An 82849-nucleotide genomic window follows, 5' to 3' on the forward strand; every position below is an offset into this window, starting at 1 on the left:
CCCTTGACCGATCCGGGCTCCTCCCTCTGTAAGGGGTGACGGATTGGCCGGTCTGTCCCACGTCGACACCTGCCTTCGATCCCCGCATCGGATGGGCCGTGCCCAGGAGAACAACCCCGTGGCCCCATCGCCTGATACCGTTTCGCGCGTGGGGGCCCCCTTCGCCGTGGCCGTCGTCGGCGCCGGGGCCGCCGGCCTCGGGGCCGCCCTGGCGCTCGCCCGCGACGGCATCCCCACCGCCCTCGTCGGCCGGCACGCGCCCGTGGCCGACGGGCGGACCGTGGCCCTCCTCGACGGGTCGGTGCGCTTCCTCAGGGCGCTCGGTGCCTGGGAGGGCATCGCTCCTCACGCGAGCCCGCTGGCCGAGCTCCACATCGTCGACGACACCGGCAGCTTGTTCCGGCCGCCCCCGGCCCGCTTCGTCGCGACCGAGATCGGCCTCGATGCCTTCGGCTGGAACGTCGAGAGCGCCCGGCTCGTCGAGAGCCTGCGGGCGCAGGCCCGGGGCATGGCCAACCTCACCCTGTTCGAGAGCGACGCGGCCGAGTTCCACGTGGGCGCGGAGGCCGCCGATCTCACCCTCGCGGACGGCACGCGCCTGTCCGCCCGCCTCGCGGTCGGGGCCGACGGTGCCCGGTCGAAGCTGCGGGCTGCCGCCGGTCTCGTCCCCCGGGAATGGTCCTACCCGCAGGCCGCCATCACCACGATCCTCGCCCACACCCGTCCGCACCGGGACGTCTCGACGGAGTTCCACACGCGGCAGGGGCCGTTCACCCTGGTTCCGCTGCCCGGTGGCCACCGCTCCAGCCTCGTTTGGGTGATGGACGACAGGCGGGCGCAGGCCATGGCGGCCCTCGACGAGGCCGGGCTCGCACGCGCCGTGGAGACCCAGGCGCAGGCGATGCTGGGGGCCATGCGGATCGACGGGCCGCGCGGCCTCGTCCCCATGCGTGGCCTCGCCCTGACGAGTCCGGTTTCCGCCCGCCTCGCCCTTGTCGGCGAGGCGGCCCATGTCTTCCCGCCCATCGGCGCGCAGGGCCTCAACCTCGGTCTGCGCGATGCGGCGGCCCTGCGGGACGCCGTCGTGGAGGCGGTGGGCGACGGACGCGACCCGGGCTCGCGGGCGGCACTGGCGGGGTTCGCCCGGGGTCGCAGTCGCGACGCGCGCCTGCGGACCCTGGCGGTGGACACCCTCAACCGAAGCCTGCTCACCGGCTTCCTGCCCGTGGACGCCCTGCGCGGCCTCGGGCTCCTCGCCATGACGACGATCGCACCCTTGCGCCGGATCGTCATGCGCGAGGGCGTGGTGCCGCGACTCGGTGCCCCGAGCTTGATGCGGTGACGTTCAGCGCCGGGCCAAATCCTTGACGGCGTGGCCCGAGGACGTGTGCTGCGGCTCCGTCGCCCCCGGTCGCGAGACCGTCGGGCGATCGGCGTCGATGCCCTCCCCGGTGAACGCCGTGCCGGCCCGTCCCAGGGCCTCGCCGTGGGCGAACAGCGCCCTCATGTAGGTCTGGTCGAAGGGCACCGTGCTCGTCCGGGTGAAGCGCCCGTCGATTTCGGCGACACGAAGGTCGAGGCCCGTGCGCTGGGCGAACCCCCGGCTGAGCGCGAGGGCGGCGCGGGTCTGCGCCTTGATCGCCGCCGACATGGACCGGCCGAGCACGCTCAGGGTGGTGCGCGAGGCCATCTGGAAGTGCGGCGCAAGCGTGTTGTTGATCACGAGGTAGACCCGGTGGGTCGGCAGGGCGACCGGGTCGGCGGAGAGCAGCGTCGCTTCGGGGGCGAGGTAGTACGGCGCCGTGGTCCCGCCGTCGTCGTGCATTTCCTGGATCGGCCTGGACCCTGCCATGGCCTGCACCATCACCGGCGGAAACACCCCCGGCACCGCCGAGGACGCGAGGATGATGTCCCGGAACAGGGCGAGGGCCTTCGGGCCGCCCGTCGCGGCGATGGCGCCCATGTCCCACAGCACCGGCCGCTCGGAATCCACCGCCGTGGTGGCGATGAGGAGACGCCGTCCCTTTGCGTGCTCGGCCGCGATGGCCTGAAGCAGCTTCGGGGTCACCGATTGGTCGATGCGCCGCTTGAGCGGCCAGGTGTCGGTCAGGGCTTCGTTGGTGCCGCCGAATTCGAAGACGTCGGCGGCCGAGATGTCCGTGTAGGCCTTGTGCAAGGCTTCATCGCCGCCCGACCCGACGAAGGCGAAGGGGGCGATCATCGCACCCGTGCTGACGCCCGTGATCACGCCGAAGCTCGGCCGGGTGCCGGCCTCGCTCCACCCCTTGAGGAGACCGGCCGCGAAGGCGCCGTTCTCGCCGCCGCCCGAGAACACCAGCCAGGGGTCGGCGACGGCCCGTGCGTCGTCGAGGAGCCGGGCGAAGGCGGCCGGATCGTCACCGGGGATGCGCAGGCCCGCGGGAAGTCCGTCGGGTCGCGCCGATGCGGCGTCCGCGGCGGTGAAGACGGTGCGTTCTGGGGGCCTGCCTCGCTCGGCGGCGGAACCCGGCTGTGGGAGGCCGAGACCGATGACGGCCGCGCACACGAGCGCCGTGGACCGGAGGCCGATACGGCTGATCGATGATCCGGACATGGGTCCGTCCTTCGTTCGTCGTCGAGGTGCCCGCCTCGTCCTCAGAACGTGAGGCGGCGGGTCTCGTTCCGGATGGTCCTCTCATCCCGGCCGCGTGGCAAATGGTTTGGTGTGTCCGCGCACCTTTACGACGGGGGCAGGCTTGAACTAACCGCTGGGGCGGGACCCCGACACACAAGAACACGGAGCCTGAGACGCCGATGAAATTGCCCCGCCGCTTCTTCCAGCCGCTCGCCACCGGCGCGCCCGCACCGTTCCGTGAGCTTCCGGTGAAGCTCGAGCGCATGATCCACTTCGTGCCGCCGCACAACGACAAGGTCCGCGCCCGCGTGCCCGAGCTTGCCGCCACCGTCGACGTGGTGCTGGGCAACCTCGAGGACGCCGTGCCCGTCGATCAGAAGGAGGCCGCGCGCAAGGGCTTCGTCGCCATGGCGCGGGCCACCGACTTCGCCGCGTCCGGCACCGGCCTGTGGACCCGCATCAATGCCCTGAACTCGCCTTGGATTCTCGACGACCTGTTCGAGATCGTCTCCCAGGTCGGCGACAAGCTCGACGTGGTGATGGTGCCCAAGGTCGAAGGGCCGTGGGACATCCACTACGTCGACCAGCTGCTCGCCCAGCTCGAGGCGAAGCACGGCGTGAAGAAGCCCATCCTCGTCCACGCCATCCTGGAGACGGCCGAGGGTGTGGCCAACGTCGATGCCATCGCCTCCGCCTCGCCGCGCATGCACGGCATGAGCCTCGGCCCCGCCGATCTCGCGGCGTCCCGCGGCATGAAGACCACCCGCGTCGGCGGCGGCCACCCGGATTACCGCGTCATTGCCGATCCGACTTCGGACGGCGCCGTCCGCGCCTCCGCCCAGCAGGATCTCTGGCACTACACGATTGCGAAAATGGTCGATGCCTGCATGGCCAACGGCCTCAAGGCCTTCTACGGCCCGTTCGGCGACTTCTCCGACGGGGACGCCTGCGAGGCTCAGTTCCGCAACGCCTTCCTCATGGGCTGCGCCGGGGCCTGGACACTGCACCCGAACCAGGTCGCCATCGCCAAGCGCGTGTTCGCGCCCGATCCGGCGGAGGTCGCCTTCGCGGTGCGCATCGTCGAGGCGATGCCCGACGGCACCGGCGCGGTGATGCTGGACGGCAAGATGCAGGACGACGCCACCTGGAAGCAGGCGAAGGTCATCGTCGATCTCGCCCGCCTCGTGGCCGACAAGGACCCGGAACTCGCCAAGACCTACGGTCTGACCTGAAGGCGTCGGTTGTCGTCGGCGGCATCGTCGCCGATGACAACCGCGGCGGGCCGGCTTATCTGACGGGGATGAGCGATACGATTTCCACCGCGCCCGAAATGAGAACCGCCAAGTTCGGCTTAGGCGCCGTGGTCCGGCACCGGATCTATCCGTTCCGCGGCATCGTGTTCGATGTCGATCCGGTGTTCGACAACACCGAGGAATGGTGGCTGGCGATTCCCGAGGAGGTTCGGCCGCGCAAGGACCAGCCGTTCTATCACCTGCTCGCCGAGAACGCCGAGAGCGAGTACGTCGCCTACGTCTCCGAGCAGAACCTTGTGCCGGATACCTCCGGCGAGGCCCTGCGCCACACCGGCATCGCCGAGGTGTTCGAGCGCGATGCGGAGGGCACCTACCGGATGCGGACGTCCCAGGCGAACTGACCGCAAGTTCGAAAGCCCCCGAAACGAGAAAGGCCGGGCGATCCTTCGCCCGGCCTTTCTCGTTTCGAATCCCAGTGGATCGCGGCGTGGCCGCGATCCGATCGCTCTCAGGGCTTGGGCGCGGCGGCTGGAGCCGGGGCAGCCGCACCACCGGTGGCGTTCTGCTGCTCGAGTTTCTTGCGCATGTCGTCGCTGCGCTTCTCCAGCTCGGACTGGAGCTTCTTCTGCTGCTCTTCCAGCACCTTCGGGTCGATGGCGGGGCCGTCGAAGGCCTTGCCGAAGCCGGCGAGCGGCACCGCGAAGGTGACCTCGCGCTGGGTCTGGTTCTGGACGCTGACGTTGAGGGTGGTGCCCTTCTTCATCGCGTTGACGACGTCGTTGCCGACGCCGCCGGCCTCGGCGAAGCAGCCATTGGGGAAGCAGACGGCGAACTTGCCCGGCGTGCCCTGCTGACCGTCGACGGTGAAGCGGATGCCCGGCTGCAGCAGCAGGCCCAGCGGCAGCAGGTAGCGGACCACGCGTACGTTCTGCTGGGCGTTCTTCATGTCGTAGACGGCGACGGCGAGGACCGGCTGGCCCTGATCGGAGACGAAGTCGCGGGTGGTGTAGCAAACGTCCGTTGCGCTCGCCTGGTCCTTGCCGCAGACCTTGGTCCACTCGGTCTGGGACGGCTCGGACTTCACGTTGACGGTTTGGGGACCGGTCTGCTGCTGCGCCATGCCGCCGCCCGCGGGAGCGGCCGGTGCCGTCGGGGCAGGGGCCGTCGGCGCAGGCGCGCCCGGCTTCGGCTTCGGAGCCTGCGCGAGGGCCGGTCCGGCAAGACCCGCCAGGGCAAGGAACGCGGCGATGCGCAGCGGGCGCGCGGGACGGTTGGCGAAGGACATCAGGTCTGGCCCCTTGGAATCTGGAAATCGACGGACTTGTATGGGAGGCGCGGCCGGGACGCGAGGTCCCGGTGGGCGTTTGGACGCGAAGCGACACGGTGACGACGGACTAGGACCCGCGCACCGGCTTGGCGGCCCAGCGCCGGCAGATCGGGTGTGTCCCGATCCCGCCTGAACGATTGCGCGCCTGCTTTCCTCAGGGAATGCGGCGAAGACATGACACCTGCCCCGTTCGGGCCGTTCGGGCAGGGCGGTTTAAGGCGCGCTTAACCCTAAGGGTTCATGAACGTGGGGCATCGGGAGTTCAAGCGCACGTGTCGGCGCAGCCAGCCATCTCATCCCCTTCACCGGGCTTCGCGACCGGCGCTGCCGCGCCGCGCGCTCCGGCCTCGCCCCGTCCCGCCCTGCTGAGCCTCCCGAGGTCCGCGGGCGATGCGACCGCCGCGCCGCGCGACCCCCTCTTGCGCGGCCAGCGCCTGTGCAGCCTGCTGGCCGCCACGGCCCATGCCCACCCGCAACGGATCGCCTTCGTCGATTCGCCGGATAAGCACCGCCGGAGTGGACGCCAATCCATCGTCTGGACCTACGCCGCCGCTGCCGAGATCGTGGCTCGCCTCGCCAACGGCCTCCGCGGCTGGCGGCTTCCGGCGGAGAGCCGGATCGGGATCGCCCTGCCGGACGCTATCGAGGGAGCCCTCGCCATCCTCGCGGTGGAAGCGGCCGGGCACGTTCCGGCCCTCCTGCCCGCAGCTCTGGACGAGGACGGCCTCGTCCTCGCCGTTCAGGCCGCCGGCATCAGCGCGGTCCTGACCCAGGCCCGCTTCGGCGCGACCCATCCGGCCGAGCGCCTGCGCCGGGTGGCCGCCCGGTATTTCGGCCTGCGCTACCTCGCCGCCTTCGGGCCGGACGTGCCCGACGGCGTCATCAACCTCGATGCCATGGTGCTCGACCAGTCCGGTGGCCCGTTCGCCCCGGGACCCGGCGGCTTGGTCAGCTTCGCCGGGGGCGATCCCGCCTGCCCGATCCACCGCAGCGCCGATGCCCTGGCGGCCGCCATCGCAGTGCATGGGATCACCGCCCGGATGGCGCCGGGCGAGCGTCTCCTCACACTCCTGCCCGGCAGCGACCTGCGCGGGCTCGTCACGGGTCTCGGTGCCGCCCTCGTGGCCGGCGCGACCTTCGAGGCGATGCCGATGTTCGAGGCGGCGGGATTCGCCGAGGCCCTGGCGCGCCCGGTGGCGACCCACCTCGTGGTGCCGGCGGCCTTGGAGGCCAACTTCGCCGCGAGCCACCTGCCTGCGACCCTTGCCAGTCTCGTACTCGTGCACCGCACGCCGAGCCGCTTCCCCCAGCGCCGCCTGTCCTCCCGTCCGGAGGCGGTTCCGGTGATCGATGTGGTCGCCTTCGAGGAGATCGCCCTGCTCACCGGCGCACGCCGTGACAACGATGTCACCCTCACGTTGGCGGCTCCCGAACGGGCCGATCCCCGGTCCATCCTGATGAGCCTGCGCCGCGACCCCGATGGCGCCCTCGCCTTTCGGGGACTCGCCTGTCACGCGGGGCCGCTGCAACGCGGCATTCCCCAACCGGATTTCGCGGATGGGTGGCTGCCCTCGCCGTTTCGCGTGCCCGTCGCCGGCAACCGTGCCATGGGCGTCGAGGATCACTGAGGCATCGCACGCGAGCGCGTCACCAAATCGATCGCGTCACGTCATAAAATCGAGATCAAGCCGGATCCAAGTCAATCGAATCAGCTGAATTTCAAAAATACCCTTTTGAGCAGTAGTTTGCCACGAGATCCGCAAGCCCCGCATGAAGGGCAGTTCTGGTTCGTTGCCGTCGGGCTCCCGTCCCATGATGTGAAAACCATGTTTTCATGTCGGCGAACCAATCGTCGCCGTGTGTGTTGTCACACGGGTCCCTTCCCAAGGGACGATGGATGGACTACCGCTGACGCTCATGGGTGCGCTGCAACAGGTTCTCGTTGTCGATGATGGCCGTCGGGCCATCGACCGATCGCTGGCTGCGGAGCTCGCGGAGCTCGGCTATGCCAGCGTCACCGCCTCCCTGGAGGCGGCACAGGACGTGCTCGCGGTTATCGCGCGCCCGGCTGCCATCCTGCTGCAGGTGTCTTCGCGCGATCCGGCCTATGCGTTGCTGTCCGAGCGCTTGCGCGAGCAGATGCGCCATGCCGGCATCCCGGTCATCGTCGTGGATGAGCTCATGGCCGGCCAAGCCGGAACCCGCATCGATCTGCAGAGCGAGATCGGCCCCTACGTGCTCAACGAGCCCGATCTCTAGAGGCCACCACAAAGCGGTCCGGGCGATTCGGTTCTGAGAAAGAATGTGAGCGTTCGCCCGTAAGTCCTTTAAAGAATTCACGGAATCAGGTTCGACGGGCGCGCTGCAAAGCGCGTCCGTTTCACGTTCAGGCCGCCTTCGCCTTCTTGACGCGTGCGATCTTCGACAATTCACGCAGGATCATGGTGGTGATCTTGAGGCGCTCGGGGATCGAGTCGAGGTCGCGGATGAACACGATGCTCATGTCCGGACGCACCTTGGCGAAGGACGCTTGGCCGGCGACGTAGGCGACGAGGCCCTGCGGGTTGGCGAACGACCGGTCGCGGAAATGCACCACGGCGCCCTTTGGGCCGGCCTCGACCTTCTCGACGTTGCAGTCGCGACACAGGATCTTGATGGTGACGATCTTGAGGAGCTGCTCCACCTCCGGCGGCAGCGGCCCGAACCGATCGATGAGTTCGGCGCCGAAGCTTTCCATCTCGGCATCGTTCTCGAGGGTCGAGAGCCGGCGGTAAAGGCCGAGCCGCACGGTGAGATCCTCGACGTAGTCCTCCGGGATGGTGACCGGGGCGCCCAGCGCGATGGTGGGCGACCAGGCCTCCTCCACCGGCTCCTCGATGCCGGCCTTGAGCGCGGTGACGGCATCCTCCAGCATCTGCTGGTAAAGCTCGTAGCCGACCTCCTTGATGTGTCCCGACTGGGCGTCACCCAGCAGATTGCCGGCGCCGCGGATGTCGAGGTCGTGAGAGGCGAGCTGGAAGCCGGCGCCCAAGGTGTCGAGGGTCTGGAGCACCTTCAGGCGCTTGTCGGCCTGCACCGTCAGGGTGCGGTTGGCCGGCGTCGTGAACAGCGCGTAGGCCCGGGCCTTGGCGCGCCCGACGCGGCCGCGCAGCTGGTACAGCTGGGCGAGGCCGAACATGTCGGCCCGGTGCACGATCAGCGTGTTGGCCGTCGGAATGTCGAGGCCGGATTCGACGATGGTCGTCGAGAGCAGAACATCGTACTTGCCCTCGTAGAACGCCGTCATCACGTCCTCGAGCTGGCCCGCCGCCATCTGGCCATGGGCGACCGCCACGGTCGTCTCGGGCATCTCGGTGTCGAGGAATTTCTTGACCTCGGCCAGATCCTCGATGCGTGGCACCACGTAGAACGACTGGCCGCCGCGATAGCGCTCGCGCAGCAGCGCCTCCCGGATCAGCAGGGGATCGAACGGCGTCACGGAGGTGCGCACGGCGAGGCGGTCCACCGGCGGCGTCGCGATGATGGAGAGTTCGCGGACCCCCGTCATGGCGAGCTGCAGGGTGCGGGGGATCGGCGTCGCCGAGAGGGTGAGCACGTGCACGTCGGCCTGGAGTGCCTTGAGGCGCTCCTTGTGGGCCACGCCGAAATGCTGCTCCTCGTCGACGATGATGAGGCCGAGATCCTTGAACGCCACGTTCTTGGCCAGCAGCGCGTGGGTGCCGATGACGATGTCGACGGTGCCGGCGGTGAGACCGTCGCGCACCCGCTTCATCTCGGTGTTGGAGACGAAGCGCGACATCTGGGCGACCTCGACGGGCAGGCCTTTGAAGCGCTCGGCGAAGGTCCGGTAGTGCTGGCGCGCCAGGAGCGTGGTGGGCACCACCACCGCCACCTGCTTGCCGCCCATGGCGCCGGCGAAGGCCGCACGCAGGGCCACCTCGGTCTTGCCGAAGCCGACGTCGCCGCACACCAGCCGGTCCATGGGCCGGCCCGCGTTGAGGTCGGTGAGCACCGCGTCGATGGCGTTGGCCTGGTCCTCGGTCTCGTTGAAGGCGAAGCGCGCCGCGAACTCGTCGGTGAGGCCTTCCGGCGCGTGCAGGCGCGGGGCCTGGCGCACGAAGCGCTCGGCCGCGACCCGGATGAGCTGGCCCGCCATCTCGAGGATGCGCTTCTTCATCTTGGCCTTGCGGGCCTGCCAGGCGCCGCCGCCGAGACGGTCGAGGGCGACCTCCGCATCCTCCGAGCCGTAGCGGGTCAGAAGCTCGATGTTCTCCACGGGCAGGAGCAGCAAGCCGCCCGCATACTGGATCTCGAGGCAATCGTGCGGGGCCCCCGCGGCCGTCACCGTCTTCAGGCCGACGAACCGGCCGATGCCGTGGTCGGCATGGACCACGAGGTCGCCGGCCTGGAGCGCCTGGACTTCGAGGATGATGTCCTGCGGGCGCTTGGCCTTGCGCTTCTGGCGCACCAGCCGGTCGCCGAGGATGTCGCCTTCCGAGATCACCGCGAGCTTGTCGACGGTAAAGCCGCTCTCCAGGCCCCACACCGCAACCGCCACGTCGGTGCCGCGCTTGAGTGCGTTCACCGCCGTCAGGGTGTTGATGGCGATGGGCTTCTTGAGCCCATGGTCGGAGAGCACGCTGCACAGGCGGTCGCGCGAGCCATCGGACCAGGATCCAAGGATCACGTGATGACCGGATCCCTGCAGGTCCTTGACGTGCGCCACCGCTGCATCGAACACGCTGGCCGATTCGTCGGCGCGCTCGGCCGCGAAGGTGCGGCCTTGCCGACCCTCGCAATCGATGGTCAGGCGCTCCGGGGTTTCCGGCATCGTGAAGGGCGAGAGCCGGGCGATCGCTGCCGCCGCCACCCGGTCGCGCCACTCGTTGGGCGTCAGGTACAGAGCCGAGGGCTTGAGGGGCTTGTAGGGCGCGACCCCCGGGGACGGGGCCTTCACCGCCTCGGCGCGGGCATCGTAATAGTCGCGGATCAGGGTGAGGCGCTCGGTGGCGGCCTCGTCGACCTGCGCGTCGAACACCAGGGGCACGCCGGCGACGTAGTCGAACAGGGTGTCGAGATGGTCGTAGAACAGCGGCATCCAGTGCTCGAGGCCGGCGTAGCGCCGGCCCTCGCTGATGGTCTCGTAGAGACGGTCGTCACGGGTCGCGGCACCGAAGCTTCCGATGTAGCCCTGGCGGAAGCGCCGGATCGTCTCCGTGGTGAGCTGGACCTCGCTCATGGGGACGAGGTCGAGGGAGCGCAGCTGCCCGATGGTGCGCTGGGTCTCGGGGTCGAAGGCGCGGATCGATTCGAGGGTGTCGCCGAAGAAGTCGAGGCGGATCGGGTTGGGCAGGCCGGGCGGCGACAGGTCGAGGATGCCGCCGCGCACGGCGTACTCGCCGGTGTCCCGCACCGTCCCCGTGCGCAAGAAGCCGTTGGCCTCGACCCAGGCGGTGACCTGATCCATGGGCACCACGTTGCCGATGGCGGCCGAGAAGGTCTCGACGGCGATCTTCTCTCTGGGCGGCACCTTCTGGATCAAAGCATTGACCGTGGTGCACAGGATGCGCGGCTGCTCCTCCGACGAGCGCGAGCGGGAGAGCCGCGACAGGGCGGTCATGCGCTGAGCCGCGATGGCGGCGTTGGGCGAGACGCGGTCGTAGGGCTGGCAGTCCCAGGCCGGGACGCTCATGGCCTCGATCTCGGGGGCGACGAACTTCAGGGCGTTGACGAAGGCCGCCGCGCGGCCGGAATCGCGCGCGACGTGGACGAGGACCGCCGGCCCCTCGACATCGCGGCTCAGCGCCCGGGCGAGATCGGCCACCACGACGGCATCGAACCCTTCCGGCACGTTGGCGAGCGTCGGGCTGTCGCCACGCTTGAGCGCCTCCAGCGCGCGGGCGAGGGGCCCGGATTTCGGCAGGGCGAAGCGCGCCACGGGGGGCTTCGGGGCGGGCGCGGGGGCTTTGGGTTGGGGTTTTGCCATCGGGTCGGGTGTCTGAACTCATTCGGTGGGCGAGGCGCAACGCGGCATCCCTCCCCGTAGGGGGGATCGAGGGCGTCGGACGGTCCCGTGCGGTCGCGCGGTGTCTAGTGAATCGGCGCGTCGTGCTTATGGAACGCCTTGAGGCGGCGGTACACGGGGGTATCGTAGTTCTGCGGCGTCTCGTCCTCGCCCGTGAGCCAGCGGAACAGGTCGCGGTCCGGCACCTCGATGAGCGCCTCGAACAGGGTCAGTTCCTCCTCCGTCAGGGTGCCGATCTCGGCATCGGCGAAGCGGCCCATGATGAGGTCCATCTCGCGGATGCCGCGATGCCAGGCGCGGAAGAGGGTGCGGCGGCGGCGTGGATCGAGGTCCGCGCTGGTGCGGGTGGTTCCGGACATGGGCTCGCCTGTGATGCTGTGATCCGGGGATGACGGGAACTCGGTATCAAGGGATCCCGGGATCGGAGGATCTTCGGACCTGGGCCGATGCGGCATCCGCGCCGGGACCAAGCCTTTCAGGACGTATATAGAGGCACCGCGTCGCGTCACCATCCCGCCCGGCGCATGCGCCAACCTCTTAAGGCCACCGCCTTAGCGTCCGCGAAAACCGCCCTCGCCCGAGCCGCATGACCGACGACCCCCGCCCTGCCCCGCTCCGCCCGACCATCCTCGACCCGCTCTTCGCACCGGTGCGCGGCTTGCCGGGCATCGGACCGAAGATGGCGCCGATGATCGAGCGGCTGCTGGGCACCCCCGAGCAGCCGGCCCGCATCGTCGATCTCCTGTTCCACCTGCCCCAGGGCGGCGTGGTGCGAAAGCTCCTCGGCTCCATCGCGGAGGCGCCGCCCGGCGAGCCGGTGACCCTCGGCGTCACCGTGACCGAGTACCGCCCGCCCCAAGCCGGCGCCGGCAAGCGCCCGTTCCGGGTTCTGGTGGAAGATGCGACGGGCGACATCACCCTGGTGTTCTTCGGCATGCCGGCCCCCCGGGTGGAGAAGATGCTGCCGCTGGGCGCCCACCGCTACATCACCGGCCGCATCGACCTCTACGACGGCCACCGCCAGATGGTGCACCCGGCCCGCATCATCGACGAGGCGGGGCTCGCCGCCCTCCCCGCCGTCGAGCCGGTCTACGGCGCCACGGAGGGGCTAACCTCGCGGGCGATCTCGAAGCTGGCGCACGCGGCGCTGGAGCGCCTGCCGGTGCTGCCCGAATGGCAGGACCCGGCCTGGCTGGCCCGCGAGAATTTGCCGACCTTCGCCGACGCATTGCGCGCCGAGCATCGCCCCGAGAACGCCCCGCCGCCCGTTCCGGACGGCGCGACGAGCGCACCCCGGACGCCTGCTCGGAGGCGTCTTGCCTACGACGAACTCCTGGCCTCGCAACTGGCGCTCGCGCTGCTCCGCGCCCGCAACCGCCGGGCACCGGGCCGGGCCAACGCGGGCGACGGGCACTTGAAGGACCGAATCGAGGCCGCCCTGCCCTTCGGGCTCACGGGTGCCCAGAAGCGCGCCGTCGCGGAGATCCGCGCCGATCTCGCCTCTGATCGGCGCATGCTGCGCCTGCTCCAGGGCGATGTCGGCTCGGGCAAGACCGCCGTGGCGCTGCTGGCCATGGCCTCCGCCATCGAGGTCGGGCGGCAGGCGGCGCTCATGGCCCCCACGGAAATCCTCGCCCGCCAGCATTTCGAGCGGCTCGGGCCCATGGCCGGGAGCCTGCGCCTGCGCCTCCTCACCGGGCGCGACCGGGCCGCCGAGCGCCGCGCGACGCTCGCAGACCTTGCGGCCGGCACCATCGACATCGTGGTCGGCACCCATGCCCTGTTCCAGGACAGCGTGGTCTTTCGCGATCTCGGCGTGGCCGTGGTGGACGAGCAGCACCGCTTCGGCGTCCACCAGCGCCTGGCGCTCGGGGCCAAGGGCCAGGCCGTGGACATCCTGGTGATGACCGCCACACCCATTCCCCGCACCCTGGCGCTGACCTGCTTTGGCGACATGGACGTCTCGGTGCTCGACGAGAAACCCGCCGGCCGCCAGGCCATCGTCACCCGCCTCGTCTCCACCGACCGCCTCGACGAGGTGGTGGCGGGGTTGGGCCGCGCGTTGGCGGCCGGCGACCGGGTCTACTGGATCTGTCCCCTGGTGGCCGAATCCGAGTTCATCGATCTCGCGGCGGCGGAGGAGCGGTTCGCGGATCTGCGCCACAGCTTCGGCGACGCCGTCGGGTTGATCCACGGCAAGATGCCGGGGCCGGACAAGGACGCCGCCATGGAACGATTCTCCGCCGGCGTCACGAAGATCCTCGTCTCCACCACCGTGGTCGAGGTCGGCGTCGACGTGCCGGAGGCGACCATCATGGTCATCGAGCATGCCGAGCGTTTCGGGCTGGCCCAGCTCCACCAGCTGCGCGGCCGGGTCGGGCGGGGCGCCAGGGCGTCCACCTGCCTGCTGCTCTATCGCGGGCCGCTGGGGCAGGTCTCGCGGGCACGCCTGGAGATGATGCGCGAGACCGAGGACGGGTTTCGCATCGCCGAGGAGGACCTGCGCCTGCGCGGCGAGGGCGAGGTACTGGGCACGCGCCAATCCGGCCTGGCCGCCTTCCGCCTCGCGAGCCTGGAGACCGACGCCGAACTGCTGCAGGTCGCCCGCGACGACGCCCAACTCGTGGTCCAGCGCGATCCCGGCCTGAAGAGTACCCGCGGACAGGCCCTCAGGGTGCTGCTCTACCTGTTCGAGCGCGACGCCGCGATCCGGCTTCTTGGCGCCGGATGACCCCTCATACCGGTCGATCGCTTCGCGACGCGAATCTGGGCTTCGCTCAGGCGTCCACCGGGGCGGCGGGCTTCACCGCCGCTTCCTGCGCATGGCGCAAGGTGGCGGCCATGGCCTGGATCCGTGCGTGCGGATCGTCGGGCTGGATCACGCCCGCCGACATGACGAGTTTGGCCGCATCGTCCACGCTCATGGCGATCTCAACGATGTCGTGGCGCGGCAGGTAGAAGAAGAACCCCGTGGTCGGATTGGGCGCGCAGGGCAGGAACACGCCGACATGGTCGCCGCCGGGCGCCAGGGCGTTCTGCACGTCGGGCGCGGCCGGCGCCGACAGGAACACCACCGACCAAGTGCCCTTCACCGGAAATTCCACGAGGCCGACAGTGCGGAACGAGGTGCCGTTGGCCGAAAACAGCGTCTCGAAGATCTGGCGCAGGCCCTTGTACAGGCCCGAGATCACCGGGGTCCGGGCGAGCAGCACCTCGCCGAACTCGACGACGCTGCGGCCGACGAGGTTGGCCGTGAGGAAGCCCAGCAGGGTCACCGCCAGGAAGGCGATGACGAGGCCGAGGCCTGGGATCGAGAACGGCAGGTAATGGTCGGGCAGGTAGCTCGCCGGCACCAGGGGCTTCACCCAGCCGTCGATGAGGCTGATGAACCACCACGTGATGTAGATGGTGATCGCCAGGGGGCCCGAGACGATGATGCCGGTGAGGAAGTAGGTCCGCAGGCGCCCGCGTGCGCTCACCCGGGGGCGGGCGCCTGCGGGCTCTGGTTCGGGGACCGGTGGGATGAGTGTCGCCACGGATGCACTTTCGGCGCGGGGAACGGCGCCCGAGGATCGTCGGCCGGCCCCGGCCCGCTTGCGTAGAGGTAGCCGCAGACGGGGCCGGGCTCAAGGTCGCGCCTGCGCGCCCGGCCCGCCGGTTCAGTGTCGGGTCGGGCGTTCCGCGAGCGTGTGCGCCAGGAAGAAGCGCACCATCTCGGCGCTGGCATCGGGGCCGCGCGGATCGGTGTAGGACCCGTCCGGGCTGCCGCCGGACCATGCGTGGCCGGTGCCGTGCAGGAGCCAATGCTCCAGCACGGCGCGACCGGCCTCGTCGGTCCGGACCGTGCGGGTGTAGCGGGTGCCCCCCGGCGCGGTGCCGTTGGTGACCGTGGTACCGAGAGCCTCGGCGGGCGTCGCCTGGGCGATGACCCGTTCGCCGTTGACGGGATGGACCGTGCGGTCGCCGTCGCCATGGAACACGATGGTCGGCACGGCCGGGCCGTTCCCACGCGCCTGGACCGCCCCGCCGCCGTTCATGGCCGCGAAGGCGGACGGCATGTCGCGGGCCGCCCCGCAGGCGAGGCCCGAATGGACGCCGACCGCCGCGAACAGGTCGGGATAGGTCGCGGCCATGATGGCCGCCGCCGCCCCGCCCGCCGAGAGGCCGGCGACGTAGACGCGGGTTGCGTCGCCGCCGAACTCGGCCACCACCGCCCGGGCGATACCGGCGATGAGGGCCGGTTCGCCGCCCTCGCGCTGCTGGTCGCCGGCGTTGAACCAGTTCCAGCATTTCTGCGCGTTGGCCGAGGGGGGCTGCGCCGGATAGGCCACGAGGAAGCCCTGCGTCTCGGCCAGCGCGTTCATGCGGGTACCGGCGGCGAAGTCGTCGGGCGACTGGGTGCAGCCGTGCAGCATCACGATCACGGGGAGCGTCTCGCCCGTCCGGCCACTCGGCACGTAGACCTTGTAGTCGCGGGCGCCCCCCGCACTGGTGAAGTGGCGTGTCTCGAAGCGGGCGCCCTCGGGCACCGGAATCGGCTTCGTGGCGGGGCCTCGGCCAAGTCCCTGACCGAGGCCCTGACCGAAACCTTCGAGGTTCGGCATCGCCGCCGCCAGACCGCCGGCCTTGGTGAAGCGCTCGGATAGGGCGCGCAGGGCCTGTGCGGGGTCGGGCCGTGCCGCCTGCGTGGGTGCGTCGGCAGTGGTGTCCCTGTCTGCCCCCGGCGCCGTCCAGGCCCCGGTGCCGTCCGTCGGGGCCACCATGTCGAGGATCGGGCGCGGGCGCTTCGTGTCCTTCGGTGCGTCCGCCTCGGGCGCGGGCTTGCCCTGGAGCAGGGCCATCGCCTCGGCGAGCCGCCCGGCCTGGGTCAGGCGGGTGACGGCGGCCATGTCGATGGCGGAGAAGTGGGTTGCGTCGAATGGGGCCATGGATCGGAATCCTTGTCGGTGAGGGAGTTCAGGCGATGCGGTCGGCGAGGGCCGCCTTGACCGCCGGGCTCGCCTGGAAGGCACCCAGCACCTGCACGGAGGCGATGGCGGCGCGGGCGAGTTCGGGGGTGACGTCGGGGGCGATGCTGGCGAGGCCGAGCACCTGGATGTGGAGCGGCGCGCCGGCGTCGCGCGCCGCCTCAAGGGCGGCGCGGCTGTAATGGGAGAGCCCGAGTTCGAGGCCCTTGCGGGCCACGGACTGGCGCACGGCCTCGCCCTGGCGTTCGAGCTGGTTGCGCACGGCGGTGCGGATGAAGTCGGCCCGGTTGGCGAAGAAGCCGTCGCGGACCATCAGGTCGATGTGCCCGAGGTCGACGAAGCCGAGATTGACCGTGACCTTCTCGCTGTCGGGCAGCTTCGGCCGCAGGGCGTGAACGTTGTCTTCCATCTCTCGAACCCCTTCAGGCCATCCGGTTGGATGGTCTAAAGATGGCGACGGGATGGAAAAGCGCAAGGGTCCGCGATCGGTCGCCGTGGGCGGGACCGTGTTTCAGGGCGGGCTGGTGATGGAGCGGGACGATTCCCGCGCGGTTATTCCACCGTCACGGATTTCGCGAGGTTGCGCGGCTGGTCCACGTCTTTCCCCATGAACACCGCCGTGTGGTAGGCGATGAGCTGGATCGGCACGGCGTAGACGATGGGCGCCACCACCGGATCGCAGTCGGGCATGGTCACCGTCGCCATGGTCTCGAGGCCGGCCGCCGCGGCGCCCTTGGCGTCGCCGATGAGGATGATGCGGCCGCCGCGCGCCGCCACCTCCTGCATGTTCGACACGGTCTTCTCGAAGATCGCGTCGTGGGGGGCGATGACGATGACCGGCACGCTCTCGTCGATGAGGGCGATGGGGCCGTGCTTGAGTTCGCCCGCCGCATACCCTTCGGCGTGGATGTAGCTGATTTCCTTCAGCTTCAGGGCGCCCTCCAGCGCCATCGGGTAGCTGGTGCCGCGCCCCAGATAGAGCACGTCACGGGCCTTCGAGACCTCGCGGGCCAAAACCTCGATCTCGCCCTCGCGCTTGGCCGCCTCGGCCATGAGGCCCGGCACGGTGATGAGGGCGTCGACCAAGCCGCGCTCGCGCTCCGCGCTCAGGGTGCCGCGCGCCCGGCCCGCCGCGATGGCGAGGCACAGGAGCACGGTGAGCTGGCACGAGAACGCCTTGGTGGAGGCGACGCCGATCTCCGGGCCGGCCAGGGTCGGCACCACGGCGGAGGCCTCGCGGGCGATGGTCGAGGTCGGCACGTTGACCACCGCCAGGGTGTGCTGGCCTTGGCTCTTGGCGTAGCGCAGGGAGGCCAGTGTGTCGGCGGTCTCGCCCGATTGCGAGATCACCAGGGTGAGGCCGTCGCGGTCGAGGGGCGGCTCGCGGTAGCGCGCCTCGGAGGCGACGTCGATCTCCACGGGCAGGCGCGCCAGGGTCTCGAACCAGTATTTGGCCACGAGCCCGGCGTAGTAGGCCGTGCCGCAGGCGGTGATGGACAGCCGCGAGAGCGTGGCGAAATCGAACGGCAGGTCCCCCGGCAGGGCGACGCGGCCATTGGCCAGATCGACGTAGTGGGCGAGGGTCCGGCCCACGACCTCCGGCTGCTCGTGGATCTCCTTCGCCATGAAGTGGCGGTGGTTGCCCTTCTCGACCCGGTAGGCCTGGGCGACGATGCGCTGGCGCGGGCGTTCGACCATGGCCCCGCCGATGTCGCGGATCTCGGCGCCCGCGCGGGACAGGACCGCCCAGTCGCCCTCCTCCAGGTAGGTGATCTCCTCGGTGAACGGCGCCAGCGCCAGGGCGTCGGAGCCGAGATAGGTCTCGCCGATCCCTGCTTCCCTTTGGCCGAACCCGATGGCGAGCGGCGCGCCGTGGCGGGCGCCGATGAGCAGGTCGTCGTGTCCGGCGAACAGGATGCCGAGGGCGAAAGCGCCGTGCAGGCGCGGCAGGCAGGCGGCCACGGCCTCGATGGGGCTTAAGCCCCCCTCCATGGCGTGGCTGATAAGCTGGGCCACGACCTCGGTGTCGGTCTCGCTCTCGAAGCGGACCCCGAGGCCCTGCAGCTCGGCCTTGAGTTCGCGGAAATTCTCGATGATGCCGTTGTGGACCACGGCGAGGCGCGCCGTGGCGTGTGGGTGTGCGTTGGTCTCGTTGGGGCGCCCATGGGTCGCCCAGCGGGTGTGGCCGATGCCGATGGCGCCGGCGAGGGGCTCGTCGCGCAGGCGCGCCTCGAGGTTGGCGAGCTTGCCCTCCGCGCGCCTGCGTTCCAGGCGCCCCTGCGTCAGGGTGGCGATGCCGGCCGAATCGTAGCCGCGATACTCGAGCCGGCGCAGGGCCTCCACGAGCTGCCCGGCCACGGCGTCCCGTCCGACGATGCCAACGATTCCGCACATGGGTCGTGTCTCTCACAAACGGGCCGCCAAACCGCGGCCGAGCCGGGCTTGTATCGGATTGGAACAGGCGCGCCACCCGGTCGACGCCAAGGGTCGCCGGCAAACCCTCAACGCAAGCTTGAGGCAATCGGCCCAACCGCCCGCATGGTTTACGATTTTGCGCGCTTGGCCTTCTCGGCGGCCAGAGCCGCACGCTTGCCCGGCGCCCATCCGGCGAGGTTGCGCTGGCGCGCCCGCGAGACGGCCAGCGCGTCCTTGGGGACATCGGCCGCGATCACCGAGCCCGCCCCGACGATGGCACCGGCCCCCACGGTGACGGGGGCGACGAGGGCGGTGTTCGAGCCGATGAAGGCGCCCGCCCCGATGGTGGTGCGATGCTTGTTCACTCCGTCGTAGTTGCAGGTGATGGTGCCGGCCCCGACATTGGCGCCCGCCCCGATCTCGGCGTCGCCGAGGTAGCTCAGGTGGTTGGCCTTGGCGCCGGCGCCGAGGCGCGCGTTCTTGATCTCGACGAAGTTGCCGACCCGTGCGCCCGCCTCCAGCACCGCGCCGGGGCGCAGGCGGGCATAGGGACCGATCTGGACGCCCGGCGCCAGGGTGGCGCCTTCGAGATGCGAGAAGGCGTGGACGACAGAGCCGTCACCGACGGTGACGCCAGGGCCGAACACCACATGAGGCTCTACAAGAACGTCCTGGCCCAAAACCGTGTCGAAACTGAAGAAAACCGTCTCAGGGGCGATCAGGGTCGCCCCGCCGAGCTGCGCTGCGCGCCGCAGGCGACTCTGGATCTCGGCTTCGGCGACGGCGAGTTGGATCCGGTCGTTGACGCCCTGCGCCTCGGCTTCGTCCACGGCCACCACGGCTACGGTGAGCCCGTCCGCGACGGCGAGGGCGACGGCGTCGGGCAGGTAGTACTCGCCGGCCGCGTTGGCGTTGCCGATGCGCGCGAGGAGGTCGAGGGCGTGCCGGCCCGAGAGCGCCATCAGCCCGGCATTGCACAGGGTCACGGCCCGCTCTGGGGGTGTGGCGTCCTTCTCCTCCCGGATGGCCACCACCCGTCCGCCGTCCGTCAGCACGCGGCCGTAGCCCGTGGGGTTCGGACTGTCGAAGGCCAGCACCGCCACGGCGGCGCCGTCGGCCAGGGGTGCGCGCAGGCGGGCGAGGGTGGCGCCGGTGACGAGGGGGGTGTCGCCGAAGGCGACGATCACGTCGTCGCCGCCGGCCGTCAGGGCGTCGCGGGCGGCCAGCACCGCGTGGGCGGTGCCGAGGCGCTCGGCCTGGGGAAACACGGCGGCGCCCGGGGCCATCCGCTCGATCTCCCGGGCGACGGCCGCCTGCCCCGGCTCCACCACCACGGCGATGCGGCCCGCGCCGGCCTCGCGGGCGGCGGTGAGCACGTGGCCGAGCATGGTCCGCCCGGCCACGGCGTGGAGGACCTTGGGCCGATCCGAGCGCATCCGCGTGCCCTTGCCGGCGGCCAGCACGATGGCGGTGAGGCTGCGCCCGGTCGTCGTCGCTGCATCCATCGGTCGGTCCCAGTCCTTACGCGCGCTGCCGGTGCGCTACTGCGCCACCGCCGGGTCTGGCAAGGCCCCGGCTGACTCCCGCCGGGTTCGAAAACACCTTCCCTGGAACAAGCGCCTTCACTGGAACAAGCACCGCCCTCGGAATCAGCGACCGGAGAGGATCAGCGTGATCAGCACGGCGGCGACGCAGACGAACATGACGCAGCCCAGCGCCAGGCTCGCCAGTGTCGTCGTGGAGATGTAGGTGCCGGCGACGTGGCCCAGCACCCGGGCGATGCCGCCGCCTCCGCCCCGCGGGGAATGCTCCTGACCGGGATGGCCGCAGGCGGGGCAAGCCAAGGCCTGCGTGGACACACGGTGCGTGCAGGCGGGGCATGGAATCAGTGCCATGAAGAGCCTCCGTTGCGGCGTCGACGATGACCATCGACGGTCTCGATGTGCCATAAGCGCGCCGGCTCGGCCAGACGGCCAGGCTTGTGTGGGGCGAACCGGCTCCGACGCGTCGAACGGGACCGGGGACTTGGGCGTTGTGTGACACTTAATCTCCAGTTTAGGCCGACGCATGGTAGACCCTGCGCCTGAGCCGCGCTCTCCATCAATCCGGCGCCCGAGCGCGCCCAAACGACAGGTCCCATGACGCTGCCGCTCCCAGGTTCCCACGCTGCCGTTGCTCACCCGTCCGACGCTCCCGCGATGGCAGGTTCCCAGGACCATACCCGCCGCGATCTTCTCCGTGGGGCCGGCGTGGTGGCGTTGTCCGGAGGGCTCGCCGCCCTGCCCGCGCGCGCCTTCGCCGACGAGGCTCCGTCCCTTCCGGCGGCCGGCACGCCATTCCAGGCCGGATTGGTCACCGACCTCGCCCGGGCACTGGCCGCGCGCGCCTACGTCGCCCCGCGCACGGACGATTTGCCCGAGGCCCTGACGGGCCTCAACCGCGAGCAATACGCCGGGATTCGGACCGTGCCGGGGAGCGCGGTCTGGGCCGACGCCGACCTAGGCTTCACCATCGAACCGCTCCATCGCGGCTCGGTGTTCAGGGGACGGGTCGCCCTGACGCTCATCGAGGACGGGGTCGTGCGCCCCGTGGCCTACGACCGCGCCCGCTTCGAGACGGACACCACCCAGATCCCGACGTTCAAGGACGACCCGGGGTATTCCGGTTTCAAGCTCCGGGCCCGGTTCGCGGGCGGCGAGCTCACGGATTTCGCTTACCTCCAGGGCGCTTCGTTCTTCCGCCTCGTCGCGGCCGGCCAGGGCTTCGGCGTCACCGCGCGCGCCCTCACCCTGCGACCGGCCGATGCACGGGGTGAGGAATTTCCCGAGTGGCGTGCCGTCTGGATCGAACGGCCCGGTCCCGGCGGCCCCCTCGTCCTGCATGCCCTGGTCGATTCGCCGTCCGCCACGGCGGCCCTGCGCATGAGCCTGCGCCCGGGAGCGGCTTCGCTCTGCGACGTCGAGGGGACGGTGTTCGCGCGGACCGCCATCGATCACCTCGGACTCGGGGGCATGACCACGAGCTACCTGTTCGGTCCCCACGACCGTCGCGGCGCCGACGATGCGCGCGCCGCCGTCCATTCCTCGGGCGGCTTGCAGATCCGCACGGGCTCCGGCGAGGCGATCTGGCGCCCGGCGCGCAACCCCGAGACCCTGCAGGTCTCGTCCTTCGTCGACGACAGCCCGAAGGGCTTCGGGCTGATGCAGCGGGCGCGGGATTACCGCAGCTTCCAGGACGACATCCAGCATTGGGAATGGCGCCCGTCCCTGTGGCTCGAGCCCCTCTCCGCCTGGGGACCGGGGTCCGTGACCTTGCTCGAAATCCCGAGCGATTCCGAATTCAACGAGAACATCCTAGCCTATTGGCGGCCGAAAGCCGGCCTCGCGGCGGGGGCCGAGCGGGCGTTCAGCTACCGCCAGCACTGGTGCTGGCAGCCACCCGAGCCGGTGCCTGTGGCCGTGGTTTCCGGCACCCGCGCCGGGCGCGGGACGAACGACAACCGGCGCCTCTTCCTCGTCGACTTCACCGGGGAGGGTCTGGCCGAAGCCGGCGACCTGCGGACCCAGCTCTCGGTCGGCCCCGGCGCCATCACGGCGAGCACCCTCTACCGCTACCCCGACCGCAAGACCGTGCGCGTCGCCTTCGAGCTCGACCCGCGTGGCGAGAAGGCGTGCGAACTGCGCCTCGCCCTGCAACGGGGCGACACCCCCCTCACCGAAACCTGGCTCTACCGTTGGACACCGTGAACGCACCCGCGCCTCAAGTCGCCCCAGCCGGTGATGTCGCCCCGGCACCCGCCCCGTTCCGTCCGGCGATGCCACCCGAGGCGCCCCTGGCCATGCCGGTGCAGCGCCTCGACACCTGGGACGAGGGCGCCGGCCACGTGCCTTCGGTCCGCCATGGAAAGCCGTGGCTGGCCCGCCTCTTCGTGTTTGGCGCGGCAGCACTCCTCACCGCCTACGGCGCCATGCAGATGTACGAGGTGGTGGCGGTCTCGGGCGGCACCACGGCCCTGCAATACGTGCTGCTCGCCCTTTTCACCCTGAACTTCTCCTGGATCGCGCTCGCTTTCACCGGCGCGATCCTGGGCTTCTTGGTGCTCCTGCGCCGCCCCAAGGCCCCTGCCCTGCCGACGGCGCTCACCACCCGCACGGCGGTGGTGATGCCGGTCTACAACGAGGCCACGGCCCGGACCTTCGCCGCCATCGAGGCCATGCGCGTCGAGATCGATGCCACCGGCCTGGGCCACGCCTTCGACTATTTCGTGCTGTCGGATTCGACGTTGAGCGATGCCTGGATCGCCGAGGAGCGCGCGTTCCTCGATCTTCGCGCCCGCTGGGGCGACGACGCCCGCCTGTACTACCGCCACCGGCCGAAGAACCACCACCGCAAGGCCGGCAACATCGGCGACTTCGTCTCGCGCTGGGGTGCCACCTACGACCACATGCTGGTGCTCGATGCCGACAGCCTGATGACGGGCACGTGCGTGGTGCATCTGGCCGCCGCCATGGAGGCCGACCCGGATTCCGGCATCATCCAGTCGCTGCCGCTCATCATCAACCGCAACACCCTGTTCGCGCGCGTCCAGCAATTTGCCGCGCGGATCTACGGGCCGGTCATCGCCACCGGCTTGTCGGTGTGGTCGGGCCGCGACGGCAATTACTGGGGCCACAACGCCATCATCCGCACGAAGGCCTTCGCCGCCGCCTGCGGCCTGCCGGACCTGCCCGGCAAGCCGCCCTTCGGCGGCCATGTGCTCAGCCACGACTTCGTGGAAGCCGCCCTGATCCGGCGCGCCGGCTGGAGCGTGACCATGCTGCCCGACCTTCCCGGCTCCTACGAGGAGAGCCCGCCCTCCCTCATCGATGTGGCCGTGCGCGACCGGCGCTGGGCGCAGGGCAACCTTCAGCACAGCCGCATCATCGGGGCCGCCGGTCTGAAAACCGCGTCGCGCCAGCACTTCGCCACGGGCATCGCGGGTTACGTCGCCTCGCCGCTCTGGCTCGCCCAGCTCGTGGTCGGTATCGCCCTCGTGCTGCAGACCGCCTACGTGCGGCCGGAATACTTCACGAGCGAGTTCGGGCTCTACCCGGTCTGGCCGCGCTTCGATCCCGTTCGCGCGCTCCGGCTGTTCGGGATCACCATGGGCATCCTGCTCGCCCCGAAGTTTCTGGGGCTCATCCTGGCGCTGATCGACGGCCCCGTGCGACGGGCCTGCGGGGGCGCCGTCCGCCTCGTTCTGTCGAGCCTGATCGAGATCCTGCTCTCGGCCCTCATCGCGCCCATCGCCATGCTGATCCAGTCGGGCTCGGTGTTCCAGATCCTCGTCGGGCGCGACACCGGCTGGAACCCGCAGCGGCGCGACGACGGCTCGATCCCGTGGAGCGACATCGTCCGTCGCCACCGCTGGCACATGGCGCTCGGCCTCGTCACCGGGATCGCCGCCTTCGCCATCGCGACCTCCCTGTTCCTCTGGATGTCGCCGACGATCCTCGGCCTCGTGCTCGCGATCCCGATCTCGTGGGCGAGCGGTCAGCTCGCCTGGGGGCTGGCCCTCAAGCGGCTCGGCCTGCTCATGACCCCGGAGGAGCGCGACCCGCCCGCCATCGCCACACAGGCGGGCCGCCTCGCCGCCCGCAATGCCGCGCAGGGCCTCGACGATGCGGACGCCCTGCGGGCCCTCCACGCCGAGCCCGCTTTCGCAGAGGCCCACGCCGCCATGCTGCCCCAGGCCGCACCCCGGCCGCGCGGCGTCATCGACACGGACCGGGCGCTGGCCCAGGCCAAGGTGGTGGAAGCCCACACCCTCGACGAGGCCGCCGCCTGGCTCTCGCCGAAGGAGCGCATGGCCCTCCTGCACGACCGCGCGCTTCTCGACCGCCTGAGCCGCCTCGAGGCCAGCGCCGCCTGAGTTTTCGATTTCCGACCGCGGCGTTCTCCGTTAGAACCCTCCCACCCCGCCGGCTCCGCGCCGGCGCGGACGGAAGGGTGGCCGAGTGGTTTAAGGCAGCGGTCTTGAAAACCGCCGTGGGGGCAACTCCACCGTGGGTTCGAATCCCACCCCTTCCGCCAAGTTTTTCGACCGGCAAGGTTTTCGTAGGGCTCTCCACCCAAGCCATGGGTCAAGCCATGGCTTGGGTGGAAGAACTTCCGATATAGGCGTGAGGCTGGGGTCGGCCGCCCGTATCGCTTCGGCGTGACTTCGATGGGCGACGGAGCCACCCGCAAGCCGCGGCCTTTTTGTGCCCGAGGACGCTCGACCCGCTCAAGACCGGGCGCGGCGGCCTGATCGCGTCAGACTTGGCCCTGCAACCCGCGAAGATGGGCGATGTGGCGAACCGCCAGAACGTAGCCGTGCGTGCCGAAGCCGGCCAGCACCGCAGTCGCGGCGAGCGAGACGTAGGAATGGTGCCGGAAGGCCTCGCGCTTGTGGACGTTGGAGATGTGGCACTCGACGATGGGAACCTCGCACGTGGCGAGGGCGTCGAGGATCGCGATCGACGTGTGGGTGAAGGCCCCCGGATTGATGACGATCCCCGCCGACCCGACCCGGTACTGGTGAATCCAGTCGATGATCTGGTGCTCGGCATTGCTCTGGTGGAAGTCGACCGTAAGCCCGAACGCCTCGGCCTCGGCCCGGCAGAGCGCCTCGACATCGCCGAGGGTCTCGTGCCCGTAGATCTCGGGCTGGCGCTTGCCGAGGAGGTTCAGGTTGGGGCCGTTGAGGATCAGGATGGTGTCGTTCATGGAAGGCTCCATCGTTGAAGGGTCCTGACAACGGCCGTTGCACGGACGCGCAGGTCCCGTCGCGGCTTGCCAAGCCCGCCTTTACGTCTCCGCCGGCCCCGAGGCCACCGCTGCCGTCGGCCTCCCCCTGTCGGGTGACGGTAGGGCGTCCCTTCGGCATCCGACGCCCCGCTGCCGCGTTGACGAAAGCAGGGAGACCCACGCCATGAGCCAGCCCGTCGTCGTCGCCGTCGCGATCACCGGTTCCGTGCCGCGCAAGGCGGACAATCCCGCCCTGCCCGTCACGGTGTCCGAGCAGATCGAATCGACCCATGCCGCCTACGAGGCCGGCGCGACGCTGGCCCACATCCATGTCCGCAACGACGACGAGACCCCCTCCTCCGATCCAGACCGGTTCGCCGCCGTCCAGGCGGGCCTGCGCACGCATTGCCCGGGCATGATCGTGCAGTTCTCCACCGGCGGGCGCGGACGCGACCCGGCGAGCCGGGGGCTCTCCCTCCAGCATGCCCCCGACATGGCCTCGCTCTCGACGGGCTCGGTCAACTTCCCTACCATCGTGTACGAGAACCCGGCCGCCCTCGTCGCCGATCTCGCAGGTCGGATGAAGCGTTTCGGGGTGAGACCCGAGATCGAGATCTTCGATCTCTCGCACCTGCACGGCGCCAGGCGCCTCGTGGAGGCCGGGCTGATGGACGACCGGCCCCACGTCCAGTTCGTCATGGGCGTGCAGAACGCGATGCCGGCCGACGAACACCTCCTCGACATTCTGCTCGCTGAGCTGCGCCGCGTGCTGCCGAAGGCGACGTGGACGGCCGCCGGCATCGGACGCCATCAGGCGCCCGTGATGGATTGGGCCCTGGCACGCGGCGCAGACGCCGTCCGCACCGGGCTCGAGGACAACATCCGCCTCACCAAGGATCGGCTCGCCGCTGGCAACGCCGAACTCGTGGGCCTCGCCGTGGAGGCGATCGCGCGGCACGGCCGGACCGTCGCGAGCCCGGCCCAGGCCCGCACCCGCCTCGGCCTCACCGCCTGATCCGGCGCGGTCGACCGTTCCGGCCCTCGCGTCCCCTTTGTCGCGCCCGCACGGGATCGGGTAGGAACGGGGACGCGCCCGGCTCTCCGGGCGACGTCCCGGGAGGCGAGCGGATTGGCTGACGGCTTTGTGGCAGCGCCCGTGCGGCGTCGGCGGCGCGACGGAGCGCTGCGGCGCGACGCGGTTCTGGATGCCGGCCTCGCGGTCTTCTCGACCCTTGGCCTGCATGGGGCGAGCCTCGATCAGATCGCCGAGCGCGCCGGCCTCTCGAAGACCAACCTGCTCTATTACTTCGCCTCGAAGGAGGCTCTCTACGTCGCCGTGCTGCGACGGGTGCTCGATGTCTGGCTCGATCCGCTTCAGGCCCTCGATTCCGGGAGTGAGCCGGCCGAGGCGCTCAAGGCCTACATCCGCGCGAAGGTGACCCTGTCGCGCGACGCACCCCAGGCGTCCCGCCTGTTCTGCCTCGAGATCGTCCAGGGCGCTCCGCTCCTGCGGGCGGAACTCGAAGGCCCCCTGCGGGCCTTGGTCGACGCCAAGGTCGCCGTGCTGAGCGGCTGGATGGACGAAGGGCGAATCCAGCCGCACGACCCGCATCACCTCGTCTTCTCGGTCTGGGCGATCACCCAGCACTACGCCGATTTCGCCGTGCAGGTCGACGCGATCACCGGGCACGATCTGTCGGACGAAGCCTTCTTCGAGCGGATCGTGGTCAGTACCCAGAGACTGATCCTGGCGGGCCTCGGACTCGCCTGATTCGGCAACGTCGCCGGTTCCGGGCCCGAGCGCTGCCGTTCTCGCCGTTCCGATGGGCAGGACCCGCACAGCGCGCGCGCATGCCGCGGAGAGTTTGTGCAGATGGTCAAACTTCCTGATTTTGAAGTTTGACCATCTGGTCCGAATAGCTAGCCTGAGGATGTGCCGTACCACTTCGGTCGAGTCCGAAGCCGTACGGCGGAAGACTTGACGGGTCTCATGTCGCGGCACGCAATGCTGCCGTCGGAACGCGAGGGTGCCATGACCGAGCCCAAAGCCGAGACTGAGGCCGAGCCCATGGCCGAACCCATGACCGAACCGATGAGCATCGGTGTTTTCATTCCGATCGGTAACAACGGCTGGCTTCTCTCGGAGAACGCGCCGCAATACATGCCGAGTTTCGAGCTGAACAAGCAGGTGACGTTGAAGGCCGAAGGGTACGGCCTCGATTTCGCGCTCTCGATGATCAAGCTGCGGGGGTTCGGCGGCAAGACCGAGTTCTGGGACCACAACCTCGAATCGTTCACGCTGATGTCGGGGCTCGCCGCCGTCACCAGCCGGATCAAGCTCTACGCCACCGCCCCGACCCTGTGTCTGCCGCCCGCCATCGTCGCCCGGATGGCGTCGACCATCGACTCGATCTCGAACGGCCGCTTCGGCCTCAACCTGATCACCGGCTGGCAGAAGCCGGAATACGCGCAGATGGGCCTCTGGCCCGGCGACGAATATTTTGCCCGGCGCTACGAGTATCTCTCGGAATACGCGCAGATCCTGCGCGATCTTTGGGAGACCGGCCGCAGCGACCGCAAGGGCGACTTCTTCCAGATGGACGATTGCCGCCTGAGCCCGCGCCCGCAGGCCGACATGAAGATCATCTGCGCCGGGCAGAGTGGCGCCGGCATGGCGTTCACCGCGACCTATGCCGATTACAATTTCTGCTTCGGCAAGGGCGTCAACACGCCCACCGCCTTCGCCCCCACCGTGGCGCGGCTGGAGGACGCCAAGGCGAAGACCGGCCGCGCGGTCTCGTCCTACGTGCTCTTCATGATCATCGCCGACGAGACCGACGAAGCGGCCCACGCCAAATGGGAGCATTACAAGGCCGGCGCCGACGGGGAGGCGATCGCCTGGCTCGGCGTTCAGGGCTCGGCCGATACCAAGTCGGGGGCCGACACCAACGTCCGCCAGATGGCCGATCCGACCTCCGCGGTGAACATCAACATGGGCACCCTGGTCGGCTCCCACGCCACCATCGCGCGGCTCCTCGACGCGGTCATGACCGTGCCGGGCACCGGGGGCGTGCTCCTCGTCTTCGACGATTTCTTAGCGGGCCTCGACGCGTTCGGACAGAAGATCCAGCCGCTGATGAAGACGCGTCGGCACATCACCGGTGATGTCGCGCCCCTGACGCGGGGCGACTCGGCCTCCCTGGCACAGGTGGCGTGATGCGGGGCGAGATCCCGGCGGGCTACCGCGACGCGACGGGCCGCGTCGGCGGCGTGACGCTTCCCGCCCGGCCCGAGCCGATCGCCTTCGACGCGGGCGCGAGTGCGCTCATCGTCGTCGACATGCAGAACGCCTACGCGACGAGGGGCGGCTACCTCGATCTCGCCGGCTTCGACGTTTCCGCGACCGGCCCGGTCGTCGAGCGGATCGCCGCGGCCGTCGTCGCCGCCCGGGCGGCGGGACTCCTGGTGATCTGGTTCCAGAACGGCTGGGACGCCGATTACGTCGAGGCCGGCGGTCCGGGTTCGCCGAACTGGCACAAGTCGAACGCCCTCAAGACCATGCGCCGGCACCCGGAGAGGAACCACAGGCTCCTGGCCAAGGGCACCTGGGACTACGCCCTGGTCGACGCGCTGAGGCCGGAGCCGGGCGACATCGTCCTGCCGAAGCCGCGCTACAGCGGCTTCGCCAACACCGCCCTCGACAGCATGCTCAGGGCCCGCGGCATCCGCACCCTGATCTTCACCGGCATCGCCACCAACGTCTGCGTGGAATCGACCCTGCGCGACGGCTTCTTCCTCGAATATTTCGGCATCGTCCTGGCCGACGCCACCCATCAGGCCGGCCCGCCGAGCCTGCAGGCGGGGGCACTCCTCAACATCGAGACCTTCTTCGGCTGGGTCTCGGACGTCGGCGCCTTCGCCGAGGCGCTCGCCGCCGAGCCCCCCCGCAACGCCGAGTAACCCTCAATCGAAAGCCTCCCAGAATGCCGAAGACCGTCGTGATTCCCCCCGGCACCGGCAAGCCGCTGGCGCCCTACGTGCCCGGAACCCTGGCGGATGGCGTGCTCTACGTCTCGGGCACCCTGCCCCTCGATGCGGAGGCCAACGTCGTCCATGTGGGGGACGCGGCCGCGCAGACCCGCCACGTCCTCGAGACGATCAAGGGCGTGGTCGAGGCCGCCGGCGGCGGCATGGACGACGTCACCTTCAACCACGTCTTCCTGAAGGACTGGGCCGACTACGCCGCGATCAACGCCGTGTATGCCGCGTACTTTCCGGGCGAGAAGCCGGCGCGCTACTGCATCCAGTGCGGGCTCGTGAAGCCCGACGCGCTCGTCGAGATCGCCTCGGTGGCCCATCTCGGCAAGGCTGCCTGAGGGATGGCCGTGCCGGTCCATCACGCGGTCCATCACGCGGTCCATGGCCGGGCCGGCGGCCGAACCGTGCTGCTTTCGCCGGGGCTCGGCGGGGCGGCGGGTTATTTCGCGCCGCAGATGCCGGCGCTGGCCGAACGCCGTCGCGTCGTCACCTACGATCATCGCGGCACCGGTCGCTCGCAGGGCCCCCTGGAGCCCGGCCACGACATCGCGGCCATGGTGCGGGACGTGCTCGTCCTCCTCGACGGGCTCGCCATCGAATCGGTCGACCTCGTCGGGCACGCGCTCGGCGGGTTGATCGGGCTGCAACTGGCGCTGACGCACCCCGAACGGGTCGGGCGCCTCGTCGTCATCAACGGATGGGACAGCATCGACCCGGCGACCCGCCGTTGCTTTGCGGCCCGGAAGGCCCTGTTGACGCGGGACGGTCCCGAGGCCTTCGTCCGAGCCCAGGCGATCTTCCTGTATCCGGCGCCCTGGATCTCGGAGAATGCGGAGCGGCTCGCGGCGGACGAGGCCCACGCGCTGGCGCATTTCCCCGGCGCCGACGCCGTTCTGGCGCGCATCGCCGCCCTGGAGGCGTTCGACCTGACGGGACGCCTCGGCGCGGTGCCGCACGAGACCCTGGTGATGGCCGCGCGCGACGACGTGCTGGTGCCGTTCACCGCGTCGGAGCGGCTCGCCGCCGGATTGCCGAACGCCCGCCTCGATCTCGCGCCCGATGGGGGGCACGCCCATTCCGTGACGCGGCCCGAGCTGGTCACCACGGCCCTCCTGCACTTCCTCGATCGGCCGTGACGGCGCGGATGGCGATGGACCCGGGAATGGACCCGCGCTTGGACTTGGAGTCGACCGACATGACCGGGACCGAGGGACCCGACGACGCGCCCGTCGCGGCCGGCGCCTATCGCGATGCCATGGCGCGGCTCGCCAGCGCGGTGCATCTCGTCACCACCGACGGGCCGTGGGGGCGCGCCGGCTTCACGGCCTCGGCCGTCTGCAGCGTCAGCGATGCGCCGCCGACCCTGCTGGTCTGCCTCAACCGCGCGTCCTCCGCCCATCCAGTCTTCGACCGGGCCGAGAGGCTGTGCGTCAACACCCTCGGTGCCGGACAGCAGCACGTCGCGGCCGCCTTCGGCGGCAAGCGGTCGATGCCGGAGCGCTTCGCCGCCATACGCTGGTCCACCGGCGCGCGCGGGCTGCCCGTTCTCGCCGACGCGTTGGCGACGTTCGAATGCCGGATCGCGAGCCGGAGCCGCGTCGGCACCCACGATGTCCTGTTCTGCGAGGTGGTCGGCCTCGGCGAGGCGTCCGGTGCGGACGCCCTCGTGTATGCGAACCGGCGCTATCACGCGGTGCCGTCCGCACCCGTCGCCGAGGCGCCGGGAGAATACGAGCGCATCGTCGGCGTGCACGAAGCCGGCGGCACCGATCGGGCGGTGATCCCCAAAGCGCCCGAGGGGGCGTGGAGCCGCGCCGTGACCGCCGCGGCGAAGTGACGGAGCCTGAGCGGCGTCGGCCTCAGGCGTCGATGACGCTCACATGGGCCGCGACGACCTTCCAGCCATCGGGGAACCGGACCCAGGTCTGGCTCTGGCGCCCGATGCGATCGGGCGCCGTCGGGCGCGTGAACAGCGTCATCGCGACGGCGCAATCGCGGCCGTAGGTGGTGATGACGGTGCCGGTGAGATCGCGGGCGAGACCCTCGGCCGAGCGGGACCGGCGGAAGGCGCGGATCGCGTCCATGCCGTAGAGGTTCTCGCCCCCGCCGTAGCGGATGGTGCGGGGATCGTCGTGGAACAGCGCTTCCAGGGTCGGAACGTCGTTGCCGACGAGGGCCGCCTCGTAGCGGGCGAACGCGGCCTCGACCTCGGCTTTCACGGTGGGATCGTCGATGGGCATGCGGCTCACGCGAAATTGGCGACGGGCGCGCGAACGACGCCCGCGCGTTCGAGATGATGGGCGACCCGGAGCGCCAGATCCTCGCGCCACGGTGCGGCGATGACCTGCACGCCGAGCGGCAGGCCCGTGTCGAGCCAGACCGGCACGGCGACCACGGGCAGGCCGATGAACGAGATCGGCTGGGTGAACAGGCCGATATTGGCGCGTACCGGCAGTGTGACGCCGTCGAGCACGAAGGCTGTCTGCCCCGCGCGCGGCGCCCGGCAGGGTGTGCAGGGCGCGAGGATCACGTCGACCTCGCGAAACAGGTCGAGCACGGCCGCGCGGTACCAGCGCCGGAAGCGTTGGGCGCGCTCGACGAACGGCGCGGGCAGCATCATTCCGGCGATGAGGCGATCCCGCACGGCCGGATCGAAATCGCCGGCCCGCTCCCGCAGGCGGTCGCGATGCAGGGCGGCGCCTTCGGCGGCCGTGATCAGGTAGGCCGCCGCACGGGCCCGTGCGGCCTGCGGGATCTCGACCATGCGCGTCGCCGACAGGGCGTCGGCGACGGCCGCGACGGCCGCGAAGGCTTCCGCGTCGCCGCCGGAGGCGAAATACCCGCCCGCCACGGCGATCCGCAGATCCCCCACGCCCGCGTCGAGGCCGGGACCGGTCGGTTCGACGGCCCGATCCGTGGCGACGGGATCCGCCGGATCCGGGCCCTGCATGGCGTCGTACGCCAGGGCGAGATCGCGGGTCGAGCGGCTCATCGGCCCGAGATGGTCGAGGCTTCCGACGAAGGGAAAGCTTCCGGCGCGGCTGAGGCGCCCGTAGGTGGGCTTCAAGCCGAAGCAGCCGCAGAAGGCGGCAGGCACGCGGATCGAACCGTTGGTGTCGGAGCCGAGGGCCAGGGGCACGAGGCCCGCCGCCACCGCCCCGCCCGAACCGCCGGAGGAGCCCCCCGCCATGTGTCCGGGCGCGTGCGGATTCCGGGTGTTGCCGTCGTGGCAGTTCTCGCCGGTGAAATCGTAGGCGTACTCGCCCATGTTGAGCCCGCCGACGAGGATCGCCCCCGCCGCTTCCAGGCGCCCGATCAGCGTCGCGTCCCCCTCCGACGGCGCCCGCTCCCGGTTGATCCGCGACCCGGCCCGCGTCGGCAGCCCGGCGATGTCGAACAGGTTCTTTGCCGCGAAGGGGACGCCCGCGAGGGGGCCGGGCGCCCCGCCCCGTCCATGGGCCGCGTCGAGTCGGTCCGCGCGGGCCAGGGCACGGTCCGCCAGGACGTCCGTGAAGGCGTTCACGGCGGGATCGACGCGGCCGATCCGATCGAGGGCCGCCGCGACCACCGTCCGGGCGCTCACCGCCCCGCTCGCGACGGACGCGGCGATCGATGCGGCCGAGGCCGTACTCCAATCCTGCTCGCTCACGGTCCCGGACCTCACGCTTCGAACACCGGGGCGGCTTCGGCCTCGTCCGGCAGGGGGAACGCGCCGACGAGGTCGGCCGCGGCGTGCAGCACGCGCAGGTTGGCCACGATCGCCGGCATCCAGGCGGGGTCGATGGGCAGGGCGAGCATGCCGGACGCGGCCGAGGCGTAGGCCTCGGGATCGAAGGCCGGGATCTCCGGGGCTTCCGTCATGCAACGTCCTCCTTGGTCTGGGCGATGGCTGTCATGCGAATCTCGTTCCGGCGGGCCCCCGGTCCGCGCCGCCGAGAGGGTTCAATCGAGCGTCTCCGAGGCACGCCCCTCCAGGGCGGCGACGACCCGGTGCGCGTCGGAGACCCAGCCGAAGATGCCGCCCTGCGCCGTGATCATCGCGAGGCCGGCTTCGTGGAATTCCGGGATGTACGACGCGCAGGCATCGGCGATGACGACGCAGCGATAGCCGCGGTCGTTGGCCTCCCGCACCGTCGTGTGCACGCAGACCTCGGTGGTCACGCCGCAGACCAGCAGGGTCGCGATGGCCCGGGCCGCGAGCACGTCGGCGAGTTCGGTGGCGTAGAACGCGCCTTTGCCGGGCTTGTCGATCACCGGCTCGCCATCCTGCGGCGCCAGGGCGGGAACGATGCCGTGACCGGGTTCGCCGCGGATCAGGATGCGTCCCATCGGCCCGGGCTGACCGATCCGCGCCGTGGGTTCGCCGCGCTCCAGCTTGGCCGGCGGCGCGTCGGAGAGATCCGGGCGATGGCCCTCCCGTGTATGCACGATGAGGAGCCCTGCGGCACGCGCCGCGTCGAGCACGGCCCGGCATGGGGGCACGGCGGCGGCGAGGAGGGAGACATCGTTGCCGAGGCTCTCCCCGAAGCCGCCGGGCTCGAGGAAATCGCGCTGCATGTCGATGATGACGAGGGCCGTGCGCGACGCCTCGAAGGGAAGCGGCGACGGCTCGGCGTCGAGAAGGCTGGGCATGCGCGGATCTCTCGCGACCGGGAATCACGGCCTCGAAGCATGTATGCAATCTGGCCGAAATGCGTGCCCAAACCACACACAGCGGTGCGCGAAGTTTCGTCTCTCCTGGCCACCCCATGGGCAGATCGCCGGGATGCGGCATCCGACGCCGGAGACGTCAGCGCTGGGCGCGCGCCCGGCTCGCGCGAATCGGCGGGGCGCGGCGTTTCAGGCGGTCCCGAGCCCGTTCGCCGGCCGCTTCGCGCGCGGCGGCACTTCCGGCATCGAGCGCCTCGAATGCGTCCTCGACCACGCTCATATGGACGAGCATCGCGGAGTTCGCGGCCGCCGCATCGCGGGCGAGCACGGCCCGGACAACGAGGCCGTGTTCGGCATGCGAGCGGGCGAGCCGCCCCGGTGCCTGGAACTGGGCGCGACGGTACGGCGTCAGCCGCCGCCGGAGGTTGCGGGCGATCTCGTCGATCACGCTGTTGTGCGCACCCACGTAGAGAAGACTGTGGAAGTCCGCATTGGCGAGGACATAGGCGTCGTGGTCGTTCGCCTCGGCGAGGCTGCCCATGCGCTCGTGCAGCATCCGGAGCTGCCCGCGCTCGGCCGGTGTCATGCTCAAAGTCGAGAGCCGCGCGCAGGTCGCCTCGATCTCCCCCATGGCGATGAAGAGCATGTCGAGTTCGTCCGGCGTGATCGTCCGCACGGTCGCGCCCAGGCGTGGACGCAGGTCGATTAGGCCGGTTCCGTTGAGAAGTCGCAGGGCGTCGCGCACCGGTGTGCGCGACACGCCGAAGCGCTTGGCCAGGACCTGTTCGTCGAGATGGGTGCCGGGCGCGAACTCCCCCGACAGGATCGCGTCGGCGATGGCGTCGGACAGGCTCTCGGAGCGGGTTGGGGACGCTGGCACTGTGGTCTCGGGTTCCCGATGCGCCACCGGTACGGGGCCGCGCACGCCACCGATGATAGAGACGAGTTTCCCTCGCCCCGCAACATGACCCGCTGGCCGGGTCTATGGAGATGTGTTGCGGTTATGTGACGGCCGGCTCCGGCGTCCGACCAAGGGCGGGCCATGGCACACCGGTTGCGGTCCCCCGAACAGCATTGGCAGGTTCAGGGGGACGAACGATGTTCGCAAGGACGTTCACGGCTGCGGCTCTGTCGCTCGCCACGGTCGGGGCAAGCATGACCGGGGCCTGCATGGCCGCCGATCTCGAGACCAGAAAGCTCAACGTGGCGGAGGCAGCACCCCTCAGGGAGCCGTCCTTCTTCCTGTTCTCGGACACGCAGGTGAGCTTTCGCTACCAGTTCCCCGCGGCCGAGCCGGGCGTGCAGATCCAGCGGGCGGATGGCGGCTTCCGCAACCGCGACATTCCGAAATACATCACCAACATCTCGCACGCCGACGCCTGGGCGTACGGCACGAACTTCTTCTCCCTCGACATCCTGAAATCGACCTCGCAGGACCCGGCCGGGACCACCAACGCCCCGGGCGGCTTCGCGCAGTACGACAACGGGGCCACGGAAGCCTACGGCCTCTATCGCGGCACGCTCAGCCTGAACGCGCTGACCGGCACCAAGGCCTTCACCGTGCCGGGCCTCGTCAAGGACGTCTCGCTCGCCTTCGGGTTCGACGCGAACACGAAGAACACCGCGTTCGGGCCGAAGAAGCGCGACGTCGTCGGCGGCCTGACCTTCTCGGTCGACGTGCCCGCCGGCTTCCTCAACATCAGCGCCCACGCCTACAAGGAATGGAACCGGAACGGCTTCAATATCGGCGGCGACCGCGACGTCAGCTTCGACACTGTCCCCGAATTCGAGATCGTCTACAACTTTCCGATCACCTTCTTTCCGAACGTTCCCCTGAGCCTCGCGGGCTTCAACAACATCGTCATGCCCAAGGGCAAGGGCATCCGGGACGCGTTCAATTATCCGGGTGGCTACTATCCCGGAACCGGCGTCGAGTTCCTGTCGCGCACGAACCTCGTGCTCGATGTCGGTAAAATGATCTGGAACCAGCCCAACAAGCTCGATGCCTTCGTGGGCTTCCAGTACTGGCTGAACAAGTTCGGCAACGTGGAGCGCACGACCTTCAAGGGGACCGAGGAGAAGAGCTTCCTTGCCGGCATCGCGTTCCACATCTTCTGAGAAGCCCCGGGGCGGCCTGGAATATGCTCCCCTCGGGACATCGCGTGGAATCGGGAGTCGGAATGAACGCGCACAAGGCCGGGACCCATCGTCTCTGGATCAGGAACCCGCTGGCGATCCTCGCGGAGGATGCGGCCGGCGGCCTCGTCGTCGAAGGGACGCGCATCGTGGAGCGCGTGCCCTCGGGCGGCCAGCCGGCGGCGCCTGTGCACGAGACCTTCGACGCCGCGGGCCACGTGGTGATCCCCGGCCTCGTCAACACCCATCACCACTTCTTCCAGACCCTGACCCGCGCTCATCCGCTGGCGATCAACAAGCCGCTGTTTCCCTGGCTTCAGGCCCTCTACACCGTCTGGGACAAGCTGACCCCGGAGGCCTTCCGCCTCGCCACGCGCCTCGCCTACACCGAACTGCTCCTGTCGGGCTGCACCACGGCGGGGGATCACCACTACCTGTTCCCGAAAGGACTCGAAGCCTCCGTCGACATCCAGGTCGAGGAGGCGAGGGCCCTCGGCATCCGGGCCTTCGTCACCCGTGGTTCCATGAGTCTGTCGGTGCGCGACGGCGGCCTGCCGCCGGACGCCCTCGTGCAGGACGACGACACGATTCTCTCCGACAGCGAGCGGGTGCTGTCCCTGTTCCACGACCCGAACCCCGGCGCCATGGTGCAGATCGGGTTGGCCCCCTGCTCGCCCTTCAACGTGACGAAGCGGCTGATGCGCGAGAGCGCGGCGCTGGCCGAGCGCCATGATTGCCGCCTGCACACGCATCTCGGCGAGACCCTGGACGAGGACGCCTACTGCCGCGCGACGTTCGGGCAACGCCCCGTCGACTACCTCGAGGAGGTCGGATGGATGAGCCCGCGCGCCTGGCTCGCCCACGGCATCCACTTCAACGACGACGAGGTCGCCCGCCTCGGTAAGGCGGGGGTCGGCGTGTGCCATTGCCCGACCTCGAACATGACCCTGGCGTCCGGCCAATGCCGGACCTGCGAACTGGAGGCCGCCGGCTCCCCCGTGGGGCTCGGGGTCGACGGCTCGGCCTCGAACGACAGCTCGAACCTCATGGAGGGCGTCCGGCACGCCCTGATGCTGAACCGCCTCACCTACGGCGCCGAGAAGGTCACGCATCTCGACGCCCTGCGCTGGGCGACGGAGGGCTCCGCCGCCTGCCTCGGGCGCTCCGATATCGGCCGCCTGGAAGAGGGCCGCGAGGCGGATCTTGCCCTCTTCACCCTGGACGAGCTGCGCTTCTCCGGCGCGCACGATCCCCTGGCGGCCCTCGTGCTCTGCGGCGCCCACCGGGCCGACCGGGTGATGGTGGCCGGGCAATGGCGGGTCATCGACGGACATCCGATCGGCCTCGACACGCGTCGGCTGCGCGAAGACCACAGCCGGTTGGCCCGGCACCTGTTCGGCGCCGTCTGAGGATGGAAGCCGCCCGCTCCGCTTCCGCTTCGCCGCGCCCGCAGGCAGGGCCGACGCCCCTGTTCGGCGCCTACGGCATCGTGAAACGGTTCGGCGGCTTCACGGCGAACGACGGTGTCGATCTGGAGATCCGGGCCGGCGAGATCCACGCCTTGCTGGGCGAGAACGGCGCCGGCAAATCCACCCTGATGAAGATCCTCTACGGCCTGCTGGAGCCCAGCGAGGGCGTCGTCACGCACCAGGGCGACATCGTGCAACTGCCGAACCCGGACGCCGCCCGCCGGCTCGGGATCGGCATGGTGTTCCAGCATTTCTCCCTGTGCGAGAACCTCACGGTCGCCGAGAACATCGCCCTCGTCATGCCGCGGGATCTCTCCGGCCGGGCGCTGGCCGACCGCATCGCCAAGCTCGGCATCGATTACGGCCTTCATCTCGAGCCGGACCGTCCGGTCTGGTCGCTCTCGGCCGGCGAGCGCCAGCGCATCGAGATCGTGCGCTGCCTGCTGCAGGATCCGAAACTCGTCATCCTCGACGAGCCGACCTCTGTGCTCACCCCGGGCGAGGCCGAGGTGCTGTTTTCCGTGCTGGAGCGTCTACGCGCGGAGGGGCGGGCGCTGCTCTACATCTCCCACCGCCTCGACGAGGTGCGGCGGCTCTGCGTGCGTGCCACCATCCTGCGCGCCGGCAAGGTCGTGGGCGCCTGCAATCCGCGGGAGGAGACGGCCCGGTCCCTCGCGGCGATGATGGTGGGGAGCGCCGTGCGCGAGGTGACCGTGCGCGGGGGCGGAGCCGTCTGCCGGGAGCGCTTGGCGCTCGACCGCCTCGCCCTCCCCGCCCCCGGCCTGCACGCCACCGCGCTCCGCGACGTCTCGCTCAGCGTCGCGGGCGGCGAGATCCTCGGGATCGCGGGCATCGCCGGGAACGGACAGGCCGAACTCTTCGCGGCCCTGTCGGGCGAGGTGCGGGCGGCCGATCCGGCTTCCGTGCGCCTCGACGGGGCACCCGCTGGGGACCTCGGCATCACCGCGCGCCGGCGCCTCGGCGCCGCCTTCGTGCCGGAGGAGCGCAACGGCCACGCGGCGGCACCCGCGATGAGCCTGTCGGAGAACGCCCTGCTGTCGCGCCATTCGACGGCGCCCCTGACCCGGTTCGGTCTGCTTCGTCCGGGGGCCGCCCGTGCCCTCGCCCAGCGCGTGATCGCGGCCTTCGACGTGCGCAAGGCGGGCCCCGATCCCGCCGCCGGCACCCTGTCGGGCGGCAACCTCCAGAAATTCGTGGTCGGCCGCGAGATCCTGGCGGAGCCCGGAACGCTCGTGATCAACCAGCCGACCTGGGGCGTCGATGCCGCCGCCGCCGCCCATATCCGTCAGGCGGTGATCGATCTCGCGGCCCGCGGTGCCGCGATCCTCGTCATCAGCCAGGACCTCGACGAACTGTTCGAGCTCGCCGGTTCCATCGCCGTGCTGCACGACGGTACGCTATCGGCGGCGGTGCCCGCGGCCGAGACGACCCGCGAGGCCATCGGCCTGCTCATGGGCGGATCAAGCGACGCGGCGCCGGCCCCCGCGCACTGATCGGGAGACCCCATGCGCCTCGACCTCGTGCCCCGCACCCGCCGCTCCGCGGTACTCGACATCCTCGCGCCGGCGCTGGCCTTCGTCGCGGCGGTTCTGATCGGCGGCCTCGCCGTGGCGGCCCTCGGTGTCTCGCCGAGCGCGGCGTTCGTGACCTACTTCGTCGCCCCCTTGAGCGAGCTGTGGTCGCTTCAGGAGATCGTCCTCAAGGCCGCCCCCCTGGCCCTCATCGCGACGGGGCTCGCCTTCTGCTACCGCGCCGACCTCTGGAACATCGGCGCCGAGGGCCAGTTCGTCGTCGGCGGATTGGCCGGTGGCTGGGTCGGCGTGGCGACGCACGGATCGGGCGACGCCCCCTGGATCCTGCCCGCCATGCTCGCCGCCGGAGCCCTCGCGGGGGCCGCCTACGCGCTGATCCCGGCCGTGCTGAAGGTCCGCCTCGGGGTCTCCGAGATTCTGACGAGCCTCATGCTGGTCTACGTCGCCCAGCTCCTGCTCGACTACATGGTCCGCGGCCCCTTGCGCGACCCGGCGGGCTACAACTTTCCCCAGAGCGTCGGGTTCGATCCGGCCGCGCGCCTGCCCTACCTCATGGAGGGCGAGACCCTGCATGCGGGCGTGCTCGTCGCCCTGGCCGCCGTGGGGCTGGCGACCTTCGTGCTGGCCCGCACCCTGTTCGGATTCGCGGTGCGGGTCGTCGGCGCGAGCCCGCGGGCCGCGCGCTTCGCCGGCTTCTCCGATGCGCGCCTGACTCTGTCGGCCTTCGCCATCTCCGGCGGGGCCGCGGGCCTCGCCGGCATCGTCGAGGTGACGGGGAAGATCGGGCAGCTCCAGCCCGAGATCTCGCCGGGCTACGGCTTCACGGCGATCATCGTCGCCTTTCTCGGCCGGCTCTCGCCGCCTGGTATCCTCGTCGCCGCCCTCGTCATCGCGCTCACCACCATCGGCGGCGAGGGCGCGCAGATCGACCTGAAGCTGCCCCTCGACCTGACCCGCGCCTTCCAGGGCCTGCTCCTCGGCCTCGTCCTCGGGGCCGACGTGTTCGCCCGCTACCACGTCCGGATCGTGCCCGGCGGGCCGTCGGGCCGCACGGCGTCGTGAGCCCGCGCGAACAGGACCGGAGCCGGTCATGACCCTCGACATCGTCCAGATGGTGCTCGTCACGGTCCTGGCGGCCGCGACCCCCCTGATCCTCGCCGGCCTCGGCGAACTCGTCGCCGAGCGCTCCGGGGTGCTCAACCTCGGCGTCGAGGGCATGATGATCTTCGGCGCGGCCGTCAGCTTCGCGGTGGCGATGCAGACCGGCTCGACCCTTCTGGGGGCGCTGGGCGGTGCGGGAGCGGGCCTCGGCCTCGCCGCCCTGTTCGGCCTCCTCACCGTCGGGCTCGCGGCGAACCAAGTCGCTTCCGGCCTGTCGCTCACCATCCTGGGTCTCGGCCTGTCGGGATTGGTGGGGGCGAACTACGTCGGCATCAAGCGCGATCCGGCGCCCCACCTGGCGATCCCCGGCCTCACCGACCTGCCCGGGATCGGCCGGCTGCTGTTCGGGCAGGATGCGTTCGTCTACACGGCGGTCGCCCTCGTCGCCGCCGTGTCGTGGTTCCTCTGGCGCACCCGCGCGGGCCTGACTCTGCGCGCCATCGGCGACGACCCCGTCGCGACCCATGCCCTCGGGCTGAAGGTGCGCCGGGTCCGCTTCCTGTCCGTCCTGTTCGGGGGCGCCTGCGCCGGGCTCGGCGGGGCCTATCTGGCGCTGGCCTACACGCCCTTCTGGTCGCCCGGCATGACGGCGGGCCGCGGCTGGATCGCGCTCGCCCTCGTGGTGTTCGCCTCCTGGCGGCCCCTGCGGGTCGCGGCCGGCGCGCTCCTGTTCGGCGGGGCGACGGTGCTCCAGCTTCACGCCCAGGCCGCCGGGCTCGGCCTGCCGGGCCAGCTCCTCTCCGCCTTGCCCTACCTCGCCACCATCCTGGCCCTGGTCTTGCTCTCCCTGGGACGGCGCCAGGGCGGCTCGCTGGCGCCCGCCGCCCTCGGACGCGTCTTCACGCCGAGCCGGTGACCCGCTTCCACGACGGCACGCCGAAGTTGGCCCACAACGGATCGAAGAGGACACCACCATGCGGGGTAGGTTGATGAGACTCGGCGGTGCGGTCCTGGGCGCGGTCCTCGCGGCCGGACCGGTGCTGACCTGGCAGGCCTCCGCGGCCGACAAGCTGAAGGTCGGCTTCGTCTATGTCGGGCCGGTCGCCGATTTCGGCTATTCCTACCAGCACGATCTCAGCCGCAAGGCGCTGGCGGCGGCGATGCCCGACACCGTCGACACCACCTTCCTTGAGAACGTGCCCGAGGCCGACAGTGAGCGCTCCATCGAGAAGCTCGCCCGCTCCGGCGCCGGCCTGATCTTCACCACCTCGTTCGGCTTCATGGAGCCGACCTTGAAGGTCGCCCGCAAATTCCCGAAGGTGAAGTTCGCGCACGCCACCGGCTACAAGCGCTCCGACAACGTGGCGACCTACTCGGCCCGCTTCTACGAGGGCCGCTACGTGTGCGGGAAGATCGCCGGCAAGCTCTCGAAATCCGGCACCGTGGGCTACATCGCCTCGTTCCCGATCCCCGAAGTGGTGAGCGGCATCAACGCGTTCATGCTCGGGGCGCAGTCGGTCAACCCGAACATCAAGATCAAGGTCGTCTGGGTGAACACCTGGTTCGATCCGGGCAAGGAGGCGGAGGCGGCCAAGGCCCTGCTCGCCCAGGGCGCCGACATCCTCACCCAGCACACCGATTCGGCGGCCCCCCTGCAGGAGGCCGAGAAGCAGGGCAAGCTCGCCTTCGGCCAGTCCTCCGACCAGTTCCGCTTCGCCCCGAAGGCCCAGCTCACCTCGATCACCGACGACTGGAACGGCTACGTCATCGCCCAGGCGAAGGCCGTCCTCGACGGCACCTGGAAGAGCGGCGACACCTGGGGCGGGATCAAGGACGGTATGGTGGTGCTGGCGCCCTTCACCAACATGCCCGACGACGTGAAGGCCATGGCCGAAGTGACCACCAAGGCCATCGCCGACGGCAAGATCCACCCGTTCACCGGGCCGGTGCTGAAGCAGGACGGAACCGTCGCGGTGAAGGCGGGTGAGACCGCACCCGACCCGATGATCCTCGGCATGAACTGGTACGTGAAGGGCATCGACGACAAGCTCACGCAGTAGCGCGCCATCGGACGCGCGGAAGCCCGCCGGATCGCTCCGGCGGGCTTCTTGATCTTACCGGCGACGGATCAGGGGCGCGGTGCCGGCGGCCGGTCGGGCGTCGGGATGCCGGATGGCGGGAGAATCGGCTCGCCGATGCCGGGTGGGGCCGGAATGGCATCGCCGCTTCGAATCGCTTCCCGTTCGTTCCGGGGGCCGGCGCGGCCCTCGGTACCGCCGGGAGCCGTGGCGGGGTCGCTGCCGGCCGGGGCACCCACGGATTGGGCGAGTGCCGGGCCGGCTAGGCCGAACACCCCGCACAGGGCGAGGACCGAAATCGTCAGGCGCATGATCGGGTACCTTCCAGGTCAGTCGAAGGGGAGAAGCAGGTTTCTGTCGAGGCGACGGAACGCGGCCCTGGCGGTTCCGCCGGGTCAGCGACGACGATGCGTTCCGTGGCGGCGGATCGCTCGCCCGCGAAGGCCGCCCGGGGCCGTGAGGCGCGATTGACCGGCCGGAGGCGTCAGGCTGGCTTGCGCCCGGGCTTCGGGTGCCACTCCGAGGACGCCACCGCCGAACAGGCATCCTGCGAGGAGCCAACCCATCACGGGAAGGCCGAGGCAGATGATTCGGGACGGACGCATCGGATACGCTCCTGCCGCCGGCCCTGGGCCGGGTTCGCGGATCGGAGCACAGCAATAGCCATGCCGGCCCGGCCTCGAGTGCCTCTCACCAAACGCCCGCTGCGCCGCCGTGCTCCAGGCGAGAACCGGCTGCGACCGGGAATCTGGTGAGGTACGCTAACTTCCCCGATACGTCTGATAGCTCCAGGGCGTCGCCACCAGGGGCACGTGATAATGGCCTTCCGGATCGCCGACGCCGAAGCGCAGCGGCACGACGTCGAGGAACGGCGGCTCGGGCAGATCGAGGCCGAGCGCCGGCCCGATCCGCCGGAAGTGGTCTCCGAGTGCGAAGCGGAGCTCGTAGGTCGCCCGCGGCACGGGACGCCCGTGGATCAGGGGCGCGTCGGTGCGGCCGTCCGCGTTGGTCACCGCGCGGGCGACGACGGCAATGTCCGTGTCCGAGATGAACTCGACGAGCGTCACGGCCACCCCGGCGGCGGGCTTCCCCTGGACGGTGTCGAGGACATGGGTCGAGATCCGGCCCGTCGTGGACAACGGCCCCGCGCCCGTCACCAGGGCGTTCAGGCGGATCGCGGCGATCCGCATCACCTCGGCCTCGGCCGTCCGTTGCTCCTCCTCCGGCGACGCGGCCAGCCGAGCCTCGAAACTCGCCAGCAGGGAGGTCCGGCCGTGCCGCTTGACGCACAGGATGAAGGGCAGCCCGAACTTGTCCCGGTAGGCCGCATTGAGGGCTGCGAAACGGGCGGCTTCGGTCTCCGACAGGCGATCGAGGCCCGCCGCGGCCTGCTCGGCAATGGAATTGGGGGCGATGTCCCCGGAGCGGGCGGCGCGTCCGGCGAGTTCGGGATGGTTCGCCAGGAGAGCCTGCCGCCGGGCGTCCGGGGCGCCCTCGACCGCCCGGCGCATGGCGGCGAACAGGGCCTCGACGGTGCCGAAGGGCCGTTGCGCGGCGGTCGCCTCGGCGACCCACGGGGCATGCTCGAAGACGGCGCCGAGCACCGCCACGAATTCGGTGGCCGGGGCTTCGTTCAGATCTGCGAGCGTCGTGGGCATGACGGCCGGGTCTCCTTTGAGGCGGGCGATGGTGACGCATCGCAGGGCGGAGGGGTGCAGGCAACGGGCCACGTGCCGTGCCCGAGGCAAGCGCTTCGGCCTCTGGCACATGGTTTGCGCTCTTGGAACCGGCATCCCCGGTGAGGGATCTGCGCGTCGCGGCAGAGGTGTCGACCATGAACAGCGCCACGACGATCGCGGCCCCGCCCGATGCCGTCCTGAGCCCGACCGGCAGCGCACCGCCCGCGGCCGCGGCGAATGTGCCCCCCGTCGCCCTCGGCCTGCTCGGGCTGCAGCACGTCCTCGTGATGTATGCGGGCGCCGTCGCCGTCCCCCTGATCGTCGGCCGTGCCCTGAATCTCGCCCCCGACCAGGTGGCGATGCTGGTGAGCGCCGACCTGTTCGCGTGCGGTCTCGCAACGCTGGTGCAGAGTTGGGGCCTGCCGGGCGTCGGGGTGCGGATGCCGGTGATGATGGGCGTCACCTTCGCCGCCGTCACGCCCATGGTCGCCATGGGGACCAACCCCGCCATCGGATTGACCGGAATCTACGGCGCCGTGATCGCCGCGGGCCTGTTCGCGTTCCTCGCGAGCCCCCTGGTCGGACGGCTGCTGCCGCTGTTCCCGCCGGTGGTGACGGGCACGATCATCCTCGTGATCGGCGTCTCGCTGATGAAGGTCGGCGTCAACTGGGCCGCGGGTGGGGTCGGCAATCCCGACTACGGCGCCCCGCTCTTTCTCGCCATCGCCACGTTCGTGCTCGGCGTGATCCTGGCGATCACCCGCTACGGCACCGGCTTCGTCAATTCGGCCTCGGTGCTCATCGGCATCGTCGCCGGGACGATCGTGGCGGCGTTCTTCGGTCTGGTCGATCTCGGCCACGTCGCCAAGGCGTCCTGGTTCGACGTGGTGCGCCCCTTCGCCTTCGGGTACCCGACCTTCGATCCCGTCTCCATCGTCACCCTGTGCATCGTGATGATCGTGGTGATGATCGAGTCGACGGGGATGTTCCTGGCGCTCGCCGAGATCTGCGCCGATCCCGTGGACGAGGCGCGCCTGACCAGGGGCCTGCGCGGCGACGGCCTCGGCACCATCCTGGGCGGCGTCTTCAACACGTTTCCCTACACCTCGTTCTCGCAGAACATCGGGCTCGTGGGCGTCACCGGGGTGCGGACCCGGAACGTGGCCATCGTCGGCGGCTGCATCATGCTGGGCCTCGGCCTGATTCCGAAGCTCGCAGCCCTCGTGGAGGCGGTGCCGCCTTGCGTCCTGGGCGGGGCCGGCCTGGTGATGTTCGGGATGGTCGGCGCCACCGGGGTGCGCATCCGCGGCGCGGTCGATTTCGCCCGCAATCGCAACAACCTATTCGTCGTCGCGGTGTCCATCGGGTTCGGCATGATCCCGCTGGTCGCACCGGCCTTCTTCAGGCAGATGCCGCATGCCCTGCACCCGCTGCTCGAATCCGGCATCCTGCTCTGCGCCATCGCGGCGGTGACCCTGAACCTGTTCTTCAACGGCCTCGCCGGTGCCGGGGCGTCGCGGGCGGCGGCCCGGCAGCAGGCGACCGCCTCCGAGCATTGAGCGTCCCCGACGAACCCTCGGCTGCGCCGTTGCGCGCGAGGCGGGCACCGGCGAGTCTCTCGCGCGCGCCGGGAGCGTCGTGCCGTCCCCTCGATTCCCGATCGCACATGGAGACAAGACCATGCCCCTGACCGCCTCCCAATACGGCAAGGGCCGCGTGCGGGTGATGCGGCTCGTTCGCGACGGGGATCGTCACACCCCGCGCGAACTCTCCCTCACGGTGCTGATGAAGGGGGCCTTCGACGCCGCCTGGACCGGGGCCGACAACCGCGCCTGCGTCGCCACCGACAGCGTGAAGAACATCGTCAACGTGGTCGCGGCCCGGAACCTCGCCCTCGACGCGGAGGCCTTCGTCCAGGCCGTCGCCGCCACGTTCCTCGAGGCGTACCCGCAGATCGAGGAGATGCGGATCGAGGGTTCGGAAACACGCTGGCTGCGGCGTTCCATCGGGGGCGCGCCGCATGGGCACGTCTTCACCCTCGACGGCAACGGGACGGGCTACGTCGCCCTGACGGCCCGCCGCGAAGGGAGCGTGCTCCGCTCAGGGCTGCGGGGCTTCACCTTCATGAAGACCACGCAATCGGGCTGGGCGGACTTCGTCGACGACGGGTACCGCACCCTGCCGGACGCGACGGACCGCATCGCCGCCACCGCCATGGACGCCACCTGGTCCTGGGCGGCCGCCCCCGCCGACACCACGGCCACCAACGCGCGGGTGCTCGATATCCTGATCGACGTGTTCGGCACCACCTACAGCGCCAGCGTTCAGGACAGCATGTACCGCATGGGAGAGGCGGTCCTCGCGGCCATCCCGGAGATCGCCGAGATCGGCTTTTCCATGCCGAACAAGCACTACATTCCCATCAACCTGACGCCGTTCGGCCTGGAGAATCCCGGAACCGTGTTCCTGCCGACCGACGAGCCCCATGGGCAGATCGAGGCGACGATCGGGCGGGGCTGAGCCGCGATCCGTCCGTGAGCGAAGCCGTTCGGGTCGATTCCAACGTACTTGAGGAAGGGCCGACCGTGTTCCCGGCGTAAGCTCCGGGTCCCGCCCGCGCCGTGCCCCTTCGCGCGGTGCGATCCCTTGGGTGCCCTCCGGGTGGGCATTCCCTGGAACGCCGAGTGTTCCCGTCGCCTGATGCTTCTCGGAGATGCGGTCCGCCGAAAGATGCGTGCCAGCGGCGGCAGGACCTGGCACAAAAGGCGGCACTGGCGTCCAAGTAACTGTCCGAACTCGGTTTATTCTCGCGAATTATTACCGGAGGGACATCGAACCAAGGCGTGTGCATCAACATGATGCACACGCCTTGCGCACGGAATGTTGCTTTTTGATGCGTTGCTGCACAAATTCTGGGAACTCAGCGAGCCGTTCCGCCTTCTATCGGACCGCGGCTCCGCACTCGGGAACCCAACCATGACCGTACGCATCCTCGTGGGCGCCGCCCTTGGTCTTGCCCTTTCCAGCGCCGCTCTCGCGCAGAGCTACACCGCCCCGGCCGGGATTCCCGCCGCGACCGCACCGGGCGGCCTCGAGGGACAGGCCGCCGACCGGAACTTCCACGCCTACACGGGCCGCTTGTCCCACCCGGTGCCCGGACGGGCCGGTGCTGCGGATGCGGACGTCACCGGTTCGGTGAGGGGCGCCCTGCCCCAGCGCGGGCGCTGAAGGCAGCCGATCCCGCAACCGGTCTGCATGACGTGCGCGACGGCTTGGAAGTCCGCGTGTGAGAGACATCGATCCTCGTCTCGGTTTGGGCCGGCGGCTTCCATAGGCCTGCCGGCCCTTCCATTTCCGGACGCCCTTCGACGGAACTGGAAGCGGGTCCCTTGCGTGGCCAAAAACCGTGCATACACGGCCGTCATTTTGAGCGCCTGGTCTGTCCAATTGCTGATGCGCGTAGAGCAAACGCCATCATCGCACTGCCGAAAGTCTTGGCTTTCTCTCCATTGGGGTACGGCTTAGGTTTCGTTCCATCGCAACCATGCGAGTCGAATGGAACGGATGCCGTGACCGCACGCCCTTTCTCTCGCAGACATCTTCTCGCCGGAGCCGGCGCCCTGTCGCTCGGGCTCCTGCCCTCCGGTCGTGCGCGGGCCGCCGGTGCCTTGACCGTCGGATTCATCTACGTCGGGCCCAAGGACGATTACGGGTACAACCAAGCCCACGCCCAGGCCGCGAAGGCGCTCAAGGGTATGCCGGGCCTCGAAATCACCGAGGAGGAGCGTGTCCCCGAGACCAACGCCGTCGAGAAGACCATGGAGAGCATGATCAACCTCGACGGGGCGACGCTGCTGTTCCCCACCTCGTTCGGTTATTACAGTCCGTATCTTCTCGCCCAGGCGAAGAAGAACCCCAAGATCCAGTTCCGGCATTGCGGCGGCCTCTGGACGGACAAGGATCCGAAGAACGCAGGCTCGTACTTCGGCTACATCGCCCAGGGCCAGTACCTCAACGGGATCGTGGCGGCGCATGCGTCGAAGTCGAAGAAGCTCGGCTTCGTCGGCGCCAAGCCGATCCCGCAGGTGCTGAACAACATCAACGCCTTCCTGCTCGGGGCCCAGAGCGTCGATCCGTCCATCACCTGTCAGGTCATCTTCACCGGCGAGTGGTCGCTCGCGGTCAAGGAGGCCGAGGCCGCAAACGCGCTCATCGACGGCGGCGCCGACGTTGTCACCTGCCACGTCGACAGCCCGAAGGTGGTGGTCGAAACCGCCTCCCGGCGCGGGGCCTTCGTCTGCGGCTACCACGTCGACCAGTCGCCGCTCGCCCCGCAGAAGTATCTCACCGGCGCGGAGTGGAACTGGCTGCCGATCTACAAGGACTTCATCGCCGCGATGCAGGCCGGCCGCGTGCCGCAGAACTTCGTGCGCGGCGGGCTCGCGGACGGCTACGTCAAGATGAGCCCCTACGGCCCCGGCGTGAGCGAGGCGGCTCGCAAGAATGCCGACGCGGTCAAGGCCGAGATGATGACGGGCGGCTACGCCATCATCAAGGGGCCGCTCAAGGACAACACCGGGAAGGAAATCCTGGCCGCCGGCCAAGCCTACCCGGAGAAGGCGCCCGAACTCGAGAGCACCAACTACCTCGTCGCCGGCGTGAAGGGCTCGGTATGAGCGCCGGGCCGATCGGGCCTCGGGTGACGTCCCCGATCGCACACGGGAGACCCTGACGCGTGGTCGCGCAGGCCGCCCCTTCGGAGCTGAGCGCCGCCCCGGCGCGCCCCTCGGCCGGCCTCCAGGTCCGCGCCTGGCTGGCGCGCCGCGCGGAGGCGGTGGCGATTCCCGTGGCCGCCGCCGTGACGGGCTTCGTGCTGTTCGGTGTCTTCCTCGCCGCCATGGGCAAGTCGCCGGTCCAACTCGTCGAGATCGTCTGGCGCGGCGGCTTCGGCTCGGCCTTCGCGCTCGGCAACAGCCTGCAGCGCGCCGCGCCCCTGCTGTTCGCCGCCCTGTGCGTCGCCCTCCCCGCCCGGCTCGGTCTCGTGGTGATCGGCGGCGAGGGCGCCATCGTGCTCGGCGGCCTCGCCGCGGCGGCCGCCGCCCAGCCCCTCGCCGCCTTGCCGGTGCCGCTCGCGATCCCCCTGATGGCGCTGGCGGCGGCCCTCGTCGGAGCGGTCTGGATCGGTGCGGTGGGCTGGCTCCAGGCCTATCGCGGCGTCAACGCCACCATCTCCAGCCTGCTCCTGTCCTACATCGCCATCGCGGTCGCCAACCATCTCATAGAGGGTCCGCTGCGCGATCCGACGAGCCTGAACAAGCCTTCGACCCTGCCGGTGGGCGAGGCCTTCATGCTCGGTCCGATGCCGGGGATCGGCGTGCATTGGGGGCTGGGCTGCGGCGTGATCGCGTGCCTGGCCGCCTACCTGCTCATGGACCGGACGACCCTCGGCTTCGCGGCCCGCATCGCCGGAGGCAACGTGCGGGCGGCGCAGATCCAGGGACTGCCCGTCGGCCGGCTCATCGTCGGCTTCACGGCCCTGGGCGGCGCCTTCGCGGCGCTCGCCGGCTTCTTCGAGGTGGTCGCCGTGCAGGGCACCGCCAACGGCACGCTCGCAGCCGGCTACGGCTACACCGGCATCCTCGTGGCGTTCCTCGCCCGGCAGAACCCCATCGCCGTCGTGCCGGTGGCCTTCCTGCTCGGCGGCATCGAGGCCTCGGGCGGCCTGATCCAGCGGCGAATGCAGCTCCCCGACGCCACCGTCCTGGTGCTGGAGGGCCTGCTCTTCCTCGTCGTGCTCATGAGCGAAACGCTCTACGGCCGGTTCAAGCTGTTCAACCCGCATCTCTGGGCGGCCAAATCCCGGGCAACCGAGCGCGAGACGGCACGGGGATCGACCCCCGCGGGGCCGGCATGAGGGGTGGGCGATGAGCGAGGATCTCGGTCTCTGGTCCGTCCTGATCGCGGTGATCGGCGGGGCGATCCGCGTCTCGACGCCGTTCCTGTTCGTCAGCCTCGGTGAGACCATCACCGAGCGCTCGGGGCGGATCAATCTCGGGCTGGAGGGAACCCTGGTCTTCGGGGCCATGTCCGCCTACGGCACCGCCGTGTTGACCAATTCGCCCTGGGCGGGCGTGGCGGTCGCCGCCCTGGCGGGCGCCGCGTTCGGCCTCCTGCACGGGTTCGTCTGCCGCCTGCCCCGGGTCAACGACGTGGCGGTGGGCATCGCCCTGATGCTGTTCGGCTCAGGTCTCGCCTTCTTCCTCGGCAAGCCCTTCATCCAACCCTCGGCCCCGCCGCTCCCGGCCATTCCCTTCGGGTTCTGGTCGAGCCTGCCCCAGGTGCAGGCGGCCCTGCAGGTGAACGTGCTGTTCCTCGCGGGCGCGGCCCTGTCGGTGTTCCTGTGGTGGGCGTTCCGCAACACCAAGGCCGGCCTGATCGTGCGCGTTGTCGGTGACAGTGCCGACGCCGCACGGGCCATGGGCTACGACGTCGACCGCGTCCGCCTGTACGCGACGGCCACCGGCGGTGCCCTGGCGGGGATCGGGGGCGCCTACCTGTCGCTGTACTATCCGGGTTCGTGGAACGAGGGCGTGTCGTCGGGCCAGGGCCTGATGGCGGTGGCCCTCGTCATCTTCGCCCGCTGGAACCCGCTGGCGTGCTTCGGCGCGGCTTTGCTGTTTGGCGGCGCCGGGGCCCTGGGGCCGGCCCTGCAATCGGTCGGCGTCAGCCAAGGCTACTACCTGTTCTACGCCGCGCCCTACGTCCTCACCCTCGCCCTGCTGATCGCCACCGCGTCGCCCGACCGGGCGCTGGCCGGCGCACCGGGCGAACTGTCCCTCTCGAAGTAGGCTCTCGCATGAACGGACTCGGCGGACTGAACAAGTCGCCCGACGGCGTCGTCATCGGCCTCGTGCAGCTGCAATTGCCCAAGGTGGTCACGAAGGCCGATCTGACGGCCCAGACGGACCGCGTCGTCGCCATGGTGGCCAAGGCGCGCGCGAACCTCGGAACCATGGATCTCGTGGTGTTCCCCGAATACGCCCTGCACGGCCTGTCGATGGACACCAACCCGGAGATCATGTGCCGGGTGGATGGCCCCGAGGTCGCGGCGTTCCAGGCGGCCTGCCGCGAGCACCGGATCTGGGGCTGCTTCTCAATCATGGAGTTCAACCCGCACGGAAATCCCTACAACACCGGCCTGATCATCGACGACGGGGGCGCGGTGAAGCTCACCTATCGCAAGATGCACCCCTGGGTGCCGGTGGAGCCGTGGGAGCCGGGTGACCTCGGCATCCCGGTGATCGACGGGCCGAAGGGCGCGAAACTCGGCCTCATCATCTGCCACGACGGCATGTTCCCCGAGATGGCCCGCGAATGCGCCTACAAGGGCGCCGAGATCATGATCCGCACGGCCGGCTACACTGCGCCGATCCGCGACTCCTGGCGCTTCACCAACCAGGCGAACGCGTTCTCCAACCTCATGGTCACCGCCAACGTCTGCCTGTGCGGCTCCGACGGCGCCTTCGATTCCATGGGCGAGGGCATGATCTGCAACTTCGACGGCGCGATCATCGCTCACGGCACCACGGGCCGCGTCGACGAGATCATCACGGCCGAGGTGCGGCCCGACCTCGTGCGCGAGGCGCGCATCCACTGGGGGGTCGAGAACAACATCTACCAGCTCGGCCACCGCGGCTACACGGCGGTGAAGGGGGGCGCGCAGGATTGCCCCTACACCTACATGCACGATCTGGCCGCCGGCCGGTACCGCGTGCCGTGGGAGGATCAGGTCCAGGTCGTCGACGGCACGGGCTGCGGCTTTCCCGCGCCGACGCGGTCCTACGGCGAGGCGCTGGCGCCGGGCGCCCGCGAGGCGGCCGAATGAGCGCGGGCTCTCCCATGGGCGTGGAGGCCTCCTCCGTGGGCGCACAAACTTCGGCCGGGGGCACCTATGCGGCCGCCGAGCCGTACCCCTGGCCCTACGACGGCAGCCTTCGCCCCGAGGCCACGGCCCTCGTCGTCATCGATATGCAGACGGATTTCTGCGGCGTCGGCGGCTACGTCGACGCCATGGGCTACGACCTCGCCCTCACCCGCGCGCCGATCGATCCGATCGCCCGGCTCCTCGCCGCCGCGCGCGAACGGGGCTTTCCCGTCATCCACACCCGCGAGGGGCACCGGCCGGATCTGGCGGATCTGCCCGCCAACAAGCGCTGGCGCTCGCGCCGCATCGGGGCCGGCATCGGCGATCCGGGACCCTGCGGCCGGGTGCTGGTGCGGGGCGAGCCCGGCTGGGAGATCATTCCGGAGCTGGCGCCGGAGCCGGGCGAGCCGGTGATCGACAAGCCCGGCAAGGGCTCGTTCTGCGCCACCGACCTCGAACTGATCCTCAAGGCGCGCGGGATCCGCAACCTCATCCTCACCGGCATCACCACGGATGTCTGCGTTCACACCACGATGCGCGAGGCCAACGACCGCGGCTTCGAATGCGTCATCGTCTCCGACGCCACCGCGGCCACCGATCCCGGCAACCACGCGGCGGCCCTGAAGATGGTGACCATGCAGGGCGGCGTCTTCGGCGCCGTCGCCACGTCCGAGGCGCTTCTCCGGGCCATGGGCTGAGCACCATGGACAGCACCCCCGCCCTGCCCCGCGCCATCGGCATCGAGACCATCGGCATGACGAAGCGCTTCGGCGCGCATGCGGCCCTCGACGACGTCTCCATGAAGATCGAGCGGGGCGGCTTCCACGCCCTGCTGGGCGAGAACGGCGCCGGCAAGTCGACCCTCGTCAAGTGCGTGATGGGCTTCTACGCCCCGACCGCGGGCACGGTCCTGGTCGATGGGCGCGAGGCCGAGATCACCAATCCGAAGGGGGCGCAGGCGCGTGGCCTCGGCATGGTCTATCAGCACTTCACCCTGGTGCCGTCCCTCACGGGCGCCGAGAACCTCGTCATCGCGCGCGCCGACGCGCCGGCGATCCTCGACTGGAAGGCCCAGCGCGCCGTGCTGGCGGATTTCATGGACCGGATGCCGTTCCGCCTGAACCTCGACCGGCCCGTGGCGGAGCTGGCGGCGGGCGAGAAGCAGAAGCTCGAGATCGTCAAGCAGCTCTACCTCGAGGCCCGGTTCCTCATCCTCGACGAGCCGACCTCGGTGCTGACGCCCTCCGAGGCCGAGGAGGTGCTGGGTCTGCTGCGCGCCATGACCGACCGCGGCGACCTCACCGTGCTGATGATCAGCCACAAGTTCCACGAGGTCGAGACCTTCGCGCGGTCCTTGAGCGTCCTGCGCCGGGGCCGCCTCGTCGGTGGCGGTGCCGTCGGGACGCTCTCGCGCGACGACATGGCGGCGCTGATGATCGGCGAGCGGACCGTGCGGACCCTCGCGGCCCGGATCGGCGACGCGGACGCGGGCCGCGAGGTGCTCCGGGTCGAGGGCGTCACCGCCACCGACCCGTCCGGCCTGCGCCACATCGCCATCGACAGCCTGCGGGTGCGCGCCCGGGAGATCGTGGGCATCGCCGGCGTCTCCGGCAACGGCCAGAAAGAACTCGCCGACGTGCTCGGCGGGCAGATCCGCGCCACTGCCGGTCGGGTGATCGTCGCGGGCGCACCCTATTCCGGCACCCGTTCCGAGAGCCGATCGCGAAAGGTCCGGTTCATCCCGGAGGAGCCCCTGCGCAACGCCTGCGCGCCCCGCATGTCGGTGTCCGAGAACCTCGCCTTCCGCGCCTTCGACCGGCGCGGCGACGCGGCCGGCGGCCCCCCGACCCTGTGGCTCGACAAGCGTGCCATGGCGGCCCGGGCCAGGGAGCTGATCGCCCGGTTCAAGGTGAAGACGGCCTCCGCCGAGGCCCCCATCGCGACCCTGTCGGGCGGCAACGTGCAGCGGGCCGTGCTGGCGCGCGAGCTCACCGATCCCGTCGATCTCCTCATCGTGGTCAATCCGTGCTTCGGCCTCGACTTCGCGGCGGTCTCCGAGATCCGCAACCGGATCGTCGCCGCGCGCAATGCCGGGGCGGCGGTGCTGCTGATCAGCGAGGACCTCGACGAGATCCTGGAACTGTCCGACCGCATCCTGGTGATGTCGGACGGGCGCCTCGTCTACGAGACCCCGGCGGCGGACGCCGAAGCCGGCACCATCGGCCGGCACATGGCCGGGCATCACTGAAGCATCCGTCTTTTCGATTTCATCGAACGTTTCCATCGAGTCTTTTCGGGTTTTTCGGAGGGCGGTCCAGGCCCATCTTCGCTCCATCAGAAGCCGGCCAACGTCGGCACACCGAACCGATGGAGCCCATCATGTCCCGTATCCTCACCCTGTCGGTCCTCGCTCTCACGGCCGTCGCCGGTCTGACCGGCGCCGCGTCCGCCCAGAGCTACACGGCCCCCGCCGGCATTCCGGCCGTCACGGCGCCGGGCGGCGTCGCGGGGGCGCCTGCGAACGACCGGCGGCGCCTCGACGGAGCGGTCCCGGCTTGGGTGGCGGGTGCGGACGTCGCCACCACCGGGTCGCTCCGGGCGCCCCACCCCGCAATCCGGTCGCGCACCGCGCGCTGATCCGCGCACGAACACGCCGACGCGACGAAGCCGGTCCTTACGGGGACCGGCTTCGTCGCGTCGGCGTCGCCTTCTTTGGAACCGGCGCTCCCCTTGCTTGCGAGACCCGCCCGGCGCCGGTGTGCCGTGTGCGAGGCGATGGGCGGGGAAACGACATGCGGACGGCCGGAATCCCGACCCTCGATCAGCTGCGCGTGTTCCTGTGCGTCGTGGAGGCCGGAAGCTTCGCGGCGGCGGGCCGGCGGCTCAACCGCGCCACCTCGGTAATCAGCTACGGGATCGCCAACCTCGAGCAGCAGCTCGGCCTGCCGCTGTTCGATCGCGAGGCGACCCGCAAGCCGCAACTCACCGAGGCGGGGCGTGCCGTGCTGGCCGAGGCCCGCACCGTCGCCCACAGTCTCGATGCCCTGCGCGCCAAGGTGAACGGCCTGCTCGGCGGGCTGGAGGCCGAGGTCAGCCTCGCCGTCAGCGTGCTGATGCCGGGCGACCGTCTCGTCGATGCCCTGAAGGCGTTCCAGGCACGGTTTCCGACTGTGGCGCTGCGCCTCAACGTCGAGGCCCTGGGGGCGGTCCAGCACTGCGTCGCCAGCGGCAAGGCCGTCATCGGCATCGGCGTGGAGATCTGGGACAAGACGAGCGATCCCCTCGAACACATCGCCGTCGGAGACGTCGAGATGCTGCCGGTCGCGGCCCCGTCGCACCCCCTCGCTCGGGCGGACGACGCCCCGCCGGGCCAGGCCCGCGAGCATGTCCAACTCGTGATCGCCGACCGCTCGCCGCTGTCGGACGGTCAGGAATTCGGCGTGATCGCCACCCGCACTTGGCGGCTCTCCGACCTCGGCTCGAAGCACACCCTGCTGCTCGCCGGGATCGGTTGGGGCAGCATGCCGGCCCACATGGTGCGGGCGGACCTCGCGGCGGGACGCCTCGTCGAACTGCGGATGCCGGAGGCGAAGCGCCGCCGCCTGCCCTTCACGGCGATCCACCGCACCGACCGGCCGCCCGGACCCGCAGGGCGCTGGCTGATCCAGCGCTTCGCCGAGCAGGTCGGAGATGCGCCCGGCGACCCGTCCGCCCATGGACCTGCATCGCGTTACGCGGGCACGCCCGGCTGAGGCGCCTTGGCAACGGGCTTGCTCACGGGGAAGCGGGGAACGCGTCGCGGGCGAGGCGGCGTCCGGTGACGTGTCGCGCCGTGTATACAAAGGAGGCAGGGATGCATCGTGGTGAGCACAACGACGCGACTTACGATCCGCGCGTGGATGACGGCCTGCCGCCGGTCCTGACCCTCGCGGCCCTGCGTGCACGCTACGCCGCCGGAGACCTGAGCCCGGCCGACCTCGCCGCCCGCGTATCCGACCGTATGGCGGCCTGTCCCGACCCGGCCGTCTTCATCACGCCCGTCCCCCGCGAACACCTGATCGCGGCGGCCCGTGCCCTGATGGCGCGCCACCCCGAGCCGAATTCCCTGCCGCTCTGGGGTGTGCCCTTCGCGGTGAAGGACAACATCGACGTCGCCGGCCTGCCCACCACCGCGGCCTGCCCGGCCTTCGCGTTCGAGCCGGCGCAGGACGCGCACGTGATCGCGCGGCTGAAGGCGGCCGGCGCCCTCGTCATCGGCAAGGCCAACCTCGACCAGTTCGCCACGGGCCTCAACGGCACCCGATCCCCCTACGGCGCACCCTGCAGCGTCTTCTCGCCCGACCACATCTCCGGAGGGTCGAGTTCGGGCTCGGCGGTGGCGGTGGCGGCGGGGCTGGCCTGCTTCTCCCTCGGCACCGACACCGCCGGCTCCGGCCGGGTCCCGGCCGCCTTCAACAATCTCGTGGGCATCAAGCCGACGCCGGGTCTCGTCTCCACCACCGGCCTCGTTCCGGCCTGTCGCAGCCTCGATTGCATCACCGTGTTCGCCCCGTGCGTCGCGGATGGGATCGAGATCCGACGGATCGCCGAGGGGTTCGACGGGAGCGACATCTACGCCCGGCGCATCACGCCCGTGTCCCTGCCGTCCGCCCCGCGCTTCGGGGTGCTGACGGGGGCGGACCGCGAATTCTTCGGCGACACCGAGGCTGAGCGCCTCTACGACGCGGCCGTCGCCCGGCTCGAAGCCCTGGGCGGCACGCCCGTCGCGTTCGACTACGCCCCCCTGCGTGCCATCGCCGACCTCCTCTACGGCGGCCCCTGGGTGGCCGAGCGCCTCGCGGCGGTCGAGACGTTCTTCGGCACGAACGCCGACGATTTCGATCCGAGCGTGCGCGCCATCGTCGCCTCCGCCGGGGCGTTCAGCGCCGTCGACGCCTTTCGCGGCCGCTACCGGTTCGAGGCCCTGAAGCGCGAGGCGGACGCCCTGTTTTCCGGCCTCGACATCCTGCTCCTGCCGACGACGCCGACGATCTACACGGTGGCCGCCATGCGCGACGACCCCGTCGCGCTCAACAGCCGGCTCGGCCTCTACACCAACTTCGCCAACCTGCTCGGCCTCGCCGCCATCGCGGTGCCGGCGGGGTTCCGGGGCGACGGCCTGCCCCTTGGCGTCACCCTGGTCGGCCCCGGCGGCAGCGACGATGCCCTGGGACCGATGGCCGATGCCCTCCACCGGGGGGCCGCGTGCGGCCTGGGGCGCGACCGCGCCGGGGCCGTGCCGGACTTCGTCCGCCGCCCGGAGCCCGGCCACGCCGGCGTCGCCCTCGCGGTGGTGGGGGCGCATCTGTCCGGCCTCCCCCTCAACGGCGAGCTGCTCGCCCTCGGCGCGACCCTGCTGGAGAAGACCCGGACCAAGTCCGACTACCGCCTCTACGTCCTGCCGCACACCGAGCCCGCCAAGCCCGGCCTCGTGCGCGACCCGGGTTTCGACGGACCCGGGATCGCGGTCGAGATCTGGACGCTGCCGCCGGAGGCCTTCGGCCGCTTCGTCGCCGCGATCCCCGCACCCCTGGGGATCGGCCGGATCGCCCTGGCCGACGGAAGAGCGGTTCCGGGCTTCCTCTGCGAGGCGCACGCCGTCGCGGAGGCCCCGGAGATCACCCGGTACGGCGGGTGGCGCGCCTACCGGGCCGCGGCCGAACCGGGAGGCACCGCTTGATCGCCGGCGGAGCTTGGCCGCGCCCTTGCGTACACGGCTCCGGACGCCTCAGCTTCGGAGAGACGAGATGTGCCTTGGCGACGACCCGACCTGCGCCGCCTTCGCGGAGCATCGCCTGCGCTACCGGCGTGACATGCAACCCGAACGGCGAGCCTTCCTGAAGAGCGGTTTCGTCGCGTCCGGGGGCGCGGCGGCCCTGGCGGCCGGCGGGCTCTCCCTGGTGAGTCCCGCCGTGGCCGAGGCTGGTCGTACGAGCGCGGCGCACGCCGCCCACCACCACCTGCCCGCCACGGCGGAGACGGTGCATTGGGGCTATTTCAGCAAGACCCTGAAACCCCGTATCGAGATCGCGTCGGGCGATTACGTCACCATCGAGACGCTGACCCACCATGCCAACGACGACGCCGAACGCATGGTCACGGGGGATCCGGGCGCCGAGAGCGTATTCCTCTGGACCAAGGACAAGAAGGGCGTCGCCCGCCGGGGCGCCGGCCCCGAGGATGCCAAGCTCGGTCCGGGCGGCGGCCTCGGCGTCCATATCTGCACCGGGCCCGTGGCGATCCGGGGCGCCGAGCCCGGCGACGTCCTCGAAGTCCGCATCCTCGACGTGGCGCCGCGCCCCTCCGCCAACCCGAAGTTCAAGGGCTCGACCTTCGGCAGCAACGCGGCGGCGTGGTGGGGCTACCACTACAACGACATGCTGGAGGGCAAGAAGCGCGAGATCGTCACCATCTACGAGGTCGATGCCGGCGGCGAGCGGGACTGGGCCAAGGCGGTCTACAGCTTTCCCTGGCCCGGCGTCACCGACCCCGACGGGGTGCTGCACTCGATCATCGATTACCCGGGCCTTCCCGTCGATCACACCAAAACCAAGCGCACCTACGACGTGCTCAAGGGAATCCGGGTGCCGATCCGTCCGCATTTCGGCACCATGGGCCTCGCGCCGGCCGAGGCCGACATGGTGAACTCGATCCCGCCGAGCTACACTGGCGGCAACATCGACAATTGGCGCATCGGCAAGGGTGCGACCATGTATTATCCCGTGGCCGTGCCCGGCGCCCTGTTCTCGGTGGGCGATCCCCATGCCAGCCAGGGCGATTCCGAGCTCTGCGGCACGGCGATCGAGTGCTCGCTCACGGGCACCTTCCAATTCATCCTGCACAAGAAGGCCGCTCTCGCCGGCACGCCCCTCGAAGCCCTCGATTTCCCGATGATCGAGACGCGCGACGAGTGGGTGCTATCGGGCTTCAGCTATCCGAACTACCTGCGCGACCTCGGTCCGGAAGCGCAGAGTGCGATCTTCCAGAAATCCTCCCTCGACCTTGCCATGCGCGACGCCTTCCGCAAGATGCGCTCCTTCCTCATGCACGCGAAGGGGCTGACCGAGGACGAGGCCATCTCGCTCATGTCCATCGCCGTCGATTTCGGGATCACCCAGGTGGTGGACGGCAATTGGGGTGTCCACGCCATCGTCAAGAAGGCGATCTTTTCTGAAAGGACGGCCTGACCGGCATCACGGCGCGGCGCGCTCCCGCTCCGCGACCGCCGCCATCACCTGACGGAAGATCCGGTCCGGCGCGAACGGCGTCGCGGTGAGGCGCGCGCCCGTCGCGTCGCGGATCGCGTTGGCCAGCGCCGGGGCGACGGGGTTGTAGGGCGATTCGCTCATGGACTTGGCGCCGAGCGGCCCGATGCGGTCGTGGGTCTCGGCGAACAGCACCCGGGTGTCGGGTACGTCGGCGCAGGCCGGGATGTGGTAGTTGCGGAACGTCCGCGTGAGGACGCCGCCTTCGTGGTCGAGGCGGTAATCCTCGTAGAGCGCCGCGCCCAGCGCCTGCGCCACCCCGCCCTCGACCTGGCCGCGGCACTGCATCGGGTTGATCACCACGCCGGCATCCACGGCCTGGATGCTCGCGAGAATCCGCACCTCGCCGCTCATCGGGTGCACGGCGACGCGGAACGCCTGGACGTTGAAGGCCACCGAGCGCGGACTGCCGTCGGCCTCGGCCCGCGCCTCCAGGGGCGCGAGGGCGGTGAGCGGAACCGGGCCGGCGGGCGTCTCCACGCATTCGCCCGCCAGGCGGCAGTGCTCCGGGGCGACGCCCATCCGGGCGGCGGCCGCCTGCACGAGGGCGTCGGCCAGGGCCGTCGCCGCGCGAAGATTCGCCTGACCCGCCACCACGATCCCGGTGCTTCCGTAGGCGCCGGTGTCGTGGAGGACGGCGTCGGTGTCGGCCTGGATCAGGCGGATGCGGTCGGGCGTGGTGGCGAGGGCCTGCGCGGCGATCTGGGCGTGGACCGTGCTGGTGCCGTTGCCGAATTCGGCCGTGCCCACCGCTAAGGCGTAGCCGTCCCCGTCGAGGCGGATCCGCGCGTGGGCGAAGTGGCCGCGCGGCGGAATCGTATCGATCATCGCCATGGCCATGCCCTCGCCGACGCACCAGTCCGACCCCGGCGGGCGGGCGCCCGGATCCTCCGCGAGGGCGGCTTCGGCGAGGGCGGCCTGAGCGAGGTCGAGGCACTGGTCGAGGCCGTAGGAGCCGTACGCGACGTCGTGGGGCTCGAGGCTGGTGGAAACCATCGGGTCGCCCGGCCGCACGGCGTTGCGGCGGCGCATGGCGAAGGGATCGAGGCCGAGCCCGCGCGCCAATTCGTCCACGGCCGATTCCACGGCGAAGATCGTCTGGCTGAGGCCGTAGCCGCGAAACGCGCCCGCCGGCAGGGTGTTCGTGTAGACGCTGTAGCCGTCCACCCGCTTGTTCGGGCAGTTGTAGGCGGCGATGCTCTCGTTGCAGCCGTGATGCAGAACGCCGCCGGCATGGTTGGCATAGGCGCCGGTGTCGGACAGCACCGTCAGCTGGATCGCCGTCAGGGTGCCGTCGGCCCGGGCGCCCATCCGCACCCGCACCCGCATGGGATGGCGCGTGGTGGCGGCGGTGAACTGCTCCTCGCGGGTCAGCTCCCACTGCACCGGCCGTCCGGTCCTGAGGATCGCCAGGGCGACGAGGTCCTCGGTCAGCATCTCCTGCTTGCCGCCGAAGCCTCCGCCGACCCGGCCGCACAGGACGCGGACCGCGGCCCGGTCGAGGTCGAACAGGGCGCAGAGGGCGTCCCGGGTCAGGAACGGCACCTGCGTCGAGGAGCGCAGCACGAGCCGGCCATCCGCGTCGATCCAGCCCACGGCACCGTGGGTCTCCAGATGCGCGTGCTGCACGCGCTGGGAGACGTACTCCGCCTCGTGGATCAGGTCGGCTTGCGCGAACCCCGACTCGACGTCGCCGATGGCACCGTGGGCCTCGGCCGCGAGGTTCGGATGGGGCAGGAGCGGCGGTGCGTCCGCCCCCGGGGGCGGCGGATCGCGGTCTCTCGGATCGTGCACCAGGGGGGCGTCCGGGCGGAGCGCCGCGTCCGGATCGAGGAGGGCCGGCCGCGTCTCGTAGGTGACGACGAGGGCCTGGACGCCGGCCTCCGCGGCGGCCTCGGTCTCGGCCACCACGGCGGCCACCCGCTGGCCGACGAAGCGCAGGACGGGATCGAGGATCAGGGTGTCGGGCGCATCGTCGGCCGGGTTTTCGTGCCGGCCCGTCGAGAACCGGCGCTGCGGCACGTCCGCGTGGGTGAACACCGCCGCCACGCCCGGAACGGCCAGCGCCGCGTGCCGGTCGATCCGCAGGATGCGCGCATGGGCGTGGGGCGAGCGCAGGATCTTCAGGTGCAGCACCCCCGGTACCGCGACGTCGAGGGTGTAGGCGGTCGTCCCCGAGACGACGCCGCGGCTCGCCGGTGCGGGAAGGTTGCGTCCGACGGGGTCCGCGCAGGCGCCGGGGGCCTCGGCATGAGGAACGCCCGCCACGGCGTCGCGGATTGCGCGGTAGCCGGTGCAGCGGCAGAGGTTGCCCTTGAGGGCCGTGCCGAGGTCCTTCCGCTGGCCCTGGTCCAGGGCCGCCGCCGTCATGATCATCCCGGGCGTGCAGAAGCCGCATTGGAAGCCCTGCGCTTCCAGGAAGGCGTCCTGCATCGGGTGGAGGTGCTCGGCCGGTCCGTTCCCGGGCGCACAGGGCCCAGAGAGGCCCTCGATGGTGGTGACGGTGCGTCCCTCGGCCCTGAAGGCGGGCAGGAGGCAGGAATGCACCGGCTCGCCGTCGAGATGCACGGTGCAGGCGCCGCAATCGCCCGCATCGCAGCCCTTCTTGACCCCGAACCAGCCGAGCTCCCGCAGAAGGGTCCGCAGGCACTGGCCGGGCCGCGGCGCGGCGTCCTGCGCCTGCCCGTTGACGGTCAGGATCATCGGGTCAACTCCTGCCGGATGTCTTCTGCGAGGAAGAGGGAGACGTGACGCCGCCAATCCGGCGTGCCGTGGACGTCGTCGTACCAGTCCGGGTCGCGGATCGCCGCCAGGATCCGCTCCCGCAGGGCCTGCGCATCGGGCACGGCGTCGAACGCGATCCTCACCGGGCGGCGCGTCGCCGCCGTCACGGTCAGGACGAACGCCCCCGCGCCGTCCCGCGTCCCGATCAGCAGCGCGCCGGAGCGGCCGTTCGGGCTCAGGGAGATGCGTCGGAACGCGGTCCGCCGGCACAGGGCCGCCACCGGCAGGGCGACGCTGCGCAGGAGTTCGCCCGGTTGCAGCGCCGTCCGCTCGGGGCCGAGGACGAAGTCGGGGACGGCGAGGTGCCGCTCGCCCCCGCCTCGCATACGGATGGTGCAGACGCCGTCGAGGGCGGCCGTCAGGGCGATCATCGGCCCGGCCGGCAGGGCCATGCAGAGGTTGCCGCCGACGGTCGCCGTGTTCCAGATCTTGAACGAGCCGAGCAGCGCCCGGCAGCACTGCCCGACGAGGGGCGAGGCGACCCAGGCCGGCGGCAGGTCCAGCCGGTCGAGCTCCGCGATGGTGCCCGTCGCCGACAGGGTCAGGCCGCTGTCCGAGACCGCGTGCGTCGGCCAGCCCAGGCCGGCGAGGTCGATCAGCCGGCCGAGCTGCGGTTGCGGCTGCGAGAACAGCCAGGTTCCACCCGCCAGCCACGCATCGCCGGCCTGCCAGTCGGGCAGCGCGTCGGCCGGTCCCGGGGTGATGACGGATGTGACGCCGTTGAGATCCATGGGCCAGCCCGCAAGCAAAACTTCGTCCACCCCGGCGCGCCGGCGGACCCCGGCGTCCCGAACGGCCATCGTGTCGATGTTCGGGGGGCGGGTTCAAGGGCCTTGCAAAATTCTACTTCTGCGAGCGTTGTCGTGGGCGCGATCCCGGTCAAGATGCAGGCTTCGACTCGGTCGGGGTCGACCGAACCGGTCGCCGCTCTGGACGCACGGCCGGGGACGAGGATCGGTCTGCGCAGGTCGAAGGCGCCCATTCCCTTGAAAACACCGGATCGGTGTTTTACCTTCTCTGCATGGCCAGATCCGGTACGCTTCCGTCGCGAATCGTCTACCGCCTCCTGCCCGGGGCCGGCGACGTCGCGGCCTTCCACGACCTGCTCGCGGCCTACCGGCGGATGCTCGTCATCCTCGACGAAATTCGCGCTCGGCATCGGCTGCGCGCCAATGTCGTGATCCTCACGGAGCTGGCCTATCAGCAGGTGCGCGCCGAGACGGGCCTGCCGTCGCGGTTCGTGACCCTCGGAATCCGCGACTACGCCCAGCACCTCGGCGACAGTCCCGACGGCGTCGATGCGATCCCCCTCGACGAGAAGCTGTTCTCCGTCAAAGGCCCGTCGCAGGTCAGCATCCTCACCCTCGCGGGCCGCCGCACCCTGTCCTACCGCGTCGAGGGCTACGACGGCCCCTGGCGCGAGGTCTCAGCCGCACGGCTGATCATCGTGGGCGAGACGCTCACCCTCCATGCCGGCGTCGCCCTGCACGCACCGATCGAGGAGCAGACAACCATGACCGAGACCATCCTGACTCGGGTCGGGCGCATCATCGCCGGTGCGTCGAACGCCGCCCTCGATCGGCTCGAGAACCGTGACCCGCAGGGCGTCGCCGATCAGGCCCTGCGCGAGATCGACGAGGTCATCGCCGAGGCCCGCACCGATCTCGGCCGCATCCAGGCCGAGGCGTTCCGGATCGAGCAGCGCCGGGGCCAGCTCGCCGCCGAGGTGGCGGGCCTCGCGGCGAAGATCGCCACCGCCCTCCAGCACGACCGGGAGGATGCCGCGCGCGCCGGGATCGCCCGGCAGATCGATCTCGAAACCCAGATCGGCGCCCTCGACGCGTCCCTGCAGGACGTCGCCGAGCGGATGGCGACGGCCCAGAGCGCCTTCGACGCCGCCAACGCGGCCCGGCGCGACGCCGAGCACCGGGTCGCGCTCCTGCGCCGGCCCAGTCCCGAGGCGGGCGACCTCAAGGGCTACGGCAGCGAGGAGCGCAAGCCCCGCCGCGGCCTCGACGGCCCCCTCCGGGCCATCGACCGGCTCACCGGCCTGCCCTCCGCCCCGGCCTCCGACGATCTCGACGAACTCGACCGCCTCCACCGGTCGAGCGAGATCGACAAGCGGCTCCTCGCGATCCGCCGGACCCTCCCGTCATGATGGCGTTGACCGACCCCCACCTGGTTCCGTTCACGGTCGTGGGCGGGATCATGGCCGGCCTCGTCGCCGTCGAGGCCGTCGCCCTCGTGATCGGCCACTCCGTCTCGGGCCTCGTCGATCAGTGGTTCGAGATCGAGGGCGGGCACGGGCTCGGAGCCGAGTCCCACCATCTCGGTTCGCCCACCACTTGGCTGTCCTGGATCAATATCGGCCGGGTGCCCTTCCTCATCCTGCTCATCGTGGCGCTCGCCGCCTTCACGGTCTTCGGCTTCGCGATCCAGGCGGTATCGGACGCGGTCCTGGCGCCCCTGCCCGCCGCCCTCGCGGCCGTCGCCGCCCTCGGCCTCACGGTCCCGACCCTGCGGGCGTCCACCCGCACCATCGCCCGGCTGATCCCGCGCGACGAGACCTACGCCGTGGACGAGGATCACTTCGTCGGCCGGATCGCCGAAGTGACCCTCGGCCCCCTCGATCAGGGCGCGCCCGGACAGGTCCGGGTTCGGGACGGGCACGGCAACTCCCATTCCCTGAGGGCGCGCGCGGCGCCCGACCGCCCCGCGATCCCGCAGGGCACGCACGTGCTCCTGGTGGAGCATGCCGGCGGCGTCTTCGTCGCCGTCCCCGCCGCCCTCGATCTCACCGCCTCCCACTGAAGGGCTTTCGTCCCATGGATCTCGTGAACATCGCCGTGCTCGTCGGCACGGTCGTCGTCGCCCTCCTGGGCATCGGGTTCGTGTTCGGGCGGCTCTACCGCCGGACGACGCGCGACACCGCCTTCGTCCGCACGGGGCTCGGTGGCCGCAGGGTCGTGGTCGACGGCGGCGCGGTGCTGCTGCCGGTGTTCCACTCCATCGCCATGGTGAACCTCAACACCCTGCGCATCGAGGTGAAGCGCGACGGCGCGGCCTCGCTCATCACCAAGGACCGCCTGCGGGCCGACATCACCGTCGAGTTCTACGTGCGCGTGGAGCCCAAGGAGGATTCCATCGCGCTCGCCGCCCAGACGCTGGGCGACCGCACCAACGACGCGCGCAAGCTCAGCGAGCTCGTCGAGGCGAAGTTCGTCGATGCCCTGCGCTCGGTCGCCGCCGGCATGACCCTGCCCGACCTGCAGGAGAAGCGCTCGGAATTCGTGAAGGGCGTGCAGGAGGCCGTGTCGGGCGACCTGCGCCACAACGGGCTCGAGCTCGAATCCGCCTCCCTCACCCGCCTCGACCAGACCTCCATCGAGTTCTTCAACCCCGACAATTCCTTCGACGCCGAAGGCCTGACCGTCCTCAAGAAGATCACCGAGGATCGGCGCCAGGAGCGCAACAAGATCGTCCGCGAAGCCGAGGTCAACGTCGCCGAGAAGGACCGCGAGACGGCCCTGAAGCAGCTCACCATCACCAAGGAGACGCAGGAGGCCCAGCTCGCCCAGGCCCGCGACATCGCCAACCGTACCGCCGAGACCCGGGCCGAGCAGGCCAAGGCGGAGCAGGCGGCCCAGCAGAGCGAAGAGACCGCCCGCATCGAGCGGGAGCAGGCGGTGAAGCTGCGCGAGGCCGAGGCTCGCCGGGCGGCCGAGACGGCCCGGATCGAATCCGATCTCGCCATCGCTACCCGCACCGCCGAGGCCGAGCGCGACCGGCAGCTCGTGATCCAGGAGAACGCCATCCGGGTCGCCGAGCGCTCCAAGGCGCAGTCGGAGGCTCAGGCGCGGGCGAAGGAGGCCGAGGCGCTGGCCGTGTCCGCCGAGGAGAAGGTCGCCACCGCCAAATCCATCGAGATCGCCGAGCGCGAGCGCCAGGTCACGGTGATCGCGGCGAAGAAGGAGGCCGAGAAGGCCGCCACCGCCATCACGGTCAACGCCGAGGCCGAGCGCAAGGCGGCCGAGGACCGGGCGATGGCGATCACCACCCTGGCGGAGGCCGAAGCGACGGCGGCGGCCTCGAAGGCCGAGGCGATCACCAAGCTCGGCGCGGCCGATGCCGAGCGCGAGCGCGTGATGAACGAAGCACGCAACGCCCTGTCGCCGGAAGCCCGGGACTTCGAAGCCAGCCTCAAGCGCATCGCCATCGTCCCCGAGGCCCTGCGCGAGAGCATGAAGGCCGTGGAGAAGATCGAGTCGATCCGGATCTTCGACGCCGGCGGGATGATGGGCGGTGAGGGGGCGGGCCGGGGCGCGGCCGGCTTCGGGGAGAACCTTTCCGGCCAGCTCATGCGCTACCAGTTCAACGCGCCGATCCTGAAGACCCTGCTGGGCGAGGCCGGCTTCACGGGCGGCGGCCACGCCATCGACAGCCTGCTGGGCGCGGTCGCGGGGGAATCCGAGACCGACCCGGCGAAGGCCAAGGCGGAGGTTGGAACGGCCTGAGCCGGGATCGGATCAGGCGATGCCCAGGACCTTGATGAGGACGAGGCTCGTCGCGATCAGGACGAGGAGCGAGCCGGTCACCGCGGCGGTGACCCGGCCGCCGACGCGGGCGAGAACCCGGACGTCGACGCCGAGGCCCAGCGCCGCCATCGACACGATGGTGAGGAGACCGGCCAGATGCTTCAGCGGTCCGACCAGGGCGTCCGGGATCAGCCCGAGGGACCGCAGCGACGCGAGCACGAGGAAGCCGAGGATGAACCACGGCACGAGCTGGGTCAGGCGCAGGGTGGCCGGCCGTGGGGCGGCGGTCGAACCGTCCACGGGCAGGAAGCGGGCGATCAGCGAGCACGCGACCACCACGGGCCCGAGCATGAGCACACGCACGAGCTTGACCAGGGTACCGACCTGGGTGCTGAGCAGCCCCACCGGCACCGTCGCGGCCAGGACCTGCGGAACGGCGTAGACCGTCAGGCCGGCGAGCACCCCGTACTGATTCTCCGAGAGGCCGACGAGGGGGACGAACAGGGGCAGGCCCAGCACCATGAGGACGCCGAGGACGGCGGTGAAGGCGATCGAGGCGGCCACGTCCTCGCCATCGGCGCCGATGACGGGCGCCACCGCCGCGATTGCGGAGTTGCCGCAGATGGCGTTGCCGCAGGCGACCAGGATCGCCATCCGCGCCGGCAGGGCGAGGAGGCGGCAGATGGCGTAGCTGGCGCCGATGGTCACCACCACCGTGCCGACGATGCCGGTGAGCAGGGCCGGCCCCGAGGCGACGATGGCCCCGAGGCTGAGGGAAGCGCCGAGCAGGGTGACCGCCACTTCGAGCACCTGCTTGGCGCTGAAGGCGATGCCCCGGCGGAAGCGGTCGCCCGGCTGCCAGACGCTGCGTACGGCGATGCCGAGGAGGATCGCCATGACCAGGGCCTCGACATAGGGATGCTCGAAGACGTGTTCCTCGCCGGCCTGCAGCAGCCTGGCGACGCCCGTGATTGCTAGGCACACGAGGAGGCCCGGAAGAAGAGCGGTCGGCCCCGCCTCGCCTTTCGGGCCTGCTCGATGGAGCTGGTCAGACATCGAGGCGGACGTCTGAAGCGCGATTGCCGCCGGGCCGGAAGGAACTTCCCCGCTCGGTGATGAGAGGAGAAGAAGCCCCTCTGAAATCGCACAAGTTCGAAAAACGCATCCATTGATCCGCGAGGTTCGAGCCGCGACATTCTCCCTATGAGCGACCTTCGAGATCTGCGCCAGCCCGCCTTCGACCCCTTCGGTGAGCCGATGGCGTCGGTGTGCCCGCGCGCGGAGCCGAGCGCTGAGCAGAGAGGCTACGGCGAGACACGCCGTGCCGCCCTCGTGTTCTGGGCGCTGGCCGTGTTGTTGGTGGTGAGCCGGATCTACGTTGCCGAGGGACCGTCGGCCGGAACCTTCGCGGCCGATGCGCCCCAGTCCGTCGACATGCAGGTGGCCACTTTGCGCTGAACGCGTCTTTCGCGAAAACCGGTGATTGTGGATCGCTCCGGCCGATCAGGCGGATGCGACCGCTGCGATGGGTAGAGACCTTGCAGCGTTTATGCGTCCGCGCCGCGGCTTCGGCCAGATCAGGCGCCCGATCAGAAGTCCCAAGCGGCGGCAGAACAGGGCGAGCCCCCAACACCATCCCAGCGCCAGCCACACGGTCCGCACCAGTTCCATGAACACGGCCCCGATCACCAGAGCCGCGCGGTCGAGGAGCTTGAGGACGGCCCGCGTCGCGGGGCCCATTCCCTCCGCCAGGCGCACCGCGCGGCCGACCTCGGCCGGAGAGCGCGCCAGCGACAGGACCTGAAACACACCACGCGTTCCGAGCCGGGTCTGCAGGGCGTAGGCCCGACCGCCGAGCGCCGTCAGTTCGGTGACGGCCCCCGTGCGGATGCCGTTGCGCGCAGCGGTGCGGGCGGCGACGAGATCGAAACGGCCGGCGGCCACCGCCATGGATCGCATTGCGGCCGGATCGACGCTCTCCCGGGCCAATCGGCCGAGGCTCGCCGCGAGGGGACGCGAGAGGCGCCCCGAACGGTGGGCCGTCTTCAGCAGGGTCGCGCCGCCGCGCGCCACGGCGCCGAGGCCGCCCGCATAGGTCGCGGCCGTCGCCGCCAGCCCGACGCTCGCCAGCCCGAGCAGAACCGAATCGTAGGGTTCGTCGCGCACGAGGTGCCCTCCTTCGCGTGCGAGGTCGCGCAGGTCGCCGAGGCCGGTCAGATCCGCCGCGAAGGCGCCGGCGAGGCCGACCCCGCTGTCCGCTTGCCCCGTGAGGGCCCCCTCGGCAAAGGCCCGTGCCGTGCGCAAGGGGGCGACCTGCTGCAAGGCGGCGACTTGGGTTCGCCGCGTGGCATCGACGGGAATCCCGCGCGCATCGGCGAGCTCGAGAAAGCTCTGGGCAAGGCTGTCGTCCTGCGCTGCCAGGGCGGCGTCGATCTCGCCGGCTACGCGCTCGGGCGTCGCCACGGGGTCGAGGCGCAGGCGCGCCAGGGCGGGCGGATCTTCGGCCGCCCGCAGGAGCCGCCACGCGAGGTGGGCCCGTGGCAGGAGCTCCGCGCCGGTGCCCGCCAGAAGGCCTGCCGCGAGGGCGAGACCGGCCCAAGGGAGAAGCGCTCGTCTACCCATGCGGTCCACTCGACCGACCGCCGGCCCCGCGCCGGCGCATCCATCGAAGTCCGGCCTCAGAACGCGGCTCCGGTCAAGGCCGGCCGTCCGCCGTGGCTGTACTCGGTTCTGCAGGATTCCGTGCCGAGGGATCCTTCAGTGCTGAAGGATCTTGGAGAGGAAGTTCTGCGCGCGCTCCGAGCGGGCGTTGCCGAAGAAGTCGTCCTTGGTGGCGTCCTCGACGATCTCGCCCTTGTCCATGAAGATCACCCGATTGGCGACCTTTCGGGCGAATCCCATCTCGTGGGTCACGCACATCATGGTCATGCCCTCGCGGGCGAGCTGGACCATGACGTCGAGAACCTCGCCGACCATCTCGGGATCGAGGGCCGATGTGGGCTCGTCGAACAGCATGACGATGGGGTTCATGGCGAGCGCTCGGGCGATGGCCACGCGCTGCTGCTGCCCGCCGGAGAGCTGGCCGGGGAACTTCTTGGCGTGGGCGGACAGGCCGACGCGGTCGAGGAGCACCATGCCGCTGTCGAGGGCGGCGCCCCGGTCGCGCCCAAGCACCATGACCTGGGCCAGGGTGAGGTTCTCGGCGATGGAGAGGTGCGGGAACAGCTCGAAGTGCTGGAACACCATGCCGACCCGGGCGCGGAGCTTGGGCAGGTTCGTGCGCTTGTCGCGCACGGGCGTGCCGTCCACCACCACCTGCCCCTCCTGGAACGGCTCCAGGGCGTTGACGCACTTGATCAGGGTTGATTTGCCCGAGCCGGACGGCCCGCAGACGACGACGACCTCGCCCTTGTTCACCGCGGTGGTGCAGTCGGTCAGGACCTTGAAGTCCCCGTACCACTTGCTGACGTTGGTCATGGTGATCATCGGGCCGGTCCCGACGGAAGGAGCCGACGAAGTATTCAGGGGGGCGCGCATGGGGCGATCCTCGATGGAAGGCGTTGAGGGGCGGGCGATCAGCGGATGATGGCGATCTTCTTCTGCAGGTGGCGCACCGCCAGGGAGGCCGCGAAGCACACCGCGAAGTAGACGACCGCCGCGAACAGATACATTTCCACCAGGCGCCCATCGCGCTGGGCGATCTTCGAGGCGGCCCCGAGGAAGTCGGTGATCGAGAGCACGTAGACGAGCGACGTATCCTGGAACAGCACGATGGTCTGGGTGAGCAGGATCGGGGTCATGTTGCGGAAGACCTGGGGCAGGATCACCGTCCGCATGGAGGTCCAGTAGGTCATGCCGAGCGCCGAAGCGGCGGCCGCCTGACCCTTGGGGATCGACTGGATGCCCGCGCGCATGATCTCGGAGAAGTACGCCGCCTCGAACAGGGTGAAGGTCACGAGCGAGGAGGTGAAGGCCCCCACCGTCATCGGACGGTCTGCACCCGTCACCCATTGGCCGAGATACGGCACCAGGAAGTAGAACCAGAAGATCACCAGCACGAGGGGCAGGGACCGGAACAGGTTGACGTAGCCCTTGGCGACCAGGGGGATCACCGGAAGCCCCGAGAGCCGCATCATCGCGATGAAGGTGCCGAGCACGATGCCGCCGACGGCGGCCAGCGCCGTCAGGGTCAGGGTGAAGCGCATCCCCTCGAAGAACAGGTAGGGCAGCGAGTTGGTGATGACGGAGAAATCGAAATTCGCGAGCATGGGAGGCTACCTCTGATGGGGCGAAGGCGAGGATTGCACCCTCAGCGGCTGCCCGGGACGGCGACGCGGCGCTCGATCCAGGACGAGATGAAGATCACTCCGACGTTGATGAGCACGTAGAGGATCGTGGCGGCGGTGAAGGCCTCGAACACCTGGAACGAGAATTCCTGCATGGCGCGGGCACGCGCCGTGAGCTCCAGCAGGCCGATGGTCAAGGCCACGGAGGTGTTCTTGAGATTGTTGAGGAATTCGGACGTCAGGGGCGGCAGGATGATGCGGTAGGCGTTGGGCAGCAGTACGTAGCGGTAGGTCTGACCCACGGTCAGGCCCAAGGCCGTGCCGGCCATCTTCTGGCCCCGTGGCAGGGACTGGATGCCGGCGCGGACCTGCTCGGCGACGCGCGAGGCGGTGAAGAAGCCGAGACACAGCACGGCGGTGTAGAAGGGTGCGTTGGGGAGCTGCTTGAGCCAGGAGCCCCATTGTTCTGGCAGCACCTCGGGGAGGACGAAGTACCAGAGGAACATCTGAACCAGCAGGGGGATGTTGCGGAACAGCTCGACATAGGCCGTGCCCACGGCGTTGGCGGCCCGGTTCGGCAAGGTCCGCATCACGCCGACGAGGGATCCGAGGAGAAACGCGATGACCCAGGAGCAGAGCGCCGTGACGATGGTCCATGCCAGCCCCGACAGCAGCATGTCCGCGTAGGTGCCGGTGCCCTCGGGCGACGCTTCGAAGAAGATGCCCCAGTTCCAGTTGTAGTTCATCGCATCGTCTTCCTTGTGGGCGGGGCTGTCGCGGCGCCATCGAGCGGGCCGCCGGATGGTCTCGCACGCTCAGGGCCCCGAATCGCGCGAGGGGCGCGCGTGACGCGGGGGGACAGGGCGAGCGAAGCGGTGATGGCAGTGAGAGAACGCCCGATGAGGCCCGGATGGACCCGGGTTGGCTCGCCAAGCATCAAACGGACCAAAGCATGGCCGGCGCCGGTCGACCTGCGTCCAGGGCCGGCGCTCCCGGCGCTCGCTTCGCTGGTGTCCCGCATCGCGTCCGCGTCGATCCCCGCCGGCTCTCTTGAGCTGTTCTGTTGCTCGGTTCTGTTGGGAACGCGCATCAACGGCTCGTCCCGCGCGTAGCCTTGCCGACTTCCGCGAGGGCGACAAGGGTTCGTGCGCCGCCCGGGGGCCTCCCGGTTGTGGACGGCGGCCCGATGTCATTCCACAATGGTCGGCGGATCACGATCGTTGCGCCGGGGACGCCTCCCGCGCCGGTCCGTGCGGCGGGCGTGAGACCGGGCCGCTCCGTTACGTCAGGGCGCGCGCCGCGAAGGCGCTCGCCAGCATGCCGAACACGTAGAGGGGCACGCCGAAGCCGCTGTACCAGAGCGCCCGCTCCGTCGGGCTGGCGAGGAAGTGACGCATCATCGCGACCTGTCCGGCCAGGAGCGCCGCGACGATGCCCGCCTCGACGGGACGGCCCCATGACAGCAGGAGGCCGATGACCGCTCCCTGGGGGACGGCCATGACCCAGCACGCCACATGCGCGGCGCGGTCCGGCCCGAGGCTCGCCGGCAGGGAGCGGATGCCCATCTGGCGGTCACCCGCGACGGACTTGAAGTCGTTGAGGGTCATGATGCCGTGGGCGCCGGCGCTGTAGAGGGCGGCCAGGATCAGGGAGGTGGCCGGCGGCAGGGCGCCGCCCAGCATCGCCGCATGCCCCGTCACCCAGGCCAAGCCCTCGTAGCAGAGCCCACAGGCGGCGTTGCCCCACCAGCCGTTCCGCTTCAGCCGCGGGGGCGGCGCGCTGTAGGCCCAGGCCAGGGCCAGACCGAGGACGGCCGCGAGGAAGACCCAAAGCCCGAGACCGGCTGCCACGGCGAGCGAGAGGCCGGTCCAGGCCCACGCGATCGCGAGGCCCCAGCGGCCGGGGATGCGGCCCGAGGGGATGGGTCGGTGGGGTTCGTTGATGGCATCGACCTCCCGGTCGAACCAGTCGTTGACCGCCTGACTCGTGGCGCAGACCAGGGGACCGGCGAGGAGGAGCCCTGTCAGCGCCACGCCCCAATGGCCGGCCAGCGGCACGCCCGAGGCGACCACGCCGCAGCCGAAGGCCCACATGGGTGGGAACCACGTCACCGGCTTGAGCAGCTCCAGCACCGCCGCCGGTGCCGGGTAGCCGGGATGGAGCCGCGTCCCGTTCATGCGTCCCTCGCCTTCGCACCGTACCGGAGGCTACCGGAAGGCCCTGCCGTTTGGTAGGGCGGCCAAGCGGTCGGGAATGCCCGGATCGCGGCGCTCCGGCGTTCGTTTTAAGGAATGTTTCGCCCCTTCGATCGTGCGGCGAATGTGCACTATCGTGTGCGAAGCCACCGTTTCGCGGGGGACTTCCAAAATTCACCTGCCGGCCTTGTTCGTTTTAAAGGACATCCCTAGTCTGGCGGCCGGTCAGTGGAGCTGGAAAGAACGGATGACATCGAGGGAGTCCCCGCGTCCCATCGCCGTGATCGGCGCGGGCTTCAGCGGCACCATGAGCGCGATCCAGCTCCTGGCGCGCCTGGAGCCTCAGCGGCGCGTGCTCCTGTGCGAGCGCGCGGGCACCTTCGGTCGGGGGCGGGCCTACGCCACCGGCAACCCGGATCACCTCCTCAACGTCCGGGCGGCGAACATGAGCGCCTTTCCCGACCAGCCCGAGCACTTCTCCGATTGGCTCGCCCAATCGACCTTCGACGGCGACGAAGCCTCCGGCATCCGCGTCACGCCCGGCGGCACCTTCGCGGCACGCGGCCTCTACGGACGCTACCTCACCGATCTTCTCACCCGTGCGGTGACGGGGGGCGACGGGCCGCCCCGCCTCGACCTCGTCAACGATGCCGTGACCGACCTCGAGCCGGCACCCGGCGGTTTCACCCTCCGCACGGAGGGCGGCGCGTCCTACCCCATTGCCGGCGCCGTCCTCGCCATGGGCAACCTCGGCGCACCGGGGGCGCCGCGCAGTCGCCACCAGGCCGACCCATGGGCGCCCGAGAGCTTCGGCCGCCTGCACCCGGATCGAACGGTCCTCATCGTCGGCACAGGCCTGACCATGGTGGACGCCGTGGCGGCCCTGCGGCGGCACGGGTTTCCCGGACGGATCGTCGCCCTGTCCCGGCGGGGCCTTCTCCCCAGCGCCCATGCGCCCGTCCAGCCGTGGCCGATGCCGGATCTCACCGGCGTGAACACGGTATCCGCCCTCGCCGCCCGCATCCGGCGCGAGATCGAGCGGGCGGGAGCGGCGGGCCTCGGCTGGCGCGGAGTGATCGACGCCCTGCGGCCGGTCACCGATACCGTGTGGCGCGATCTGCCCGCCTCCGAGCAGGCCCGCTTCCTGCGCCACCTGCGTCCGTTCTGGGACATCCACCGGCACCGCGCGGCGCCGCCGGCCGCCGAGGCCATCGCCGACGAGATCGCCCGCGGCACCCTGGTGGTGCGGGCCGGGCGGATCCGCTCCATCACCGACACGGCGGCCGAGGCCATCGTGACCCAGCGTCCGCGCGGAGCGGCCGAGGACGAGCCCCTCGCCGTCCAGTGCATCCTCGACGCCACCGGCATCGGACGCGTGGCGGAGACCGACGATCCGTTGATTCGCCGATTGATGGAGCGTGGGCTGGTCCGGCCGGGACCGTTCGGGATCGGCCTCGACGCGTCCGCCGACCTCGCGGCCCGCGGTTCGGTGCAGGCTGGCCCCCTCTGGGTGGTCGGTCCGCTCCTGCGTGGCGTGCTGTGGGAGTGCACGGCCGTACCCGACATCCGCAATCAGGCTGCCGGCCTCGCGGGCGCGGTGGCGCGGACGCTCTCCGTCCCGGGTTGAAATTCGATCGGGCGCCGTTCGCATTCGAGCGCCACCCTGCTCCGCCGGGCGGAGTCCGTGACGATTCGGACGTGACAGCCCGTCATCGACAGGACATGACCGCTCGGGCTCTCCGGCGGAGGGTGTCCATCGAACCGGCGGCGCGCGGGCCGGCCTCGCTTCCCTCACCTCTTGTTCCGAGCCTGCTCCGATGCTCACCTTCGTGCTTCTCCTGGCTCTGTTGGTCGTCTTCGTCGTCATGATGGTCTGGCGGCGCCATCTTGGGCGCCTCGCCTCCCTGGCGACGCTGCTGGCGGCGATGCTCGGCCTGATCGTGATGCAGGACAGCGGCCTGCTGCCGGGACCTCAGCCCGCCGCGACCGTCCGGCGCTGAAGCGTCACCGTCTCGTTCGCCCGATCCGCGCGCGGGGTGGGACCGTTCGTGCGACTTGTGCGTTCACAGCACGGTGAAGGGTCGGGCGGCGTCGGCAAGGCGTGGTCCGGCCGGCGACGAGGGCCAGCGTTCGTGGCGGCACAGGCGTGCGGGGTTACCGGTGATCTGACCGGGGCTCCTCCCCGCGCGCCGGCTCGAATGCGGCGATGGAAGGCCCGGTCCTTGCGGACATGGGCAGGCGGAGCCGTTTCGCGCCGACCGGCGCGAGGGACCGTTCGAAGGGACATTCAGGGGAGCGGATGATGGCCAAGATCTTGTTGGTGGAAGACCATGAGGAAATCTGGGACTTCCTGTCCCGTCGGCTGAAGCGCCGCGGGTACGAAGTCATCCTCGCCCATGACGGCGAGGCCGGCGTGCAACAGGCTCGCACGGCCCGGCCCGACGTGATCCTCCTCGACATGAACCTGCCGATCCTCGACGGTTGGTCGGCCGCCCGCGTCCTGAAATCCGGCAGCGACACGCAGGGCATTCCGATCATCGCGCTGACGGCGCATGCCATGTCGGGCGACCGCGACAAGGCGATCCAGGCGGGCTGTAACGACTACCACCCCAAGCCCGTCGATTTCTCGAAGCTCCTGACGCAGATCAACGCCGCCGTCGGTCCGCAAGCGCCCGTCGCCGCCTGAGCCTGCCCGGCATCCTCCCGTCGCTCTCCCCCTTGACGAGACCATAGCGTACCCATGAGCGACGATCCCATCACCGCCCGCCTGCTCCGGCAGGCGATGCCGGTCTTCACGACCCTGGCGTCGTGCCTGCTCGTCATCACCATCGCGGCGGCCCTGTATTTCGGCCGGGACATCTTCGTGCCGGTGACACTGGCCATCCTGCTCAGTTTCGTCCTCGTCCCGGCCGTTCGCCTGCTGCGGCGCGTTCGCGTTCCGCGGGCCCTGGCGGTGATGCTGGTGGTGATCGCCGCCTTCGGAGCGTTGCTCGGCATCGCGCTGCTCATTGCCAACGAGGCGGCGCAACTCGCCGCCGACCTGCCGCGCTATCAGCTGACCATGCGCGACAAGATCGCCTCCCTGAAGGATGCGACCGCCGGAAGCGGCACCCTCACCCGGGTGATCGACATGGTGCAGGACATCGGCGCGCAGCTTCAGCCCGAGCTGAAGGACGCCGTCACCCAGGGCAGCAACGGCAGCCTCGACCGTCCGCTCCACGTGCAGATCGCGGCGGCCAAGGTTGGGTTTTTGGGCACCCTCGGGGCTTTTGCGGCCCCCATCCTGCACCCGCTCGCCACCACCGGACTGATTCTGATCTTCACGATCTTCATCCTCCTGCAGCGCGAGGACCTGCGCAACCGCGCCATCCGGCTCGCGGGCTCGGGCGACCTGCGGCGGACCACGGCCGCCATCGACGACGCCGTCAGCCGTCTCAGCCGGTTCTTCCTCGCCCAGCTCTGCCTCAACATCGCCTTCGGGGTCGTCATCGGCCTCGGCCTGTGGTGGATCGGCGTGCCCAACCCGATCCTGTTCGGCGTGCTCGCCGCCATCATGCGATTCGTACCCTATGTCGGGGCCGCCATCAGTGCCCTGCTGCCCCTCGTGGTGGCGGCGGCGGTGGACCCGGGCTGGACCATGGTGATCGCCACGGCGGTTCTGTTCGTCGTAGTCGAGCCCATCGCCGGCCATGTCATCGAACCGCTGCTCTACGGTCATTCGACCGGGCTCTCGCCCATCGCGGTCATCCTCGCCGCCACGCTCTGGGCCTTCCTGTGGGGGCCCATCGGCCTCGTCCTCGCCACCCCGATCACCGTGTGTCTCGTGGTGCTGGGCCGCCACATCGAGCGCCTGTGGTTCCTCGACGTGATCCTGGGCGATCAGCCCGCCCTGTCGCCGCCGGAGATCTTCTACCAGCGCATGCTGGCGGGCGATCCGGCCGAGGCCATCGATCAGGGTGAACTGTTTCTCAAGGCGCGCGCCCTCGTGACCTATTACGACGAGGTGGTGCTCGCCGGCCTCCTCCTGGCGCAGGAGGATCTCGCGCGGGGGGCCCTGGACCGCGAACGTCAGGGCGAGGTCGGGACGTCGCTGCGCACCGTGGTGACGCGTCTCGGCACCCGTCCCGTGCGCCGAGCCAAGAGCGGCCGCGCGAAGACCGGCAACACCGAGGCCTCGGCGGCCGTCGCGGCCGTCGGCCCCGATCGCCAGGTGGCTGCCATCGTGCGGGCTCAAGCCGATCTCGCGCCGGGCTGGCGCGGTCCCTGCCCCGTCCTGTGCGTGTCGAGCCGTGGTCCGTTCGACGAGGCCGCCACCCTGATGCTGAGCCAGATTCTGGGCCAGCACGGATTGGCCGCGCAGGTCATGTCCATGGCGGCCCTGCGCCAGGGCGAGCGGCCCGAAATCGTCGGCGGCATCGCCATGGTGTGCTTCTCCTACCTCGAGCCGGTGAGCCTCTCGCAGATCCGGCTCAACGTCCGCCAGGCGCGGCAGGCGATTCCCGGCGTGAAGGTTCTGGTCGGCTTCTGGCGCGAGCGCGATCCCGCCTCCCTCGACCGGCTCCGCCGCACGATCTCGGCCGACGTGCTGGTCACTTCGCTGAACGGGGCGCTCGACGCGGCGCTGCGATTCTCCGAGCGCCGTCCCGATCCCATCGAGGCCGCGCCCGCCCCCACCCAGGCGATCCCACACCTGCTCGGACCGTCCGTGGCTGCGTGACGCCTCACAGCGGCGGATGCGGCTGGCGCTCGCGGCCGCGCCGCGAAGGCACGGTTCCGAGGTCGGTCTTCACGCTACGACAGGCGGCGCATCCGTCGCACCGGATGCGCCGCCTGTCGTAGGCGCGTTCTATGACGTCGTCCGGTGGGCGGAGCGATCACCCGGCACGCACCGTGCTCAGGCCCCCGGCGCCACCAGCGAGCGAAGCGATTCCGAGAGATCGCTGAGGCTGAGGCGGCCCTTCTGGAGCACCCGGTCGGCCTGACCCGCCAGGCGACGACGGTCCTCCGCGGTCACGTCCTTGGCGGTGAGCACCACCACGGGAATGTCGCGCCATTCCGCTTTGCCGCGCAGGGCCCTGAGGAACCCGAAACCGTCCATCTCGGGCATCATCAGGTCGAGGAGGATGAGGCAAGGCTTCTTGGCCGCCGTCGCCTCGAGTCCGGCGATGCCGTTCTCGGCCGAGGCGACCCGCCAGCCCTCGCGGATCAGCATCGCGGACATCCGCTCGCGGGCATCGGGATCGTCGTCGATGATGAGCACCGGTCCCTCGTTCTCCGAAGGTTTGAACCGCTCCATGGCGGTCTTCAGCTGAGTCCACTCGATGGGCTTCTGAAGATAGTCCGTGGCCCCGAGCGAGAAGGCGAGGTTCTGCTCGTCGAGGACGGTCACCATGATGATCGGCGTGGCCCCGAGCTCCGGGTCGGCCCGCAGGGTGCGCAGCACCGACCAGCCGTCCATGCGCGGCATGGTCACGTCGAGGAGAATGACCCGGGGCCGCAGGTTTCGCGCCCGTTCGACGCCCTCGCGCCCGTCGCTCGCCGTCGTCACGCTGAAACCATCGCGCTCGAGGAAGCGTGCGAGAAGGTCCCGCGTCGAGGGGTCGTCGTCGATGATGAGAACGTGGCTGCCCGAGGCGACATCGGGCATGGGCAGGCGGTGACTCGCATGCGGGCCGTCGTGCCCGATGGCCTCCAGGGGCGAGGTGCTGACGTAGTCGGCCGGCACCCGGAGGGTGAAAGTGGTGCCGACACCCTCCTGGCTCGTCACCTCGATGGCGCCACCGAGCATGTCGGCGAAGGCGCGGGTGATGGCGAGGCCGAGGCCGGTGCCACCGAAGCGCCGCGTCGTCGAGGCGTCCGCCTGGGTGAAGCGCTGGAACAGCTTGGCCTGCTGCTCGGGCGTCATGCCGATGCCCGTATCGATGACGTGGAAGTTGAGCCACCCGCTCCCGCTCGCCTCGCTCCGCGTGGCCGACAGGGTGATCTGGCCGCCCTCGGTGAACTTGGCCGCGTTGCTCAGGAGGTTGATGAGGCACTGACGCAGCTTGGTCTGGTCCGTATGCGCTTCGCCGAGGTCGTCGGCGACCTCGATCGCGAGGGTGTTGCCCTTCTTGTCGACGAGGGTCTCCACGGTGGCGGCGACATCCCGAACGATCTCGGCGACGGAGAAGGTCTCGGCGTAGATCTCCATCCGCTCGGCCTCGATCTTCGACAGGTCGAGGACATCGTTGATGAGCCCGAGGAGGTGTCGCGCGTTCGCCTCGATCTTGCGCATGTCGACGAGGAGGCTCTCCTCGCCGAGATCCTCCATCTCCTCCTGCAGCATCTCCGAATAACCGATCACTGCGGAGAGCGGCGTGCGCAACTCGTGGCTCATGTTGGCGAGGAACTGGCTCTTTGCCCGGTTGGCCTCCTCCGCCGCCTCCTTGGCGGCGGCCAGCGCCAGTTCGGCCTCCTTGCGCGCGGTGACGTCTGAATGGGTGCCCACCCATTCGCGGATGCTACCGTTCTCCTCGAGGATCGGGACGGCGCGGGCGGACATGATCCGCCAGATGCCGTCGTGGCGGCGGATGCGATGCTCGATCTCGTAGGGGGAAAGGCTGTCCACCGCCTTGATCCACGTCGCGTTGGTGCGTGCCCGGTCATCCGGGTGGATCGCCTCCAGCCACCCGGCCCCGGCGGCCGCCTGCGGTGTCTGACCAGTGAAACGGGTCCATTCCGAGGGTGTCACCTCGAAGCCACCCTCGGGCGTCGTCGTCCAGACGATCGCGCTGGTGGCCTCGGTCAGTGACCGGAAGCGCTCCTCGCTGTGGCGCATGCGCTCCTCGGACAGCTTGCGCAGGGTTTCGTCGGACACGACGAGGCCGACGCCATCGGCCTGTGCGCCGCCCGCGCCGGTGCTGTCGCGAAGGGGGTAGAAGCTCATCAGGAAGTGGCGCACCCCACGCGGAGCGCTCGGGGTCGGGACGGCGACATCGACGTTGGTGGTGACGAGGCCTTCGTCCCGGGCGGCCCGGAGCTTGGGGGTCAGCTGCTCCTGCAGGGTCGGCAGCATGGCCCAGATCGGCGCGCCGAGATCGGCTCCGAATCCGCGCTCGTTCATGGTGGCGAGCGCCCGGTTCATGTGACGGATGCGCAAGTCCCGGTCGAGGAAGCCGAGGCCGACGGGGGCATTCGCGAACACCCCGTCGAGGAGGGCGGCCGTGCGCTGTTCCTCACGCCGGCGCACGAGGGCGAGGCGACCGAGCAGCCCCACCGCCGCCAACGCCGAGGCGATGGAGACGAGGAGGAGCACCAGCGACCAGGTCCGGTCCTGGCCCTCGATCCGCTCCAGACTCGCATTGGCATGGTCCTGCAGGGCCTTCGCCGCCGCCCGGACCCCGTCCATGGTGCGCTTGCCCTCGCCGGTCCGCGCCAGCACCACGGCCGGATCGTAGCCTTCGGCCCGCCGCACCGCGATGACGCGGGCGGCGAAGGCGCGCTTGGCCTCCACGAAGGTGCGCAGGCGCCCGGGACCTGGGCCAGAGGAATCCTTGGTCAGAGACTCGATGGCGTCGAGTTGCCCGCCGACGGTGTCCTGGGCGGCCTGGTACGGCTCGAGGTATTCCTCGGACCCGAACAGCATGTAGCCACGCATGCCGGTTTCGAGTTCGACCATGTTGGCGAGCAGGCGATCGCTCAGGGTCAGCACCGCGTGCTGGCGCGTGCCTTCCGTCCGGCGTGCCTCACCCACCCAATAGTTCGCGATCCCCGCCGCCACGGCGATGCCGATGAGCACCAGGGCGAGGGGGGAGCCCGGCAGGCCGCCGAGCAGGCGCGTCTCGCGCCGGCCACCGGCGGAACGCGGAGGGGAGGCTAGGGTCATCGGGCCGCCTGGGCTGGAGATTGGGGAAGGGGTCGGTGCCGCGGGGAACCCGGCGAATCCGGTGCTCGCCGAACGCGTCAGCGCCGGAGGCGGTTGCCGAGGATGAAGCCGAACAGTCCCATGAGGATGATGCCCGCAGCGCCCTCGATGCCCACCAGGAGGTTGGTGAAGCGTCCGATGGGCTTGATGCCGATCTCGGGTGGGTTGGCCGTCATCATGTTGAGGGCGCTGTAGCTCACGAGATCGAGGACGTTGTAGGTCGGGCTGCCGTCGCCGCCCTCGCGGATCAAACCGCCGGCGACGCCGTAGAGCACGGCGAACAGGCCGATGACGAGGACGAAGGCCCGCGCGATGCGCGACAGGCTCTCGCCGTAATCGCACAGCCACTCGACGAAGCGGTCGGCGACCCACTGGTAGCCGTGCCGCGCCAGATCCCGGCCGGAGCGGGCATGCCAGGCTGCCCGCGCTTCGGTGCCCGCGTGGAACCGGCCCATGCGGCGCCCGCGCTTGTAGGCCCAGCTCGCCTCGTCCTGGGCGCCGATGCTCTTGAAGTTCTGTTCCAGGGCGAGGTAGCTCGCCTGCGCGGCCTTGTACTCGCCGGCGATCTCCTCGCCCACGGCCCCGCCGAGCTGCTCGGCCCGCATCCGCGTGCCGTTGAGCCAGGCTCCGGCGAAGCGCACGTGGCGCAGGGAACAGGTGGAGAGGTTGAGCCGTACCAGGCTGGTCTCGGAGAAATCGGCGCCGTCGAGGATCGCCCCGTCGAGCTTGACCCCGGTGAAGTTGGCGCCCTGCAGGCGCGATCCGGCGAGATTGGCCTTCTTCAGGCTGGCGCCCTCGAAATCCGCGTAGGTGAGGTTGACGTTGCCGAGCTTGGCTTCGTCGAGGCGGGTGCCGCGAAACACCGTGTAATCCGCATCTGCACCCGTGAGGTCGGCCCCCCACAGGTCGGCGCCGGTGAAATCGGCGCCGTCCAGGAGGGCGCGACGCAGCTTGGCGAAACGCATGGAAGCCTGGCCGAAACGGGCGTCTTCCAGCATGGCCTCGTCGAAATTGGCCTCGCCTCCGGCCATTGCGGTGAAGTGGGCGCCGCTGAGATCGGCGCCGCCGAGATCGGCTTCCTCCAGTACGGCTCCATCGAAGCGGGCGGAGCGCCCGAGAGCACCGGAAAGGTTCGCGCCCGTCAGGTTCGCGCCGCCCAGGTCCGTTTCCTCGAGGGTGGCCTCGTGCAGATCCACGTTGGCGAGGCGAAGCCCGTTCTGCTGTCCGTCCCACCAGGCCGGCATCACGCCGGAACCGGCTCGACCCGGATCGAGCGAGCGGCCGAGACCGAGACCCCGCAGGTCGATGCCCCGACAATCGAAGCGGTCGCCATTCGGCGTGGGGGCGTCGGCGAAGGATGCGATTCGGGCAAGCAGTGCGGTGACGCGTGGGTCCGCATCGGCTTGGTCATCGGGTCCCCTGTCCGCTGGCGCAATCGGGATGCGGGCGGCGCCGGATTGCTCCGTCAAGGTTGGCCTCTTTCGTTCCAGGTCGGCGTCCGACGGCACCCTGCAGCGGGGGGGGGCAGCAGGAGCGGCACCGGCGGTGTCGACGGCCCCCGCGCCGGTGTCAAACCCGAACGGCGTCGCGCCCTCCCCTGTCTGTCCAGAAAGATGACCAAGGACGCTGAGAGAGGTGCGTGCTGAAGACAGATCGGACTGAGCAGCCGGCTTGCAGCCCTGTTTCCCTACGTCTCCAGGGCCGTGTGAGGCGCGATGACGCTTTCGTCGCGAAAATTTCGTTTCCCCGTCATTTGGCCGTTGACGGTTGGGCTGTGGGCCCGTAGAAGCCTGTTCATCGGCGGCGGCCAGCGGGACTTTGGTCTTGGCGGCGGCGCTGGTTATC

The 82849-nt window shown here is 70.3% G+C and carries 70 protein-coding genes and 1 tRNA gene; 43 read left to right on the forward strand and 28 right to left on the reverse strand.

All coding sequences use genetic code 11. The features are described 5' to 3' along the window. The first annotated feature begins 118 nt into the window (after window positions 1–118). On the forward strand, window positions 119–1342 hold the full coding sequence (locus ASF27_RS04945; protein WP_056358302.1) for an FAD-dependent monooxygenase: 1224 nt from the start codon (window positions 119–121) through the stop codon (window positions 1340–1342). 3 nt (window positions 1343–1345) lie between these two features. Here the strand turns inward: ASF27_RS04945 and ASF27_RS04950 are convergent, their stop codons facing one another. Further along, complete coding sequence (locus ASF27_RS04950) at window positions 1346–2593, reverse strand: patatin-like phospholipase family protein (RefSeq protein WP_082478829.1); 1248 nt, start codon at window positions 2591–2593, stop codon at window positions 1346–1348. A 200-nt stretch (window positions 2594–2793) separates the two neighbouring features. On the opposite strand from ASF27_RS04950, the gene ASF27_RS04955 reads away from it, so the two are divergent. Both ASF27_RS04955 and hspQ read left to right on the forward strand, forming a co-directional pair. Further along, window positions 2794–3846, forward strand: coding sequence for a CoA ester lyase (locus ASF27_RS04955; protein WP_056263906.1), 1053 nt, complete (start codon window positions 2794–2796; stop codon window positions 3844–3846). 68 nt (window positions 3847–3914) lie between these two features. After that, on the forward strand, window positions 3915–4268 hold the full coding sequence (hspQ, locus tag ASF27_RS04960) for a heat shock protein HspQ (RefSeq protein ID WP_056263904.1): 354 nt from the start codon (window positions 3915–3917) through the stop codon (window positions 4266–4268). 107 nt (window positions 4269–4375) lie between these two features. Here the strand turns inward: hspQ and ASF27_RS04965 are convergent, their stop codons facing one another. Then, window positions 4376–5152 (reverse strand): invasion associated locus B family protein, encoded by a 777-nt coding sequence (locus ASF27_RS04965; protein ID WP_056167979.1) that lies wholly within the window; start codon window positions 5150–5152, stop codon window positions 4376–4378. 461 nt (window positions 5153–5613) lie between these two features. Between ASF27_RS04965 and ASF27_RS04970 the strand changes: the two genes are divergently transcribed. Further along, window positions 5614–6822, forward strand: coding sequence for an AMP-binding protein (locus ASF27_RS04970; RefSeq protein WP_244480928.1), 1209 nt, complete (start codon window positions 5614–5616; stop codon window positions 6820–6822). Between the two features lie 289 nt (window positions 6823–7111). After that, window positions 7112–7453, forward strand: a complete 342-nt coding sequence (locus tag ASF27_RS04975) for a hypothetical protein (RefSeq protein ID WP_056167974.1) — start codon at window positions 7112–7114, stop codon at window positions 7451–7453. Between the two features lie 127 nt (window positions 7454–7580). Here ASF27_RS04975 and mfd read toward each other — a convergent pair whose 3' ends face one another. Together mfd and ASF27_RS04985 are read right to left on the reverse strand one after the other, a co-directional pair. After that, window positions 7581–11180, reverse strand: a complete 3600-nt coding sequence (gene mfd / locus ASF27_RS04980; RefSeq protein ID WP_056358207.1) for a transcription-repair coupling factor — start codon at window positions 11178–11180, stop codon at window positions 7581–7583. Between the two features lie 104 nt (window positions 11181–11284). Continuing rightward, window positions 11285–11578 carry a succinate dehydrogenase assembly factor 2 gene (locus ASF27_RS04985; protein ID WP_056097355.1) on the reverse strand — a complete coding sequence of 98 codons (294 nt, stop codon included), beginning with the start codon at window positions 11576–11578 and terminating at the stop codon, window positions 11285–11287. Window positions 11579–11805: 227 nt separating this feature from the next. On the opposite strand from ASF27_RS04985, the gene recG reads away from it, so the two are divergent. Continuing rightward, complete coding sequence (gene recG / locus ASF27_RS04990; protein ID WP_056358210.1) at window positions 11806–13950, forward strand: ATP-dependent DNA helicase RecG; 2145 nt, start codon at window positions 11806–11808, stop codon at window positions 13948–13950. A 46-nt stretch (window positions 13951–13996) separates the two neighbouring features. On the opposite strand, the gene ASF27_RS04995 is transcribed toward recG, so the two are convergent. The 6 genes from ASF27_RS04995 to ASF27_RS05020 form a co-directional block, all read right to left on the reverse strand. Next, a complete protein-coding gene (locus ASF27_RS04995) occupies window positions 13997–14755 on the reverse strand; it encodes a DUF502 domain-containing protein (RefSeq protein WP_056167963.1) in 759 nt (252 codons plus the stop codon). Between the two features lie 123 nt (window positions 14756–14878). Next, window positions 14879–16147 (reverse strand): PHB depolymerase family esterase, encoded by a 1269-nt coding sequence (locus ASF27_RS05000; protein ID WP_056358213.1) that lies wholly within the window; start codon window positions 16145–16147, stop codon window positions 14879–14881. A 28-nt stretch (window positions 16148–16175) separates the two neighbouring features. Beyond that, the gene (locus ASF27_RS05005) at window positions 16176–16595 is read right to left on the reverse strand and encodes a hypothetical protein (protein WP_056358216.1); all 420 of its coding nucleotides are present in this window, start codon (window positions 16593–16595) and stop codon (window positions 16176–16178) included. Between the two features lie 143 nt (window positions 16596–16738). Continuing rightward, window positions 16739–18580 carry a glutamine--fructose-6-phosphate transaminase (isomerizing) gene (gene glmS, locus ASF27_RS05010; protein ID WP_056167954.1) on the reverse strand — a complete coding sequence of 614 codons (1842 nt, stop codon included), beginning with the start codon at window positions 18578–18580 and terminating at the stop codon, window positions 16739–16741. A 149-nt stretch (window positions 18581–18729) separates the two neighbouring features. Beyond that, window positions 18730–20106 carry a bifunctional UDP-N-acetylglucosamine diphosphorylase/glucosamine-1-phosphate N-acetyltransferase GlmU gene (glmU, locus tag ASF27_RS05015; protein ID WP_056358218.1) on the reverse strand — a complete coding sequence of 459 codons (1377 nt, stop codon included), beginning with the start codon at window positions 20104–20106 and terminating at the stop codon, window positions 18730–18732. Between the two features lie 144 nt (window positions 20107–20250). Further along, window positions 20251–20496: a hypothetical protein gene (locus ASF27_RS05020; protein ID WP_056167940.1), complete on the reverse strand. Its 246-nt coding sequence runs from the start codon at window positions 20494–20496 to the stop codon at window positions 20251–20253. A gap of 303 nt (window positions 20497–20799) precedes the next feature. On the opposite strand from ASF27_RS05020, the gene ASF27_RS05025 reads away from it, so the two are divergent. The 3 genes from ASF27_RS05025 (at window position 20800) to ASF27_RS05035 (ending at window position 24673) form a co-directional block, all read left to right on the forward strand. Beyond that, window positions 20800–22347 carry a glucan biosynthesis protein D gene (locus ASF27_RS05025; RefSeq protein ID WP_244480929.1) on the forward strand — a complete coding sequence of 516 codons (1548 nt, stop codon included), beginning with the start codon at window positions 20800–20802 and terminating at the stop codon, window positions 22345–22347. Between the two features lie 68 nt (window positions 22348–22415). After that, the gene (mdoH, locus tag ASF27_RS05030; RefSeq protein ID WP_156467453.1) at window positions 22416–24512 is read left to right on the forward strand and encodes a glucans biosynthesis glucosyltransferase MdoH; all 2097 of its coding nucleotides are present in this window, start codon (window positions 22416–22418) and stop codon (window positions 24510–24512) included. A 71-nt stretch (window positions 24513–24583) separates the two neighbouring features. Then, window positions 24584–24673 (forward strand) — tRNA-Ser (locus ASF27_RS05035). 222 nt (window positions 24674–24895) lie between these two features. Here ASF27_RS05035 and aroQ read toward each other — a convergent pair. Next, window positions 24896–25348 carry a type II 3-dehydroquinate dehydratase gene (gene aroQ / locus ASF27_RS05040; protein WP_056167933.1) on the reverse strand — a complete coding sequence of 151 codons (453 nt, stop codon included), beginning with the start codon at window positions 25346–25348 and terminating at the stop codon, window positions 24896–24898. Window positions 25349–25553: 205 nt separating this feature from the next. On the opposite strand from aroQ, the gene ASF27_RS05045 reads away from it, so the two are divergent. From ASF27_RS05045 to ASF27_RS05075, 7 genes are all read left to right on the forward strand, one after another. After that, window positions 25554–26384, forward strand: a complete 831-nt coding sequence (locus tag ASF27_RS05045) for a 3-keto-5-aminohexanoate cleavage protein (RefSeq protein WP_056167930.1) — start codon at window positions 25554–25556, stop codon at window positions 26382–26384. Window positions 26385–26498: 114 nt separating this feature from the next. After that, a complete protein-coding gene (gene rutR, locus ASF27_RS05050; RefSeq protein ID WP_056358227.1) occupies window positions 26499–27140 on the forward strand; it encodes an HTH-type transcriptional regulator RutR in 642 nt (213 codons plus the stop codon). A gap of 321 nt (window positions 27141–27461) precedes the next feature. Continuing rightward, on the forward strand, window positions 27462–28586 hold the full coding sequence (rutA, locus tag ASF27_RS05055; RefSeq protein ID WP_056168112.1) for a pyrimidine utilization protein A: 1125 nt from the start codon (window positions 27462–27464) through the stop codon (window positions 28584–28586). Then, entirely contained in the window at window positions 28586–29329 is a 744-nt protein-coding gene (gene rutB / locus ASF27_RS05060) for a pyrimidine utilization protein B (protein ID WP_056167920.1), read from the forward strand. The genes rutA and rutB overlap by 1 nt, the downstream gene beginning before the upstream one ends. A gap of 23 nt (window positions 29330–29352) precedes the next feature. Beyond that, window positions 29353–29745 (forward strand): pyrimidine utilization protein C, encoded by a 393-nt coding sequence (rutC, locus tag ASF27_RS05065; RefSeq protein WP_056167916.1) that lies wholly within the window; start codon window positions 29353–29355, stop codon window positions 29743–29745. Window positions 29746–29748: 3 nt separating this feature from the next. Continuing rightward, window positions 29749–30543 carry a pyrimidine utilization protein D gene (gene rutD, locus ASF27_RS05070; protein ID WP_056358230.1) on the forward strand — a complete coding sequence of 265 codons (795 nt, stop codon included), beginning with the start codon at window positions 29749–29751 and terminating at the stop codon, window positions 30541–30543. Window positions 30544–30602: 59 nt separating this feature from the next. Beyond that, complete coding sequence (locus ASF27_RS05075) at window positions 30603–31244, forward strand: flavin reductase (protein WP_082478832.1); 642 nt, start codon at window positions 30603–30605, stop codon at window positions 31242–31244. Between the two features lie 22 nt (window positions 31245–31266). Here the strand turns inward: ASF27_RS05075 and hpxZ are convergent, their stop codons facing one another. The 5 genes from hpxZ to ASF27_RS05100 all read right to left on the reverse strand — a co-directional run bounded on the left by hpxZ (window position 31267) and on the right by ASF27_RS05100 (window position 34937). Then, on the reverse strand, window positions 31267–31647 hold the full coding sequence (gene hpxZ, locus ASF27_RS05080; RefSeq protein ID WP_056358232.1) for an oxalurate catabolism protein HpxZ: 381 nt from the start codon (window positions 31645–31647) through the stop codon (window positions 31267–31269). Between the two features lie 5 nt (window positions 31648–31652). Beyond that, the gene (locus tag ASF27_RS05085) at window positions 31653–33056 is read right to left on the reverse strand and encodes an AtzE family amidohydrolase (protein ID WP_056358236.1); all 1404 of its coding nucleotides are present in this window, start codon (window positions 33054–33056) and stop codon (window positions 31653–31655) included. A gap of 11 nt (window positions 33057–33067) precedes the next feature. Continuing rightward, window positions 33068–33268: a DUF4089 domain-containing protein gene (locus tag ASF27_RS05090; protein ID WP_056167906.1), complete on the reverse strand. Its 201-nt coding sequence runs from the start codon at window positions 33266–33268 to the stop codon at window positions 33068–33070. 81 nt (window positions 33269–33349) lie between these two features. Then, a complete protein-coding gene (locus ASF27_RS05095; protein WP_056303639.1) occupies window positions 33350–34039 on the reverse strand; it encodes an isochorismatase family cysteine hydrolase in 690 nt (229 codons plus the stop codon). A gap of 157 nt (window positions 34040–34196) precedes the next feature. Continuing rightward, a complete protein-coding gene (locus tag ASF27_RS05100) occupies window positions 34197–34937 on the reverse strand; it encodes a GntR family transcriptional regulator (protein WP_056167901.1) in 741 nt (246 codons plus the stop codon). Window positions 34938–35227: 290 nt separating this feature from the next. On the opposite strand from ASF27_RS05100, the gene ASF27_RS05105 reads away from it, so the two are divergent. From ASF27_RS05105 to ASF27_RS05130, 6 genes are all read left to right on the forward strand, one after another. Next, on the forward strand, window positions 35228–36175 hold the full coding sequence (locus tag ASF27_RS05105) for a hypothetical protein (RefSeq protein ID WP_156467454.1): 948 nt from the start codon (window positions 35228–35230) through the stop codon (window positions 36173–36175). Between the two features lie 62 nt (window positions 36176–36237). Then, complete coding sequence (locus tag ASF27_RS05110; protein ID WP_056358238.1) at window positions 36238–37602, forward strand: 8-oxoguanine deaminase; 1365 nt, start codon at window positions 36238–36240, stop codon at window positions 37600–37602. Between the two features lie 2 nt (window positions 37603–37604). Then, window positions 37605–39176: an ABC transporter ATP-binding protein gene (locus ASF27_RS05115; protein ID WP_056263050.1), complete on the forward strand. Its 1572-nt coding sequence runs from the start codon at window positions 37605–37607 to the stop codon at window positions 39174–39176. A gap of 12 nt (window positions 39177–39188) precedes the next feature. Continuing rightward, entirely contained in the window at window positions 39189–40277 is a 1089-nt protein-coding gene (locus tag ASF27_RS05120) for an ABC transporter permease (RefSeq protein WP_056358241.1), read from the forward strand. A gap of 28 nt (window positions 40278–40305) precedes the next feature. Next, entirely contained in the window at window positions 40306–41232 is a 927-nt protein-coding gene (locus ASF27_RS05125; RefSeq protein WP_056263045.1) for an ABC transporter permease, read from the forward strand. A 58-nt stretch (window positions 41233–41290) separates the two neighbouring features. After that, a complete protein-coding gene (locus ASF27_RS05130) occupies window positions 41291–42376 on the forward strand; it encodes a BMP family ABC transporter substrate-binding protein (protein ID WP_056303628.1) in 1086 nt (361 codons plus the stop codon). Between the two features lie 68 nt (window positions 42377–42444). Here ASF27_RS05130 and ASF27_RS05135 read toward each other — a convergent pair whose 3' ends face one another. Beyond that, window positions 42445–42705, reverse strand: coding sequence for a hypothetical protein (locus tag ASF27_RS05135; protein ID WP_056167878.1), 261 nt, complete (start codon window positions 42703–42705; stop codon window positions 42445–42447). Between the two features lie 450 nt (window positions 42706–43155). Beyond that, entirely contained in the window at window positions 43156–44052 is an 897-nt protein-coding gene (gene uraD, locus ASF27_RS05140) for a 2-oxo-4-hydroxy-4-carboxy-5-ureidoimidazoline decarboxylase (RefSeq protein ID WP_056168109.1), read from the reverse strand. 176 nt (window positions 44053–44228) lie between these two features. Between uraD and ASF27_RS05145 the strand changes: the two genes are divergently transcribed. From ASF27_RS05145 to ASF27_RS05205, 13 genes are all read left to right on the forward strand, one after another. Beyond that, a complete protein-coding gene (locus ASF27_RS05145; protein ID WP_082478833.1) occupies window positions 44229–45632 on the forward strand; it encodes a nucleobase:cation symporter-2 family protein in 1404 nt (467 codons plus the stop codon). Between the two features lie 121 nt (window positions 45633–45753). Then, window positions 45754–46593, forward strand: coding sequence for a factor-independent urate hydroxylase (pucL, locus tag ASF27_RS05150; protein ID WP_056358244.1), 840 nt, complete (start codon window positions 45754–45756; stop codon window positions 46591–46593). A 456-nt stretch (window positions 46594–47049) separates the two neighbouring features. Further along, entirely contained in the window at window positions 47050–47301 is a 252-nt protein-coding gene (locus ASF27_RS05155) for a hypothetical protein (protein WP_082478834.1), read from the forward strand. A 341-nt stretch (window positions 47302–47642) separates the two neighbouring features. Beyond that, on the forward strand, window positions 47643–48749 hold the full coding sequence (locus ASF27_RS05160; RefSeq protein ID WP_056358250.1) for a BMP family ABC transporter substrate-binding protein: 1107 nt from the start codon (window positions 47643–47645) through the stop codon (window positions 48747–48749). An 86-nt stretch (window positions 48750–48835) separates the two neighbouring features. Further along, entirely contained in the window at window positions 48836–49987 is a 1152-nt protein-coding gene (locus ASF27_RS05165) for an ABC transporter permease (RefSeq protein ID WP_244480930.1), read from the forward strand. Between the two features lie 10 nt (window positions 49988–49997). Next, entirely contained in the window at window positions 49998–50921 is a 924-nt protein-coding gene (locus ASF27_RS05170) for an ABC transporter permease (RefSeq protein ID WP_056167858.1), read from the forward strand. An 8-nt stretch (window positions 50922–50929) separates the two neighbouring features. After that, the gene (locus tag ASF27_RS05175; RefSeq protein ID WP_056167853.1) at window positions 50930–51958 is read left to right on the forward strand and encodes a formamidase; all 1029 of its coding nucleotides are present in this window, start codon (window positions 50930–50932) and stop codon (window positions 51956–51958) included. A gap of 14 nt (window positions 51959–51972) precedes the next feature. After that, window positions 51973–52695, forward strand: coding sequence for an isochorismatase family cysteine hydrolase (locus tag ASF27_RS05180; RefSeq protein WP_056358257.1), 723 nt, complete (start codon window positions 51973–51975; stop codon window positions 52693–52695). After that, window positions 52692–54245, forward strand: a complete 1554-nt coding sequence (locus ASF27_RS05185; RefSeq protein WP_200918693.1) for an ABC transporter ATP-binding protein — start codon at window positions 52692–52694, stop codon at window positions 54243–54245. Before ASF27_RS05180 ends, ASF27_RS05185 begins: the two co-directional genes overlap by 4 nt. A 131-nt stretch (window positions 54246–54376) precedes the next feature. Next, window positions 54377–54634: a hypothetical protein gene (locus ASF27_RS05190; RefSeq protein ID WP_056168104.1), complete on the forward strand. Its 258-nt coding sequence runs from the start codon at window positions 54377–54379 to the stop codon at window positions 54632–54634. Window positions 54635–54789: 155 nt separating this feature from the next. Beyond that, a complete protein-coding gene (locus ASF27_RS05195) occupies window positions 54790–55749 on the forward strand; it encodes a LysR family transcriptional regulator (protein WP_056358262.1) in 960 nt (319 codons plus the stop codon). 101 nt (window positions 55750–55850) lie between these two features. After that, on the forward strand, window positions 55851–57716 hold the full coding sequence (gene atzF / locus ASF27_RS05200; protein ID WP_056358265.1) for an allophanate hydrolase: 1866 nt from the start codon (window positions 55851–55853) through the stop codon (window positions 57714–57716). Window positions 57717–57783: 67 nt separating this feature from the next. After that, complete coding sequence (locus ASF27_RS05205; RefSeq protein ID WP_056358267.1) at window positions 57784–59223, forward strand: acetamidase/formamidase family protein; 1440 nt, start codon at window positions 57784–57786, stop codon at window positions 59221–59223. A gap of 6 nt (window positions 59224–59229) precedes the next feature. Here ASF27_RS05205 and ASF27_RS05210 read toward each other — a convergent pair whose 3' ends face one another. Together ASF27_RS05210 and ASF27_RS05215 are read right to left on the reverse strand one after the other, a co-directional pair. Further along, on the reverse strand, window positions 59230–62004 hold the full coding sequence (locus tag ASF27_RS05210; RefSeq protein ID WP_056358269.1) for a molybdopterin cofactor-binding domain-containing protein: 2775 nt from the start codon (window positions 62002–62004) through the stop codon (window positions 59230–59232). Then, window positions 62001–62816 carry an FAD binding domain-containing protein gene (locus ASF27_RS05215; RefSeq protein ID WP_056263078.1) on the reverse strand — a complete coding sequence of 272 codons (816 nt, stop codon included), beginning with the start codon at window positions 62814–62816 and terminating at the stop codon, window positions 62001–62003. The genes ASF27_RS05210 and ASF27_RS05215 overlap by 4 nt, the downstream gene beginning before the upstream one ends. 290 nt (window positions 62817–63106) lie before the next feature. Here ASF27_RS05215 and ASF27_RS05220 point away from each other — a divergent pair, with 290 nt between their 5' ends. From ASF27_RS05220 to ASF27_RS05230, 3 genes are read left to right on the forward strand one after another with little or no spacing between them, the layout of a single operon-like run. Further along, complete coding sequence (locus ASF27_RS05220) at window positions 63107–64243, forward strand: PspA/IM30 family protein (protein ID WP_056303606.1); 1137 nt, start codon at window positions 63107–63109, stop codon at window positions 64241–64243. A gap of 5 nt (window positions 64244–64248) precedes the next feature. Beyond that, on the forward strand, window positions 64249–64896 hold the full coding sequence (locus ASF27_RS05225; RefSeq protein ID WP_277996066.1) for an OB-fold-containig protein: 648 nt from the start codon (window positions 64249–64251) through the stop codon (window positions 64894–64896). Window positions 64897–64910: 14 nt separating this feature from the next. Next, complete coding sequence (locus tag ASF27_RS05230) at window positions 64911–66599, forward strand: flotillin domain-containing protein (protein ID WP_056358272.1); 1689 nt, start codon at window positions 64911–64913, stop codon at window positions 66597–66599. 12 nt (window positions 66600–66611) lie between these two features. Here the strand turns inward: ASF27_RS05230 and ASF27_RS05235 are convergent, their stop codons facing one another. After that, entirely contained in the window at window positions 66612–67676 is a 1065-nt protein-coding gene (locus tag ASF27_RS05235) for a YeiH family protein (protein ID WP_056167824.1), read from the reverse strand. 147 nt (window positions 67677–67823) lie between these two features. On the opposite strand from ASF27_RS05235, the gene ASF27_RS05240 reads away from it, so the two are divergent. Further along, window positions 67824–68078 carry a hypothetical protein gene (locus ASF27_RS05240; RefSeq protein WP_056303599.1) on the forward strand — a complete coding sequence of 85 codons (255 nt, stop codon included), beginning with the start codon at window positions 67824–67826 and terminating at the stop codon, window positions 68076–68078. A gap of 45 nt (window positions 68079–68123) precedes the next feature. Here ASF27_RS05240 and ASF27_RS05245 read toward each other — a convergent pair whose 3' ends face one another. The 5 genes from ASF27_RS05245 to chlG form a co-directional block, all read right to left on the reverse strand. Beyond that, window positions 68124–69242 carry a hypothetical protein gene (locus ASF27_RS05245; protein WP_056358275.1) on the reverse strand — a complete coding sequence of 373 codons (1119 nt, stop codon included), beginning with the start codon at window positions 69240–69242 and terminating at the stop codon, window positions 68124–68126. Window positions 69243–69377: 135 nt separating this feature from the next. Then, entirely contained in the window at window positions 69378–70106 is a 729-nt protein-coding gene (locus ASF27_RS05250; protein WP_056168099.1) for an amino acid ABC transporter ATP-binding protein, read from the reverse strand. 89 nt (window positions 70107–70195) lie between these two features. Next, complete coding sequence (locus ASF27_RS05255; RefSeq protein ID WP_056167813.1) at window positions 70196–70888, reverse strand: ABC transporter permease subunit; 693 nt, start codon at window positions 70886–70888, stop codon at window positions 70196–70198. Between the two features lie 41 nt (window positions 70889–70929). Beyond that, window positions 70930–71652: an amino acid ABC transporter permease gene (locus tag ASF27_RS05260; RefSeq protein ID WP_056167810.1), complete on the reverse strand. Its 723-nt coding sequence runs from the start codon at window positions 71650–71652 to the stop codon at window positions 70930–70932. 534 nt (window positions 71653–72186) lie between these two features. Next, a complete protein-coding gene (gene chlG / locus ASF27_RS05265) occupies window positions 72187–73083 on the reverse strand; it encodes a chlorophyll synthase ChlG (protein WP_056167807.1) in 897 nt (298 codons plus the stop codon). 265 nt (window positions 73084–73348) lie between these two features. Here chlG and ASF27_RS05270 point away from each other — a divergent pair, with 265 nt between their 5' ends. From ASF27_RS05270 to ASF27_RS05285, 4 genes are all read left to right on the forward strand, one after another. Further along, the gene (locus tag ASF27_RS05270; protein ID WP_056358278.1) at window positions 73349–74728 is read left to right on the forward strand and encodes an FAD/NAD(P)-binding protein; all 1380 of its coding nucleotides are present in this window, start codon (window positions 73349–73351) and stop codon (window positions 74726–74728) included. 190 nt (window positions 74729–74918) lie between these two features. Then, entirely contained in the window at window positions 74919–75101 is a 183-nt protein-coding gene (locus tag ASF27_RS05275; RefSeq protein WP_056167800.1) for a hypothetical protein, read from the forward strand. 302 nt (window positions 75102–75403) lie between these two features. After that, a complete protein-coding gene (locus ASF27_RS05280; RefSeq protein WP_056168094.1) occupies window positions 75404–75787 on the forward strand; it encodes a response regulator in 384 nt (127 codons plus the stop codon). A gap of 54 nt (window positions 75788–75841) precedes the next feature. After that, complete coding sequence (locus tag ASF27_RS05285) at window positions 75842–77818, forward strand: AI-2E family transporter (RefSeq protein ID WP_056358282.1); 1977 nt, start codon at window positions 75842–75844, stop codon at window positions 77816–77818. Window positions 77819–77995: 177 nt separating this feature from the next. On the opposite strand, the gene ASF27_RS05290 is transcribed toward ASF27_RS05285, so the two are convergent. Further along, window positions 77996–80965 (reverse strand): response regulator, encoded by a 2970-nt coding sequence (locus ASF27_RS05290; protein WP_056358285.1) that lies wholly within the window; start codon window positions 80963–80965, stop codon window positions 77996–77998. Window positions 80966–81042: 77 nt separating this feature from the next. Next, complete coding sequence (locus ASF27_RS05295; protein ID WP_056263075.1) at window positions 81043–82440, reverse strand: pentapeptide repeat-containing protein; 1398 nt, start codon at window positions 82438–82440, stop codon at window positions 81043–81045. Window positions 82441–82849 lie beyond the last annotated feature (409 nt).

Origin of the sequence: Methylobacterium sp. Leaf102 (genome assembly GCF_001422425.1) — a bacterium.
In the GTDB taxonomy this organism is placed as follows: domain Bacteria; phylum Pseudomonadota; class Alphaproteobacteria; order Rhizobiales; family Beijerinckiaceae; genus Methylobacterium.

Coding starts and splice junctions, on each gene's coding strand:
- ASF27_RS04950 (WP_082478829.1), bottom strand. CDS start 2,593: ATGTCCGGATCATCGATCAGCCGTATCGGCCTCCGGTCCACGGCGCTC.
- ASF27_RS04955 (WP_056263906.1), top strand. CDS start 2,794: ATGAAATTGCCCCGCCGCTTCTTCCAGCCGCTCGCCACCGGCGCGCCC.
- hspQ (WP_056263904.1), top strand. CDS start 3,915: ATGAGCGATACGATTTCCACCGCGCCCGAAATGAGAACCGCCAAGTTC.
- ASF27_RS04965 (WP_056167979.1), bottom strand. CDS start 5,152: ATGTCCTTCGCCAACCGTCCCGCGCGCCCGCTGCGCATCGCCGCGTTC.
- ASF27_RS04975 (WP_056167974.1), top strand. CDS start 7,112: ATGGGTGCGCTGCAACAGGTTCTCGTTGTCGATGATGGCCGTCGGGCC.
- mfd (WP_056358207.1), bottom strand. CDS start 11,180: ATGGCAAAACCCCAACCCAAAGCCCCCGCGCCCGCCCCGAAGCCCCCC.
- ASF27_RS04985 (WP_056097355.1), bottom strand. CDS start 11,578: ATGTCCGGAACCACCCGCACCAGCGCGGACCTCGATCCACGCCGCCGC.
- recG (WP_056358210.1), top strand. CDS start 11,806: ATGACCGACGACCCCCGCCCTGCCCCGCTCCGCCCGACCATCCTCGAC.
- ASF27_RS05000 (WP_056358213.1), bottom strand. CDS start 16,147: ATGGCCCCATTCGACGCAACCCACTTCTCCGCCATCGACATGGCCGCC.
- ASF27_RS05005 (WP_056358216.1), bottom strand. CDS start 16,595: ATGGAAGACAACGTTCACGCCCTGCGGCCGAAGCTGCCCGACAGCGAG.
- glmS (WP_056167954.1), bottom strand. CDS start 18,580: ATGTGCGGAATCGTTGGCATCGTCGGACGGGACGCCGTGGCCGGGCAG.
- glmU (WP_056358218.1), bottom strand. CDS start 20,106: ATGGATGCAGCGACGACGACCGGGCGCAGCCTCACCGCCATCGTGCTG.
- ASF27_RS05020 (WP_056167940.1), bottom strand. CDS start 20,496: ATGGCACTGATTCCATGCCCCGCCTGCACGCACCGTGTGTCCACGCAG.
- ASF27_RS05025 (WP_244480929.1), top strand. CDS start 20,800: ATGGCAGGTTCCCAGGACCATACCCGCCGCGATCTTCTCCGTGGGGCC.
- mdoH (WP_156467453.1), top strand. CDS start 22,416: ATGCCACCCGAGGCGCCCCTGGCCATGCCGGTGCAGCGCCTCGACACC.
- aroQ (WP_056167933.1), bottom strand. CDS start 25,348: ATGAACGACACCATCCTGATCCTCAACGGCCCCAACCTGAACCTCCTC.
- ASF27_RS05045 (WP_056167930.1), top strand. CDS start 25,554: ATGAGCCAGCCCGTCGTCGTCGCCGTCGCGATCACCGGTTCCGTGCCG.
- rutA (WP_056168112.1), top strand. CDS start 27,462: ATGAGCATCGGTGTTTTCATTCCGATCGGTAACAACGGCTGGCTTCTC.
- rutB (WP_056167920.1), top strand. CDS start 28,586: ATGCGGGGCGAGATCCCGGCGGGCTACCGCGACGCGACGGGCCGCGTC.
- rutC (WP_056167916.1), top strand. CDS start 29,353: ATGCCGAAGACCGTCGTGATTCCCCCCGGCACCGGCAAGCCGCTGGCG.
- rutD (WP_056358230.1), top strand. CDS start 29,749: ATGGCCGTGCCGGTCCATCACGCGGTCCATCACGCGGTCCATGGCCGG.
- ASF27_RS05075 (WP_082478832.1), top strand. CDS start 30,603: ATGACCGGGACCGAGGGACCCGACGACGCGCCCGTCGCGGCCGGCGCC.
- hpxZ (WP_056358232.1), bottom strand. CDS start 31,647: ATGCCCATCGACGATCCCACCGTGAAAGCCGAGGTCGAGGCCGCGTTC.
- ASF27_RS05090 (WP_056167906.1), bottom strand. CDS start 33,268: ATGACGGAAGCCCCGGAGATCCCGGCCTTCGATCCCGAGGCCTACGCC.
- ASF27_RS05095 (WP_056303639.1), bottom strand. CDS start 34,039: ATGCCCAGCCTTCTCGACGCCGAGCCGTCGCCGCTTCCCTTCGAGGCG.
- ASF27_RS05105 (WP_156467454.1), top strand. CDS start 35,228: ATGGCCGCCGATCTCGAGACCAGAAAGCTCAACGTGGCGGAGGCAGCA.
- ASF27_RS05110 (WP_056358238.1), top strand. CDS start 36,238: ATGAACGCGCACAAGGCCGGGACCCATCGTCTCTGGATCAGGAACCCG.
- ASF27_RS05115 (WP_056263050.1), top strand. CDS start 37,605: ATGGAAGCCGCCCGCTCCGCTTCCGCTTCGCCGCGCCCGCAGGCAGGG.
- ASF27_RS05120 (WP_056358241.1), top strand. CDS start 39,189: ATGCGCCTCGACCTCGTGCCCCGCACCCGCCGCTCCGCGGTACTCGAC.
- ASF27_RS05125 (WP_056263045.1), top strand. CDS start 40,306: ATGACCCTCGACATCGTCCAGATGGTGCTCGTCACGGTCCTGGCGGCC.
- ASF27_RS05130 (WP_056303628.1), top strand. CDS start 41,291: ATGCGGGGTAGGTTGATGAGACTCGGCGGTGCGGTCCTGGGCGCGGTC.
- ASF27_RS05135 (WP_056167878.1), bottom strand. CDS start 42,705: ATGCGCCTGACGATTTCGGTCCTCGCCCTGTGCGGGGTGTTCGGCCTA.
- uraD (WP_056168109.1), bottom strand. CDS start 44,052: ATGCCCACGACGCTCGCAGATCTGAACGAAGCCCCGGCCACCGAATTC.
- ASF27_RS05145 (WP_082478833.1), top strand. CDS start 44,229: ATGAACAGCGCCACGACGATCGCGGCCCCGCCCGATGCCGTCCTGAGC.
- pucL (WP_056358244.1), top strand. CDS start 45,754: ATGCCCCTGACCGCCTCCCAATACGGCAAGGGCCGCGTGCGGGTGATG.
- ASF27_RS05155 (WP_082478834.1), top strand. CDS start 47,050: ATGACCGTACGCATCCTCGTGGGCGCCGCCCTTGGTCTTGCCCTTTCC.
- ASF27_RS05170 (WP_056167858.1), top strand. CDS start 49,998: ATGAGCGAGGATCTCGGTCTCTGGTCCGTCCTGATCGCGGTGATCGGC.
- ASF27_RS05175 (WP_056167853.1), top strand. CDS start 50,930: ATGAACGGACTCGGCGGACTGAACAAGTCGCCCGACGGCGTCGTCATC.
- ASF27_RS05180 (WP_056358257.1), top strand. CDS start 51,973: ATGGGCGTGGAGGCCTCCTCCGTGGGCGCACAAACTTCGGCCGGGGGC.
- ASF27_RS05190 (WP_056168104.1), top strand. CDS start 54,377: ATGTCCCGTATCCTCACCCTGTCGGTCCTCGCTCTCACGGCCGTCGCC.
- ASF27_RS05195 (WP_056358262.1), top strand. CDS start 54,790: ATGCGGACGGCCGGAATCCCGACCCTCGATCAGCTGCGCGTGTTCCTG.
- atzF (WP_056358265.1), top strand. CDS start 55,851: ATGCATCGTGGTGAGCACAACGACGCGACTTACGATCCGCGCGTGGAT.
- ASF27_RS05205 (WP_056358267.1), top strand. CDS start 57,784: ATGTGCCTTGGCGACGACCCGACCTGCGCCGCCTTCGCGGAGCATCGC.
- ASF27_RS05210 (WP_056358269.1), bottom strand. CDS start 62,004: ATGATCCTGACCGTCAACGGGCAGGCGCAGGACGCCGCGCCGCGGCCC.
- ASF27_RS05215 (WP_056263078.1), bottom strand. CDS start 62,816: ATGGATCTCAACGGCGTCACATCCGTCATCACCCCGGGACCGGCCGAC.
- ASF27_RS05220 (WP_056303606.1), top strand. CDS start 63,107: ATGGCCAGATCCGGTACGCTTCCGTCGCGAATCGTCTACCGCCTCCTG.
- ASF27_RS05230 (WP_056358272.1), top strand. CDS start 64,911: ATGGATCTCGTGAACATCGCCGTGCTCGTCGGCACGGTCGTCGTCGCC.
- ASF27_RS05235 (WP_056167824.1), bottom strand. CDS start 67,676: ATGTCTGACCAGCTCCATCGAGCAGGCCCGAAAGGCGAGGCGGGGCCG.
- ASF27_RS05240 (WP_056303599.1), top strand. CDS start 67,824: ATGAGCGACCTTCGAGATCTGCGCCAGCCCGCCTTCGACCCCTTCGGT.
- ASF27_RS05245 (WP_056358275.1), bottom strand. CDS start 69,242: ATGGGTAGACGAGCGCTTCTCCCTTGGGCCGGTCTCGCCCTCGCGGCA.
- ASF27_RS05250 (WP_056168099.1), bottom strand. CDS start 70,106: ATGATCACCATGACCAACGTCAGCAAGTGGTACGGGGACTTCAAGGTC.
- ASF27_RS05255 (WP_056167813.1), bottom strand. CDS start 70,888: ATGCTCGCGAATTTCGATTTCTCCGTCATCACCAACTCGCTGCCCTAC.
- ASF27_RS05260 (WP_056167810.1), bottom strand. CDS start 71,652: ATGAACTACAACTGGAACTGGGGCATCTTCTTCGAAGCGTCGCCCGAG.
- chlG (WP_056167807.1), bottom strand. CDS start 73,083: ATGAACGGGACGCGGCTCCATCCCGGCTACCCGGCACCGGCGGCGGTG.
- ASF27_RS05270 (WP_056358278.1), top strand. CDS start 73,349: ATGACATCGAGGGAGTCCCCGCGTCCCATCGCCGTGATCGGCGCGGGC.
- ASF27_RS05275 (WP_056167800.1), top strand. CDS start 74,919: ATGCTCACCTTCGTGCTTCTCCTGGCTCTGTTGGTCGTCTTCGTCGTC.
- ASF27_RS05280 (WP_056168094.1), top strand. CDS start 75,404: ATGGCCAAGATCTTGTTGGTGGAAGACCATGAGGAAATCTGGGACTTC.
- ASF27_RS05285 (WP_056358282.1), top strand. CDS start 75,842: ATGAGCGACGATCCCATCACCGCCCGCCTGCTCCGGCAGGCGATGCCG.
- ASF27_RS05290 (WP_056358285.1), bottom strand. CDS start 80,965: ATGACCCTAGCCTCCCCTCCGCGTTCCGCCGGTGGCCGGCGCGAGACG.